The following is a 113,817-nucleotide window of genomic DNA, read 5'->3' as shown; positions in this document are numbered from 1 at the left end:
GGGCCTCCATGTTAACCGCGGCGAGATAGTAGTTGGCCGTGTTGATGCGCGTCTGCGTAACCCAAACGAAGAGCAGGCCCCAGACGCCCATCAGCTTGAGCAGAGCGAGCAGGACGGTGACTTCGCTGACCGTGCCGAGATCGGGGACGGTGCCGATCATGAACATGCCGAACAGGCCGCTGACCAGGAAGACCATGACATAGAAGGGCATGCCGAAATTGAAGAAGGCGTGATAGCCGGCGTCCTCCTCGCGGCCGAAGCGGGCATAGTCGAAGGTGAACATCATCAGCACCCACACGCCCATGTAATAGACGAAGCACGACCACCAACCGCCAGCCGGCGCGCCGCCGGCCGGGCCGAGATTGAGCCACTTGTCGCTGTAGCCATATTCGGCGATTGCGAGACCGACAGCGACCACGAGCCCGAGGATATAGAAGGGCAGCAGCACGCCGTTGAACTTGTCGAGCCAGGTCTGGATGCTGCCGAAGATCAGCGGCACCGAATAGAGCACGACGATCAGGGCGGCGATCGCATAGGACACGGACGGAAAGATGGTGTGGATGCCGACGGCGATCACCGACCCTTCGAACACCGCGTAATAGATCGCGGTCGCGCAGAAGATCAGCGTCGCCAGCCCTGCGCCGACATTGCCGAACAGCACGCGCGAGAACAAGGCGACGGACAGGCCGGTGCGAATGGCGAAGCGGCTGAGCACGGCATTGATCAGGCCATAGGCGATCACCGACATGATCATGCCGATGATGGCGTTGCGGGTGCCGAAGCCGAGGGCCAGGGCGGCTCCGACGACGATATAGAACACCGCGCTGCACACGGCCCACCACGCCATGGTCAGGGCCATCTTGGGCATGCGCTGATCGGGCGGGACGGCCCGGTTTGAATAGTCGAGCGTATCGGCTTCGGCGGCCGCGACGGTGCCTGCCATGATGGTTCCCCTCTCACTGGTTCTGGATGCTGTTTTGTGGATTCTGTTCTTGGGTCGCGCGGCCTTTTCAACCGCTTCGGCCAGGGTGGATCTAGCTGGAGGCCAGCACGGCCCGGATGCAGGCCAGTAGCGTTGCGCGTTCGGCGCGAGCCGCCAGCGCCGTGGCCATGTCGACCTCGACGAATTGCGTCGGCGTGTTGGGTTGCATCTGGCCGATCAGGTCCATGTCGGCCGAGATCACGGTGCCGAGCATGAAGTAGCCGCCGCCGGATACCGCATCACGATGCAGGATGATCGGTTCGGTGCCACTGGGCACCTGGATCGAGCCGTAGGGGTAGCAGCTGTCGACGATGTTGGAGGGGTCCGATCCCGCTCCGAAGGGGGGCTCACGTTCGACGAAGTGCAGGGGACGGCCACCACGGAAGCGATAGCCCATGCGGTCGGCTTCCGGTGCGACCTTCCACTGATCCTCGAAAAAGGCGCGTCCCGATTGCTCCTGGATGCGGTGCCAATACAGGCCGGGCAGGACACGAAGCTGCGCGGTCGCGCCCGGGCGGCGACGCAGGGGCTCCGGCACGCTGCGCCCTGCCTTGGCCGTGCCCGCTTCGCCGATCGCGAGTTCGTCACCCTTGGCCAAGGCGCGGCCCTTATAGCCACCGAGAGCGCCGATCACGTAAGTCGAGCGACTGCCGAGCGCCAGGGGAACGTCGAAGCCGCCGGCGACGGCGATATAGATGCGCGCACCCGCCTTGAGGAAGCCGAAGCTGAGCATCTGACCTGCCTTGACGCTGAGGGCGGTCCAGGACGGCTGCTCGACCCCGGCGATCTTGATCGGCATCTCGGCACCGGTGATCGCGATCGTCGCATCCCGGGTGAATTCGAGTTCGGGGCCAAGGAACACGGCCTCCAGGCAGGCATCTCCTTCGTCATTGCCGACCAGGAGATTGGCGGCGCGCAAAGCCAGCCGATCCATCGCCCCGCCGATGGGAATGCCGAGATGGAAATAGCCCGGCCGGCCGAGATCCTGGATGGTGGTGGAAAGGCCGGGATTGAGGACCTTAACGCCCATGGATCATGCCCTCCAGCCTGGCGTTGTAACCGTCGATGTCGTTCTGGAATTCCCGGAGGTCGAAGGTGACCTCGTGCATCTGAGGCGCATAGCGGCCGGAGGCGACGTCGGCGGCGATCGCATCATGTTCGTCAAGGCCGATCGGCTTGAACTTGACGATGTCGCCGGGCCGGAAGAACACCATGAAGTCGCGGAGATAGCCGGTCTTCTGCTCGGGATCGAAGATCGGCATAGGCGTGATACCGAACATCTGGTAGCCGCCGGCGCCGCGCACCGAATAGATGCAGGAAAAACAGCCGCCATGGCCGACCGTCAGCTTCGGCGTATCGGTGCGGGGCCTCAGATATTTGGGAACCTGGAGTTGCCGGGAACGCTCGACCATCTGGTACATGAAGGGCAGGCCCGCGACGAAGCCGACCATCGAGACGAACCAGGGCGAACCGCTATGGGCGGCGACGAAATCCTCGACCGAGGCGAGGTCGTTGACGCGCGCGGCATATTCGAGATCGGTGGCCCCAGGGTCCTGGTGGCGTTCGCGAAACCGCATCAGGGTCTCATGAGTCCAGGGATCCTGATAGAACACCGGGATCTCGATGATGCGGGTGCCGATCACCGGATCGGCCTTCGCGGCGACCGCCTCGATGGCCTTCACCTCCGCCAGGATGTCGTCCGGCTTGATGCGATCGGGATCGAAGCGGATCTGGAAGGAGGCATTGGCCGGGCAGATCTCGGTGACGCCGGCAATGCCGGCCTCCCGAACCGCGCGGGTCATGGACAGGCTCTTGAAGAAGGCCTCCAGCGACATGCTCTCGTCGCATTCGACGAACAGGTGCTCGTCGCCGCCAAACGAATATCGGCTCATCATCGGGCGGCCTCCTTCACCGGTTCGGCTGGCGGCGGCGCAAAACGGCTGTCGAGCCAGCCTTCGAGAAAGCGGGTGTGGAAACGCCCCGCCGCCACATCGGCGTCGGCGGCAAGGGCCTCGTGCAAGGGAATGGTGGTGGGAATGCCTTCGATCTTCAGGCCGGCCAGCGCCTGCCGGAGCGTGGAGAGGCAGGAGGCACGGTCGGCACCGCGCACGACGAGTTTGCCCAGCAAAGAGTCGTAGAAGGGCGGCACCGCATAGCCCTCGAAGAGCATGGTGTCGAAACGAATGTCATCGCCTTCGGGCACCGATAGCGCCGTGACCACGCCCGGCCAGGGCATGAAGTTCTTGAACGGGTCTTCGGCGTTGATGCGGCATTCGATGGCATGGCCGGCGACGGCGATGTCCTCCTGACGGACGGAGAGTGGCTCACCGCCAGCGATGCGCAGCATTTCCTGGACCAGATCGAGGCCGGTGATCATTTCCGTTACCGGGTGCTCGACTTGTATGCGGGTGTTTACTTCAATGAAGTAGAAGTCCTGGCTTGCCTCGTCATAGAGATACTCAACCGTGCCCGCGCCGCTATAGCCGACCGAGCGGGCGAGGGCGACGGCACTTTGGCACAGGTGTTCGCGCACCTCAGGCGACAGGCCGACGGCCGGGGCTTCCTCCCACACCTTCTGGCGCCGGCGTTGCAGCGAGCATTCGCGCTCGTAGCAATGCACGAAGTTCCGGCCATCGCCGAGGATCTGCACCTCGACATGGCGCGCCTTTTCGATGGCCTTTTCGATGTAGAGGCCGCCATCGCCGAAGGCTGCCGCCGCTTCAGCGGAAGCCTGGGGGAACTGCCGGCGGAACTCGTCCATGTCCGCGGCGATGCGAATGCCACGTCCGCCGCCGCCGGCCGCAGCCTTGATCATCACCGGAAAGCCGATGCGTGCGGCGATCGCCTCGGCCTCCTCGATATTGGCGATGCGACCCCCGCTGCCCGGCACGGTGGGCACGCCCGCCTTCTCGGCTTCGGCCCGCGCCGCGACCTTGTCGCCGAGCAGGCGGATCGCAGAGCCGGCGGGCCCGACGAACTTCATGCCGGCCGCCACGACGGCATCGGCAAAATCGGCATTCTCCGCAAGGAAGCCATAGCCTGGATGCACGGCGTCCACCCTGGCCGCTTTGGCGGCCGAGATCACCGCCTCGATATTGAGGTAGGATTTCTTGGCGGCGGCCGGCCCGATCTCGACGGCCTCGTCGGCGAGCTGTACCGCCAGCGAGTCCTTGTCCGCTGCGCTGTAGACCTGCACCGTGCGCAGCCCCAGCGCCTTGGCCGCGCGATTGATGCGCACGGCGATTTCGCCGCGATTGGCGATGAGGACCGAACGGATGTTCATGCCTCCACCTCGGCGAGTGCCTGGCCGGCCATCACGGCGTCGCCGTCATCGACGAGGAATTTGATATTGACGCCGCCGATGCCCGCATTGATCTCGTGGAAGGACTTCATCACCTCGATCAGGCCGATGACATCCGCCGCTGTGACGGCCTCTCCATCCTCCTTGAAGAACGGGCTGTCAGGGGAGGGGCGTCTGTAGAAGACGCCGGGCAAGGGCGACATGATCTGCGAAATTGCCATTCTTCATCCCCTCGTGATGGCTTTGGACGGGTGCGCCAGCTCGCTCGCCGGCATGATCTTGATGCCATCGGCCACCAGGGCCTCGCGCATGGCGCGGGCGATCGCAAGGCTGCCGGGCGTATCGGAGTGAAAGCAGATGGAGTCGAAGGCGATGTCGATGTCGTCGCCCTCGACGGTCCGCACCCGCTGTTCGCGGCAGGCCCGCACCACCTTGTCGGCGATTGCCGCCGGATCGAACCGGCCGGTGCGGCGGGTGAACACGATGGAGCCCGAGCGGCCATAGTCGCGGTCGGCGTAGAATTCGCGGATCACCGGCTGGCCGGCCTCGACGGCGACGCGATGGGTCAGCGAGACATCCATGCAGTAGATGAAGGCGTTGGGAGCTGTGGCCTGCATCGCATGGACGAAGGAACGCGACAGGTCCTCATTGGCAGCCAGCTCCATATAGAGCGCGCCATGCGGCTTCACATGCTGCAGGCTGGCACCATGGCGTCGGGCAAATTCCCGCAACGCTCCGGTCTGGTAGACGATGTCGTTGACGATCTCCTCGGCCGCTCCCTCGATGCGGCGGCGGCCAAAGCCCTGGAGATCTCGATAGCCGGGATGGGCGCCGATGCCGACGCCGTGCTGGGCCGCTAGCCGGACGGTGGCGTCCATCAGCGATGGATCCCCCGCATGAAAGCCGGTGGCGATGTTGGCGGAGCTGATGAGCTCCATCAAGGCGGTGTCGTCCGCCTCCGCCAGGCGCCATTGGCCGAAGCCTTCGCCCATGTCGCAATTGATGTCGACCGCAGCCAGCGCCAAGCCAGCCTCCCTCTGTAATTAGTCCTGCGCCGGCATCGCCGCCGGTCTTGCTCTGACGTTACGGCGAGACGGATAGATTGAAAAATTCTATAATCAGATGCTTGTTATCTGATTTTCAGAAATAGGAGATTTCCTGACTCCGCTTGAATTTCCCTCATATTGGGTCAATTTTCCGGAGATAAGCCAGCAGGTATGAGATTCGGTGGAGTTCTGGTCGGCCATCTATCGATTTTATAAATATTGATGTAGAGGTCGATCTGAAACGCGAAGAGAGCTATTCATGCCGGTCAGTCTGCGCCAGATCCGCTATTTCGTGGCGACAGCCGAGCATGGCCAGGTGTCCCAGGCCGCGGGCGAACTCGGCATCTCGCAATCGGCGATCACCACCGCCATCAAGGAGCTGGAGCAGATCGTCGGCGTCGAGCTGTTCACCCGCTCCACCCAGGGCATGGACATGACGCCGGCGGGCCGCCAGTTCCTGTTTCACGCCTATGAAATCCTGAACAAGGTCGAGGAGGCCACCAGCCTTCTCCTGCCCGCCAATGATTTTGCCGGCCGGCTGACGGTGGCGGCCACCTATACGGTCATCGGCTATTTCCTGCCCACCCATCTCGGCCGACTGCGACGGGCCTGGCCCAATCTCGACATCCAGCTTTTCGAGCTCAACCGCGAAGCGATCGAGGACGGGTTGCTGGCCAATCGCTACGACATGGCGGTGCTGCTGACCTCCAACGTGATCAATCCCGATCTCACCACCGAGACATTGATGAGCTCGCGCCGGCGGCTGTGGGTGCCGGCCCGCCACCGGCTGCTGGCGCAGGGCGCCGTCAGCCTCAAGGAGATCGCAGAAGAGCCCTATATCATGCTGACCGTGGACGAAGCCGCTCATACGGCGCTGCGCTATTGGAGCCTGTCTTCCTTCCGGCCGAACGTGACGCTGCGGACTTCCTCGGTCGAGGCCGTCCGTTCGCTGGTGGCGGACGGGCAGGGGGTGGCGATCCTGTCGGACATGGTGCTCAGGCCCTGGTCGCTGGAGGGCAAGCGCATCGAGACGATCGTGCCGACCGAGCCGATCCCCTCGATGGATGTCGGCCTGGCCTGGCGGCGGGACGCGGTGTTCACGCCCGCCATGGAAGCCTTCCGCTCCTATTTCCGCCAGGCCTTCTTCCTGCCGCCCAATCGCTAGCGACAACAGCCCCGCGAGCGAAAGGAGAGCAGGAAAGGCAGGCATTGCCGGTCAATCCTTGCGGGTCAGCAGATAGCTGCCGCTTTCATGCAGGCTTGCGGTCCAGCCCGGCTCGATGACGATGGTGGTGGTGACCTCCTCGATGATGGCAGGCCCTGCAACTGACACGCCCACGCCCAGCTTCGAGCCGTCATAGACAGGTGTAGACGTCGTCTCGCCCGATCTGTGGAAGATCGCGGGCCGTCGGTCTTTCAGGGCCTGTTCCAGGCTACCGGTGCTGTCGAGGCGAGGAGGCCTGGGTTTTTCGATCAACCCGAAGAGGGTGGATTCGATATTCACCACCTCGACCGGGTTGTGCCGCTCACAATAGGTGTAGAGTTCTTCGTGACGGGCATGGAAGGCTTCCTTGACCCGGTCGATCGTGGTGTCGTCGATCCTGAAATTATCGATGTCGACCGTGCATTCATGCACCTGGCCGACATAGCGCATTTCGAGGCTGCGCTTGATGGCGATGCGGTCGGCAGCAAAGCCGTCTGCCTCCAGATGGCGGACACCCTGGGCCTCGATCTCGGCGAAGAGCACGTCGATCTTCTCGCAGGCGCCGGCATTGTCCAGGCGCAAAGGAGCGGTTGCCATATAGTTGTATTTGACGTCCGAGATGATCTGCCCGAAGGCGCACAGGCCGGAGGCGAGCTTGGGCAGGATGATGGTATCGATGCCCATCTCGCGCGCGAGAGCGGTGATGTGGGCGGCGGTGGCGCCGCCGGCCCCGACCAGGACGAAGTCGCGCGGATCATAACCACGCTCGACCGACACGCGCCGGATGCCGTTGACCATGCCGCTGTTTACGATCGTGAACATGCCATAGGCAGCCTGTTCGACGCTGATGCCGAGCGGCCCGGCGATCCTGGCGATGGCCTCGCGAGCTCGTCCGACGTCGAGAGGCAGCTTGCCGCCGAGCAGCCCCTCGGGATTGAGATAGCCGAGCACGAGATTGGCATCGGAGGTCGTGGGATCGGTTCCTCCGCGCCCATAGCAGGCCGGGCCGGGCTCGGAGCCCGCTGATTGCGGACCGACCTGCAGCAGGCCCAGGCTGTCGATCCAGCCGATCGAGCCGCCGCCCGCACCGAGCGTCTCGACCTGGATCATGGGAACGCCGACGCGGTAGCGCAGGAAGTCGACGTTCTTGTTCAGGTTGGTCTGGCCGTTGCGGGTGAGCGTGATGTCGAAGGAGGTGCCGCCCATGTCGACGGTGATGACATTCTCCTTGCCGAACGGGGCGCCGACATAGAGGCCGGCCTGCGGCGCGGAGGCGGGGCCGGAATTGATGGCGTAGACGGAGCGATCGGTCATCACCTGCCCGACGGCTAGGCCGCCATTCGACTGGAAGTAACGCACGGGCTGCTTGGCACCGAGATCGCGGAAATAACGGTCGACGGCGGTGACGTAGCGCCGCATCACCGGAGCGAGATAGGCATTGGTCACCGCGGTGGAGGTGCGGGTATATTCACGGATCTGCGGATAGAGTTCGCTGCCAACGGTGAGGATCACGTCGGGCATCATCTCCCGCACGATCTCGGCGGCGCGGCGCTCATGCCCAGGATTGAGCACGGACCACACGAAGGAGATCGCTACCGTCTCCACTTTCTCAGCGAGGAACAGGCGGCAGGCCTGCCGCACGTCCTCTTCCTGTATCGCGGTGCGGACGGAGCCATCCGATAGCACGCGCTCGCGCACGCCGCGCCTGAGATAGCGCGGCACCAGCATGGTGGCCGCCGGATATTCGGGGTCGTAGCGAAAGCCGTCTTCCTTATGGCCGTTGCGGATCTCGATGGAATCCTCATGGCCCGCCGTGCAGATCAGCCCGGTCTTGCCGCCCCGATGGGTGATCAGGGCATTGAGGCCGACCGTGGTGCCGTTGATGCAGAGGTCGCAATCGGACACGATGGCCGAAGGCGTCGTGCCGAAATTCTCGGCGATCTGCTTCAGGCCGTTCTCGATCGCCCTGGTCGGATCGGATGGCGTGGACAGTGCCTTGAACAGTTTGACGTCGCCGCTGGTGCGATTGGCGATGACGAAATCGGTGAAGGTGCCCCCGGCGTCGATGCCGAGACGATAAGCGTGTTCCATGATGATTTCTTTCAGGCCGCCCGGAGCCGTTGGGTTTCGGCGAGGTCGACTTCCAATGTTTCGGCATTCGTGATGGACACTCCGTAGTCGGCGCGAGCGCCCTCGATGGAGACGAGTCCGTTGCGCACATCCCAGACCACCTTGTCGACAGGACGCTCGAACGGATTGCCATAGCCGCCGCCACCGGGGTTGAGATTGGTGATGGTCTGGCCGGGCTTGATGGTCTCGATGATGTTCTTGCGCTCGACCGTGACCTCGCCGCCGCGCCGGAGCTCGACGCGGCCGACTTTCTTGTCGATCAGGGCAGACTTGGCGCCGGCCGCGCCCATGGCTGGAATGCGTCGTCCTTCGCCGAAGCCGATGCACAGCATGTCGCCGTTCAGCGGCTCGACCTCCCAGGCCGTGCCAGAGCCGCCGCGGAACTTCCCGGCGCCGCCTGAATCGGTCATCAGCGCGTAGCGGTGAATGATGATGGGATAGGAATATTCCAGAAGCTCGACGTCACCCGACGTGAGGGCGCCAAAGCAGCATTCCGGACCCACTGCATGCCAGCCGTCCTGCTGGGGCGTGGCGCCACCGCCCGAGATGATGGTGGCAAGCACCATGGTCACGAACTCCTCGCCGTTGCGGCCGTCCTTGCCGGCGATGTTGAGCCCGTTGGCATGTCCCCAGGAGGCCGCGACCTTGGAAGGCATCGCCTTCTCGAAGGCGAGCCGAACCGCATCCGTCAGCGTTTCCATCGGCGTGGTGGTGCAGTTCATGTGGGGCGCGGGCTCCTGCGCGTTGCACAGCGTGCCCTTCGGCCCGAAATCGACGCTCACGCAACGATAGAGTCCCTCATTGTAGGGCGGGGGCAAAGCGGCGAACATCATCAGGCCGAGATAGACGCCCGAATGGGAGTTGCCCTCATAGGAATTGATGAAATAGGGCACTTGGGGCGGGCTGGAGATGACGATGTGACAGGCGTCGCCGGTGATGGTGACCTTGGCGCCGATCTCGAAGTCGCCGAAGCCGTGCCCGGCATCCTCGAGGATGGCCTTGCCCTCATAGGTGCCATCTGGAACGCTCGCTATCAGCGAGCGCATATGGCGGTCGGCCATGTCGAGCAGCGTGTCGATGCAGGCATCGACCGTCGGCTTGCCATATTTGTCGAGGAGGGCGATCAGGCGTCGTTCGCCGACCTGGCAGGCACCGATCAGGGCGCGGAAATCGCCCTCCTGGTCGCGCCGTGCCCGCATGTTCGAGAAGATCAGGTTGAGCACGTCCTCGCGTGGCTTGCCGCGGTCCCAGATCTTCACCGGCGGGATACGCAGGCATTCGGCGTAGATCTCGGTGGCGTTTGGGTTGTAGCCGGCCGGAACCGGGCCGCCGATATCGGTGAGGTGTCCCTTGCAGACGGTCCAGTAGACCAGCTCGCCGTGGTAGAACACCGGCTTGTACATGCAAGTATCGATGGCGTGGCTGCCGCCGAAGACGGGATCGTTGTGCAGGAAGAGATCGCCTTCATGAATGTCGTCACCGAAGAATTTGGCGACGGCCTTCATGGCCGGGATCAGGGAGCCGAGATGGATGGGAATATCCTGGCCCTGGAGGATCATTTCCGGACGGGCATTGAAGAGCGCGGTCGAATAATCGTGGGCCAGGTTGAAGACGGAGGAACGCGCCGTCTTTTCCAGGGCCAGCGTCATCTCGCGCTGGGTGGTCTCCAGCACCCCACGCACCACCGATAGTGTGATCGGATCAACTTTTTCTCGCTCTATCGACATCCATCCTCCCCAGAGCAAAGTGCGTTCAGACGTGAACGCTTGTTTGCTCTCACTCTTTGGTTCCAAGCCAATCCTACGGATTGGCTGGAGCGTCTTTGTGATTCTTGGCGGTGCCGCCAAAATCGCAAAACCCTCCGGCCAGCCGCAAGCAAGGCGGGAGAAGTCTGTCCCCCACGATCCCCTGCAGCGGCGTCTCGCGCACCGTTGTTTCCATCAGCCAATCAGGTTTGCCGGCGGCCGTCTTTGCAGGGAGCGAGCAATGGTTTGACGCTGAGTGCACAATCGGCCGGATGGCCGGACCGCGCGATTGCCATCTTCGCCTCTCGCGCCTAGTCTCGATAACCGTTCTGTGGAGCTGTCATGAAGACTTCCGTCACCACGAGCGCGACCCGCACCATGGATCGGAGCCGGCACTGGCACCAGGCCATTGCCGGGGCCTATTTCCCGCTCGACCTGACGTTCCGCCATCCGGATCATTTCTTCGGTGACCTCACCATCTGGCAGTTCGGCGACGTATCGATCTCTCGGCTCTCTTCGGACGGGCTGCAATATCTGCGCCTGCCGCATCATTTTCGCAGTGCCCGCAAGGAAGAGTTCCTGGTGACGGTGCCGACCCGTTCCCAGGTTTCTTTCTCCCAATGCGGCAGCGAAGTGCGCTGTTCGCCCGGCGGCTTCTTCCTCGAGCGCAGCCACGAGCCCTATGAGTTCAGCCACGCCGATCCCGCCGATCTCTGGGTGCTGAAGGTGGCCTCGCAACCCCTGTCGGAGCGTATCCGCAGTCCGGACAGGCTGTGTTCGCTGCAGTTCGACGCGGCCAATGGAGCGGGCGGCCTGTTTGCGGACATGCTGCACCTCCTGCCCCAGCGCTTCGAGGCGCTGGACGAGGAGGCCCGCACTGCCGTGGGGCGCCAGCTCATCGATCTCCTGGTGCTGGCGGTCAAGGCGGATGATCGTATCCTGACATCGGGCAGCTCGACGGTGCGCGAGGCGCATCTTGCCCGGATCGAGGCCTATATCCGAGCCCACCTCAACGATTGGCGCCTCGATCCCGACATGATCGCGCGGGCCTGCGGGGTTTCCATCCGTTATCTGCACGACCTGTTCCGCGACACCGACCAGACGGTGGCGGGTTGGATCCGCGATCAGAGGCTGGCGGCCTGCCGCACGGCCCTCGAAAATCCCGCCAATAGCCAAACGGCCGCCGAGATAGCCTATCAGTGGGGATTCACGGACCAGGCCCAGTTCTCCAGGAGCTTCAGGGCCCGTTTCGGCGTGCCACCTGGAGAGTATCGCCGGCTGAATCGTCGTGCCGGCACGTCGGGAGCGCCTGCACCGGACATGTCCGGCACCGCTTAAATCGACATCCGGCCGCCTGCATCAGTCGTGCCGCTCTGCCAGAAACACTCGATCCGATTTCTGCCCCCTTGCGGGTTTATAAGCATGGCTCCGCCTGTTCTTCCGACGTTGAACACAGGAGGCCGCCGTGCCGATCAACCAGACTTTGGCGGATGGCTTGGTTTTCGTATTCCTGGCGTCAGCGACCGCTCTGCTCTTGGACCAACCGAGCGATGCAGAGGCAACTGCCGCCATGCGCGCAATACCCGCGCTGGCCGCCAAGCAGCAACAGACTGCCCATATCAATATTTGTGTGCCCGCCGTCGGTCGCCCGGGCGTGACGTGCACCGCCACGGTGAAGGATACGCCCCAGGCACAAGCGAGCCCAGTCCGTATCTATTTCGCCCGCGGTCCGGACAGTGCCTGGATCGCCGAGATCCTGCACTGAACCTTGAGCACTGTGCCGGAGCGTGGAACTTCTTTTCAAAAAAAGAAGTTATAACAACAGGATACAAAGTTTGTTTAAATGGGAATGTCTGCTTTTTGCTTCCGACTTATCTGCGGCAGCGGGCATAGGCTGCCGCAATCCTCCACGCCCGGCAGAAGATAGCGCAGGCAACAGACTTTCCGCCGGCGCACAGGTTGTCCCTGTTCCAGGGGATAGCGAACCGCACCGCAAATCGGATTGGGACGACCATCGCCGCCACTGCGCTGCTGCAGCAAAGCGCGGCCTTCCTCCAAGGCGACCGGGCAGGGAACGCCAACGTCCAGCACCTGCTGCAATGTCCACTCGAAAATCGCAGCAGCATTGGTCCACAGCAAACGCTTGGACACGCCAAATCGTGCCCCGAAATTGTGGATCAGCGGTTCGACATGCCCTTCGAAAAGGCGCGAGAAGCGTTTGGTGGCGTCGCCGGGATGCAGCCTGCCCTCATCTGGGATGACCAGCGCGGCAGTGCGCCCGCTTTCATGCGGAACGATGCCGATCGCATCCAGATCCACGGGCAGTTCCCGGTTGAGCAGCAAGGTTGCGGCCGTTGCCGGGATGACCAGCGCCCCGAAATGCCATTGCGTCCACATCGAGACAAGCGCCTGGCGGTCGGCGCCGGGATAGGTGTCGGCAAAGCGTGACATCAGATCCTCGGCCACGCCTTTTTCGAGAAGGCTGCGACCGGCAATCGGGCGTCCATGCACGCCCGGCAGCGCCACGCTCTCCTTGTACCAATGGAGATTTCCAGCAAAACAGGGCGCGAGGGATGCAATCATCGACCGTACGGAACTCCGGCCAGCGCCTCTACCGGATCCTTCCAGGCAGCGGACCGCACGGCGACGCGATGGCTGAGCATGGCGGCGATCGGCGCGGCAGCCAGAGCGAGAAATGCCGCCATGCCGAAATAGGGCCCATAGCCCCAATGCTGGGCGACCCAGCCCGAACCCATGCCACCCGCCATGCTCACCAGCGCGTCCATGCATTGCAGCAGCGTGAAGTCGATGCCGGCCTGGCGGGGATCGGAGACCACCATGAACTGGGCATAGAGTGCGACGAAGCCGAGAGCCATGATGCCGGACGAGCTTGCCAGTGCGAGGATGAGCAGGAGGGGGTGGCCGATCCCGCCCTTCCAGGCGGCGAAGGCCAAGCCCGACAGCGCCATGGCCTGCAGGACGAGCGCCAGTGCCAATACGGTCCGCGCGCTCCACAACCGCACGAGGGCACCGCCGATCAGGGCACAGATGAAACCGATGGCCATGCCGCCGACGCCATTGACGATGCCCAGCGAGGTGAGGTCGAGGCCGCTGTCGATCAGAAAGGGGCCGAGCATGCTGACGCCCCATTTCTGGGCGATGACGTTGACCGCTGCCAAAGCCAGGCCCAGATGCATGTCCTTGCGCCGCAACGCCTGGCGCAGAGAGGGCCGATGGTTGCGCCCGGGAGAGAGCGGAGCCGGCGACAATACGAAAAGCAAGCCGAGCACGATCAGCAGGCCTGCCATGGCAAAGCAGGAGACGCCCCAACCATACTGGGCAACCAGCACCAGAAAGAGCCCCGATCCGATCGCCGACCCCAGATAGGCGCCGCCGACCTGCGCCGCATTGCCCCAGCCATGATAGCGCTCGGACAGGGTTTCCACCGCATGCCCGTCACAGGCGATGTCGCTGGTGGAGGTGGCGAAGGCAATCAGCAGCAGCACGGCGAGCAGGGGCATGAAACTGGTCGGCCCGATCAGCCCGGTCAGGATGAGGCCGACGGCCGAGATCAGGCCGCCGACCAGGACGATCGAGCGCGAGCGGCTATGGCCGGTGGCCGGCAGCCTGTAGCGTTCCACTGCCGGCGCCCACAGGAATTTGAAGGCCCAGGGCAGCACCGCCAGATAGAGCAGGCCGATCTGGTCGAGCGGCAGGTTTCGCTCCCGTAGCACGCTCGGCAAGGCAATGAAGGTCAAGCCGCCGATGATGCTCTGGCCGACATAGAGCCCGCCCACGCCGAGCACGATGGCGAGTGGAGAGGACAAAGCGTACCTGGTCGACGTGACGGGCTCGATACTGCTCACCAGCGGTAGCGCAGGCTGGCAATGACCTTGCGTCCCTCGTCGAAATAGCAATAGCCGACCGTGCAGATCTGCTTGACCTCGTTGAGCAGATTGGTGGCGCTGACCTGCACGCGCATGCCGGCGAGTTTTGGATTGAGGTTTTCGAGGTCATAGCGGATCGAGGCGTCGACGAAGGTGCGCGGCTTGTTTTCGAGTATTGCGCGATTGAGATTGTCGCCCAGGCTCGAGCCGACATAGCGCACGCCGCCGCCAATGCCGAGGCCGGTGGCCGGCCCCTCCTGGAAGGTATAATCGAGCCAGAGCGAGGCCATGTGATAGGGCACGCTCGACAGACGGTTGCCCTCGGTGTCGGGAGTGAGCTTGAGGATGCGGGCATCGTTGTAGGAATAGGAAGCCTGGACGCTGAGCCCGTTGGTCAGCGAGGCCACGCCCTCGATCTCGACACCGCGCGAGCGCACGTCGAGCTGGACCTGCTTGTTGAGACCGTCGATGACTTCATAGACCACCGCATTGTTCTGGCGCATGTCGAAGACGGCGGCGCGCAGCGACGCGTTCATGTTGGGAATGTCGTATTTGACGCCGATTTCGGTCTGTTCGCCGGTGGTGGGCACGGCGACGCCGCCATTGAGCACCGTACCCGGATTGGGCGTGAAGGAGGTGCCATACGCGACATAGGGGGCGAGGCCGAAATCGGTGACATAGCTCAAGGCCGCCCGTCCGGTGAACTTGGTGTCGCGGCTCTTGCTTTGCGTCATGCCGCTGCCGACCGTGCCCTTGCTGAAGCGGCTATAGAGCCAGTCGTGCCGGCCGCCGAGCGTCAGGCGCCAGTTCTGCCACTTGACCTGGTCCTGGACATAGATGCCGGTCATCGCCAGCGTCTGCTTCGACTGGGTGGTCAGCGGAGGGTCGACACCAAGGGGCGCGCCGCCATAGCCTTCTGCCGAACGGTAATGCAGATAGCTGGTGTCCAGACCCGTCACGAGCGTGTGTTCGAGCGGACCTGTGGCAAAGTGGCTTTCCAGGCTGGTATCGCTGGCAAAGCCGGCCGTGCTCTCGCGGGTCAGGCCAGGGCCGAAATAGTAATATTCCTGATTGGTGCCAAGTTGCGAATAGCGTGCGTTCTGGCGCAGGATCAGGGCATCGCTGAACTTGTGCTCGAACTCGTAGCCGATGCGCCCCTGCTGCTGGCGAAAGTCGTTGTAGCGGCGATCGCCGGCGAATACTTTGGTGGCGCCAACCGACTTGTCGGTGACGTTGCCCTGGCTATCGACATCGGGCGCGTAGCGGTTGAGGTAGACCTGAGTGCCGCCAACGGTGGAATCCATATATTCGCCAAGCAGCGTGAGCTTGGTGGCATCGTTGGGCTTCCAGGTTATCGCCGGTGCGATGAAGACGCGGTCGTCCCGGCCGGCGCTCAGATCGGCCTTGGCATTGCGGACGACGCCGGTCAGCCGATAGAATACAGTCTTCTCGGCATTGAGAGGTCCCGACAGGTCGAAATTGCCCTGGAGCCGACCGAAGGAACCTGTCTGCAATTCGATCTCGCGGAAAGGCGTCTCGGTCGGGCGCTTGGAGATGATGTCGACGATGCCGCCCGTGCTGCTGGCACCATAGATGGAAGCGGCCGGGCCACGCAGGATGGAAATCGCTTCCACCCCATAAGGTTCGAGCCTGAACAGGCCGTTCGGGCTGTTGAGTTGCCGCAGTCCGTCGCGGAACACGCCGGTATTGGTCATGTCGATGCCGCGGACCATGAAACCGTCATACCGGGAATCGAAGCCATACATGCCCACGACGGCACCGGGGGTGTAGGCGATCGCCTCGAGCAAATTCTGTGGCTTGCGCTCTTCGAGCTGGGGCTGCGTCACGGTGGAGACGGATTGCGGCACTTCCAGCAAAGGAGTGTCGGTCTTGGTGGGGCTCCGACCGGAGGTCGCGACATAACCGGTGGTTGCGATCACGCCCGCTACTCCGCCGCGGTCCTTGCCCTCCACCACCACCGGATCGAGTTCGATCGTCGCGGCGCCGCTGGATTGCGCATGGGCGGCACCAGACATCAGAACAAGCGATGCGGACGCCAGAAGGGCGGATTCAAGTTTCACAGGCCGAGAGCTTTCTTCAAGAAAAAGTCAGACCCGCCTAACAATATCCTCCAGCTCAAGTCAACGAGTACATATTTGAATCATTCAAAATTGGCACTTTATAATACGGTAATTTAAATATTTAAAAATATATAGATAATTATAAGATTTTTCGTAAATTTATACTTACATTTATGCTTGAAAATCCAAACTATAAAAACAAAAATATATCTTATCGATTGCCAGTGACACTGCGGCAGGAAGTCAAGAGCGCCGCCTCGAATCGTGGATCGCCACAGGCAGCCGCTGCGCTCGAACATGGCGATGGGATGATGCCTGCTCCAGGTAGGGCAGGGGCCTCGCCAGATCGGCAGGGTCTCGTGACCACGGGATTGGCCTGTACCGCGGCCGCTGAAACGGGGGCTTCGCCCAGGCTGCCGGCACCCGCAAGGCATGCACGGATGTGCCTCCTTCATAAAAGCATGTTCTGGGAGTAAGTCCTTCATTATGAAGAGATTAATGTTTGGTTGGCATATCTGGTTGCATAAGCGCGTCGGCTAGAATCAAAGCTCCGAAGGGGTCGCCTTGATCCGATCGTGTGGTTTGTCGGAGCCGATGGTCGCAGGAATGCGACGGGGAAGCCCGTCGATCCGAATGAGCATGTCGCGAAGGATTTCGGGTGGGGGATGAATCATATATGGCCTCAGCGCCAGTGTCCATCAGTCCGGCGTGCTTCCATTTGCGGAACCTGGCCTTACTCGTCATGGATTTCGATATAGCTTTCCCTACGGATTTTGTCGTACGGTCGTGTCATATTACCATGCTCGACGTGCTGATCGTTGCAAGACTGAAATGACGTGGCAGCTTCCATGAAACAAGTAACCATCCGCGCGCGTATAATGCTGAGTTTCGGCATTATCCTTCTGGTCGTTCTAGCCATCGGGCTGTTTGCCTATTGGCAGCTCAAGTCGATCGATGACCATGTCACCAGTCTCAAGTCCGACTCCGTTGCCGGGCTACGACAGGCAGCTTTCGTCAAGGATGGACTTTTTGCCGACTATCTTGCCTTCGTCATGTCACGCGAGGCTGCGGCCAAGGCCCCGACCGACGATCAGCTTGCCGACGGCAGAACCAAGATGGAGCAACTTTTCAGGGGCTATGAGGAAACGATCGTTGCCGACGCCGATCGGCAGCTTTTCTCGCGCTTCAAGGACTCGGTCGCTTCCTATCAGAGCCTGAAGGAAGGCTTTCTCAAGCAGGCGGCGGCGCGCAACGGCACGCCTGGGAACGGGGAGGCGAATGCATCGGCCGCTTCAGGTGTCGATGCGGCTTTCAACACGGCCTTCAAGAACCTCACCGATGTAATAGCGTTCAACCAGCAACGCGCCTTTGCCTTGCCCGATATCGTCGGCAATGAAATCCTCTCTTTGCTGAGCGCCATGATAGTGGCCTTCGCATTTGCCCTGGTGATTGCCGCCTTTGCAGGCTTTTCGCTGCTGCGCGCCATCACCAAGCCCCTGCTGCAGTTGAAGACGCTGATGAACACCATGCGCAAGGGCGACTTTACCCAGCGCATGCAGATCGTTCGGCAGGACGAGTTGGGCGACCTCGGCGAAGGCTACAACCGCATGGCCGACGAAGTGATGGAACTCGTCGGCCAGGTCCAGCGCTCGGGTATCCGCGTCAGCACGTCGATGACCGAGATTGCGGCGACGTCCAAACAGCAGCAGGCAACGGCCTCGGAAGTCGCCGCCACCACAACGGAGATCGGTGCGACCTCCCGCGAGATCGCAGCAACCTCCAAGGAGTTGGTCAGGACCATGTCCGATGTCGTGACGGTGTCCGAGCACACCGCCAGTCTGGCATCGGGAGGCAAGGTCGAGCTGGCCCATATGGAGGACACCATGAACCAGGTGATGGGCGCTGCCAGCTCCATCACCGCCAAGCTTGCCGTGCTGAACGAAAAAGCCAGCGACATCAACCAGGTCGTCACGGCGATCACCAAAGTTGCCGATCAGACCAATCTCTTGTCGCTCAATGCCGCGATCGAGGCAGAAAAGGCCGGCGAATATGGACGCGGCTTTGCCGTGGTGTCTTCGGAAATTCGGCGTCTGGCCGACCAGACGGCCGTCGCCACCTACGACATCGAGCAGATGGTCAAGGAGATCCAGTCCGCCGTGTCGGCCAGCGTCATGGGCATGGACAAGTTCTCGGAGGAAGTGCGACGCGGCCTGCACGATGTCCATGAGATCGGAGCCAAACTTTCCGAGATCATCACGCAGGTGCAGGCGCTTACGCCCCGCTATGAATCCGTCAGCGAAGGCATGCAGGCGCAGGCGACGGGGGCCGAGCAGATCAGCGAGGCGCTCATACAGCTGACCGAAGCGACGCAGCAGACGGTGGAATCCCTGCGCCAGTCCAGCTCGGCTATCGACGAACTCAATCACGTCGCCAGCAATCTCAGCGGAAGCATCGCACGCTTCAAGCTCGAGATGGCCTGACGCGCAAAGGCGCATGGAAACAAGAAGCTGGAGCTGCAGTGCGTTTTCGCCAGAACGCGCTTTTCTCCAGGATATGGCGGAACCCAGAATGCTCTTCCTCTATTTCCGGATCGGCGATGAGGGCTTTGCGATGACGATCGATCCGATCGTCGAGGTCATGCCGTTGACGGAATTGAAGAAGGTGCGTCAGGCGCCCGAGGGGGTCGCCGGCTCCTTCGAATATCGCGGCCGTTATGTACCGGTCATCGATCTGTGTACCCTCGAGCTTGGCCGGCCGGCGCGCCGGCGCCTGAGCACGCGCATCATCGTCATACGCCATCCGCAGGACGATACCGTCCTGCTGGGTCTGATCGCGGAAAATGCCACGGAGATGCTCCGGCTGGATCCGGCCGAATTCGCACCTTTCGCGCCCGGCCCGCATGGCCTGGTTCAGCGTGTTCAACTGGAAGGCCTGCTCCCTGCTGCGCTTCTCACCGCCGTTCGCAGCCAGCCGGTGGCCAGCCAATGAGCGACCCGCGCTTCGAGCAATTCCTGGGGCGCGTCATCGGGCTGAATGCTGCCTCCATCGGCCCGTCGGCGATCGAGCGTGCGGTGGTGGCGCGGTACAAGGCGTGCAAGCTCGACGGCGCCCAGGCCTATTGGGAACTGCTGCAAAATTCCGAAGAAGAAGTGCAGGAGTTGATCGAGGCGGTCATCGTCCCCGAGACCTGGTTCTTTCGCGCTCCCCAGGCTTTCGTTGCCTTGGCGCGGCTGGTGACGCGCGGAACGTTCCAAGCCGATGCTTCTCACCCATTGCGCCTCCTCAGCCTGCCTTGCTCGAGCGGGGAGGAGCCTTATACGATCGCCATGGCGCTGCTCGATGCGGGCTTGACCGTCGATCAATTCCGTATCGACGCCATCGATCTCAGCGCTCGCTCGCTTGCCCTTGCCAAACAGGGCATCTATGGGCGTAACTCGTTTCGGGGGGAGAATCTGGCTTTCCGCGACCGCTATTTCGAAGCAACCAGGGACGGATACAGGCTTCGGGACGCCGTCCGCAGCCCCGTGCAGTTCAGCCTGGGCAATATCGTGGCGCCGCATTTCTATGCCGATCCGGCGAGCTATGATTTCGTTTTTTGCCGCAACCTGCTGATCTATTTCGATGTGGCGACGCAAAGGCAGGCGATCGCCGTGATCCGGCGCCTGCTCGCGCCCCATGGGATCGCCTTTGTCGGCCATTCGGAGGCCGGGCTGATGGGGGCCAACGGCTTCACCTCGACCAAGATTCCGATGGCGTTCGCCTTCCACAAGGAAAGCGCCCGCCCAAGCACCACCAAGGCCAGACCCACGCCGTCGGCAATCGCGACCCGGCCACGGCGGGAGCCGCCGCCACTGCCGAAACCGAGGCCTTTCGCTCCCACGCCTCCTCGACGCGAGAAGAAGCGGGAAACAGCGCTGCCAAACCTCGACGAGTTGCGCCGGCTGGCCGATCGGGGCCGGCTGGAGGAGGCTGCGCGGGGATGCGAAGCGTTGATCCGTCAGGATGGCGCGACTCCCGACGCCCTGGCACTGCTGGGCTTGATCAGCGACGCCTCCGGCGATCTGGGCACGGCAGAGCGCTATTACCGTAAGGCCCTCTATCTGGATCCCGCCAATACGGAGGCGCTCGGCCATCTCGCCCTCCTGCTCAGGAAACAGGGCGATCATGGCGGCGCCAGACTGCTCGACGAGCGCTTGCGACGCCTGGACGAACGGAGAGTGCGATGACGAGCCTGGCTTCCGACGTTCCCGCCGCAGTGTCGCCCTTCGAGATCGACAATTGCTGGCAGCGGATCGGCGTGCGCGGCGACAAATCATGCCCGGAACTCCGGCGCCATGCGCATTGCCACAATTGTGAGGTGTTTTCACGCGCGGCCTCTCGATTGCTCGATCGTGACGTTCCCCCAGGAGAGATCACCGCTGCCCTTCCGCCAGCGGGGGCGGGCGCGATCGCGCGTTCGTCCAATACCCAATCGGTACTGGTCTTCCGGTTGGGCAGCGAGTGGTTTGCCTTGCCCACGCTGGTCCTGGACGAGGTGACCGGCCTGCGCTCCATCCATTCACTGCCGCACCGGCGCAATCCTGCGCTGCTGGGTCTGGTCAATGTGCGCGGCGAATTGGTGATCTGCGTCTCGATCGCCCAGGTCCTCATCGGCGGCGAGCAGCATTCGCCGCAGGGCCGGCTGATCGTCGCCCACCATGCCGGTTCCCGCTTTGCGTTTCCCGTCGACGAGGTCCAGTACACCCATCTCTATGTGGAAGCGGAGCTGAAGCCTGTGCCGGCCACCGTGGCCCAGTCGAGTTCGGGTTTCACCCGAGGCCTGCTGTCTTGGCGCGACAGAAATGTCGGCCGGCTCGATGAGCATGCGTTGTTCGAGACCCTCGGCAGGGGGCTGGCACGATGACACAGGATCTCAGCCAATTCTCGATGCGCGACCTGTTTCGCATCGAAGCGGAAGGACAGGCCGAGGCGATGACGACGGCCTTGTTGGCGCTCGACAAGGATCCGGCACGAGCCGACCAGATCGAGGCCTGCATGCGAGCCGCTCACTCTCTCAAGGGGGCTGCCCGCATCGTCGAGATCCATGCCGCCGTGACGATCGCGCATGCGATGGAAGATCTTTTCGTTCTGGCCCAACAGCGCGGCGCCCGGCTGGATCACGGTCGGATCGACGTACTCCTGCGCGGCGTGGATCTGCTTCTGACTTTCGCCAGATCGCCGGATCTCGAAAGCGGTTCGCGCGACGAGGCCTGGCAGGCCGAAGCCGATCAGTTCGTCCTGGAACTCAGCCAGCCTCAAGCCGAAGCTGCGGAGATGCCGGCGCCGGTGCCGAAGCCGACGCCCGAGCCCACCCCTCTGCCCCTACCAGTGGCGGAGGAGACGACCTCAGCCTCCGGATCGACCGACCGGGCCCTACGAGTCAGTGCCGAAAATCTCAACCGGCTCCTCGATCTCGCTGGTGAATCACTGGTGGAATCGCGATGGCTGGGACCTTTCGGTCAGTCGCTGCAACGCCTCAAGCGTCTCCAGCTCGAGGCGGCGAGTGCATTGGAGTCGCTGCGCGCTGTCTTGCCGGTCCACGCCCTGGATGAACGGGCGCAATCGGCCCTCGACAAGGCCCAGCAACGCCTTCTGGAATGCCGGCAGCATCTGTCGCAGCGACTGGGAGAACTGGAAGCCACCGACCATCAGGCCACCACGCTCGCCCACCGGCTCTACGATCAAGCGCTGGCGATACGCATGCGTCCCTTCTCCGACGGCATCGCGGCCTATCCGCGCATGGTGCGCGACATTGCGCGCGAACTCGACAAGAAGGTGCGGCTGGAGATCGTCGGCGAGCGCACGCTGGTGGATCGTGACATTCTGGACAGGCTCGATGCTCCGCTTGGTCATCTCCTGCGCAACGCCCTTGATCACGGTATTGAAAGCCCCGACGAAAGGGTTGCCACCGGCAAGGCCAACGAAGGCGTGGTCCGTCTGGAAGCATCGCACCGCGCGGGCACGTTGCAGATCACCGTCTCGGACGATGGGCGCGGTATCGATCTCGAACAGATCCGCCAAACCGTGATTGCACGAAACCTTGCCAGCTCGGACACGGCGAACAGGCTCAGCGCCCATGAATTGCTCGAATTCCTGTTCCTGCCCGGCTTCTCCATGAAGGGAAAGGTCACCGTTATTTCCGGCCGGGGCGTAGGGCTGGATGTCGTGCAGGAGATGATCCGCCAGGTTCGCGGCCTGGTGCGAGTAACGTCCGAGCTCGGCGAAGGTACACGCTTCAAGCTGGAGCTGCCGCTCACGCTCTCGGTGGTCCGTTCGCTGATCGTGGAAATCGGCGGGGAGCCCTACGCCTTTCCCTTCGCCCATATCGTGCGCGCCATCAAGATCGCCGGCGATCAGGTCCAGACCCTGGAAGGGCGCCAGCATTTCAACCTCGATGGGCAGCTGGTCGGCCTGGTCGCGGCACATCAGGTGCTGGGTTGTCCGCCGGCTGATGATCCCAACGGCGAATTGCGCATCGTCGTGGTCGGCAGCCCCGGTGCCATGTACGGACTGGTGGTCGAGCGCTTCCTCGGCGGTCGCGAGCTGGTGGTGCAGCCGCTCGACCCGCGCCTCGGCAAGATCAAGGATATCAGTGCGGCTGCCTTGATGGAGGACGGCTCGCCACTCCTGATCATCGACGTCGAGGACATCATCCGTTCCATGGAAAAACTCTCCTCCGCTGATCAGCTTGCTCAGATTGGCCGAAAGAAGGCCGGCAGGCAGGAGGAAAGGCGCAAGCGCGTGCTCGTCGTCGACGATTCCCTCACCGTGCGCGAGCTGCAGCGCAAACTGCTCGACCATCGCGGCTACGAGGTCGAAGTGGCCGTCGACGGCATGGATGGCTGGAACGCCTTGCGCAATGGCCGTTTCGATCTCCTGATCAGCGATATCGACATGCCGCGCATCGACGGGATCGAACTGGTCCACCGCATCCGGCAGGACGCCGATCTCAAATCGCTGCCGGTGATGATCGTGTCCTACAAAGATCGAGCGGAGGATCGCCAGCGTGGCCTGGACGCTGGGGCGGATTATTATCTTACCAAAGGCAGTTTCCAGGATGATACTCTGATCAACGCAGTGGTGGATCTGATTGGCGAGGCTGGGGTATGAGGATCGCGATCGTCAATGATTTGCCGCTGGCGGTGGAAGCAATGCGCCGGGTACTTGCCATGGCACCCCAGCATCAGCTTGCCTGGGTCGCCGCCGATGGTGTGCAGGCAGTGGAGTTGTGCAGCCGGGACCGGCCCGATCTCGTGCTGATGGACCTGATCATGCCGCGCATGGACGGTATCGAAGCCACCCGTCGGATCATGGCGCAGTCGCCCTGCGCCATCCTGATCGTGACAGCTGACGTCGAGACCAATGCGGCACGCGTTTTTGCCGCCATGGGGGAGGGGGCTCTCGATGCGGTCGACACGCCACTTCTAGGCTCGCGCGAGACGCGTTGGGGGGCACGCCCCCTCCTGGCAAAGATCGACGTGATCGCTAATCTGGTCACCGACGGCAATCCCAGGCAAAGGTCTGCCGATATGGCACGACCACAGACCCAGCAACTCATCGCGATCGGCGCATCGGCCGGCGGTCCCACCGCATTGGCCACGGTGTTGAAAAGCCTACCCGGTAATTGTGCTGCCGGCATCGTGATCGTTCAGCATGTCGATGCCCGCTTTGCGCCCGGCCTTGCCAACTGGCTCAGCCAGCATTCCACTCTTCCGGTCCAGCTCGCGAGCGAGGGGGATCGCGCTTTGCCGGGACAGGTTCTGGTCGCCGGCACCGACAATCATCTGGTTTTCAAGGCCGGCGGGCAATTGGGCTATACGCCCAATCCGGTCGATCAGGTTTATCGTCCGTCCGTGGACGTTTTTTTCGACAGCGTGGTACGCCTATGGAAAGGTCCGGTGACCGGCGTCCTGCTGACCGGCATGGGATCGGATGGAGCGCGCGGCCTGAAAGCGCTCCGTGAACTTGGACATCACACTATCGCGCAGGACCAGGCTACAAGTGCGGTCTATGGCATGCCCAAGGCGGCAGCCGCCCTGGGTGCCGCGACGGACATTCTGCCGCTGGACAGAATCGCCTCGCGTCTGACCGAACTGCTCGGCTCCCCGCGCCTGAGAAGAGGAACTGCCCCATGAGCCAGCCAGCAGACGTCAAATCTCACGGCGCCGCCTCCCTCGACACCATCCATCAGTCGGTCATGGTCCTTCTGGTCGATGATCAGATCATGGTCGGCGAGGCCATCCGGCGCGCGCTGATCGATGAGATCGAGATCGAATTGCATTATTGCTCCAATCCGCTGGAGGCCCTTGCCATCGCCAAGCGGGTGAAGCCCACCGTGATCCTGCAGGATCTGGTGATGCCCAATATGAATGGCCTGACCCTGGTCCGCCAATATCGTGCCGACCCCGCCACCAAGGCCATTCCCGTCATCGTGCTCTCGACGGAGGAGGAGGCGGCTGTCAAGAGCGAAGCTTTTCGGATCGGCGCCAATGACTATCTCGTCAAGCTGCCTGACCGGATCGAGCTGATTGCGCGCATCCGCTACCATTCTGCGGCCTATCTGACCCAGATCCAACGCGACGAAGCCTATCGTGCCTTGCGTCGAAGCCAGCAGGAGTTGATGGAGACCAATCTCGAGTTGCAGCGCCTGACCAATGCTGACGGCCTGACGGGCCTCAGCAACCGGCGCTATTTCGATCAATATCTTGATACCGAGTGGCGCCAGGCCATACGCGCGAAAGAGCCGATCTCGTTGTTGATCATCGATGTCGATCACTTCAAGCAATATAACGACACCTATGGCCACCTTGCCGGTGACGAGGTGTTGAAAACGGTGGCGACAGCGGTGAGGGGCACCTTCCATCGCCCCAAGGACCTGGCAGTACGCCTGGGGGGTGAGGAATTCGCCGTGGTGCTGCCGCAAACCCAGGCGGGCGATCTTGCCTTTCTTGCAGATAAGGTGGTGCAGGCCATCGAGGCGCTAGGGCTGCCGCACGCGGCCTCTCCGATCGCCGACAAGGTCACCATCAGCGTTGGCGGCGCAACCCATGTTCCCGCCAGCGACGACCGGCCCGAAAAATTGATCGAGGCGGCCGACAAGGCGATGTATGAAGCCAAGAGATCCGGCCGCAATCGCGCTACCACGGCGGCGGGCCTGTAGGCCGTTTTGCGACCTCGTTGAGTCACGCAGAATCGCAAAGACGCGTTTAAACAAGGACTTCGGCCAAGAAAGCGCTCTGCCGTGAACACGCCTTGCCATCGGCAACGTGTGCTCTCTCGCAAAGAGACACTAATGACCGGGGCATTTGCGCGCCAGGGCCTGCAGGCCGGCGAGGGCGAATGTTTCCAGCGCGCATGACATCGGTTCGATCTCCCGTTCGCGCTCTGCCAGGCTCGGGGCGATGGATTCCAGCACACCGCGCTCCACCGTAGCCAGGACCATGAAGGGTGCGTTGAGCGCCAGTTCGGCCCTACCGATGTCGGGATGGTCCAGCGGACGATCTAGCATGCGGGCAAGCAGGTCACGCAGCCAATGGACCTGGGGCGCCAGAAAATCCTCGTCCACAATCAGCGTGGAGACCGTGGGCGTCACCATCTCGCGCGTGACCAGCCTGATCTGCCATGAGCGTTCGGCCGGCGACAGCAATCGCCGGGCCATCAGGCCATAATAGGCCTTGAGCTGATCCAGGGGCTCGGCGTGTTCCAGAATGGCCGCGAATGCCTCGGGCGGAATGACGACCTCGCGCCGTGCCTCTGACACCGCCGCTTCATAGAGCGGGCGGATACCACCGAAATAATAGTTCACCGCCGCTGTGTTGACGCCGGCCAGATCGCAAATTTCCCGGCTCGTCGCCGCATGGTAGCCCTTGTCGGCAAAGACCCGTCCGGCCGTTTCGATCAGGTTTTGGCGCGTCTTCACGCCACGCTCCTGGCTGTCTGGCGAAACACGACGGGCATGCAGGGGTCTGGGCATGAAGCTTGGACACTGTCTCTTGAGAAGTAACTTTTTACCCACGAGCTTTAAAATGTCAATTTCATATTCGGATTTGACATTGCGGTGCCGTTCGAGCAACCTCACGTTCTGCTGAGGCAATGGCTGTGCGCAAAGGCACATGCGGTCTCCGTTGAGCCTGCACCAACCCGCTGGAACCGCGCTATGCCCTTATCTTCGTCGGCGCCTCGCAAGCCAACCGCTCCGGTCGCCGACGAGCAGCACGCCGTTCCCGCGCCGATACCGCAACATACTGCGGGGCAACTCCCGCTCGATCACAGCGTGCCCGTTCCAGCCGTGCAGATATATCGGGATACCAGCGCACATGTCGTTGTCATCTGCGCCAATGCCTTGACCCGGACCTGCCTCATGCATTGCCTGACAGGCTCTGAAACCGGATTGGTGGTGGAGGGTTACGCCGACGTCGAAGAGTGGGGCAGGCGGGGGCAGGGCGCCTCCATCGCATTGCTGTGCGTCACCGGTACACGGGAGACGACAATCGCCGTCGAGCGAATGGTGAGGCGCGTTCTTGCCGTCACGCCCGGTGTGCGGGTTGTGGTGATTTCCGACATGAAATCGGCAAGCGACGTTTCGAAGGCTCTGGAGCAGGGTGCCAGTGGCTTCATTGCCATGGATTCCAATGTCGATGTCGCCATCGCTGCCATTCGCCTGGTCCGCAGCGGCGGTGTGTTCGTGCCCTCCCACAGCGTGATGCAGTCTCGAACCGAGACCATGCCTTTGCCAAGTGGCGGGGGATCCTTACGGGATCGGGTGACCGCAAAGCAGCTCGAGGTCGTCGGCCTGATCCGCAGGGGGCTGCCGAACAAGCTGATTGCTGCTGAACTCGAGATGAGCGAGTTCACGGTGAAAGTGCATGTCAGGAACATCATGAAGCGTCTCAATGCGCGCAACAGAACAGAGGTTGTGGCCTTGACCAATGCCTATTTTACGCGCGACTACGCGACGGATGATGGCATCTGAAACACGACCCTGCGGGTAGGGACGGCGGAACATCGTCACCAGACCGAGCGTTAGCCGAATTGGCCGCCAAATCGCGCTCTCGCAGAACCTAACATTCTATAACCTATTGTTATTAATAGTTTTTTGACCAGGAACACGCCACCTCGCTGCAAAGAGCGGGGAATGCCATCTCGGCCCTCCGCAACAGGCCGGTGGGCATGGTCGTGATTCGAGGAGCATCGAGCATGACGCATCCACTTTTCAGCCTGTTGCGAACGCTGGATCAGCAGCACCTTTGGTATGTGCTGGACCGACTGACGCCCGACTCGATCACCCTGACGGTGACGGCCGCCGACAGTCGGTTCGAGATCGACATCTACGAGAATGGGCGTGTCGAATATACGCATTCCCCGACAGGCGGCGAGACTGATCGGGCCAGCCAGGCATTGGAGGGGACCCTCAAGCTGCTGGCCATCGCCGCACGCAGAGTCGCCCGGCCGGATCCGTAGACTTGAAGCATTTTTCTCCATAGCATCATACTTAATCTAAATGTTAAGAAAATATCTATAATATATTGATATTGCTTAATATTTATAGATATTAATCCATTTATCAGCAGTTCTCTCTAGAAGAACTGGCTGAGGAACACCGCCGCCTCGTCCGTGATGCCGATGATCTTGTTCGTCGCTTGCCGATAGAATTTGAAATTGAGCTCCGTGCCGGGCTGGCCGTCCTGCCAATTGCTGAGACGTTTGAGCTCGCGGCGCCCCAGTGGCCTCTGGGCAAGCGCGATGCGGCGCACGGCAATGCTCACACGCGGGGTCTGCCGAAGGGTGTCCTGTTTCTTGGCAACCGCCTCGGCAGAGGTCACGACGCCACGGGCGAAAAGACCCTGGCCCCCCTCATTTTCGCTCGCAAACAGGAAGATGATGTCGCCCTCAGCGATATGCTTGCCGGCATACATCGTCTTCTGTGCGGTGAAGCTGAGATTTTCCGCATCCAGGTCACGAATCTCGGCCTTGATCGCAAATGCCATGCTTCCACGCCTTGTCCTGACGCTCTGGGACCGCCCGTCCGTGCTTTCCGGCTTGCGCAACAGTGAAACCTGTCCGGTTGCCGTGCGCAAGGCGGTCGGCGACACTGGCGGGAAGGGCGACGGCTTTCGAGCTGGCGTATCCGGTCGAATGTCGGAAAAGTGCGCACTGCTTCGTCCTTGAGGCAGGTACGATAGGAGAGCAGGAGGAATCATGCCCGAATTCGTCACTGTGAAGGCGAACCGAGCCAACTGAGACGGCCAGCGATGGTCTTGGATCTTGGGATGATAGGTTTCCTCATGCCAAATATGCATTCTGAATACGGAGCAGGATCATGAAGGCACTGATTGCGGGAGCTGGCATCGGTGGGTTGACCGCTGCTTTGTTCCTTCATCGGGTGGGAGTGGACGTCGAGATTTTCGAGGGCGCAAAGGATGTGCGTGAACTGGGCGTCGGCATCAACATGTTGCCGCATGCCGTCGGCCTGTTGACGGAGCTGGGGCTGATCGAGGAACTCGATGCCGCGGGCATCCGGACGCGCGAATTGATCTATGCGAACCGGTTCGGGCAGGTGGTGTGGCGCGAGTTGCGCGGCATCGATGCAGGTCTCGCCGCACCTCAGTTCAGCATTCACAGAGGTAGGTTGCTCGGCCTGATCCATCGCGCCGTGATCGAGCGGATGGGCCCGGCGGTGATCCGCACCGGATGCCGCGTGAATGGTTTCGAGCAAAACAGTAATGCCGTCATCGTTCACCTGTCGGACAGCCTCGGCAGGCCGACGCAAGCTGTCGGTGACCTGCTCGTGGGGGCCGATGGCATTCATTCGGCCGTGCGTGCCGCACTCTATCCTGGAGAGGGCCAGCCGATCTGGAGCGGCATCATGCTCTGGCGTGGCGCCACCCCCTGGCCGAAATGGCAGGACGGTCGCACCATGGCGATCGCGGGCGGAAACTTTGCCAAATTCGTGTTCTATCCAATTGAAAAACATGAACAAAACTCAGAGACGCACCTCACCAATTGGGCGGTGATGGCACGAGCAGGCCAAGAGAGGGTTCAGAGCTTCTCCCTGGGAAACTGGAGCAGGCCCGGCGTGCTCGAAGAAGTCCTGCCATTCGTTCGCGACCGCTTCCACCTCGACTATGTCGATCCCGTCGCAATCATCAAAGCCACGGACGCGTTCTACGAATATCCCAACTGCGATCGCGAACCACTGCCGCGCTGGTCGTTCGGGCGCGTTACCTTGCTGGGGGATGCAGCCCATCCCATGTATCCGGTCGGTTCGAACGGCGCGAGTCAGGCCATTCTCGACGCCCGATCCCTGTCGGAGCACCTCCGCGCCGCGGATACGATCGAGGCGGCCCTGGCGGCTTATGACGCAGAGCGACGCCCCAGCACCGCCCAGATCGTCCTGGCCAATCGCAAGGGCGGTCCCGAGGGCGTGATCGATATGGTGGAAGCTCGGGCGCCCGACGGTTTTGCCGATATCGAGGCCGTTGCAACCTATGAGGAGCGAGAGCGTGTCGTGCGTGGCTACGCCTCATTGGCTGGATTTGGGCGTCAAGCGCAACCCGATCCACCATTTCCCCCGACTTGAAATATCAGGTGTCAATTTAACAAATTAATTCAAAAACTCATTTCATATAATCAATTTCTGATTGGAATGGCGGGGAGGGGCTTTGTTCTCCCACACGGTCCGCGCTTGTCGCCAAGGCCTTTTTGGAAAGAGCATAACCTGGGGGCACTGGGCATTTTGAAATTGAGCTTCGTGCCGGGCTGGCCGCGATACCAGTTGCTGAGGCGTTTGAGCTTGCCGTGTCTGGGCAAACGTGACGCGGCGCACGGCCCGCTTACCTCTCGGATTTGGGGACCCAATAGACCGTCGAGTTCGTAGCCGATCCATCTACGCTGCTCTGGCTTGACCCAAAACGATCTGGCTGCACGCGGGGCCTGCGTCAAATAGGTCAGACTATATCTTCACAGTCATGCGCTGAGCCTCTGGACTGTTCGAGGCCCTCACGGCAGATAGATCGATGAATGTGTTGGAGGGAATCCCCTGTGTATTTGAAATGGTCCATCCCCAGATCGGTGCTGATGCTTCTTGCCATGACGGGCGTCGCTCATGCCGAAGGCGAGCTCAACATCTATAATTGGGGCAACTATACCAACCCCAAGCTCATCAAGAAATTCGAGGAGCAATACAAGGTCAAGGTCACCATCACCGACTATGATTCCAACGATACGGCCCTTGCCAAGGCGCGACAGGGTGGTTCAGGTTTCGACATCGTCGTGCCCTCGCAGACTTATCTGCCGATCTGGATCAAGGAAGGATTGCTGCTCGAAACCAATCCCGGCCAGATGGAGAATTTCAAGAACGTCACTCCGGAATGGGCAGATCCTGGTTTCGATCCCGGCCGCAGATATTCCGTGCCGTGGGCATGGGGTACGATTGGCGTCGTCGTCAATACCGAGGCGTATAAGGGCGATATCAACACCTGGGATATCATCTTCAAGACGCCGGACGAGCTGAAGGGCAAGGTCAACGTCGTTCCGGAGATGAAGGACGTCATTACGGCCGCCATCCGCTACGTCGGCGGCGAGCAGTGCACCGGCGACAAGCAGCTATTGAAGAAAGCCCGTGACCTTCTGACGGCCGCCAAGCCGAACTGGATCGCCATGGAATACAATGCCATCGAAAAGATGGGGGCAGGCGACTTCAAGGCCTCGTTGACCTGGAACGGGGCGGCCCTGCGCACGCGCCTGGCGCATCCCCAGATCCATTACGGTTATCCCAAGGAAGGCTTCACGTACTGGTCCGACAATGTGGCGGTGCTGAAAGAAGCAAAGAATGTCGACAACGCCAGGCTGTTCCAGAATTTCATGATGGATCCTGAGAACGCTGCACTGAACTCCACCTTCCATCATTACGCGAATGGCATCGCAGGCTCGGAAAAATACATGCCAGCCGAGATGAGGGACGCTCCTGAGATTGTCGTTCCCGCCGATGCCAAGGCCCATGGCACCGTGGCGCTGATGTGCCCGCCGGAGGTCGACGTGCTTTACAAGAAGATCTGGACCGAGCTTCGCAAGTAAGCACTCCAATCACGGGCGGTGTCTTTGACACCGCCATCATCACATTGAATTTCCAAGGCGTTGCGCCTTGGAAAAGAGATATGTCCAATGAGGAGAGGTATGACCGTTTCAGCGGAGCTCTACAGGGAATTAATTCGCATAATCTATCTTATGGAACATAATCCCATGCCTCCGGCCGGGCCAAGGGGCATTTTCGACAGGTGGTCGGTGCCAAAGTCAATGTGCCGTGCATCCCTCAAGCCGGTCCGGGCGTTCGAGATCGGGGCGCATCTAATCGGATGGCCTTATCAGCACGAAGCTCGCGGTTCCGGCAGCAGAGATGTGAGTGCCATATTTGCCATACCGCCTCAGGCGCGCATCTGCTTGCTTGTAAATAGCGAGCGGAGACACGCTCCATGACGAGGATCGTCAAAAATGCGCGATCAGGTGTTGCCCAACATTGACAGGGCATTATCGGTGGACAATTTCTTGACTGAGAAGGACAGCACCTTGGGTGCTTCATAAGGGGCTCGGGCGACGAGAATGCCCGTCTTCTTGATAGTGGCCACGGGAGCGGCGCTCCCGGCATCGAGTTTCTTCGCAGCAGTGGCGGCCATCTCATACCTCATCATATATCGCAGCAGGCGGATGCCATTTGAACGCATAATCAATATTCATTAGGTATCGAATTAGAGTATGTCAATCAATATGGCTGTTCGAAGCGACGATTATGAATGATCAGAGTGTATCTTAGTTAGACAATTCGAGAAATCCAAGCGCGTGGTGGATATTAAGCATAGAAAGGAGGTAAAATTTGACCGAAAGTGCTGATAATTGTTGCAATTTTGCCACATATTATTCCGATAGTGCGATATATTCCCTAAGGTAATTTATATTCTTTTGACTCGAAAACGCGACGTCCCCATAGCTTCTGAAATAGGAAAGTTTCAGCGCCAGCCGCTGGATTTTCGGTGAACACATGTGGGAGAGAACAATTTATGTTCAAGGCAGTTTTCGTACCGACCGTGATGGTCGCAGCCTTGGTTGCCGGCGGCGCTGACGCTGCCGACCTCGCACCGCGACCGGTCGAACCCGTCGCTCCCGTCTATACGCCCTATGACTGGTCCGGTCCCTATATCGGCCTGCATGCGGGCTATGGCTGGGGCCGCGAGAACGACAATTATTCCGAGAACGGCCCGCTCCTGCCCCCTACCCCGGCCCAGACCCAGTCGGTTGCTGATCATTTCAATATGAACGGCTTCGTGGGCGGCGCTCATGCCGGTTACAACTACCAGATCAACCAATTCGTGATCGGTGGCGAGGTGGATATCGACTATGCCGATCTCAAGGGCAGCCATCGCTACAGCTATTATGGTGGAGGCTGGAGCGGCCGCCTGCAGATGAAGAGCGAGTGGCAGGGCTCGGCCCGGCTGCGCGCCGGCTACGCTCTCGACAACATCCTGCTCTACGCCACGGGTGGTATCGCCTTCGCCAACGGCAAGCTGTCGGATTCCGGCCAGTATTTCGGCACCGCCTACGGCACCAGCGACACCAACACCCATATCGGGTGGACCATTGGTGCCGGCGCCGAATATGCCTTCACCCAGAATTGGATCGGCCGCTTGGAAGTGCGCTACACTGATTTCCAGAAAAAGCGCTATGTCGTGACGGACCCGAGCGTCAAGGCCGGCTGGAATCAGACCACCGTCAATCTCGGCATCAGCTACAAGTTCTGATACTCATCAGCCAGAATGCAAACAAGGCCCGGCGATATGCCGGGCTTTTATTTCTGCGCCCTGCAGCCAGATCGTGAGAATAGCGGCAGGGGGCGGCAACACTCTGCAAAAGGCTCTCCTTACCACCTCCCCTTTGAACGCCATAAGGGCCCTATTTGGTAAGAACCTCCTGAAACTGCTCCTCCAATTTGGCAACTCGATCGACGAGATTGATCGTGCCGTGGACGTGAGTTTCCAAGATGGAGACGATCAGAGAGTTGAGAGAAAGGCCCTTGAGCTTCGACTGTCCTTCGAGGAGCTTTCGCAGTTCGGGATCCATGCGAAGCCCAAATGGGCTGATTTGCCGTTTCGGGACGATGTACTTAGGCATGTATCCTCCTCATTCTTGGAAGAACCTTACCGGGGCCCCGAAACAGATCGAGTCACCAATTAGACTTAACGCAACGGCACCCTGGCGAACCCCACGACGGTTCCAAGCTCTTCAGGCGAGGCGAGTGCCCGTCCTTCCTTTGGATAGACGCGCCTTGATCGCCTAAGCCCCAATCGATCAATCACAATGCAAGCATCATCACAAAGGATGTTCAAAACTTACGTAGCGTAATATAAAAACGTATTGAAAAAACAAATATAATTTCTTATATTATGAGGCTGGTTCAAGAAAGTGGCCATATCCCAGCATGCTGATCCTTTTCCACGATACCCTATGGGGAGCGCCGCTCGATTTGCCCGGGCCTGTTGAGGGAATCGAGTTCTCGACGGATCGTACCCTTTTTAGCGCTGCCGATGCAGTCGTCTTCCATCTGCCCGAATGGCGGTTCAAGCGGACGCCGACCGCTGGGGCGAGCGAAACGCCGCCAGAAAAGCGCCCAAGACAGCTTTGGGTCGCTTGGTCCATGGAGTGCGAGCAACACTATCCATTCATGTCCGACCCCAATTTCATGGCGGCCTTCGATCTCACGATGACTTATCGACGAACCGCAGACGTCACGTTGAATTACGCGAACCCTCATGGTGACATCGCCGCCATGTATGAAAGCTTTCGTCGGCCGCCGTCGCATTACAACAAAGACACGCTCGTAGCTTCCTTTATTTCCAGCCGGTTCGATCAAAGTGGCAGATCTGGCTATCTCCAGGACTTAGCCCAGTACCTAGCAATTGATTCCTATGGCCGGTTTATGCGGAATCGCGTCCTTGATCCTGATCTTGGACGTAGGAGCAAACTGAAGACGATTGCCGACTACAAATTCACCATTGCATTTGAGAATGCCTGCGCCGAGGACTACGTCACCGAAAAATTCTTCGACCCACTTTGGGCGGGATCCGTTCCGGTCTATCTCGGCGCACCTAATATCGAGGAATTTGCTCCGGGAGATCGGTGTTATATTGATGCCAGTTTGTATCCTGACCCGCAGTCCCTGGCAAATTACCTCTTGGAATTGGCGTCGGACGACCAAGCATATAACGCCTTTTTCAACTGGAAAACGAAGCCGTTCCGCAAGACTTTCGAGGATCTACTGACAGACTATACGACGCACTGGTCACAGCGCCTCAGTAAATGTGTAAAGGAGCATCTCATTTCTCGAATCAAATACGATTCGCCGATCGAAATAGATGCGACTGGGTTCTCGGAATAGCAATGACACGAGGAATTGGAGCCGAAGCGGATCGAGGTACCGGCAACCATCAGGCCGGAGCCGTTATGCTCATATGGCGCGCCGTGCTCTCCCGCGTGACCAACTCGTAACCCAGATCGATCAGCCGCGGCTCGATATGCTTTCCGCCAATCCTGTCGATCAACATCCTCATGGCTTTCCTTCCCATCTCTTCTCGGTGGGTTCTGACGCTGGTGAGACCGGGATTCGCGACAGCCATGATGTCCAGATCGTTGAAACCGCAAATGCCGAATTGCTGGGGGACGGCAATACGGCGACGCTGAGCTTCGAAGAGCACGCCGACCGCAAGGTCGTCATTGTTGCAGAACACGGCATCGGCGTCGGGCGCTCGCGCCAGCAATTCTGACATCAACTCGCAACCCAGCGACACGGTGGATGGCCTGGGGGTCGTGACGATGAGCTTTTCATCGAGCAAGCCGGCTTCGTCCAGCGCTTGGATGAAACCTTGAAGGCGCCTCTGCGTGCGCGGATCCATGCGCGCACCCAGAAAAGCGATCCGCCGGTATCCGCGCTCCACCAGATGCCTCGTGGCAGCGAATGCGGCGCGATGGTGCGAAAACCCGACCATCATATCGACAGGGTCGTGGCCGACCTCCATGATCTGGACGATCGGGCACTCGGCCTGCAGGAGCTGCGCACGGGCCGCCTCCGATTGATCGATGCCGGCCACGACCAGGCCGGCCGGGCGCTGGCTGAGGAACACCCGGAGCAGCCTTTCCTCTTCGATCAGGGAGTAGCGGGTATTGCCCAACTGTACCCGGAAGGCGGTAGCCTCTGCCTCGGCATAGACCCCACGCATCACATCCGCGAAAACATTGTTGGTCACTGACGGAATCAGCACGCCGATGACATTCGTCCGAGCCGAAGCCAGCGCGCTCGCTGCAGGATCGGGCACATATCCCAGATCGTCGACGATTTGCTGAATGCGTTGCCTGAGCTCATGCGAAACGGATTGCGGATTGCGAAGGGCGCGCGACACGGTGATAGCGCTAACTTCCGCAGCCTCGGCAATCTCGACCAATGTTATGCGTTTCTTCCCTGAACGTTTCTTGGGTCTTTTCATGTCGAAGGCCCGTCGCTGTTTTTTCGATGCAAAGATAGACCTTGCAAAATGATTGCGCAATCACTAAGGAGTTCGACCAAAGTTGAACGGGAGGAAAATGTGGCAGGACCGGCATATAGGCTGGTTATGAGCCTCTTTGATGCCGGTCGGCAATTCTTGCGCGCCGGGAAGTGTGATCACCTTTCAATACTCGTCTAGACACCCCGCCTTTCTCCAAGAAGGCAGGCGAATTTACGCTGACTTCATCTCCAGGACTTGGATCCTGCTCTCGGCTCGCCACCTGTGCGAACCGCTCTCGAAATGAACTGCGGCCATTCGGAAAGGTCGTGACGAACGCCACGAACAAACGCCTACGGGAGGAGGAACCCGATCATGCATACGACACCCGCTAGTTCACCCGCGCGGGGTGGCAGTCAGAAAGCGCCTCCTGGCGCCTCTCGCACCCGCTATATCATCCTGACATTGTGTTTCGCGGGCCTGGTCATCAACTATCTCGACCGGGCCAACATGAGCGTGGCGCTGCCCTATATCGATGCGGATCTCGGCCTCAATCTTACTAATACCCAGAAGGGACTGATCCTTGGCGCCTTCTTCTGGGCCTATGACGGGATGATGCTGATCGCGGGCTGGTTCACCGACAAGGTCGGCTCGCGCCGGGCCTTTACCATCGCGGCGATCTGGTGGTCGATCTTCACGGCGCTCACCCCCCTCGCCCGCAGCTTCTGGGGCTTCTTCGCCTTCCGCTTTGCACTGGGCGCCGGCGAGGCGCCGGCCTATCCGGCGGCAACCAAGGCAGCTTCGCGCTGGTTTCCGGTGGGCGAGCGTGCCTTCTCCACCGCAGTGATCGATTCCGGCTCGCGGGTCGGCACGGTGCTCTCATTGCCCATCGTCACCAGCCTTCTCGTCGTAGCGACCTGGCATTATTCCTTCGTGATCCTCGGCATGGCCGGCATCGTCTGGGCGCTTGTATGGTATTGGTACTATCGCGATCCCGTCGATCATCCCGATGCCAACGACCTCGAGCGTCAATACATCGCCGACAATGGCGGACGCACCGAGGCCAATGACGACAGCGAAGCCACCAAGATCCGCTGGTCGCAATTGTTCGGCTACCGTACGGTCTGGGGCATGATGCTCGGCTTCTTCTGCCTCAACTTCGTGATCTACTTTTTCCTCACCTGGTTCCCCGACTATCTCAAGAACGCCCGCGGCCTCAATCTGAAGGAACTGGGCACCCTCGGCATGCTGCCGGGTCTTGCCGCGGTGGTGACGGCCTGGATCGCCGGTGCCTATGCCGATCGCCTGATCCGTGGCGGCGCCAACGTTACCACGGTGCGCAAGGTCGTGATGGTCGGCGGCCTTTTGGGCGGGGCCGCTATCCTGCCTGCCGCCTTCGCCTCCTCCATCTATCTGGCCCTGTTCTTCCTGGCGATCTCCTATTCCAGCCTGGCGATCGCCGCGACCGGGATCTGGTCCCTGCCCGCCGACGTGGCGCCAAGCTCGCGCCATGTCGCCTCCATCGGAGGCATCCAGAACTTTGCCTCCAACATTGCCGGCATCATCAGCCCCTTCATGTTCGGCTTCCTGCTCGACATGTTCCATGGCGATTATACGCCCGCCTTCGCCCTGGCGGCCGGCTTCGCCGTGCTCGGCGCCTTTTCCTACGCCTTCATCGTCGGCAAGGCGGAACCTCTGCCTCTGCCGGAGAATGCAGGCCGCTGATTGGCGGGCTCCCCGGCAATCGGACTTCGTCACAGCCGCCGCGCATCTTCGGATTGCGCGGCGGTTTCTTTTTGCAGTTTCATCACCGGCCAGATTGCCAGGACGCCCCTGGCCGGCTAAGCAATCCGCCAGCAAGCGTTGGGGCGCCGAGGTTCGATTTTGCCTAAGTAAATACCGGTCTCTTCCTTTCCATCCCATCGCCTGGGCGGCCAGCCGGCAGCCCGGCGGGTAATCGTGTTCACCGGGTGGTGGTCCGAGACCGGTCTGGCTTGTCCGAATGTGCCATGCACACAGGCCGCTGCCCCAGCTCCCTCCCCAGCGAACATCGCCATACCGTGCCCGTAACGGGCCTCTCCGATCGCCATCTCGTTGGACTTCCTTACGGAAGACCGAGACGGTATGTGCAATCTTCTCACGGTCCGCTGGACCGTCACGCCCCGAAGCCCCCCTGAACCCTGGCTGGCCTGCACCGGATGCGGCATCGCCCGCCCCTTCCGTTGCAGCGGCAAGGCAAGGCTCAATGCCAATGGCCGACGGCTCGATGCCTGGCTGATCTATAAATGCCCGGTTTGCGACAAGAGCTGGAACAGGCCGCTGTTCGAGCGCCGGCCCGTGCAGGATATTCCTCCGGATATGCTCGCCGCGTTGCAGACGAACGATCCGATTTGGATTCGTCACCAGGCTTTCGATCTCGCAGCCTTGCGCTCGCACGCCTTCCATATCGAGGAATGCGCCGAGGTCGACGTCACCAAGCGAGTGCTCGACCGGCCGGATGGCTGGTCCATCCTGCATGTCGAACTCAGTGTCGACCTGCCAGCGGGAATTCGCCTGGACCGCCTCCTGGCGCGCGAACTCGGCCTGTCGCGAGCAAGGCTGCAATCGCTCCACCGCCAGGAAGGGTTGCGCCTGGAACCCGGCCGTTCCGACGCCCTGCGCAAGCGCGTGGCAGATGGCGCCTCAATCATGCTCAACCTTGCCGATGAGGCGGACCAAACGATGATCGGCGATGCGGCCTCGGGACATTCAAGGCCGTAGATAGCTGACGCCTTCATGGCGGCGGAGCCGCGTCTGCCCGGGGCTCGGCACGAGGCCCCCACGCCGGAAACTTGCGGCGCGGGGGTACTGCATACCATCAGATCGGCCGCGGCTGCGCTTTGCCGGCCGGCATATCATCGCCCGCCTCTTCCGCCGCGCCATCAAACAGCCGGCCGATGCGCCGGCGCTCGGCCTCATTCTGTGGCAATGCGTAGGACAGCGCGACGTAGACCAGCGTGTTGACGATGAGGCCAACCACCCCCGAGGTCATCCCCGCCAAGGCTGGAATGGACACGGGGTAGAGGAACTGCAGCACCACGGCCACCGCGAAACCGGCGACCATACCGCTGGCGGCACCCGCCGCGTTGCCTCGGCGCCAGAAGATGCCGAGATAGAGCGCCGGCGCCAGCTGGACGATGCCTTGATAGGAGGCGAGCGCCAGAGTGAGCAGGCCGGCAGTGACATTGGCGGTCGCCACCGCCCCGGCCACCGCCAGCAAGGTAGCGATGACGATGGTGATGCGCGCGGTACGGGTGTTGGTGGCCTCATCCGCGCCGCCGACATGGATGATATCCTGGGCGGTATGGGTGCCGACCGCAGCGGTGATGGCGTTCACATTGCCCACCGTGGCGGCGAACACGGCCACGCCCGCCAGCGCCAGGACGAACGGCCCGCCATGCCCGGCCGCCAGGAACCAGACATTGTCCGGTGCCTTCGCCACCTCCGGAAGCTGGGAGGCCAGCATGCTCATGGTCAGCATGATGGCGAGGAACACGAACATGAACGGCGCCGCCTTGAGGGCGGAATTGCGCACCGCCTGGGCACTCCTGGCCGTGAACAGGCGCACGAAGATATCGGGCCAGCACCACGAGCCCATCGCGCCGGTGAACACCAGCGAGAAATAGTAGAGCGGGCCGAGATCGCTGTGCAGACCCGGCAGGCTGGCAAAGCTCTCCGGCAGGCCGGCAAAGCCCAGGCCCTGCGACATCAGCCAGACGATCAGGCCGAGCGCCACCAGCCCGCCGACGCCATAGGCGAAGATGCCCTGGATCATGTCCGAGATCACGATGCCGCGCATGCCCAGCCGCACCGTCCAGATCTGCCGGACGGCCAGTACCGCGATGCCGACGAATACCGCCGTCGTCGGCGCCATCGCACCGAAGGACAGATAGGAGAAGACGAGGCCAAGCGACTGGAAGGCGAGTACCAGCCAGGGAAAGGCCGAGATCACGCCGATCACGGCGGCAATCACGCGCACGCTGGTGGAATTGTAGCGCATGCCGACGAAATCGGCCTGGGTGCGCAGGTTGAACGCCTTGCCCCAGTCGAACACGCGCTGCGCCATCAGGAACATGAACAGCACCGCCAGCAGCGAATAGGAGATCACATAGTAGCCGATCACCCCGGCTGAGGCGGAAAGCCCGGCGAAGGCGATGAAGATCGTCCCGGGCAGCCAGGTGTTGAGGAAGGCCATGGTCTGGAACCATGACCCGAAGGAGCGGCCGGCCACCGCATAGTCGGTGAAGTCCCGGCCCTGCTGGCGGGTGCGCTCCAGCACCACGACGACGCCGATGAAGAACAGGGCCAGCAGCCCATAACCGATCAGGAAGTCCATGGCCCTATTCCTCTTCCCGGTCCGGGCTCGCCCGATGCAGATAGGTGAGGCTGACGACCAGGAACAGGCCGCTGCCCATGAAGAAGAACATCGCCATGCCGAGACTGCCGCGCGCCATCGCCAGATGGATCGGCGGAAACAGCATGATGATCAGGTTGAGCCACAGCAAAAGGCGGCGGACACGGCCAAAGTCAGACGCTTGCCTTTCCATTTCGTCCTCCCATCTCGATATTCTCCTGCTGGGTGGGCGGCGCGCCGTCGAAGCCCTTCGCTGGGCTTCCGCACGCACCATTCTTGTTGTTCTTCACGTCGCGGCCAATAGGCGTCACAGGCCGCAAGCCTGTATCACCGCATCGACCAGGGCCTTCTGGTGCGGCTGCAGATCCTGTCCGGGCAGGTCCTTCCAGAAGGCCTCATAGGGATCCTGGACGCCCGTCTCGACGCCGCTGAGCGTCTCAACCACGGCCAAGCCGCAGAAAGGCACGTAGAAGGGCGAATAGCCGCCCTCATGGCTGATCACCAACCGCCCCCGGCAGATCGAAGCGGCGAGATCCATCAGGCGACGGGTCATAAGGCGATAGGAGCCGGAAACCAGCATCATGCGGCCGAGCGGATCGGCATTGGATGAATCGAAGCCGCTCGCCACCATAATGACATCGGGCTTGAAGCGGGCAATTGCCGGCAATACCACCCGGTCGAAGGCATCGAGATAGGCCCCCTCACCCGAGCCCGCCGGCAGCGGGATGTTGATCGCCGAGCCCTTGCCGGCACCGACACCGCGATCGGCAACCTTGCCTGTATCGGGCGGGAAATTGCCATCCTGGTGCAGGGAGATGGTGAGGATGTCGGGATCGGCTTCGAAACAGGCCTCGGTCCCGTTGCCGTGATGCACGTCCCAGTCGACCACCGCCACGCGCTCGATACCGAGCTTGGCACGTGCATGGGCGATCGCCACGGCGACATTGGCGAACATGCAAAAGCCCATGCCCTTCTCCGGGCGAGCGTGGTGGCCGGGGGGGCGCACCAGCGCATAGGCATTGGCGACCTCGCCCTGCACCACCGCCCGCAACGCACTGATGGTGCCGCCGGCAGCCAGGCAGGCGAGGTCCACGCCGGCAAAGCCGAAGGGCGAAACGCCGTCGCCCATGTCGCCGCCGCGGATGTCGGCACTGAGCGCCTTCATCTTGTCGAGATGTTCGCTCGTATGGACACGCAGAATGTCCTCGTCGCTAGCCTTGGTGATCTCGATGCGTTTCAGGGCCTTGGCGATGCCGGAGACCTCCACCAGGGAGGCGAAACGGGCCTTTGATTCCGGCGACTCGACATGCTGCAGGGGCTGGATGAATTCGCCCTTCAGGAACCCGGCCGCCGTCCCGGTGTCGTGCCAGCCAAAACGCTCATGCCACACCCATCCCGTGGTCATCGCAGTTCTCCCTCATCTGCATGTTTTCCGGCAGGCTAGCGCATGCAAACAAGGCGGGAATGGTGCAGATGCACTATTGGCGGCGGGCACCAACCTTGTGACGAACACCGTCCACGGTTAACATGACAAAAATAAAACCCTCCATCCGGGGTCGGTGCATGTGACTTCCAAACTGTCCATGTTCTCGCAATTCGTGGTCGATCTTCATCAAGCCGGCCGGCGCGCCGACAAGGATGCGGATTTTGACGTGGCGGCCCACGCCCTCGAGCTGTTGCGCCCCCTGCTCGGTTTCGACTGTGCCTGGTATGGCTGGGCTCGCTTCGTGGACGACCGCACCACTGTGCCCGCCTCCTCCACGCTTGGCCTGCCGGACGGTTTTGCCCCGTTCTGGTCGACGATGGCCAGCCAGGACCTGGTCGCCACGGCCTTGCGCCGGGACCGCGGCAAGGTCTGCATCTATGACCGTGGGCAGCCCCGGCAGACCGACGAGATGGCCGAACTGTCGGAGCGCTATGGCATCCGCAAATGGGCCTCCGCCATGCATAATCGGCCGGGGCGCGCGACCACCTTCTTCGTCTCGGTCTATCGCACCCGGTGCCATGACCCGCATTGGGACGGGGAGGACCTGCAGCTTCTGCAATGCGCGGTAGATCACTTGTTCCTGGCGCTGCAGGCCGCGTTCGAGCGTCGCAGTGCGGACGAGCCGGGCGAGCGGGCGACACTGGCGGTCGACGAAGCCGGCTTCGCCCATCTTGGCCTGGATCAGTCCCATAGTTTCCTCAGAACCATCTGGCCCGGCTGGAACGGCGATCGCCTGCCCCGGCCTCTCAGGCAAGCGGCTCTGCATCCCGGCATCCATCTGTTCGAGCGCGAGGGTGTGGCGGTGAGCTGTCGCGAGGATCGCGGAGCAGGCCGGCAGTCGAGCCTGATCAGGCTGGAACTCTCGCTGCTATCCAAGCTCGACCGGCTCTCGCCGCGCGAGCGCGAAGTGGCGCACCTGCTCGCCAGCGGGGCAACCCACAAGCAGGCGGCGCAGATGCTGGGCAGCGCACCGGCCACCATCCGCAACCAGACCCAGGCCATCTACGACAAGCTGGGCATCCGTTCGCGGGCGGAACTTGCCAGCGCCGTGCGGCGCTGAGCACGTAATGGCCGACTTTATCAGCCACCGCCTGCCGGCAATTCCTCGCGCCACAAGGCGTGAAAATGATGGACGGGGCCGCGGCCGCGCCCGACCGTCAACCGACCGGACGCCTTCAGTGCCTCGGTAAGATAAAGCCCTGCCTCCTCCACCACTTTTACCAGGGGAAGCGAGGGCAGGAGCGCAGCGATCGCCGCCGACAGTGTACAGCCGGTGCCGCGCAGATTGCCGGTCGCGACACGCGGCGCCGCATGCTCGGTGATGCCGCCTCGGTCTGGATCTGCCGGGAGCAATCCTCGCCACTGCCGGCATCATCGCCGCGAGCCTCGGCTTGATCGCCAGCGGCGAACAGGCCTCGCCGTCCTCGCCTTCATCAATGGCGCGACCTCCTACGGATTGGTGCTTCTGCCCGGCCAAATCCTGCTTGCAATCGGCCTCTCCCTGATCTTCTCGGGCTCGGCCGTGCTCGCTACCACCCATGTGCCCGAGCACCAGGCCGGTCTTGCCGGTGGCGTCATGAGCACCGCCACGGAACTTGGACCGACCCATCGGTCTGGCCGCGCTGATGTCGGTTGCCGCAGGGCAATCGGATGTGGTCGCCGGCTATGCCACGGCATTTGCCGCCGCTGCCCTCGTCTGTGTCATTGCCGCTATGGGTCGAATGGCCCTGGTGAGGGGCGGCTGCAATCTCCAGTCCGCGCGGGGTACCGGATGAAGCGCAGGCGGCCGCCGTGCTTTCGCGCAAACCACCCACCCAAAACGCCCAGACCATGCGGTCTAAAATCCGATTCGACAGATAAGAGGTATAATTAAACCTTGAAATTTCGTGCGACCTGGATCTGCATGTAGCACATTGTTTCAACGACGGTATCGGAGGCAGGATCGAGCAAGTTGACCAAACGGCACTTTCCCTTTGTTTGCCAAGATGATGTGAGGGATTCTGAGCCACGTTTCCCCTTTCAGGAAGTGCACCTGAAGGATATCCTGGTTGCGTCAGGCTTTTTCGTGCGCCATGTATCGGCGCTGTTGCATCTCGATATTCGGAGGTATCTCAATACACCCTCCGAGGGGCACCATGAATGTCCTGCGCATTCGTGGCTGGAGAGGGGGAGAAGATGCCGGTTTTGCCGGAACCCATGACCGTGGCGGATCTTATCGATCTGCTGCGCGAGCAGAACCCGGAAGCTCTGGTCACCATTGGCAATCCCAACACCGGGCCCGATTGTGCCGGTGCCCTCTTCAGCGGCTTTGTCCGGCCTCAAGGCAAGTCTTTTCGACACATGCCGTGGAGCCAGGTTCAGCATGAGGGATATCTGCCGGCCGTCGTGCTGGAGCGCCATGTGCGACGGAAATGAACTTGGCGTCTTGGCCCGCGGATGATGGCGATATGCCTGCGTGCCACTCCCGCCCAGGCTTTTGTCGATGGCTTTTTTGCTTGCCCTGCCCGCGCTCCGCGCCTACCTAAAGGGCCATGTATGAGGATAGAAACAGTCAGGACAGCCCTGGCAATTCGCCCTCGGCTGGCGAGACGGTCTTTGCGTCAGCCTTATCTGAGCCCGACAAATGGGCGGTTTTCCTGGATATCGATGGCACGCTGATCGATCTTGCCGCGACGCCGCTGTCGATTACCGTTCCCCCGACGCTGCCCGATGACCTCTGGGCTCTTTCACGGCATCTGGGGGGTGCCATGGCTCTGGTCACTGGCCGGAACATCGTGCTCGCCGACGAATTATTTGCCCCCCATCTTTTTCCCATCGCGGGCTTGCATGGTGCCGAACGGCGTGATGCTTCCGGCGCGGTGGACAGCCTCACCGTCCCTTCGGCTTTCGAGCAGCTCAAGCGCGACATCGCCGACGAGGCTGGAGCGTGGTCTGGCGTCGTGGTCGAAGACAAGGGCGCGGCATTGGGGGTGCATTACCGCCTGGCTCCCGAGCGCAAGGCCGATGTCGAGGCATTGATGTCACGCTTCGCCCCAACCATGCCCGACTGGTCGCTTCAGCACGGCAAGATGGTGGTCGAGTTGCGCCCTGCGCGTGCAAGCAAGGGCAAGGCGTTGGAAGCCTTCCTGCAGGAAGCACCTTTCAAGGGCAGAGTTCCCCTGGCGATCGGCGACGATCTCACCGACGAGGCCATGTTCGAGACGGTCAACAGCCTCGGCGGCCAATCGATCCGTATCGGATCGGCAGGGACCCAAACGCGCGCTCGCGCGTTGATATCATCGCCAACGGCTTTGCGGGCCTTGATCGCCCGCGTTGCGGCCTAATCCGATTCCGTCATCAATATTCGAAAGTTCCCATGGGTCGACTTGTCGTCATTTCCAATCGAGTTCCCGTTCCCGCGCGCAGCGGTGAAGCACCCGCCGGTGGTCTGGCGGTTGCCCTGAACGCCGCCCTGCAGGAGCGCGGGGGCATCTGGTTCGGATGGTCCGGAAAATCCAGTCCCGGCGTCGAGCCCCCTCCCCCCAGATTCCAGCAGCAGGGCAATATTTCCTATGTGCTGACCGATCTGACCGAGACCGACGTGGAAGAATATTATCACGGCTTCGCCAATCGGGTGCTCTGGCCGATCTGCCACTACCGGCTCGACCTTGCCGAATATGGCCGCAAGGAAATGGCGGGTTATTTTCGCGTCAACCGCCTGTTCGCCCATCGCCTGGCTCCGCTGATCAAGCCGGACGACATCCTATGGGTGCATGACTACCACCTGATCCCCCTCGCCTTTGAATTGCGGCAGATGGGTATAAAGAACACCATCGGCTTCTTCCTGCATATCCCTTGGCCTCCTTCGGATGTGATCGCCGCCATGCCGATGCATGAGGAAATCATCCGGGGCCTGTCCCACTACGATCTCATCGGCTTTCAGACCGACTACGATCTCGACAACTTCGCCGGCTACCTCGCCCGGGAAGGCATCGCCAGGGATCTCGGGGAAGGCCGGTTCGAATATCACGGGCTGCATTTCAAGGCCGCCGTGCATGGCATCGGCATCGAGACCAAGTCCTTTGCCCAGATGGCGCAGGTCGCTATCGGCAACAGCGCTGTCCGCAAGGCGCGCCAGAGTGTCGAAAGCCGCGACCTCATCATCGGCGTCGACAGGCTCGATTATTCCAAGGGCCTGACCCAGCGCATCGATGCCTTTGAGCGCTTCCTGCGCGCCTATCCGGGCTATCACAACAAGGTCACCTATCTGCAGATCACGCCGAAATCCCGCTCCGAGGTGCCGGAATATGAGACGATGCAGAAAATGGTGGCCGAGGAGGCCGGGCGGGTGAACGGGGCCATGGGCACGCTCGACTGGGTCCCCATCCGCTATGTGAATCGCTCGATCGGCCGTCATATCCTGGCGGGTCTTTACCGGATCGCCAGGGTCGGACTGGTCACGCCTCTGCGCGATGGCATGAACCTGGTCGCCAAGGAATTCATCGCCGCCCAGGACCCCGACAATCCCGGCGTGCTCGTTCTATCGCGCTTCGCCGGCGCCGCGCGCGAGCTCAATGGCGCAGTGCTGGTCAACCCCTACGATACCGAAGGGACGGCCAACGCGATTGCCCGCGCGTTGAGCATGTCGCTGCAGGAGCGGCGCGAACGCTGGCAGAACATGATGAATTTCCTGCTCGTGCATGACGTGTCGCACTGGTGCGACGCCTTCCTCGATGACCTAGCGCAAAACAAGCAGGTACTGCAAGCGTCGGTCTCGGCAAAGGCCAGTGCCTGAACGCGCCCAGGAAACCGAAGCTTCAATAAAAATATAGGACTTTCAGATAAGATTAGGATTCTTATATAAAATATTGAATTTCATGATTTATTTTGGTCAAGAGAGCGGAGGGGGCGGCGATGCTCCCTTCCCGTCTGGATGACAGCGGCGTCCTTCGTTCGGCAGCTTCGGCGCGCGGATACGCCGTGCCGCGCCAGGCGTTTTCGATGCGCAGATCATTCCAAACCGGAATGCCCTCTTGCCCATTCATGGATATCGGAGCCAGACAGGAAGCGATAAGGCTAGCCCGCATGCCTACGGCGAATGATGTCGCCTGCATCGGGCATCTGGGCAAAACAACCGCGTCCCTTTGGCGAGATCCTACCGTGCTGAATGATCCGCGCTCCCACGGCCTCTGGGAAAAGACCGCTCCCCGTGCGCCGCAAACCGAACCGCTCCGCCAATCCGTTATCGCCGACGTCGCCGTCATCGGCGGCGGCTATACGGGGCTGTCGGCCGCCCTGCATCTGGCACAGGCCGGCGCATGCGTGCATCTGCTGGAGGCCGTCGAGATCGGTTTTGGCGGCTCCGGCCGCAATGTTGGCCTGATCAATGCCGGCATGTGGGTCATGCCGCAGGACCTGCCCGGGGAACTGGGCCCGGTCCATGGCGAGCGTCTGCTGGAGATGCTCGGCGACGCGCCGGCCGTGGTCAAGGACCTGATCGCCCGTCACGACATCGCCTGCGAGCTCAGGACGAATGGCACCCTGCATTGCGCCGTCGGCCACAAGGGACTGCAGGAAATCGAAGAGCGCGCCCGCCAATGGCACAAGCGGGGGGCTCCGGTCGAACTTCTCGATGCCGAGGAGACCGCAAGGCGGGTGGGTACGATCGCCTATGCCGGCTCCCTTCTCGACAGGAGGGCCGGTACGCTCCAGCCCTTGGCCTATGCCAGGGGCCTCGCTGATGCGGTGCTGCGTCAGGGTGGCCACATCCATACGGGCAGCCCCGTCACCAATGTCGAGCATCGCGACGGCCGCTGGCTGGTGACGACCCCGCAGGGCCAGGTCACCGCAGCCTGGATCGTGGTCGGGACCGATGCCTACGGCCAGGGACCCTGGGAAAAGGTGCGCAAAGAGCAGGTGCATCTGCCCTATTTCAATCTGGCTACGGCTCCCCTCGCCCCGGAACTGCGCAAGCAGATCCTGCCGGGTGGCGAAGGCGTCTGGGATACTCGCACCGTGCTCTCCTCCTTCCGCATGGATCAATCCGGGCGGCTGGTCTTCGGCAGCGTGGGCGCTCTCAGCGGGGCCGGTGCCGCCGTCCACAAGAACTGGGCCAGGCGCGCCTTGCGGAAACTGTTCCCGGCCATCGAGCAGGTTGAATTCGAACATGAGTGGTTCGGCAAGATCGGCATGACCGGCAATGCTCTGCCCCGTTTCCACAGCTACGGGCCGCAGGCCGTCGGCTTTTCCGGCTATAATGGCCGCGGCATCGCACCCGGCACCGTCTTCGGCCGGGCGCTTGCGGACCACATCCTTGGCACGATGAGCGAAGCCGAACTGCCTCTGGCGAGGACCGAACTCACGCCAGCCGCTTCAGGTCCTGGAAGGAAGCCGGCTACGAGGTGGGTGCCCGGCTCGTTCATATGATCGATAAACGACTCTGAATAGAAACTATAAATAATATATATATCAATGCATTATATATCATTTATGATCCGATACATCACCACACGGACGGCGATCACCTAGTCGTCCTCGACCGAGACCTGTGTGCGAAGCCATTGCCGGAAGGCCAGCAAGGGCGGGTGCATGGCGCGATCGGCTGGCCAGACCAGATAATAGGCCTCCGCGCTCACCATCGGCAGATCGAGAGCGCGAACCAGCCGACCGGCTTCCAATTCCTCGAGGATGAGGAATTCGGGCAGCAGGGCAACCCCGAGCCCGGCGATCGCAGCCTGCGCTGCCGTGGCGAACTGGTCGAACAGCATGCCCCGCACCGATTGGGCCGGCGCGCCATGCAGGGCGAACCAGCGTTCCCAGGCATCGGGCCTGGTGGTCAGATGCAGCAGCGAGGCAGTGCGGAGATCGGCAGCGGACTTGAACCCGAGTTGGTCGCGCAGGACCGGGCTGCAGGCAGGCACCACGGTCTCGGAACGGATCTTCTCCATTTCACCGCCGGGCCAGTCCGGGCTGCCGAAATGGACGGCGGCATCAACAGGATCCTGCCGGAAATCGAAATAGGACAAGCGCGTCACCAGATTGATGGTGATGCCGGGGTTGTGCGTCAGGAACTGCGGCAGCCGTGGTGCCAGCCAGCGCGTGCCGAAGGTCGGCAGGATCGCCAGGGTGAGCGTTCCCCCCAGCGGGTTGGCGCGAAGCATCAGCGAGGCGGTGCTGATCTTGCGCAGGGCATCGCGGATCTCGCGAGCATAGGCTTCGCCGCCCGGTGTGACGCTGATGGTTTGTTTTTCGCGATGGAACAGCTCGACTTCGAGTTGTTCCTCCAGAAGCTTGATCTGACGGCTGACGGCGCTTTGCGTCAGGTTGAGTTCCTTGGCCGCAGCGGTGACGCTTCCCGTGCGCGCCGCCGCCTCGAAGGCGCAAAGCAGGGAGATCGAGGGCAGGAAACGTCGCGGACCCTGCATCGCTTCACCCTCGGACCCGCATGGACCGCCCCAGAGATCGAGCGATCGATGGTCTCTTCCAACAGCGATATTGTTTCATCATTCCCCCAGCTTGGCTGACGGCCATGTTCATTCCCAACCGGTATGAGTTGTTGAGATAACATTGCTATTCAACCCGTGTCCATTGGCGCATGAGTTCCGGCAACATGACGATTGCGAATGAGATCGTCGCCCAATCGAGTCGCAGTGGGAGCCCGGGACATGGCCAATCAGACCTTCTTGCATCCAGACGAGATCCGCACCCTGTTCTCGACGGCCATGTCGCAGATGTACCGGACCGAAGTGCCGCAATATGGCACGCTGATGGAGCTGGTCGCCGACGTCAACGATACCACCCTTGCCGAGGATGGCGAGCTGCGGGAGACCCTGACGCGCAATGGCGAACTGGCCCGCTTGAGCGTCGAGCGCCATGGCGCCATCCGCCTCGGCACGGCGGAGGAATTGTTCAACATTCGCCGCGTCTTTGCCGTGATGGGGATGTTCCCGGTGGGCTATTACGACCTTTCCGTTGCCGGCGTCCCGGTTCATTCGACCGCCTTCCGTCCGATCGACGATGCCTGCCTGCGCAGCAATCCCTTCCGTGTCTTCACCTCGCTGCTGCGGCTGGAATTGATCGAGGACGAGGCCCTGCGCCGCGAGGCGACATGCATCCTGGCGGCGCGGCGCATCTTCACGTCACGGGCACTGGAACTGGTCGACCTGTTCGAAACCAACGGCGGCCTGACACCTGGCGAGGCGCAGGAATTCGTCGAGGAGGCGCTCGAAACCTTTCGCTGGCATTCCAAGGCCACGGTCTCGCTCGGCACCTATGACAAGTTGCACGATGCCCACCGCCTGATCGCCGACGTCGTCAGCTTCAAGGGCCCGCATATCAACCATCTGACGCCGCGCACCCTCGATATCGACGCCGTGCAGGTCGCCATGCCCGCGCGCGGCATCATTCCCAAGGCCGTCATCGAGGGGCCTCCCCCGCGCAAATGCGCCATCCTGCTGCGCCAAACCAGCTTCAAGGCGCTCGAAGAGACGATCGAGTTCCTCGCCGAGGACAATGATGGCCGTGAGGGCACGCACACCGCCCGTTTCGGCGAAATCGAGCAGCGCGGCATCGCGCTCACCCCGAAGGGGCGTCGGCTCTATGACACGCTGCTGTCGGGCGTTCGCGCCGATGTCCGCGTCGGCCAAGGCGGCGCCAATGCCGGCGACTATCAGTCGGAACTCGCCGAACGCTTTCGTGCTTTTCCTGATGAATGGTCCGAGTTGCGCGCCCTGGGCCTGGCCTATTTCCGCTATTCTGCGACCGAGCAAGGCCTTGCCGCTCGGCAGGACAAGCGGCTTCCCGCAAGCGTCGACGAGCTGGTCCAGGCCGGCTTCCTGCGCTTCGATCCGATCGTCTACGAGGACTTCCTGCCGGTCAGTGCCGCCGGCATCTTCCAGTCGAACCTCGGCACCGACGAACAGCAGAATTATGGCGAGCGCTCGAACCGTATCGAGTTCGAAGGCGCCCTCGGCGCACCCGTCCAGGACGAACTCGCCCTCTATGCCGCCACCGAAAAGCGATCGTTGGATCTGGCCCTCGCACAGCTCGGCGATCCCCATTTGGCGATGATGGCCATCGCGTAAGGATCGGTGCAGCCATGAATATGAGAGTGCAGGTCGAGGAGAAGGCCGTCCCCCCGGGGCTCGATGCCTTCCTGTCCGCGCTGGTGCCCGCCGGCTATGCCGGCGACATTGCGCGCGATCGCGCCACTCGCATCGTTCATGCCACCGACAACAGCATCTACCAGGTCGAGCCGGCTGCGGTGCTGTTTGCCCGCGACGGCGAGAATGTCGCCCGCGTCGTCCGGCTGGCGGCCGATCACGGCATTCCGCTCTCGCCGCGTGGCGGCGGCACCGGCACCAACGGCCAGTCGCTGACGCGCGGGGTGCTGGTCGACACCTCCCGTTACATGAACCGCATCCTCGAGCTCGACCTCGAACGTCAGATGGTGACGGTCGAGCCGGGCGTGGTGCTCAACCAGCTCAACGACTATCTCCAGCCCTACGGCTTGTTCTTCCCGCCCACCGTTTCCACCGCCTCGCGCGCCACCCTGGGGGGTATGGTCGCCACCGATGCCTCCGGCAAGGGCTCGCGTATCTATGGCAAGACCTCCGACTATATCGAGGCGATGGAGATCGTTCTCGCCAATGGCGAGACCTTCCAGGTCGAGACGATGCCGGTTGCCGAAGCGCGCGAGCTGGCGCGGCGGGAAGATGCCGCCGGCCGCATTCATCGGGAAGTCTTGCGGGTCGTCGACGAAAACGCCGAACTGATCGCGTCGATCTTTCCGGAGATGAACCGGGGCCTGACGGGCTACAATCTCAAACATGTGCTCGGCGAGGACGGCAGCTTCCGCCTGCCCTATCTGCTGGCCGGGTCGGAAGGCACCCTCGCCTTCACCACCCGCCTGACCTTGCGGTTGCGCAGGCGCCCGGCTTGCCGTGCGCTGGTGCCCGTGCGCTACGCCACTTTCCAGGCGGCCCTCGTCGACGTCCAGCGCCTGCTGCAGGCTGAGCCGGCCGCGATCGAAATTCTCGACGACACCATCCTTTCGCTCGCCAGGCAGGATGTGGTGTGGGGAGAGATCGAGAGCGTTCTGGGAAGCGATGACGACAGGCCGGTGGGTGGGCTGAACTTCGTAGAGTTCGTCGGCGAGACGCAGGACGAAGTCGATGCGGCTCTGGCCCTCTTGTCGAACCTGCTCGCAGCGCAGCCCGGCACGGTTCTCGACTGGAAAATCGTCACCGACGCCAGGACCATCGCCGGCCTCTGGTCCCTGCGCGAAAAGGCCGTCGGGCTGCTCGGCCGTCTCGGCGGAGGCAAGCAAGGCACGCCTTTCGTCGAGGACACTGCCGTTCCTCCCGAAAGGCTGGCACCCTATGTGGAAGAGTTCCGCGCCATCCTCGATCGGCACGGCCTCGCCTATGGCATGTTTGGCCATGCCGATGTCGGCTGCCTGCATGTCCGCCCGGCCCTCGACATGCGCCTCCCCGAAGATGCCGCGCTGATCCGGCCGGTCAGCGATGCCGTTGCCGCCCTCACCAGGAAATATGGCGGCTTGCTCTGGGGCGAGCATGGCCGCGGCTATCGCGGTGAATATTCTCCCTTCTTCTTCGGGGGCAAGCTCTATGACGAGCTATGCGCTCTCAAGCGGGTGTTCGATCCGCTCAACCTGCTCAATCCCGGCAAGCTCGCCAGTGTCGATGCCACCCTGTATCCGGTCGAACGCATCGATGCCGTGCCGCTGAGGGGCGAGAAGGACCGGGCCATCGCCGCTCCTCTCCAGCGCGATTATGACCGGGCGATCGCCTGCAACGGCAATGGCGCCTGCTTCAACTGGGACAGGCATGATCCGATGTGCCCGTCCTACAAACTTACGCGCGACCGCCGCCATTCCCCCAAGGGGCGGGCCGCGATGCTGCGCGAATGGGCGCGATCGACCGCGACCACCACGGGTGACGCACTGCCAGACACCGCAATCGAGGAACAGCTCAAGGCCTCCCTCGATCTTTGCCTGTCCTGCAAGGCCTGTTCCAGCCAATGCCCGGTCAAGGTCGACATTCCCGCCATGAAATCGCGATTTCTGCATCGCTATTTCAAGCATCGTCGCAGGCCGCTGCGCCACAGGATCGTCGCTGCGATGGAGCCCGGCCTGTCGCTGGCCAGGCGTTTTCCCACAGTGGCCAATCTGGGTTTGCGGCTGATGGCCCTGTCACGCCTGGCGCGTTGGACGCGCCTGGTCGATCTGCCGGCTCTGTCCGTGCCCGTGCCCGCTCCGCGTCTTTCCCGCGCCGATCTCGACTGGCTCGCCGCCGACTCCTGGCATGACGAGATCATCCTGCTCGAAGACAATTTCACGAGTTCGTTCGACGGCCGCGTCGTCGACGCGGTCGCCGGCCTGCTGAGCCGCCTGGGCTATCGCGTGCATCGGGCCGGCCCCACCGCCAATGGCAAGGCGCTGCATGTCCTGGGCATGCTGGATGAATTTGCCAAGGTCGCCGGCACGGCCAGGGCCTATCAAAGCGGTCTGCTGGCAACGGGATTGCCAGTCGTCGGCATTGAGCCCGTCACCGTGCTGATGCGCGACCACGAATATGCCGGCCCGGGACTCGGGGAGCCGCTGCACATCCAGAGCCTCGATGAATTCCTGGCCAAGGCGCTCGAAAGCGGCCGGCTGGGACAGGCTCATCCGGCCTTCACGGCGGCGGCCTATCACCTCTTCCCCCATTGCACGGAGAAGACGGCAAAGCCCGGCACCGGCCAGGCTTGGGCGCGCGTCTTCCATCATTTCGGGCTCGACCTCAAGCTGCCCACGGCCGGCTGCTGCGGCATGGCCGGCCTTTTCGGACATGAAGCCGAGCATGCGCAGATGTCGAAAAACCTGTTCGCGATGAGCTGGGCCCCGCGTCTTGCCGACCTTGATCCCTCGACGGTGCTGGCCACCGGCTTTTCCTGCCGCTGCCAGACCAAGCGCTGCGCCGGCTTTTCTCCGCTCCACCCGGCGCAGGTACTTCTCGCTCATCTCGACAGCCTTCCCCGATCCCCGCAGGACGCAGTTCCGAATTCCCGGCCAATTCCGCATTCCCAGCAAGGAGAACCCCGATGACCGCATCGTCCGCCCAGCGCCACGCCGGCGCCGAACCCAGCACCGCGCCCCTGTCCGTCGTCGCCGACGCCATCGCGCTGCTCGAGCAGGTCGGCGTCAAGGCCAGCCTCTATACCGGCGGCACCCTTGCGGCCCGCTCGCCGATCACGGGCGAGACCCTGGCAGCCGTGAAGGAAACCAGCTCCGAGGAAGCGCTTGCGCGTATCGAGATGGCCCATCGGGCCTTCCGGGCTTGGCGCAACGTGCCAGCCCCCCGCCGTGGCGAGCTCGTCCGCCTGCTCGGCGAGGAATTGCGCGCGCATAAGGCATTGCTCGGCCGGCTGATTTCGATCGAAGTCGGCAAGACCGCCTCCGAAGGCCTGGGCGAAGTCCAAGAGATGATCGACATTTGCGACTTCGCCGTCGGCCTGTCGCGCCAGCTCTACGGCCTCACCATCGCCACCGAACGGGCAGACCATCGCATGATGGAAACCTGGCATCCCCTCGGCGTGACCGGCGTCATCTCGGCCTTCAATTTCCCGGCGGCGGTCTGGTCGTGGAACACGGCGCTTGCCTTGGTCTGCGGCAACGCCGTGGTGTGGAAGCCCTCGGAAAAGACCTTGCTGGTCGCCCTGGCGACCGAAGCGCTCGTCGAGCGTGCCTTGGCGCGTTTCGCGGTCGAGGGTGAAGCGGCCCCCGCCGGCCTGCACGGCGTTCTCTACGGCAATCGTGAGCTCGGCGAACTCCTGGTCGATCATGACAAGGTTCCGCTGGTTTCGGCAACCGGCTCCACCGCCATGGGCCGCGCGGTGGCACCGCGCCTGTCCCAGCGGTTTGCCCGTGCAATCCTGGAGCTCGGCGGCAACAACGCCGCCATCGTCTGCCCGTCCGCCGATCTCGATCTCACCCTGCGCGGCGTCGCCTTCGCGGCCATGGGCACGGCCGGGCAACGCTGCACCAGCCTGCGCCGCCTCTTCGTGCATGACAGCGTCTATGAGGCCCTGGTGCCGCGCCTCAAGCGCGCCTACGCCTCGGTCTCGATCGGCAGTCCGCTGGAAGCAGGCACGCTTATCGGCCCGCTGATCGATGAAGCCGCCTTCAAGGCCATGCAGAAGGCGCTTGTCGCTGCGAAGGAGGCCGGCGGTGCCGTCCACGGTGGCGGACGCGTCGATCTCGGTCTGCCGGACGCCTATTACGTCGCTCCGGCCCTGGTCGAAATGCCGGGACAGGTCGGCCCGGTGCTCGAAGAGACCTTTGCCCCCATCCTCTATGTGATGAAATACAGCGATATCGACACGGTGCTGGAAGCGCATAACGACGTGCCGCAGGGACTGTCATCCTCCATCTTCACCAACGACATGCGCGAGGCGGAGACCTTTCTGTCGGCGCGTGGCTCCGACTGCGGCATCGCCAATGTGAATATCGGCCCCTCCGGTGCCGAGATCGGTGGCGCCTTCGGCGGCGAGAAGGAAACCGGCGGCGGCCGCGAGTCCGGCTCGGACGCCTGGAAGGCCTATATGCGGCGGGCAACCAACACCATCAATTACGGCCGCACGCTGCCGCTGGCCCAGGGCGTGAAGTTCGACGTCGAGTGAGCCCGTCATGAACATGAATGTGCAGATGGCGCGGGGCTTTCGCCCCGCGCGCCGGATCGAGGCCATCGGGGTGTCGGAGATCCTCCGGATCACGGCCCTGGCCCAGCAGCGCAAGAAGGCCGGCCGGGACGTGATCATACTCGGTGCCGGGGAGCCCGATTTCGATACGCCCGCCAATATCAAGGAAGCGGCTGTGCGGGCTATCGCCGACGGCAAGACCAGGTATACCGCCCTCGACGGCACGGCCGAGCTGAAGGCGACGATCCGCGAGAAGTTCCGGCGCGACAACGGGCTGGACTTCGGCCTCGACCAGATCACGGTCGCGGCCGGCGCCAAGCAGGTCCTCTACAACGCCATGATGGCGACCATCGACGAAGGGGATGAGGTGATCATCCCCACCCCGTTCTGGGTGACCTATGCCGACATCGTCAAGATTGCGGGCGGCACGCCCGTGCTCGTGCCCTGCCGCGAGGAGAACGGCTTCCGCCTATCGGCGGAGGACCTCGAGTGCGCGATCACGCCGCGAACGCGCTGGCTGATGCTCAATTCGCCGTCCAATCCGTCAGGCGCGGCTTACGCGGCCGAGCATTACCACCCCCTCATCGAGATCTTGCTGCGCCACCCGCAAGTCTGGCTCATGGTCGACGACATGTATGAGCACATCGTCTATGACGATTTTGCCTTCGTGACGCCGGCCGCGCTCGAACCTCAACTCGCCGGGCGGACCTTGACGGTGAACGGCGTGTCGAAAGCCTATGCCATGACAGGCTGGCGCATCGGCTATGCCGGTGGTCCGGCTCCCCTGATCGCGGCCATGGCCATCGTCCAGAGCCAGTCGACCTCCTGCCCCTCCTCCATCAGCCAGGCCGCCGCCGTCGAGGCCCTGGCCGGCCCGCAGGCGATCGTCAGCGAAAGATGCCAATCCTTCAAGGCGCGCCGCAACCTGGTCGTCGAGGCGCTGAACGCGATCGAGGGTATTTCCTGCCGGGTTCCCGAGGGCGCCTTCTACACCTTCGCGAGCTGCGGCGGATTGATCGGCAAGACGACGCCGGATGGCGTCATCCTCGATAGCGACCATGCTTTCACCGACTATCTGCTGCGCTCGGTAGACGTGGCCGTGGTTCCCGGATCGGCTTTCGGTCTCGGCCCATATTTCCGCATCTCCTATGCCACTTCGACCGGCGAATTGCAGGAGGCCTGCCGGCGTATTACAGCGGCCGTTGCACGCCTGTCCTGAGCCCATCGCGATTTGACGGAATCGGCGGAAATGGCAAAGACGCCTGAAACAGGGTGTGAGAGCGTGGGGGATGCCTGCGCTCGAACGCATCTGCTCCAGGGATGGCAAGGGCAAGCCGCTCTCCATGCTCGCCTCCCCTGCAAGGGAGGATTGCGTGCCGATCGACGTAATGATCCGCGATTTCAGCTCCGCCGACCGCGAGCCTTGCGCCAGAATCCTGTCCAAGGCCGGGCGGATGGCCTTCTACTGGGCCGATTGGCCCGTCTTCGACGGCCCCGGCTTCGATGAGGTCACCAAGGGCGAACAGATTCTGGTGGCCGAGACGCACAATCAGGTCGCCGGATTTGCCGCTGTCTATATGCCGGAGAATTTTCTGCATCACCTCTATATCGATCCCGACCTCGCCGGTTGCGGCATCGGGGCCACGTTGCTCGGCGAGACCATCAGGCGATACGGTCCGGCCCTATCGTTGAAATGCCAGACGCGGAACCAGGTGGCGCGAAACTTCTATCGCAAATGCGGCTGGCTCGAAGACGACCAGCCTGGCGGGGCCGACAGGCTCGGCTCCTGGCTGTTCATCCGCAGCCCTGGGCCATTTTGAAAGCCGTTGCCTCCTCCAGCAATCTCAGGCCTCGGCTGCCTCGTGCGGCACGATCGCGGCCTCGAGCCCGGGACGGGCGGGTGAGACAGCGGTAGGATCGAAGCCTTCGGCCAGGACCGCCTCTTCGACAGGCCTGCAGCGGACGAGCGCGGCAGCAGCTCTCGCGAGAGCCGGCGCCGTCTGGATTCCGTAGCCGCCCTGCCCCGCCAGCCAGAAGAAGCCCTCGGCCTTCGGATCATAGCCGACCACCGGACTGCGATCGGCGGCGAAAGTCCGTAAGCCGGCCCAGCGCCGGGCGATGGTACGGACCGGCAGATCGGCCGCGCGCTGGATGCGGTCGATGGCAATGGCGATGTCGAGTTCCTCGGGCTGGGCGTCGCAGGGATCGCTCGGCGTCTCGTCGGCCGGCGACGCCAGCAGCCGGCCGGCATCCGGCTTGAAATAGAAAGCCTCGTCGATGTCGATCGCCATCGGCCAGGCGGTGCCATCAAAGCCACGCGGCATGTCCAGCATCATTGCCGTCCGGCGTAGCGGCGTCAGCACCACGGTGGAGGCGCCGGCCAGCCCACCGACGGTGCTGGCCCAGGCTCCGGCGGCGTTGATCACGGTCCCGGCTTCGAACGAACCTGAAGAGGTCCGGATCCGCCAACGCCCGGCCTGCCGGTCGAGGCCTAACAGCTCGGCCGAAGTGACGAGTTCGGCGCCACGCGCTTTCGCGCCCCGCAGATAGCCCTGATGCAAAGCGTGCACGTCGATATCCCTGGAACTGCCGTCGAGCAGCGCCTGGGCGACATAATCGGTCCGCAAGATCGGCACATGCGCACGCGCCTGAGCGGTATCGAGCACCGTCGGCTTCTTGCCACTCGCCTCGGCGAGGATGTCGGTGAAGGCGGCAAGGCGTACTACCTGATCGGCGCGCGCGATGAACAGAACCGGCCGCGGCGTCAACAGGGGAAGATCGGCAAATCCGGCAGGCGGCGCTTCGTAAAGGCCGCGGCTGGCCCGCGTCAGCGCCCGGATCGTAGCGTTGCCATAGGTTTCGGAAAACAGGGCCGCCGACCGGCCGGTCGTATGATAGCCGCAGAACTGCTCGCGCTCGATCAGCAACACGCGGTCGGTCTCCGCCAGTTCATAGGCCAGGGACGCCCCCGCCATGCCGCCGCCGATAATGACGAAATCGAACGCTGCCTTGCCCACTGCCAATCCCGCTGGAAAGATAATTTTCCTATTGATCAATTATTTTTCCGATTTGCGCAAGAACTTGTCTGCGTTATCATTATCGTGATGAAAAATCAGAGCAGGCCACCGATCAAACTTCCCGCCAAGCCAGCATCCGCGACGGAGGCCAAGGCCAGCCTGGGCGATTGCCTTCGGGACATACGAATCCGCAACCAGTGGACCCTGTCGCAGATGAGCGCGATGACCGGGCTGGCGGTCTCGACCCTGTCCAAGGTCGAGAACAACCAGATGTCGCTCACCTATGATCGGCTGATCCAGCTCGCCGAAGGGCTCGGCGTCGACATCGTCGAGCTGTTCGGCACCCGCACGGCCGAGGCCAGCCAGGCGCCGCTGGCCCGCCGGGCCATTAGCCGAATCGGCGAAGGGCGGCCGATCAAGACCAGCAATTACGATTATTTCTACCTCTGCACGGACATTTCGAAAAAGGCGATGGTGCCGATCATGGCCCTCGCCCACGCCAGAAGCATGACCGAATTCGGCCCCTTCATCCGCCATGTCGGGGAAGAATACACCTATGTGCTCGAAGGCGAACTCGAATTGCATACCGAATACTACGCGCCGGTGCGGCTGAAGGCCGGCGAATCCTGCTATTTCGATGCCGCCATGGGGCACGCCTATATTTCGGTCAGTGAGGAGCCGGCTCGCGTGCTCTGCATCTGCTCGATCAGCGAGACCGACCTAATTGCCGCCACCCAGGATGCCAGGCCGGGACCCGCTGCACGCAAACCGCGTGCGAAAAAGACTGCCGGCGACATATAGCATCAGAAAAATTGATTGCGCTTCGGAAAAATCGCGGCATTCTTACGCGATGGATCACCAAGCCGGAAACCGGCACAGATCTCATCCATCCAATGCCGGAGAGGGCGCATGATCTCGACTCAACTCAAAACCATAGGGCTCGCCCTGCTTCTCGCCACCTGCCTCAGCCAAGGCGCCATGGCGGGAGCCAAGGACGTCTTGGTAGTGGCGCGATCCGAGGATGCACCCACCGCCGACCCCGGCGTCGAGATCGACAATAAGGGTTATACCTTCACCTATGCCGCCTATGAGCGGCTGGTCGCCTATAAGGGCAGCTCCACCGAGGTGATACCAGAGCTGGCCGGAAGCTGGACGGTTGATGATGCCAAGCTGGTGTGGACCTTCAAGCTGGCGCCCGGCCATCAATTCGACGATGGCTCGCCGGTCGATGCCGCCGCCGTCAAGTTCAGCTTCGACCGCCTGATGAAGCTGAAGGCCGGCCCTTCGGACGCCCTGCCCACGCTGAAGACCGTCGAGATCGTCGATCCCATGACAGTCCGCTTCGTCTTGTCAGCGCCCTTCTCGCCCTTCCTTTCGGCCCTCGCCACCTCAGGTGCGGCCATCGTCAATCCCAAGGTGATGGCGCATGAGAAGGACGGCGACATGGCCAAAGCCTGGCTCGCCGAGCACAGCGCCGGCAGCGGTGCCTTCCGCATTGCCAGCTGGGAGCGCAACCAGAGCACGGTGCTGGAGCGCAACAGCCATTATGCCGGCCCCGCGCCCGCCTTCAAGCAGGTGGTGGTGCGTATCGTCGGTGACATCTCGGCGCGCCGGCTGCAGCTTCTCAATGGCGATGCCGACATCATCGAGCAGGTTCCCGTCGAGCAGGCCGAAGCGCTCGGCAAGGAATCCTCCGTGGTCGTGGAGAGCAATCCGAGCCTCTACGTCACCTATATCTATCTGAACAACACCAAACCGCCGCTGAACGACCCACGCGTGCGCCAGGCGATTTCCTATGCCGTCGACTACAAGGGTATCGTCGAAGGCATCATGCTGGGCCAGGCCGAACAGATGCGCGGCGCCGTACCCGATGGCATGTGGGGCCATGACCCCTCGGGCTTCCAGTACAGCTACGATCCGGAAAAGGCCAAGGCCCTGCTGAAGGAAGCCGGGCAGTCGAATCTGCACTTCACCTATACCTTCTCCCAGGCCAACCCGATCTGGGAGCCGGTGGGTCTGGCGCTGCAGGCCAATCTCGCTGATGTCGGCATCAAGCTCGATCTGCAATCGCTGGCCGACACCACCAAGCGCGAAATGGTGGCCAACGGCAATTTCGAGCTGGCGGCCGGCGATTGGACCCCCGATTTCGCCGACCCCTACATGTTCATGAACTACTGGTTCGATCCAGACCGCAAGGGCGCCCCCGGCAATCGCGCCTTCTACGACAATCCCAAGGTCACGGCGCTGATCCGCGAGGCCGGCAGCATCGTCGACCAGCCCAAGCGCCAGCAGCTCTATTTGGAGGCTCAGAAGCTGTCGACACAGGACGCGCCCTATCTCTATCTCGTGCAGAAGAACGACATCTTCGCCCGCCGGGCTGCGGTGAAGGGCTATGTCTACAATCCCATGCTGATCCAGGTCTATAATTTCGCAGCCATGTCCAAGGCGGACTGACGATAGCCGGAGCCGGTGGTACGCGGTGCCATCGGCTCCGTTTGCGTTAGATCGCAGGATGGCTAAGCCTCACCAGGCACCCCAGCAAGGAGAGACAAGCCGATGACATTCGCGCGCATCATTGGCCAGCGCGGTCTGTTCCTGTTCCTGGTGGTGTTTGGCGTTGTCGTCATCACCTTCGTCATTTCCCATCTCATTCCCGGTGATCCGGCCCGGCTGATCGCCGGCGATCGGGCCAGTGCCGAGACGCTCGAAAATGTCCGCCGCGATCTCGGCCTCGATCGCCCGGTGACGGATCAGTTCGCGATCTATGTCGGCAAGCTCGTCCAGGGCGATCTCGGCACCTCGCTGCGAACCCGCCGGTCGGTCGCCGCCGATATCGCCACCTTCCTGCCGGCAACGCTGGAACTGGGTATCACAGCCCTGTTCCTGGCGGTGCTGATCGGCGTTCCCCTCGGCGTGGCATCGGCGGTGAAGAAGGACGGGCTGGTCGACCAGATTGCCAGGGTGGTCTCGGTCTGCGGCATTTCCATGCCGGTGTTCTGGTTCGGCCTGATCCTGATCCTGCTTTTCTACGCCAAGCTGCAGATCCTGCCGGGTGGCGGCCGTCTCGCCATGGAAATTCCGCCGCTGCGGCCGATGACCGGCTTCTTCCTGGTCGATTCCCTGCTCCAGGGACGCCTCGATGCTTTTGCAAGCGCCGTCCGCCACCTCATTTTGCCAAGCGTCGTGCTCGCTTTCGCCAATCTGGGCGTGATCACCCGCCAGATCCGCGCCTCGATGCTGGAAGTGCTGCAGGAGGACTATATCCGCACCGCCTGGGCGAGCGGGTTGCGCCGGCGGGCCGTCATTTTCAATCATGCCCTGCGCAATGCGCTGATCCCTTCCATCACCCTGCTCGGGCTCGCTCTCGGCGACCTGCTCTATGGCGCCGTGTTGACCGAGACGATCTTCGCCTGGCCGGGTATGGGCAGCTATGTCGTGACTTCGATCCAGACCCTCGATTTCCCCGCCATCATGGGTTTCACCGTGGTCGCCTCGATCGGCTATGTCCTGATCAACCTCATGATCGACCTGGCCTATATGGCCGCCGACCCGCAAATCAGGGAGATCGGCTGATGACCATGCAGGCGCCCGAAGCGACCAGTGCACGTTCTCCCTCGAAGCTGCGCGAACGCCTTGCCTATCTTGGCTATCTGTCGCGCCGGCAACCTTTGACCGTGATCGGCCTTGCCATCGTCCTCATGGTCCTGGTGATCATCGCCGCGGCACCCCTGCTCGCACCCTACAATCCCGACAAGGTCGCCCTGTCCCTGCGCCTGAAGCCGCCGAGCGCGGCCCATTGGTTCGGCACCGACGAAGTCGGGCGGGACCTGTTCTCTCGCGTCATCTATGGTGCGCGCGCCTCCTGCGGCGCCGCCTTTCTCATCGTGGCGATCTCGACCATCGCCGGCGCGCTGATCGGCTGCCTGTCGGGTATCCTCGGCGGCCGTCTTGACACCGTCATCATGCGGCTGATGGACGTCCTCTTGGCACTGCCCGCGCTGGTGCTCGCCATGGCTCTGGCGGCCGCACTCGGACCGAGCCTGGTCAACGCCATGCTCGCAGTCGCCATCGTGCGCATTCCCGCTTATGTCCGGCTGGCGCGCGGCCAGACCTTGTCGCTGCGCGAAAGGGTCTATGTGCGAGCAGCCCGCACTTACGGGGCCTCGCCCTTCTATATCCTGCGCTGGCATGTGCTGCCCAACGCACTGTCGCCTCTGATCGTGCAGGCAACGCTCGATCTCGGCAACATCATCCTCATCGCCGCCGCCCTCAGTTTTCTCGGGCTCGGGGCGCAACCGCCGACCTCGGAATGGGGCGCGCTCGTCAGCAGCGGCCGCCGCTTCATCCTCGACCAGTGGTGGTACAGCACCTTTCCGGGCCTTGCGATCCTGGTGACGGCCATGGGCTGCAACCTGCTCGGCGATGGTATCCGCGACCTCCTCGATCCGAAAATGAGGTCGCGCTGATGGCCGCCGCAACTGCTCCCTCCGCGCTGCCGTTGTCGATCAGCGGCCTGTCGCTGGAATTTCCGACCTATGGCGGCGCCGTCAAGGCGCTCGACGACGTCTCGATCGAGGTCGGCCAGGCCGAGATCGTCGGCCTCGTCGGCGAGTCCGGCTGCGGCAAGTCCGTCACCACCATGGCGGCGACCCGCCTGCTCCCGCAAGGGGGCTATCGCGTTACTGCCGGCAGCATCCGCCTGTTCGGCCGCGATCCCTTTGCCATGGATGAGGCAACGCTGCAGGATGTGCGCGGCAAGCTGGTCTCGACCATCTTCCAGGAGCCGATGAACGCCCTCAACCCGACCATCCGCATAGGGCGGCAGCTCGTCGAGGTGATCCGCCGGCATGAGCAGGTCGGCCGGGACGAGGCCGAGCGAACCGCCCGGGCGATCCTGGCCGACATGCTCATCCCCGAGCCGGAACGGGTGATGCGGGCCTATCCCTTCGAGCTCTCCGGCGGCATGCGCCAGCGCGTCCTGATCGCCATGGCGTTTTCCTGCAATCCAGGCCTGATCATTGCCGACGAGCCGACCACGGCGCTCGACGTGACCGTGCAGGCGGTCATCCTGCGGCTCATCCAGAACCGCGCCCGCCGCACCGGCACCTCCGTCGTGTTCATCTCCCACAACATGGCGGTGGTGTCGCAGCTGTGCGATCGCCTCTACGTCATGTACGCCGGACGCATCGTCGAGGCAGGCCCGACCCGCGCCGTGCTGGAGGAGCCGCAGCATCCCTATACCCAGGCTCTGCTGCGCTGCCTGCCGGAGCGCGTCGCGCCCAAGGCCGAGCTGGAAGCCATTCCCGGCACGGTGCCCAATCTGTTCGATCCGCCCGAAGGCTGCTTCTACCGTCCCCGCTGTCCCGAGGCCACCGCCCGATGCCTGACCAAGCCGCAGTCGACCTCCCCGGCCCCGCAACGTCTCGTCGCCTGCTGGCAGCGCCAGGCCATTCGCCACCAGGGGAGCGCCTCGTGACGGAGGCGCCCCTGCTCGCCGTCGAGGACTTGCGTGTCCGTTTTCCTCTGCCGCGCGGCTGGTTCGAGCGTGAGAGACCTTATGTCCATGCCGTCAACGGCGTCGACCTCGTCGTGCGACCGGGCGAAAGCTTCGGCATTGTCGGTGAATCCGGCTGCGGCAAGAGCACCCTGGTCCAGGCGATCATCGGCCTTGTCGGCCACGGCTCTGGACGCGTGCTGATCGGCGGCGCCGAATTGCGCCTGGCGCAGGGCCAGGCGCAGCGCGACATCCGCCAGCGCATGCAGATCGTCTTTCAGGATCCGCAATCCTCGCTTGATCCGCGCATGCCGGTATGGCGCTTGATCACCGAACCGCTGCATGTGCGCGGCGGCATGACCAGGGCGGCCCTCAGGGCGCGCGCCGCCGAACTCGCGGCGGCGGTGGGCCTGAGACCAGAGCTTCTCGACCGCCTGCCACACGCCTTCTCCGGCGGCCAGCGCCAGCGCATCGCCGTAGCCCGGGCGATCAGCACCGATCCGGACCTGCTGATCCTCGACGAGCCGACCTCGGCGCTCGACGTCTCCGTGCAGGCGCAGATCATCAATCTGCTGCTCAAGCTGCAGCGCGAGCGCAATCTCGCCTATCTCCTGATCTCCCACGACGTCTCGCTGGTGCGTCATTTCTGCGATCGCGTCGCAGTGATGTATCTCGGCCAGATCGTCGAATCCGGCCCAGCGCAGGCGGTGCTGGAGCAGCCCGCCCATCCCTATACCCGCACGTTGCTGGCAACGGTGCCGAGCCTCGAGCACCCATTGCCCCAGCTTGCGGCAAACCGGGTCGGCGAACTGCCCAACAACCGGGTGCTGCCCGCCGGCTGCTTCTATCGTGAACGCTGCCAATCCGCCGCCGCAGGCTGCGACAGGCCCCAGGCACTGACGGTCTATGACGAGGCCATTGCCGCCATGGAGGGGCGCCGGGTGCGCTGCCACAGGGCTGCAGAGTTGAAGGCGGCAATCTAGGGTATCCCGCCGACGGTCAGGGAGCTTTCGATAAAAAATACATTAGATAATTCTACTAAATTATTGAAAAAGCGAATAATTATATATTCGTAGTGGCTACTGCATCGGGGCGCTGTCCCGTCAGGTGCCAGCCTCGGCAAAGGGGTCGTCCACCTTGGGCCAATAAGGCCGCGCGAGCTTGGTGTAGGGTATGCGCTCGAACCGCGGCTGCAGAGCCCCCGGTGTCGCAACATACAGGATCTCGCGAGCAATCGGCTCGAAACCCGCGCGGAAGTGGTTGATCGATTTGACCAGCACGAGCTTGCGCGTGGCCGGATCGAGACCGAGCGCGGTCATGCATTCGGGATGGAAGGCCTGGCTGCGCACGCTGTTGAGCACGAGATCGATCCCGTCGGCGCTGACCCAGGCCGCATCGCCGATCGCAATCGGCACCTGGCCGAAACGCTGTGTGATGCCGGAAGCGACGCGCCGGACCGTGACGGTCAGATCGATCGGATCGCCGGAAGCGACGCCGATCTTGCCGCCGATCCTGAGCGGCAGCGTGGCTCCCTCGCCCGCCTCCCGGCAAAGCCTCACGGCGATCGGATCCCAATAAAGGCAGCTCGCGACATTGCGAATGCCGCGCTCGATGACACGACGGAGCAGGAAGGTGGAGTCGCCCGGCGCGCCGCCGCCGGCATTGTCGGAGACGTCGGCCAGCACGACGGGACCGCCCTCGATGGCGCAGGCCCGATCGAGCGCCTCGTCCATGTCGAGATAATCCGGCTGCAGTCTGTGGCGCTGTGCGAAGATCTCCTGGCCGAAGTGGGTAGCCACCGCCCGTGCCTGCCGTCCGTCACCATCGGCTACCACCAGCATCTTGGCGCCGACATCGGCGACATCGCCCCAGGGAAAGCCATGTCCGAAGGAGACGGACAGGATGCCGTCACGCCCCTGCTGTGCCTTCATGCGGTCGACGAGGTCGCGCAAGGGCTGCTCATGGACGCGGAAGGTGCCGATCATCCGGCAATCGAACAGCGCCATCACAGGACGGGCCTCGCCGGCAAGCACCTGGGCCATAAGCCTGAACAAATGGTCGGCTCGTTCCTCGATATCAGTGTGGGGATATTCGAGATAGGTCGCCAGCAAAGTGGCCTGATCAAGCATGCGTGCGGTAAGATGGCAATGCAGGTCGAGTTCGGCGCCCACCGGCACGTCAGGTCCCACCAGCGCGCGAACGTGGCCGAGAAGATCGCCCTCGACATCGTCATAGCCCTCGGCCACGCAGGCCCCATGCAAAGCGAGCAGGACGGCATCGACCGGCATGGCGGTGGCGAGATCGCGCAGGATCTCATCGCGGAAGGCCTCATAGACCGAGCGCGTGGTGACACCGCCGGGCTCGGCCACGGCGCACAGGCTCTCGGCCACATGCCATCCCCGCACCTCGGCTCGGGCTCGCCAGACGGCAAGCTGCGCCGAGCAGCAATTCAGCGGCCTCGAAGTGGCATCGCCATGGGCGATCAGATTCTCGGCATAGGATTCATAGCCCGTGTGCATCGGCGAAAACGTGTTGGTCTCGGTATCGAGACCGGCGATGAACAGCTTCAACGCGCCCTCCTCTTCTTGGAAAGTTATTTTTCCTAAAAGAAAATAGCTTTACTATCGGAAAGTCAACCGACATCAAGGCCAAGCGCATTGCCTGGAACGGGTTTCTCGCGGAAGCGCCCTCAGTCGCCAATCGAACGAATGATCCTGGCCGGGTTGCCTGCGACGAGCATATTTGGGGGCACGTCCCTGGTGACCACGGAACCCGCCGCAACAACCGAGTTTTCGCCGATCGTCACCCCACCGATGATCGTCACGCCGGCTGCGATCCAGACATTCCTCTCAATCGCAACGGGCTTTGCGATGACGGAGGCGCGCCGTTGCGAAGGCTCGACGGGGTGGCTGGATGTGAGGATGCTTACATTCGGGCCAATCATCACGTCATCGGCAATATCCAGCCCGCCAAGGTCGTAGAATGTACAGTTCTGATTGACGAAAACGTTGCACCCCACGCGGATGTCCGTCCCACCGGTGGTGTAGAATGGCGGGATCAACATAAAGCTGTCGTCCACCTTCCTGCCGATGAGGTCGCTGAACAGCGCCCGGACTTCATCCGCATCGTTGAACGTCAAGCGGTTGAGGGCGGCAGTGATCGCCATCGCCCGCTTGACACTTGCCAGCATGGCCGCTGATTCTGGTGTTCTTCTGGGAATTATCTTGGCGTGACCATTATTCGCCATTCTTCATTTCCTCTGGTGCAGTCGAACGAGTATTCGGCGCATGACGGCGGTGCCGAGATTCGGCGACTATAGCCACATGGCCCTTGCGGGTGATTTACGCGGTCGCACGCACAGGATTTCGCACTTTCGCGCAGGCGAGCCCTGCCCTGGCGGGCACCAATGGGCTATCGTCGGTGGAGTCCCGTCTCGAGCTTTCTGACGAAGAAGCCATGCCGATCGATCGCAGCCCCCCGCTTCCCGTACGTTTTCCCGAAAGGCGCGACCAGACTTCGGGCCTCAATCTGGTACAGGCCGCCGATCACAATCTGCGCGTCACCTTGGAGGCCTTGCGGCGCGGCGGTGCGATGACGCGGCTCGAACTCGCCCATGTCACCGGCCTCACCGTGCCGGGCATCGCCAATATCCTTCGCCGCCTGACCGGCGAAGGCCTGATCGAGACCAATAGTTCGGCGCGTTCGAACCGCTTCGCCATTCGCCAGGGCAGCGCCGTGTCGATCGGTGTTGACCTCGCCGGCGAGCGGGCGAGGCTGATCGCCACCGATCTTGCCGGCACGCTCCTCTTTGCCGAGGAAGCGCCGGGCTCGGTGCGCGAACCGGCCGAGGCCGCCACCTGGATCCGGCGGGCGACCTCCCGGCTCTCGACGGCGGCGCCGGGCGGCCGTCTGTTCGGCATCGGAGTGACGGCAGGCGAACATGCCGAGGCTATCCGTGCCGCGCTTTCTCCCTACCGGGCCATCGTCGAACGCGATACGGTCGCCGCAGCGATCAGCGAGAGGCAATCCGGGATTGCAACGGCCGATGATAGTTTCGTCTTCGTCCTGCTCGGCGCCACCGTTCGCGCCGGCATGATCATCGGCGGCACCGTCTTCGACGGTGCGGAGCACAAGGCTGGCTTGGTCGGACTGATGCGCACCGGCCGCGACGGGCGCTATCTCGACGAGGTGGCGGCGACCAGCCGCCTGCCCAGCCATGATCTGTCGGACCCTGCCGTGCAGCAATGGCTCGACGATGCCGCCGAGCATCTGACCGACATGATCATCGCCATGGCGGCCTTCATCGGACCGCGCCTGATCGTGGTGGGCGGCCGCCTACCGACGCCGCTTCTGGAAGCGCTTGCCGCACGCCTGCAGGTGCTGCGCCGGAGCCGGATGATCGACCCGACACACCCGTTCTGGTTGCCGGAAATCCGCTGCAGTACGCTGTCCGAGCAGGGCGTGGCTCAAGGGATGGCGGCGATTCCTTTCCTCGACATCCTGCTGCCGGACATGCGCCGGACCGTCCTTGTCCGCCAGAACGTTAGCGAAGATCGCGGGCACGCAAGGGCGAACGCGTCCGCTGTCCAGGATCTGCCGCCTCCAGCCTGAGGGCGTGGGCGAGCGGCATGGTTGCCGCCCCCAGCGCCGCCGCATCTTCCGAACCACCGGCACGATAGACCGGTGGCATCGGCCTTGGATCGCGCGCAAGCTCCTCGTGAACGAAGAGCAGCAGCTTGTCCATTAAGGTCACCGGCAGGCGACCGCCGATCAGCACCGCATCGGGATTGATCAGGAGGCCGATATCGATGGCTGCCTCGGCCAGATGCCGGGCGGCCATGCGCAGCCAGATCACCACCAGATCCCGACCGCGTTCGTCGAGGGCCAGCAATTGCTGCGGCTGCGCGACGGCGATGCCGTGCCTGGCGAGAAAATCGTAGAGCTGCAGCAGCGAGACGAGCTGGCCGAGCGGCTGGACGCCGTCGCCTTCCCGCCCACCCGCCGGCGACAGCGGCAGCCAGCCGATTTCCCCGCTGATGCCGCTCGAGCCGTGATAGCAGGCACCATCGAGCACGATGCCTCCGCCGAGTCCCGCGCCGATGAAGATGTAGAAGAAGCTGCGAATCTCCACGCCGAGCCCGTAGGTGAGCTCCCCGATCGCCGCAGCCGTCGCATCATTGTCGATGAAAACGGGCTGTTCCGTGAAGGCGGCAAAGCGGGCGCGGATATCCGTCTCTTCCCAGACGGAATAGGCCTCGGGCATGCCGATGAAGGGGATCTCACCCAGAAGGTCGGGAATGGCGAGGCCGATGCCAACCAGCCGGTTCTCGTCGATGGCATGGCGGCGGCGGAAGGTCTTCAGGGCTTCCTTCACCTCGGCGAAGAAGGCGTCAGGTAGAAGATAGCGTATCTCCCGATGGAGCCGGTCGCGTACCGTGCCAAGCGCATCGACGGCGACGATGGTGAGGTGATCGCGCCCGAGGCCGATACCCACCGAAAAACAGCCTTCCGGATTGATTTCGAGCTCGATCGCCGGCTGCCCACGCATGCCGTAGCGCCGGCGCGCCTCGATGATCAGCCCGTCGTCGAGCATCTTTTCGGTGATGCGGGCGACGGCCTGCTTGCTGAGGCCGGAGCGCCGCGCGAGCTCGGTGCGCGAGATCGGCTGGCTCCAGCGAATGGTGCGCAGGATGACAGCCTGATTGTGGCTCGCGGCATGGCCGGAATTGGAGCCGGCGAGTTCGCCCGGCAGGAGGGAAGACTTCATATCCGGACCGATCAAGCCGCACGGTATCCCATCTTGTCAACCATGGCGCTCGGTGTGGGCATTCTCCTGGCAGCGCGGGGTCCCCGCCCGCTCCCGGAGAGGAGGTGCTCGATGAGAGGGAAAAGCGGATCGTCCGACTCTCACTTGAGTGTCGTAGGGACGTCCGCGCTCCCAGGAAGCCACTCTGCGGTAGCCGTTCAGCCTTTCTTCAGCACCCAGCTGCGCACTTCGAAAGGCTTGAGATCCGGGCCGTCGGCACGCGACACCGGCTCTTCGAGGATATCGACGGCATCGCCGAGCCGCCAGCCCGTGGCTGGTTTGACGGCGAAGGCACCGCGGGCGCCGGCGGGCTCATAGACGCGCAGGATGAGCCCTCCACCCTCTTCGGCCTGCTTGAGACCGCCGAGCCCGGCCGCGATGCCCTCGACGGCGAGCGGCTGATGCGACCCGGGCTGGAGGCCGGTGGTGGCGAGCGCCAGCACCGGCTGGTTCAGATCGAGCGCCTCCTCGCGCACGTCGCCCTCATGCCAGCTGCCCTGATGCGGCAGGAGCGCATAAAGGAAGCTCTGCTCGCCCTCGTCGGCCAGCGGATCGGGATAGATGGGTGCGCGCACCAGGCTCAGCCCGAGCACATTGCCCTTGACGCTGTGGCCATATTTGGCGTCGTTCAGGATGGCGACGCCGAAACCCGGCTCCGACAGATCGGCAAAGCGATGGGCCGGCACCTCATATTGGGCGCTCTCCCAGGAGGTGTTGTCGCGGGTCGAGCGCCTGACGACACCGAAAGCGCATTCGAAGGTGGCGAAGTCCGAACGCACCGCCACCGGCGTCAGGGTTCTGAGCAGCACGCGGCGGTCATGCCAGTCGAGATCGGTCCTGATCTCCAGGCGCGGCGAGTTCGCCCATAGCCGCAGGGTCTGGGTGATGGTGGAATCGCGGAAGCGCCTCACGATCCTGACGGCGACGCGATGCGGACCGGTCTCGACGACGTCGATCGCCTCCACCGCCGTCAGCTCCTGGCCATTGGCGGTATAGTCGTCCTCGATGTCCCAGGCATCCCAATTGCGCGGCTTGTCCATGGCATAGGCCCAGAGCTGGTTGCCACGGCCGGCCAGCGCCTCGCGCCCGGCACGCTTGTCGTAGAGGCTGGCGAGCGTGCCGTCGCCATTGAGGGCAACCCGCACGAAGCGGTTTTCGAGGCCGGTCTTCGAGACAGTGAGGCCATCTGACGGATGTAGCCCGCCGCGGTCGAGAACAGCAATGCCGAGCGGGGGCACCGTCCCTTCCGGTGCAAGGGGAACACCACCGATTTCGCAGCGGATGGGTCGCGCATGGAGATCAGGGTTGACCACCACCAGCACGTCCGTCGACCCGCTCTTTGGTAGCTGCGCCGCCACTGCCGCGAGCCCGGCCTCCTGCGCTTCACGGCCGGTCGCCAGCGCCTCGCCGAGTTCGCGCTCAGCATCCTCGTAGATCTCGCGAATGCCCGAGCCCGGCAGGATGTCGTGGAATTCGTTCTTGAGCACCTTGCGCCAGGCCGGCTCAAGGCTCTCGGGCAGAGGGCCGCCGAGCAACGCCGCCAATGAAGCGACGGTCTCGGCCGTGATCAGCGCCCGTTCAGCATGGCGATGCAGCTTTTTGGTGTGGCTTTGCGTGGTCAGCGTGGCACGGTGCAGTTCGAGATAGATCTCGCCAGACCAGACCGGGATTTTCTCCGCCGGCACTTCATCGTGTATACGAGCGTAGAAATCCTCGACCCGAACCGGCCTGAGCGCCGGGATCGCCGGGAAATCGACGAGCTGGGCCTGGCGTTCCAGCATTTCGGGCGTGGTGCCACCACCGCCATCGCCATAACCGACGGCGAGCAGGCTTTCATCATGGATGTCCTTGCGGCGGAAATTCTTCCAGGTCGGAATGATGGCCGCCGGCTCAGTCGAACCATTATAGCCGTGCAGTGGATTGTCGAAGGTGTGGGCAATCACCTGGCTGCCGTCGAGGCCTTCCCAGAAGAAGAGGTCGTGCGGGAAGCGGTTGGTTTCCGACCAGTTCACCTTGATGGTGAAGAAGGAATCCATGCCGCCCTGCCTGAGCAGTTGCGGCAGAGCCGGCGAGAAGCCGAAGCAATCCGGCAGCCAGCAGACGCGATGGCGCACGCCGAATTGGCGCAGGAAATAGCGCTGGCCATACAGGATCTGGCGCACGAAGCTCTCGCCGGTCGGCATGTTGGTATCGGGTTCGACCCACATGCCGCCAATGGTCTCCCATTGGCCCTTCTTCACGGCGGCGACGATATCGGCAAACAGCGCCGGATCGTCCTCCTCGATTTGGGCATAATAGGCGGCCGTTGACTGGTTGAAGATGAAGCTCGGGAACTGCTCCATCAAGCGTAGCGCGGTGTGGAAAGTGCGCCGGGCCTTGCGCCGGGTCTCGTCATAGGGCCAGAGCCAGGCGAGATCGATATGGGCATGGCCGGTGATGCCGAGCTTGCCCTGCTGAGGAAAGCGGGCCTTGAGCGCGCGCAATTCGGCCACCAGTCTGTCATGGGCCGCCGCCACGCTGGCGCGGTGGTCCTGCCGCAGCCCGTCAGGGTTCGGTTTCAGTGCCGGCAATTGCCAGATCGAGCGCTGCTGGGTGTAGTCGCCCATGCGCGCCACATAGTCCGAGGTCGCCGAGGGCCAGTCGAGCGCAGCATAAGTGCGCTCCGCTGCGCCGACGAGATGGGGCACGACCTCGTGGTCGCCCAGCAGGTGCGCCACCTCGGCCACCTGCTTGAGCAGCAGGCGCAGACGATGCACGGATGGTTCGAGGCGCACGAGGCGTGCCGCAACCAGCCGAGGCTCGGGCACCGGCTCGCCGAAGGGCAGCCGGGCAACACTGTCCGTCTCGATCGAGAAATGCCGGCCGGGCACCGGATATTCGTGATGATAGGGATCGTGGCCGTAGCGCTTCTGTCCCGCCTCGCTCTTCAGCGTGATCAGGCTCTCGCCGCCGAGATCGAGGATCAGGCGAGTCTCCTCCAGCGGCCAGGACTGAGGCACCTCGGCCTTGGCCATGAAATGCACGACACCGTCGCGCCTGGGCCAGTCGGCACCGAGAGCGATCGGTTCGCCATTGAAAGTCCAGCCTTTGATGGCAACCTTTTCGTGCTCTCGCCAGAAACCGAGCTCGAGCACGCGGACATTCAGGCGATCGATCCGCTGCTGGATCGTGAGTGACATCTTAAACTCCTAGATAAAACAATATGTTACGATCTAACCTTTAACTGCTCCGGCAGTTAGCGCTCCTACCACCATGCGCTGCAGCGCCACGAAGGCGATGATGGCCGGCACCACCGCCACCAGGCAGGCAGCCGCCAGTACCTGGGTGGTGGAGGCATTGGACGTGCCAGCGAAATTGAAGATCGCCACCGAAATCGGCAGCTGCGGATCCTTGTTGAGCAGCAGAAAGGGGATCAGGAACTGCGACCAGTTGAGGATCATGATCAGGATGAAGGCCGAGGCGATGCCCGGCGTGATCAGCGGCAAAGTGATGCGCCAGAAGATGCCGAAGCGGCTGCAGCCATCGATGGCGGCCGCCTCCTCCAATTCGCGCGGAATGGCGTCGATGGCGCTCTTGAGCAGCCAGGTGCACATGGGAATGCCCACGGCGATATAGACCATGATCACGCCGAAATGGCTGTTGAGCAGGCCAAGATCGCTCATATAGCGATAGAGCGGCACCAGGATCACCAGCGGCGAGACCATCTGAAAGGCGAGGATCGCCATCATCAGGGCCGAGCGGCCGGCGAACCAGAAGCGCGAAAAGGCATAGGCGGCGGGTGCAGCCACCGCGAGGCAGCCGAGCCCCCCGAGCGCCGAGAGCTTCAGACCGTTCCACAGATAGACCAGGAAGGTGGGATCGCTCAGCACCTGCGCGAAATTGGCGAGCGTCGGGCGCTTGGGGATGAAGCGGGCAGCCCCGAGGAAGACCTCCTGGCGCGAGCGCAGCGCCAGCGACAGCAGCCATAGAAGCGGCGTCAGGAAGAAGGCGGCGATCAGCACGGCCAGTATATAGGTGGCGACATCGCCCCATTTCTCGCGGCGCTCGCCCTTCATGTCCGATCCTCCCAACGCGGCAGGAAGGCGGCATAGAACAGGGCCAGTGCCAGGCTGATCGCCAGCATCAGCACCGAGAGCATACTGCCGCCGGCGAGGTCGTAGTTGCGGAAGACGGTGTTGTAGGTGAAGAGCGAGAGCACTTCCGTCGCCCGGCCCGGCCCGCCGCCGGTGAGCGAGATGATGGCGTCAAAGGTGTTGAGCGTTTGGATGGTGATCAGGATCGAGTTGACCAGGATGGCACTGCGCATCATCGGCAGGGTGACGAAGCGGAATTTCTGCCAGCCATTGGCGCCGTCGACATTGGCCGCCTCATAGAGCGTAGGGTCGATGCCCTTGAGCGCGGCATAGAACACGATCATCGAGAAGGCCGTGCCACGCCAGACATTGGAGATGATGGCCGAGATCATGGCGTTGGTGGGATCGGACAGCCAGGCCACCGGGGCTATGTGCATCAGGCGCAGTACGCTGTTGATCGCACCGAACGGCGCTTCGGAGAACAGCATCTGCCAGATCAAGCCGTTGGCGATACCGGGAATGACCCAGGCGATCAGCACGATGGTGCGGATCACCGTCATGCCGGGAAGGCGGCGGCGCTCGCCACGCACCACCACCAGGGCGATGCCGAAGCCGACCGCCTGCTGGCCGATCACGCTAGCCGCGCAGAAGATGAAGGTGGTGAGGAGGATATCGCCGAGCGCGGCATTGCCGAGCATGGCGTAGAGGGTGTCGAGCGTGTAGCGCTCCTCGGAACTGAGCAGCGTCGCATTGGTCAGGGACAGGCGGAAGACGTCGATAATCGGGTAGAGATAGAAGGCGGCGAGCAGCAAGACGGCTGGCGCCAGCCAGGAGAAGGCATTGGTGTCGATCCGCCCTGCAAGGCCGAGCCCTCGCTGGCGGCGCGGCACGGCGGCGATGGCGGCCCTGGTCGTCGACATGGCGTCCCTCTCCTGTCTGGCATCAGTCCGCGGATTCGGTTGCCCCTCCCCTATTTCTGCCGGGTATAGGCCGCCTGCACGGCGGCATTGGCGGCATCGAGGGCCGTTTCCGGCGTCTTGGTGCCGGCCAGCACTTCGCCCATCATCACCTGGATCTGGTTGGAGATTTCCGCATAGATCGGCACGCCCGGCCGGGCCTGGCCGTGGGCGAGCGCCGCCGCAAAGGTCTTGTTCGCCTCGGTCTTGAAGACGTCGAACTTGTCATATTGCGCCTTGGAGGTTGGCAATTGCTGCTGGAGGGCATTGCCCAGGCCCGAATAGACCTCCTTGGCGATCGCCGCGCACATGGCAACCTTCTCGGGATCGTTGGCCAAGGCTCCGACCGTCCAGCCGCCGGTACCGGTGGCGTTCTGGCCGGCGGTCGGTCCCGGGATCTCCGAGAAGGTCCATTGCTCGAAGGCTTCCGGTTCGAGAATGGTCTTGAGCTGGCCATATTGCCAGTTGCCGCCGATGAACAGAGCGGTTGTCCCGGCGGCGGCCGCGGCGTTCAACTCGTCATAATTCATGATGGTGGTGACGCGCTTGGGCGCGGCGCCGGAATCAACAAGTTCCTTGAAATATTTGACGGCCTTCAGGAATTTCTCGCGGTTCTCACCCTCTGCGAAGACGGGCTTGCCGGTGTCGTCGACGAGTTTGCCACCCTGGCTCCAGAAATTGGCGAGCCAGTCGAAGGTCGTGGCCTCCCAACGCCCGGCATTGAAGAGCAGACCCTCCATACCCTTCTCCTTGGAGGCGAGAGCCGCTGCCTTCAACTCGTCCCAGGTCTTGGGGGCCTCCGGCACGACGTCTTTCTTGCGGTAGAGCACGCGCAGATCGGTATCCCACCACCAGGCATAGATCTTGCCGTCCTTGCCGGTGATGCCCTGGCGCACGAAGGGGAAGAGATCATTGACCTCGTCCTTCGTAAAATAGGCATCTAGCGGCTTGAGCACGCCGGCGCCGATGAACAGGGCCAGCACGAAGGAATCCACCGCGGCGCAATCGGGTCCTCGCCCGGCCTTGGCCTGTTCGAGCATGCGGGCCTGTTCCTGGCCGATATTGTCGGACATGCGTTCGAGCTCGATCTTCCAGCCGGGATGGCGCTGGATGAAGTCGCCGAACAGCTTCTTGTAGCCCTCCGCCCAGACCGGGTCGGTGCTGTCAGGCCCGTCTCCCGTCAGCCGGAAGGTCAGTGATTTCGGAGCATCGGCCGGCCCGATCCGGCTCTTGGTGACGAGGTCTTCGGCCTGTGACGAGGCGGTTGCGAAGGCAACGGCCGAGGCGAGCAGCGCGGTAACCAGACGCTTGCGCATCTTGTTTCTCCCTGGGGTGTTTCCTCGATCGGGCGGATCGGTTCCGCCTCGTGATGGGCGCAGTGACGCCACGCGAATAAATCACATCGATTTTATTGAGGCAAGCCTCTTGGGTACCGAGAGAAAATACGGGAGGCAGCGACACAGGCGCTATTCCCGGACAGCGCCCCGCGATGGCCGGCCGAGGCGAGGCCATGGCATCCACGATACAAGCAAGCACCGATCTAACGCTGGGGGGCGGTTTGCGGGCGCTTGTCGGTCCATTCCGGCGGCGCCCCGAATTTTTCGGCGACGACGCCCAGAAGACCTGGCGCCCGGCCGAAACTGTCGCAGGTCGCATATTTCGGCTTGCCGCCCAGCCAGGATCGTATCCGCTGTCCGGATGGCAGCCTGATATCCAACGTGCGCGGCTCCTTTCCGGTAACGAGCATGCGGGAGAACTCGCTCCCGAACATCGTCGCCAAGCCATAGGCGTCACCGACTTCGGACATGCGCGGTTTGTTCGAGATCGAGTTGGCGCCGCGGGCCCAGAGCATCGCGGCGCGCTGGTTGCCCTTGCTGTCGACGGCTTCCGCCTCGACCGCCAGACCACCCAGGCCGAAAGGAAGCCTGGGAACGCTGACCGGTAGGGCAAAGCCGCTGCCCAATGTCACGGCAGTCGCGAGCACCGCCACTGCCCTGTTGGTCGGTACGATGTCGGTGACCACAGTCCGAACCATCAGGTCAGCAGGCGCGCCCGGTCTAACGATCTGAAACTTGTCGCTCAGGGCGACGCAGATCTCACGATCAAGTGCATTGGCAACCATCGCCCGATCGCTCAGCGTTTTCACCCGCGCGGAGGCCGACTGAGTCAGCGTGGTCGGCACGATACCGACAGTCTTCACGGAAGCCAAAGCACTGGCATCGACGTAATTTCTCGACTTTGACAGCAGTCCTTTTGGTTTGCTGAGCTTGTCATAGCTCGTCAACGTGCCTGCAGACTTGAGAGGAACCGAAGCACATCCGGTGGACAGTAAAGGCAGAATCAAACAGGCCGTCGTTACCCGAACTTGTATCAGGACATCCCGCAGACAGGCCGTCATAGCAGCGTGGGGATCGGTTGCCTTTTCGCTCACCCTACCGAATGTCACAAGGCCCGTGCGGATTCGAAACACGGCCAGCCGCCGTGGAAGAGGAAAACTTGTCACGCCCAGCTCCAAATATAGGATACACTGGCGCATCTAGTTATAGCATTGTGGTGGAAATAAGATGCGAAAATGCATCTTATTTAGATAAGGAATTTCATGCAACAGCGACGTCGAGGAGTGGATCTCGAACAGGCGATTCTGGAAGCAGCGTGGTCCGAACTGGTCGAACGCGGCTATGCCGGGCTGACGATGGAGGCCGTGGCCGAAAGGGCCGGTACCAGCCGCCCGGTGCTCGGGCGTCGTTGGGACGGCAAGGCGCCCCTCGTCGTCGCGGCCATTCGGCAGCAAATGGCGAAAAACCCGATTGACGTGCCGGATCGAGGCAATCTGCGCACGGAACTACTGGAATTCCTGGACCGGGCCTCGGAACGCACCTCCGCGATCGTCGCTACTTTCTCGCTGCTATCGAGTGCGTATTTCACCGAAACCACCTCCACGCCAAAAGACCTGCGCGCTTCGCTCATCAAGGGGGGGCATGGGCAAATGCTTCCGACGATCCTCGAGCGTGCCGTGACGCGCGGCGAGGTTGATCGGGAAAAACTCGCCCCGCCCGTCGATTCCCTGCTGAGCGATCTTTTCGGGGGGCATATCCTCATGACCTTTTCGGCGCCGCCGCCCGCCTTGTGGAAAGCTTGGGTCGACAGCGTGTTTCTCCCGCTCGTTCGAGCCAAGTAGAGCCGTCGTGCCATGAGGTCAGGACCGAGTGGTCGTGCCGCCTAGAGGGTGCCAGGGTGGAATTGAGGCCCCTCCAACAGCAAGCGAAAGACAGGTTGTGGAGAAGCAAGGGCCGGTGGCCAGAGGCATGGCGATCCCGCCCCGCCTTGCCTATGGTGCGCGACTCATTGTCGAGCGAGGAGCGCATGAACGGCAAGCAACACGCCACCGGAGCCGGCCTGCGCCTGGCCACGATCATTGCAGCCGAGATCGGCGCCAGGCCGCAGCAGGTCACGGCCGCCGTCGCTTTGCTCGACGAAGGCGCCACCGTCCCCTTCGTCGCCCGCTACCGCAAGGAAGTGACCGGCGGGCTCGATGACACGCAGTTGCGCGATCTTGCCGAACGCCTCGCTTATCTGCGCGAGCTCGAGGCCCGGCGCGAGACCATTCTTTCCTCCATCCGCGAGCAGGGCAAACTCGACGACGAACTCGCAGCCAAGATCGCCGCAGCCGCCACCAAGGCGGAGCTGGAAGACATCTATCTGCCCTACAAGCCCAAGCGGCGCACCAAGGCCGAGATCGCCCGCGAGCGCGGGCTCGGCCCGCTCGCCGAGGCCGTTCTCGCCGACAGGGCGGCGGTGCCCGCGGAGCTGGCGGCTGCCTATCTCGGCGACGAGGTCCCTGACACCAAGGCGGCCCTGGAGGGCGCGCGCGACATCCTGGTCGAGCGCTTCAGCGAGAACGCCGAGTTGGTCGGCCGGCTGCGCGCCTACATGAAGGAACATGCCTTCCTGCGCGCCCGCGTCATCGACGGCAAGCAGGCGGCCGGCGCTAAATTCTCCGATTATTTCGACCATGTCGAGAAATGGTCGGGCGTGCCCAGCCATCGCGCGCTCGCCATGCTGCGCGGCCGCAACGAGGAGGTGCTGTCGCTCGACATCGAGGTCGACGCCGACAATGCCTCCGCGGTCAAGCCGGTGGAGCGCATGATCGCCCAGGCCTATGAGATCGCGGGCAGCCTTCCCGGCGACCGCTGGCTGATGGAGGTTGTGGGCTGGGCCTGGCGCGTCAAGCTCTCCCTGCATCTCTATGTCGACCTGATGGGCGATTTGCGCGAACGGGCCGAGGAAGAGGCGATCCGGGTCTTCGCCCGCAATCTCAAGGACCTGCTCCTCGCGGCCCCCGCCGGCTCGCGCGCCACCATGGGCCTCGATCCCGGCATCCGGACGGGCGTGAAGGTCGCGGTAGTCGACGGCACCGGCAAGGTCCTGGCCACCACCACCGTCTATCCCTTCCCGCCTAAGAACGATTTGCGCGGCACCCAGACGGAGCTCGCGGCCCTCGTCCGCCGTCACGGTATCGAATTGATCGCCATCGGCAACGGTACCGGCAGTCGCGAGACGGAAAGGCTGGTGATCGACATGCTCGCTACCCTGCCCCCGCCCAAGCCGCTCAAGGTCATCGTCAGCGAGGCGGGCGCTTCGGTCTATTCGGCGTCGGCAACGGCCGCTGCCGAGTTTCCGGATCTCGACGTGTCGCTGCGCGGCGCGGTCTCGATCGCGCGACGGCTCCAGGATCCCCTCGCGGAACTGGTCAAGATCGAACCTAAATCGATCGGCGTCGGGCAATATCAGCACGATGTTGACCAATATCGCCTGGCGCGCTCGCTGGATGGTGTGGTGGAAGATGCGGTGAACGCGGTCGGCGTCGATCTCAACACCGCCTCGGCCTCGCTGCTCGCTCGCGTCTCCGGCCTTGGCGCCTCACTCGCCGAGGGCATCGTGATGCATCGCAATGCCAACGGTCCCTTCGCCAGCCGCAAGGACCTGCTCAAAGTCTCCCGCCTCGGCCCGCGCTCCTTCGAGCAATGCGCCGGCTTCCTGCGCATTCCTAATGGCAGCGAGCCGCTGGATGCCTCGGCCGTGCATCCCGAAGCCTACGGCGTCGCCAAGAAGATCGTCGCCGCCTGCGGGCGCGACGTGCGTACGCTGATGGGCGACAGTGCCGCCCTCAGAAAGCTCGATCCGCAGGCTTTCGTGGATGAACGCTTCGGCCTGCCGACCGTGCGTGACATCATCGCCGAGCTGGACAAGCCCGGCCGCGACCCCCGTCCCGAATTCAAGACCGCGACCTTCGCCGACGGCATCGACGACATCAAGGATCTCCGGCCCGGCATGCTTTTGGAAGGCACGGTCACCAACGTCGCCGCCTTCGGCGCCTTCGTCGACATCGGCGTGCATCAGGACGGCCTAGTGCATGTCTCGCAGCTGGCCGATCGTTTCGTCAAGGACGCGCACGAGGTGGTGAAGGCCGGCGACGTCGTGAAAGTGCGCGTGGTCGAAGTCGACATTCCCCGCAAGCGCATTGCCCTGTCGATGCGGCGGGACGGCAATGCCAACTCCGACAAGCAAGCCAGGCGCGACGACAAAGCCAAGCCGAATCCGCCTCGTCCCAGCCAGGGCCGTCCCGACAAGCCATCCTCGCAAGGGGCTTTCGGGGCGGCCTTGGCCGAGGCGTTGAAGAAGCGTTGAAGTGTCTTCCTACCGTCTTTCCTGTCCCCAGACGTATTCCGGGGAAGGTATTCGTATCGGAAGCGGTCTATTCCGACAGGGGCAAGGGCCGCGGCCGGCCGCCCCGCCCGAGTTCGGTATCGGCGAAGCTTTCGGCAATATAGTCTTCGAGGCGAATGATCGCCTCGCTCGAATTGCCGGCAAGCCGGTGCAGCCTGAGTTCGAGATGGCCGAGCGGCGGGAAATCGTCGCGCTCACCGAGCATGCGCACGCCCGACGGCGCCGCACTCTCCGCCATCACCGTCACGCCCAACCCCGCCCGCACGGCGGCGGAAATGCCGTCATAGCTCGAGCTGAGATAGGCGATCCGGCAGGGCCTGCCGAGCCCGTTCAGTGTCTCCAGGATGCGGTGCCTGTAGATACAGGGCGGCGGTGCCACCACCAGGGGCAAAGGGCTCTGGGTGTGGCGCTCATGGTCGGCGCTCGTCATCCACACCAGCGGCTCGGTGAAGATCTGGCGTCCCTCCGTCAGGTTCGGCTCGTCGTGCAAAGCAATCACGAGATCGAGATCGCCATCGGCCTGGCGACTGAGCAGGTTCTTGCTCAGGTCACTCGTTACTTCCAGCATCACATTCGGATGGGACTGGGCGAACTTGCCAAGGAAGTCCGGTAGCAGCGAAGCCGTATATTCATGGGGGGCACCCAGCCGGATGCGCCCGGCAACCTTGGGCTGGCGCATGCTGGCAAGCGCCTCGTCGTTCAAGGCCAGGATGCGCCGGGCGAACTGGGCGAGCAACGTTCCTTCCTGGGTGAGTTGCAGCTTGTGCGCATCCCTTTGAAAGAGCTGTGCCGCCACGATTTCCTCGAGCCGGCGAACCTGGAGGCTCACCGCCGACTGGCTGCGGCCGACCAATACACCGGCGCGTGTGAAGCTGCCTGAATCGATGGCCTTCACGAAGGTACGCAGAAGTTCTGTAGGAATATTCTGCATGGCTTTATCATGAGAAATTTCAATCCTAGCATTTGAACTATGAATTTCTGCAATGTCAAACGATCTGGCATATCCGAGTTGTCCGAAGACGTTGGCGCAGTCGACGGTTCCGGGATGCCATGCCTGCGCATGGGTCGATATTCTCGATATTTGGCCTGAGAAGAACCACCACCGAGGACATGCCCATGGACGACAAGATTGAACCTGGCAGGAATGAACTTGGAAAGACGCCGCTGACCGCGCTCAATGCCGCGCTCGGCGGCAGAATGGTGGAGTTTGCGGGCTATGACATGCCCGTGCAGTTTCCCGAGGGCGTGGCGAAGGAACACCTCCACACCCGCGCCCTGGTAGGGCTGTTCGATGTCGGCCATATGGGCCAGGTCGTGCTGCGCGCGAAATCCGGCAAATACGAGGATGCGGCGCTCGCGCTGGAGCGGCTGGTCCCGGTCGATGTGCTCGGGCTGAAGCCGGGTCGCCAGCGTTACGGGCTCTTCACCGATGCGGGGGGCGGTATCCTCGATGATCTGATGTTCGCCAATCGCGGCGACCATCTCTTCCTGGTGGTCAATGCGGCCTGTAAGCAGCAGGACATTGCCCATCTGCGTGCTCATCTGTCTAAAGACTGCGAGATCGAGGAACTGACGGATCGTGGGCTCATTGCCTTGCAAGGCCCGTCCGCGGAGGCAGCGCTGGCCAAGCTTGCTCCAGAAGTCGCCGCTATGGCCTTCATGGATGTAAGAGAGCTCTCCATCCTCGGCGCCTCCTGCCTGGTTTCCCGTTCGGGCTATTCGGGCGAGGATGGCTACGAAATCTCGGTGCCATCGGCCCATGCGGAAGAACTGGCCAAGGCCCTGCTTGCCGATCCCGACGTGCATCCCATCGGACTCGGCGCGCGCGACAGCCTTCGGCTCGAAGCCGGGCTCTGCCTGTATGGCAACGACATCGATACCTCGACGACACCGGTCGCGGCGGCGCTCGAATGGGCCGTGCAGAAGGTGCGGCGCCCCGGTGGCGCCCGCGCGGGCGGCTTCCCGGGGGCGGAGGTGATCTTGCCCGAATTCGAGCGTGGTGCGCTGCGCCGGCGCGTCGGGCTCGCCGCCGAAGGCCGCGCGCCGATCCGGGACGGAGCGGAGCTGTTCGCCGACGAGACGGCGGCAGCGCCGATCGGCCGCGTCACGTCCGGCGGTTTCGGTCCCACCCTCGGCGCTCCCGTCGCGATGGGCTATGTTCCCACTGCCAGCGCCGAGCCCGGCACCCGGCTGTTCGCCGAGGTTCGCGGCAAGCGCCTGCCGGTCGTCGTCGCCACCCTTCCCTTCATCACCCCGCGCTACAAGCGCAGCTGAGAGGCCCACCATGACGAAATTCACCGAAGACCATGAATGGCTCGAGATCGCCGACGGCGTCGCCACGGTCGGCATCACCGGTCATGCCGCCGAGCAACTCGGCGACCTCGTCTTCGTCGAGCTGCCCGGGGTCGGCAAGCACTTGTCGAAGGGGGACGTTGCGGCAACGGTCGAGTCCGTCAAGGCCGCCTCGGACGTCTATTGCCCGCTCGATGGCGAGATCGTCGAGGTGAACGAGGCCATCGTCAACGACCCCTCTCTCGTCAATTCCGATCCGCAGGCCGGTGGTTGGTTCTTCCGTCTCAAGCTGGCCAATGCCGATGATGCGACTGGCCTGATGGACGAGGCCACCTATAAAGCTCACATCGGCTAAAGCGTTTTGTGATGTGACGGAAACATCAAGAATCGCAAAGGCGCTCGAGCCAATTCTTTGAATTGGCTTGGAAACAAGGAGTTGGAGCAAACAAGCGTTCGGTCTCGAACGCGCTTTGCTCTGAGAGGGTACGATGTCTCATACCGAAACCACCTACGATCCCTATGATTTCGCCAACAGGCGCCATATCGGCCCCTCTCCGGCTGAAATGACCGAGATGCTGAAGGCGGTCGGCGCTGACAGCCTCGACGCGCTCATCGATGCCATCGTGCCGGCGGGCATCCGTCAGAAGGCGCCGCTCGCCTGGGGGCCGGCTCTGTCCGAGCACGGTGTGCTCAACCGCCTGCGCGAGGTCGCCGACAAGAACCGCGTGATGATCTCGCTGATCGGCCAGGGCTATTACGGCACCGTCACGCCGCCGGCGATCCAGCGCAACATCTTCGAGAACCCGGCCTGGTACACCGCCTACACGCCCTATCAGCCCGAAATCAGCCAGGGGCGCCTCGAGGCCCTGCTGAACTTCCAGACCATGATCTCGGATCTGACCGCCCTCGACGTCGCTAACGCCTCGCTGCTCGACGAAGGCACGGCCGCAGCCGAGGCGATGGCCCTGTGTCGGCGCTCCGCCAAGTCGAAAGCCAACGCCTTCTTTGTCGATCACCATTGCCATCCCCAGACCATCGCGGTGATCGAGACCCGCGCCGCCGCGCTGGGCTGGAAGGTCGTGGTCGGCGATCCCTTCGCCGATCTCGATCCGGCAAGCGTGTTCGGCGCGCTGTTCCAATATCCCGGCACCTACGGCCATGTGCATGACTTCACCGGCGTGATCGAGGCACTGCACGGCGCCGAGGCCCTGGCCTGCGTCGCCGCCGATCCGCTCGCCTTGACCATTCTCAAGGCGCCGGGCGAGATGGGCGCCGACATCGCCGTCGGTTCGACCCAGCGCTTCGGTGTGCCGATGGGCTATGGCGGCCCGCATGCCGCCTATATGGCGGTGCGCGACGCGCTCAAGCGCAGCATGCCTGGCCGCATCGTCGGCGTTTCCATCGATGCGCGCGGCAACCGCGCCTATCGCCTGTCGCTGCAGACCCGCGAACAGCATATTCGCCGCGAAAAGGCGACTTCGAACGTCTGCACCGCCCAGGCGTTGCTGGCGGTGATGGCCTCGATGTATGCGGTGTTCCACGGCCCGACCGGGCTCAGGGCGATCGCCGAGCGCGTCCATCGCAAGACGGTACGCCTGGTCAAGGGCCTGGAGAGCCAGGGCTACAAGGTCGAACCATCGACCTTCTTCGACACGGTGACGGTCGAGGTCGGCGCGGTCCAGGGCGCCATCCTGAAGGCGGCCGAGGCCGAAGGCATCAATCTGCGCCGGGTCGGCACCAGCAAGATCGGCATCGCCTATGACGAGCGCACCCGCCGCGGCCATACCGAAGCCATCTGGCGCGCCTTCGGTATCGACCGCAAGGATGACGACCTCACCCATGAATATCGGCTTCCCGAGACCCTGGAACGGACGTCAGCCTATCTGACCCATCCGATCTTCCATTTGAACCGCGCCGAAGCGGAAATGACACGTTATATGCGCCGTCTGGCCGATCGCGATCTCGCACTCGACCGCTCGATGATCCCGCTCGGCTCCTGCACCATGAAGCTGAACGCCACCGCCGAGATGACGGCGCTGAGCTGGCCTGAGTTTGCCGACGTCCATCCCTTCGCACCCGATGGCCAGACCCGGGGCTATGCCGAGGCGATCGCCGATCTCGAGGTCAAGCTCTGCCAGATCACCGGTTATGACGCCTTCTCGATGCAGCCCAATTCCGGCGCGCAGGGCGAATATGCCGGCCTTCTGACCATCCAGGCCTATCATCAGGCGCGCGGCGACCATCATCGCGACGTCTGCCTGATCCCGACTTCGGCTCATGGCACCAATCCCGCCTCGGCGCAGATGTGCGGCATGAAGGTGGTGGTGGTCGGCGCATCGGCCAATGGCGACATCGACCTTGCCGATTTCCGTGCCAAGGCGGAGGCCCATTCGGCCAATCTCGCCGCCTGCATGATCACCTATCCCTCCACCCATGGCGTGTTCGAGGAGACTGTGCGCGAGATCTGCGAGATCACCCACGCCCATGGCGGCCAGGTCTATCTCGACGGCGCCAACATGAACGCCATGGTCGGCCTCGCCCGTCCCGGCGACATCGGCTCCGACGTCAGCCATCTCAACCTGCACAAGACCTTCGCCATTCCGCATGGCGGCGGCGGTCCGGGCATGGGGCCGATCGGCGTCAAGGCCCATCTGGCGCCTTACCTGCCGACCTTGCCGCAGACCGGCGAGAAGGGCGCGGTATCCTCGGCGCCTTATGGCTCGGCCTCGATCCTCCTCATTTCCTGGGCCTATTGCCTGCTGATGGGCGGCGAGGGCCTGACCCAGGCGACCAAGGTGGCGATCCTCAACGCCAACTACATCGCCAGCCGCCTCTCGGCCTCCTATCCGATCCTCTATTCGGCCAAGGGCCGGGTGGCGCATGAGTGCATCCTCGACACCCGCGTGCTGAAGGATCGCGCCGGCGTCAGCGTCGACGATATCGCCAAGCGGCTGATCGACTGCGGTTTCCATGCCCCGACCATGAGCTGGCCGGTGGCGGGCACGCTGATGGTGGAACCGACGGAAAGCGAACCCAAGGCCGAGCTCGACCGCTTCATCGCGGCGATGCTCGGCATCGCGGCGGAGGCCGAGGCGATCGTGGCGGGTAAACTCGATCCGGAGGACAACCCGCTCAAGCATGCGCCGCACACCGTCGAGGATCTGGTGGGCGAATGGAACCGGTCCTATAGCCGCGAAATTGCCTGCTATCCGGCCGGCGCCTTCCGGGTCGACAAATATTGGTCGCCGGTCAATCGCGTCGACAATGTCTATGGTGACCGCAACCTGATCTGCTCCTGCCCGCCACTCGAAAGCTATGTCGAAGCGGCCGAGTAAAGGTTGATAGCCACGCGCCCGGCAGGCGGTCCTTCAGGGCCGCCTGCCTTGATTAGAGAGCGTTGATTAGAGAGCTTGGCATGTTTCTGTCGATTTTCGACATCTTCAAGATCGGTATCGGGCCTTCCTCGTCCCACACCATGGGGCCGATGGTGGCGGCGGCCCGTTTTCTGGAGGAACTGCGTGCCCTGGTCAGGCACGAGCCTGCGATGACGGGCCTCAGGCTCAAGGCCAGCCTGCACGGCTCGCTGGCCTTCACCGGTCACGGGCATGCCACCGACCGTGCCGTCATCCTCGGGCTGATGGGCTTTCTGCCTGCCACCATCGATCCGGACCTGGCACAGGAGAAGGAAGCAGAACTCCGCCTTGCCGGCGTGATCAGGCTGCCAGGCCTGCCGCCGCTGAGCTTTACCCCCGACACCGACCTCATCTTCGACTATGGCCCACCTCTGCCCGGCCACGCCAATGGCCTGATCCTCGCGGCCACGGATGCAGAGGGCGCGGTGCTTCTCAGCCGGATCTTCTATTCGATCGGCGGCGGCTTCGTCCTGTCGGCCGAAGAACTCGAAGCCCAGCGCAGCAAGGATGCGTCTTCGTCCGATGAGCCGGGTGCGCTCGGCTTTCCCCATCCCTTCGGTACGGCTGCCGAAATGCTGGCGATGGGCGCCGCCGCCAATCTCAGCATCGCCGAGATGAAGCGGGCCAATGAAGGCGTCGTCCACGGCGGCGCTCTCGACGACAAGCTCGATGCGATCTGGGTTGCGATGGACGGCTGCATCGACCGGGGTTTACGACACGACGGCATTCTGCCGGGCGGCCTGTCGGTGCGGCGTCGTGCACGCACCATTCATCAGCAGCTTCTAGCCGAACAGGGCCGCAATCTCGAACAGCCCCATGTCGTCAATGACTGGATCTCGATCTATGCCATGGCGGTCAACGAGGAGAACGCCGCCGGTGGACGCGTCGTCACCTCGCCCACCAACGGGGCCGCCGGCGTAGTGCCGGCCGTGATCCGCTACTATCGCGATCACTGCCGCGGCTCGAGCCATGAAGGCATCCGCGACTTTCTGCTGGTTGCCGCCGCCATCGGCGGCATCATCAAATACAACGCCTCGATCTCGGGAGCCGAGGTCGGGTGCCAAGGCGAAGTCGGATCGGCTTCGGCCATGGCGGCGGCAGGGCTTTGCGCCGCGCTCGGCGGCTCCAATGAGCAGGTGGAGAATGCTGCCGAAATCGCTCTGGAGCATCATCTGGGCATGACCTGCGATCCAGCCAAGGGCCTGGTGCAGGTGCCCTGCATCGAGCGAAATGGGCTCGGTGCGATCAAGGCGGTGAGCGCCGCCAGCCTGGCCTTGCGCGGCGACGGCAAGCATTTCATGCCGCTCGACAATTGCATCGAGACGATGCGCCAGACCGGCATCGACATGAATCTCAAATACAAGGAGACCTCGACCGGCGGGCTTGCCGTCAACCTGCCGGAATGCTGAGAGCCGACGAGACGAGTTACGATCGGAACGAAGGCGTTGCTCTCCACGCGCAACTCTGTCGCCGTCGCGGGGGCCTGGCTCATTCCTTCCTGGCGGCGAAGGCGTCGAGCGTGTGTTCGGCACTGGCGAGGGTGCGAGTGGCGACCTCACCGGAGTCGAGATAGAGAATGCGCCCTTCCCGCGCCGATCTGAGGAACTTGTCCCAGCCCGGCATGATCTTGTCCTTTGCCGATCACAGCGAGACCATGCCTCAACCTGCCCCCTCAGGCATATTGCGCGAGGCCATGGCCGAGGGACCAATTGGCTTTCGCAACCTCGACCAGACTGACGAAGACGTCATCGGGCCGGATGCCGGGCTCTTGGCCGAGCAGTTCGGCGATCCGCCGGAACAGCGCCTTTTTCTGTTCCTTGCTGCGGGTGTCATTGGCGGTGATCTGGATCAGTACGAGATCGTCGCTGCGGGCGACGCCGAGATAGGAGGCGCCATAGCGGAAATTCCCGGCCTCATGTTCCGTGATGGTCATGAACTGATCGTCCTCGGGCACGTCGAAGGTCTCGCGCATCGCGCGATAGAGGCCGTCGAAGATGGCTTGCCGGTAGGCCTCCGGCTTTCCGGCCCGCAACGAGATGTGTGTAAGCGGCATATCCGTTCTTCTCCATGATTTCCGTGCGAGATTAGCGGCCGCCCCAACATTTTGATATTCTATGAAAGTGGATATCAATGATAACGATTGGAAATGATGGAACGCCCCCTCGACCTCGATGCCATCAGGGCCTTCGTCCATATTGCCGAGCTCGACAGCTTCACCCGGGCGGCCGAAGCCATGCAGACGACGCAGGCCGCCGTCAGCTTGAAGCTGAAGCGCCTCGAAGACAGGCTCGGCTGCCGGCTCGTTGAGCGGACACCTCGCTATGTGCAGCTCTCGGCCCAGGGCGCTACCTTCCTCGATTATGCCCGCGAGCTTCTCGAAGTGCATGACCGCGCGCTCGGCGTGTTTGCCGGGGCTCGTCAGCGCCTTACCATCGGCATCAGCGATCATGTCGCCGGGCCGGAACTGCCGGCGCTGATCGCGCGCATGAATGCGCAGGACTCGCAGCTTTTGATCGAGATCCGGATCGGCTCGTCCGGTGATCTGCTGCAAAGCTTCGACCGGCGGGAACTCGACACGGTGATCGTGCGCCTGCATGCCGGGCGGAGCGATGGCGAGATCATCACCGAGGAAAAGCTCGGCTGGTTCGCGGCGCCGGGCTGGCAGCACCGGGCGGACGAGCCTCTGCCGCTTGCGACATTGGCTGAACCCTGCGGCGTGCGGGTGATGGCCGGCCGGCTGCTCGACGCGGCCGGCATACGCTGGACGGAGATCTTCGTCGGCGGCGGTGTTGCGGCGGTGGCCGCCGCCGTCATGGCCGGACTCGGCGTCGCGGCGTTGGCGCCACGCATGCTGCCCTTCGGTGCGGTCGAGGTGGGGCCCAGGCTCGGCCTTCCCGATTTGCCGCGCCTGCCCGTGCTGCTGCACAGCCGGCTTGGCAATGGCCGGCCACGCGAAGCACTTGCCGCTCTGTCCGCCGCCTTTCGGGCCGCGGTGCGCGGCTAGTGCCCCAGGAAAAGCACGGAAGCATGAGTCGCTCTCCAAGAGTTAATTCTTTTAATTATATATTCATTCTAATTTACTGAAAAACTTAAGTATATATGCCTTTCATAAGGTAGAACGCAATGCCGACTCCCCGGCACCGGCAAACGGTATCGCCGCGAAACGGTTGATCGCCTGTCCGCTCGACAGTATCCCTCTTGTCGACAAGAGGATTCTGAAATGAAGAAAAAGTCAGAGGGCGGCCCGTCCACGGAGCGCAAGCGCGGTTCCGGCGTCAAGATGGTCTACGACCTCCTGCGCGACGAAATCCTCGATCTGGTGCTGCCACCCGGAAGCCCGATCGATGAGGTCCAATTGGCGGAGCGCTTCAAAATGTCCCGCACGCCAATCCGCGAGGCCCTGGTGCGACTCGCCGGCGAGGGATTGATCGACACCCTCCCCAATCGTTCGACCATGGTTTCGAGCATCGATTTCCTCAACATGTCGCCCTTTTTCGATGCGTTGGTGCTGATGTATCGGGTGACGACACGGCTGGCAGCCGAGCATCATCGCCAGCAGGATCTGGACGCGATCCACGCCCGCCAGGCAGAATTTGCCGCGGCGGTCGAGGCCCAGGATGCCCTGGCGATGATCGCCACCAATGCCGCGTTCCATTCGGCCATCGCCGAAGCCGGCCGCAATCCCTATTTTGCCGGCCTGTTCCAGCGGTTGCTCGACGAGGGCCGGCGCTTCCTGCGCCTTTATTACCAATCCTTTGACGACCGGTTGCCGCAGCGTTTCGTCGACGAGCACGAAGACATGATCAATGCCGTCGTGGCGCGTGACGTCGACCTCGCCGAACGGCTGGCCAAGATCCACGCCGAGCAGATCGTCGAGCAAATTCGCAAGCTCCTGGTCCGCGACCGCCGTCTCGACATCGCGCTTTGAGGCGTTTTTCTCCAATTTTCCCGGCTCGCCGCGAAACGAAAAGAACAAGCGAAAACAATTCATTACGATAAGTATCGTTCATATAAGAGGGGCTTCGTATCTTTGTATGTCGATTTCTTGTCGACAAATAATATACAAACGCGTATGAAGACGTCGAAGGCGAGGAACCGGCGCCCTTGCGGTGCTACGATCAAGCCTATCCGACAGGCCAACAGAGGAACCCGAGATGAAGGCCAAGATTTTCTCCGGTGTCATCCCCGCGCTGATGACCCCGTGCAAGGCAGACCGCAGCCCGGATTTCGATGCTCTCGTGCGCAAGGGCAAGGAGCTCATCGCCGACGGCATGTCGGCCGTGGTCTATTGCGGCTCGATGGGTGACTGGCCGCTCCTTACCGACGCCCAGCGCATGGAAGGCGTCGAGCGTCTGGTCAAGGCCGGTATCCCGCTGATCGTCGGCACCGGCGCGGTCAATACCGCTTCGGCCGTGGCGCATGCTGCTCACGCCCAGAAAGTCGGCGCTCAGGGCCTGATGGTGATCCCGCGCGTGTTGTCGCGCGGCTCGGTGGTCGCGGCCCAGAAGGATCATTTCAAGGCCATCCTTACGGCTGCACCCGATCTGCCGGCCGTGATCTACAACAGCCCCTATTATGGTTTCGCCACCCGTGCCGACCTGTTCTTCGCCCTCAGGGCCGAGCATTCCAATCTCGTCGGCTTCAAGGAGTTCGGCGGCCCGGCCGACATGCGCTATGCGGCCGAGAACATCACCAGCCGCGACGATGGCGTCTCGCTGATGATCGGCGTCGATACCGCCGTGTTCCATGGCTTTGTCAATTGCGGCGCCACCGGCGCGATCACCGGCATCGGCAATGTGCTGCCCAAGGAAGTGATCCATCTGTGCAAGCTGTCGCAGGCCGCCGCCGCCGGTGATGTCGACGCTCGCCAGCGCGCCCAGGAACTGGAGCAGGCCCTGGCCGTGCTCTCCTCCTTTGACGAAGGACCGGACCTCGTGCTCTTCTTCAAGCACATGATGGTGGTGAAGGGCGACAAGGAATACGCCCTCAACTTCAACGAAACCGATGTGCTGTCCGACAGCCAGCGCGGCTACGCCGAGACCCAGCTCAAGTTGTTCGACACCTGGTATGCGCAGTGGAGCCGCCTCCCCGGCGCCGTGCAGAAATGCGCCGCCTGACGGCATTGTCGAAAGCACCGAACTGAAAAAGGCCCTCCCATCCGGAGGGCCTTTTTGCTGCTGGCCGGCTCTACAATCGCAACGAGGCCGACAAGAACTCGATTTTGTCATGCCAGGGCTTGCCCCGGGCATCGAGATACTGCAACCCACCGGAGATGGTGGCAGGATCACCGGGACAAGCCCGGTGATGACAAGAAGCGAAGGTTCCTGCGATCGGCCCGGTTCTGAAGAGCAGTCACCCAGCCAATACGAGGCCCCTCAGTCCACGGCGTCGAGGCCGAGGGCCAGCAGGCGGTCGAGCTGCTCGACCTCGGCCGCACTGAGGAGGATGCCTTCCGCCTGTGACTTGGAGCGCGCCACGAACCGGCGCTGGGACGGCAGCCTGGCGCCCTGCCCGACGATGGTTTCGAACAGAATCTCGGCGCGAGCGAAGGGATCTCCCGGGCGTCCGGCGGCGAATTTCTCGGGCGAGAAGGCAAGGATCAACTCGCCATGCGCCGGCGCCAGGGTGGTGGTGCCCAGGGCTTCCAGTGCTTCGGGGCTGGTGAGATCCCCGATCATGATGCCGGCCAGGAGTTCGATCATGGTGCCGATCGCCGAGCCCTTATGGCCGCCGAAGGGCAGCATCGCGCCGGCAAGAGCCGCCGCCGGATCCGTCGTCGGCTTGCCCTCGGCATCGATGGCCCAGCCCTCGGGCAATGGCTTGCCAGCCCGCCGATGCAGTTCGATCTCGCCGCGCGCCGCGACGGAGGTGGCGAAGTCGAAGACATAGGGCGGCTTGCCCTGGCGCGGCCAGCCGAAGCCGAAGGGGTTGGTGCCGAGCAAGGGCTTGTTGCCGCCGGTGGGCGCCACGGCCGAGTAGCTGGGGCACATCACGAGACCGGCGAGACCCTGCTCCGTCAAGGCCTCCACCTCGGGCCAGAGCGCCGAGAAATGGGTGCAGTCGTTGATCACCAGCGCGGCAAGCCCATAGGAACGCGCCCGCTCGACCAGCAAGGGAAGGCCGAGTTCGAAGGCCGGATTGGCGAAGCCGCCCTTCGCGTTGACCTTGACGATGGCCGAGGCGTCCTGAGCCGACAGTTCCGGCTCGGCGTCGGGGCGGACCTTGCCGGCCTTCACCGTGCGCAACGCGCCCTCGATACGATAGATGCCGTGCGATTTGCAGGCGTCACGCTCGCCGGCGACGATCACCCGCGCCACAGCTCCGGCCTGCGCGGTATTGAAGCCGGCCTTGCGGAAGATCGCCTCCACCTGCTCGCTCAGTTCCCTCGTCGTCAAAAGACGGCTGTCAGTCATGGCATGCCTTTCCTGGTCGTTCGCGTTGCCGCTCGATATCACGGGTTGATAGAAAAAATACACGGTGTATACATATAATCGACAAGCGCGATGAAATTTCGCGTTTCCCCCGCACGGCTCGGAAGGAATGGCATATGGGCTTCACTCCCACAGGCAAGCATCTTGTCGCAGGTGACTGGGTCGAAGGCGAAGGGTTCTTCGCATCGGCCCCCGCCCATGGGCCCACCCACCGGTTTTCGATCGGCACGAGCGCGCTGGTGAACCGGGCCTGCGAGGCGGCCGAGGACGCGTTCTGGCATTTCGGCTATGCCAAGCGATGGGAGCGCGCTGCCTTCCTGCGCCTCCTCGCCGAGGAGATCGAGGCGCGCGGCGAGGCGATCACCGAGATCGGCAGCCAGGAAACCGGCCTGCCTGCCGCACGCCTGCAGGGAGAGCGCGCCCGCACCACCGGCCAGCTCCGGCTCTTTGCCGATCATGTCGAGCTTGGCGGTTATCTCGACCGCCGCGTGGATGTGGCGTTACCCGATCGCCAGCCCGCCCCGCGGCCCGAGATCCGCATGATGCAGCGCCCCATCGGCCCCGTCGCGGTGTTCGGTGCCTCCAACTTCCCCCTCGCCTTTTCCACTGCCGGCGGCGATACCGCCGCCGCGCTCGCGGCCGGCTGCCCCGTGGTGGTCAAAGGCCATTCGGCCCATCCGGGAACGGGCGAGATCGTGGCTGAGGCCATCGACGCCGCCATCCGCAGGAGCGGCATGCATCCGGGCGTGTTCTCCCTGATCCAGGGCAACAGCCGCGAGATCGGCCAAGCCATCGTGCAGCACCCGTTGATCAAGGCCGTCGGCTTCACCGGCTCGCTCGCAGGTGGCCGCGCACTGTTCGATCTCTGCGCGGCCCGCCCGGAACCGATCCCCTTCTTCGGAGAGCTCGGATCCGTCAATCCAATGTTCCTGCTGCCCGAAGCCCTCAAGGCACGACCCGAGGCACTCGGCCAAGGCTGGGCAGCCTCCCTGACCATGGGGGCCGGCCAGTTCTGCACCAATCCCGGCATCGCTATCGTGATCGAGGGCCCCGACGCCGACCGCTTCACCACCGCTGCAACGGAAGCTCTCGGCAAGGTGGCGCCGCAGACCATGCTGTCGGACGGCATTGCCCGATCCTACCATGAAGGCAAGGCCCGCATGGCCGAACGCAACGCCGTCAGATCCGTGCTGGCGACGCCGATGTCCGGCCGCGAGGTCGCGCCCAGCCTGTTCGAAACGTCGAGCGATCGCTTCGTCGCCGACCACGCGCTCGGCGAAGAGGTGTTCGGGCCGCTCGGCCTCGTGGTGCGGGCATCGTCGCCGGAAGACATGGAGCGGCTGGCCCGCTCCTTCGAGGGGCAGTTGACCGCGACTCTTCATATAGAGCCGGCGGATCTTGCGGCCGCACGCCGCCTGTTGCCAATCCTCGAGCGCAAGGCCGGGCGCGTGCTCGTCAACGGCTTCCCCACCGGGGTGGAAGTCGTCGATGCCATGGTGCATGGCGGCCCCTATCCGGCCTCGACCAATTTCGGCGCGACCAGCGTCGGCACGCTGTCGATCCGCCGCTTCCTGCGCCCTGTTGCCTATCAGAACCTGCCGCAGGGCCTGCTGCCTGAGGATCTGGACGGCTGAGGGCAACGGCTGCAGCCCTCGATAGTAGCGGATCGCCACTATCCGCGAGGGGCACACTATTTCAAGCCTGATGATCTGAATTTAGGTGGGCCGCAGTCATAATTCGGTCCCGACAATGAGTATTTCATCAGTCGATTCGCGCGGGGCCAGCGTCCACCATAATCATCCTCGAATGCCGGCTTTTGCTAATATGAATCTCATGAAGGCCCTTGCCTTCTTGGGCAATTGGACATCTCTCGGATAATTCAAATAATAGTCATATCCTGTATGTATGGCGCCGCCCTGCAATCTAATGAGTTGTCCTGTCGCAACGTCTTCATCGAGCAACGCCGAGAAAAACAGCCCAACGCCATGTCCATCGACGATGGCGCGCCGAAGTGCGTGAGAATCGGAGATTCGCTGCCCTCTGAAATTGTCAGGCATTTTCACATGGGCATTTTCGAACCACAGCCGCCAATGTTGCAAATCGAATTCGTAAAAGAGGGGTTGGCCCAGAAGCTTGTGGGGATCGACCGGCACACCGATTTTTTCAATCAACGCCGGGCTGGCGACTGCCTCTAGGGATCCGTCAACCACCTTTATCTTCTCAACACCTAGCCACTCACCCGAACCCCAGTTGATGCCTATATCGATACCCTCCCTGCGGTGGTCGGAGGGGTGATAAGAATGATGTAGCCGTAAATCAATTTCGGGGTGGACGGCCAAGAATTCCATGAGATGTGGAGTCAGCCATTGCGCGGAAAGATAGGGTGCCACGCTTATGGTGAGGATCTCCCTATCGCCGGTGTCGGTGATCTTATCAACGGTGCCGGCGATCGTTTCGAAGGCACGGTAGATGCCGTCGAACAACAAGTCGCCTGCATCCGTCAGTGCATTCTTCGTTGACCGTCGCGATACCAGTTCTACCGCAAGTTCCCGCTCGAGATTCTTGATCTGACGACTTACCGCCGCTTGAGTGACACCCAATTCCTCTGCGGCTTTTGTAAAGCTCAACGTCCGAGCGACGACCTCGAAAGACCGAAGGGCGGTCAAGGATGGCAGCTTGCGTCCGCCCATAAGCCATTACCTCAAGTTATGATGTAGTAAATTTAATCGTTTGATTTCAAACAAGATACCAACATTCTTAGCACCAATGTAATTTGGAGGGTAACAAAGTCCATGGGTAGTGAAGCGCAAAGGCACGCCGTAAAAAGTGCAGCCGAAATCCGCAAAGGAGACATGCCGATCTTGGCGCTGAGCGAAGAGGATGTTATGCGGCACCTTGACCCCCGCGAACTCCTTAGCCGCCTGTCGAGCGGATTTCAGGCTCTTGCACGAGGTGCCGTACAGTCTCCGCACCGGCCCGAGATCACGATTCCTGGAAAAGGATTTAGCTTGGCAATGCCCGCCTATATGGAGGGGATGAATATCGCGGTTAAGGTCGTAAATGTGTTCGAGGGAAACCTCGCAATCAACCTTCCGAACCATTTGGCTACGATCACCTTGTTTGATGCGCAGACCGGGGCGCCTGTCTGCATCATGGACGGCACGTATATTACCGCGGTCCGAACTGCGGCATCGGCCGTTCTGTCAGTGGGCGCGCTTGCCCGCAAGAATGCTCGGGTCGCAACGATCATTGGGGCCGGAGTCCAAGGTCGCGAGCATTTGCTGCTACTGCCCTTGGTTGGTGATTTCACCGAGATCCGCATCGCCTCCCTTGAGTATGAAGATGCTGAAAAGCTCGCGCGCCTGAATCCAAAAGCCATTGCCGTCAGGGATGTCGAAGCCGCGGTCCGAACGTCGGATATAGTCTGCTTGGCAAGCCATTCCTACACACCGGTGATTGAGGCAGGGTGGGTACGTGCGGGGACGCATGTCACATCCGTTGGGTATGCGCCTCCGCACGGAGAATTGCCGGTCGAATTGTTGGAAAAGGCGAGCCTTTTTGTCGAAAGCCTTGAGGCTTTCGAGGCACCTCCCGTTGGTTGCGGCGAGCTTTGCGGGATCGATCCCGGCGTCGCGACAACGTTAGGTGACATGCTTTCGCGCTTGAAAAGCGGCAGGCAATTAGAAACGGACATTACCGTCTACAAAGCGATGGGCATCGCAATGGAAGACATGATAGCGGCCGATATCGCGTACAGACACGCAAAATCTAAGAAAATTGGTCAAGTTATTGTTCTATAGCGCAGATCTTTGTAGAACTTATCCATGTTTGCGGTATCGAAATTTCTTCGATCAGATACTATCCGTATTTCTTACCAAAAGACGACCCCAAATTATTGAGTCCGTCTTAAACAATCCGAACTCAGTGCCGTCAAACGTGAGCCCAAGCAAAGTCACTGCGCCCGAAATCTGAGTCGGAAATCCCGATAAGCTCTGGTCCAAACGCGGATAATCCCGATCCGCCGCACTGATCATGCCCAAATGAGGGCATCTCTCATCTTCGGCATAGCCGAAGGCGTTGGGAGGAGATCAAGGGCCATTGCTGGCGCGCCTCGGATCCCGCTCCCGAGCGGAGCTTCTGAGAATAACGTCACCTGCGGCGGCGCCGGGAGTAACAGATTGCGTCTTCAGACCATTGTCGAGAAGCGGTGTGGCGACGAGTGATGGGCACTCACGAGAATAACTTATGCCCACACATAAAATTCTTTTTGTATTCATTTTGTATTTTTAGTTGATTTCGCGCTCGAAAACGCAATAGTGGCCCCGCCGTGAAAAACACGGGCCAACGCAGGGAGAGAGCGTTAGAATGAGGAAATCGGTTGCCGCCTTCGGCCTCATGGCCGCCATCGCCATGGTCAGCCCCGCCAAGGCTGACAAGCTGGATGACATCATCGCTTCGGGAACGCTGCGCTGCGCTGTCGTGCTCGACTTCCCGCCCATGGGCGCGCGCGATGCCAACAACAATCCGATCGGCTTCGACGTCGATTACTGCAACGATCTCGCCAAGGCCCTCGGCGTGAAGGCCGAAATCGTCGAGACACCCTTCCCCGAGCGCATTCCGGCCCTGATGTCCGGCCGCGTCGATGTCGGCGTCGCCTCGACCTCCGACACGCTGGAGCGTGCCAAGACCGTCGGCATGACCATCCCCTACTTCGCCTTCGAAATGGCCGTGACCGCCAATGAAAAGTCTGGCGTCAAGTCCTTCGAGGACATGAAGGGCAAGGTCGTCGGCGCGACCGCCGGCACCTATGAAGCCATCGCGCTGGAAAAGCAGGTCAAGGCCTGGGGCAGCGGCGAATTCCGTCCCTACCAGACCCAGGCCGACGTCTTCCTCGCCTTGAGCCAGGGCCAGCTCGACGCCACCGTCTCGACCTCGACGGTCGCACAGGCCAATGTGAAGACCGGCAAGTTCCCCGGCATCGCCGTGGTCGGCAAGGCGCCCTTCGACATCGACTATGTGGCGCTGTTCACCAATCGCGACGAATACGGCCTGATCAACTATCTCAACCTGTTCATCAACCAGCAGGTTCGCACCGGCCGCTACGCCGAGCTCTACAAGAAGTGGGTCGACGACCACGTTCCCAATCTCACCGTCAACGGTTCCTATCGCTGACCTGACCGTTTCACCGGCGGCGCGCTGGCAAGCTTCGCGCCGCCGATCCTACTCGAGAGGTGAAACGGCATGTTCAAATATGCCTTCCATTGGAACCAGGCGCTGAAGGCGCTGCCGCAGTTGCTCGAAGGCGCCCTGGTCACCCTGCAGATCGCGCTCCTGTCGATGGCGATCGGCCTGGCCATCGCCATCGTCCTCACCTTGTTCCGCCTGTCCGGCAATCGCCTGCTCAGCGGTTTCGCCTCGGCCTGGGTCGAGGTGGCGCGCAATACGCCGGCGCTGTTCCAGATCTACATGGCCCATTTCGGCCTCGGCAATTTCGGCATCCATCTGACGCCGTTCACCGCGCTGCTTGTCGGTATCGCCTTCAACAATGCGGGTTATCTGGCCGAGAATTTCCGCGGCGCCCTCAAGGCCATTCCCGACACCCAGGCCCGTGCCGGCCGCTCGCTCGGCATGACCTCGCTGCAGGCCTTCCGCATGATCGTGGTGCCGCAGATGCTGCGCGTCGCCTTCCTGCCCGCCACCAACCAGATGGTGTGGGCCATCCTGATGACCTCGCTCGGCGTCACCGTGGGCATGAATACCGATCTCGCCGGTGTCACGCAGGAGCTGAATGCGCGCTCCTTCCGCACCTTCGAATTCTTCGCGCTGGCCGCGGTGATCTACTACCTGATCGCCAAGGCCGTCACTTTGGCTGCCCGGGCGGTTGCCTGGCGCATGTTCCGGTATTGAGAGGGCTGATCATGTTCAACACCGCCCTTACCTGGAGCGATTTCGCCTTCCTCGCTCAAGGCGCCGGGATGACGCTGGCTGTGACGGCGGTCTCCGTCGCGGCCGGTACCGTTCTCGGCATCCTCTTCGGCGTGATCCGCGTCCAGCTCGGCCCCTATTGGTCGGTGCCGCTGACCTTCCTGCTCGACATCTTCCGCTCGGTCCCGCTGCTGATCCAGCTCGTGCTGGCCAATGCCTTCCAGTCCATCGCGCGACTGGGTTGGCCGCCCTTCACCACCTCCTGCGTGGTGTTGAGCTTGTATACGGCCGCCTACTGCACCGAGATCGTGCGCGGCGGCATCGGCTCGGTACCGACAACCACCCGCCGGGCCGCCCGCTCGCTCGGCATGAGCTGGTGGCAGGACATGCGCTATATCGTGGCCCCGCTGGCGATACGCGTCTCGCTGCCCTCCTGGATCGGTCTCACGCTCGGTGTGATGAAGGATTCCGCTTTGGTGCTCTGGCTCGGCCTGATCGAGCTCCTGCGCGCCTCGCAGATCCTGGTCACCCGCCTGCAGGAGCCCTTGTTCATCCTGATGATCTGCGGCGCCATCTATTTCCTCATCAGCTTCCCCATCGCCCGGCTGGGCGGCTATCTCGAAAGACGGTGGTCCCCCCATGATTGAGATCCAGAACGTCCGTAAATCCTTTTCCGCTCTCGAAGTGCTGAAGGGCATCAACCTCACCGTCGACAAGGGCGAAGTGGTCAGCATCATCGGCGGATCCGGCTCGGGCAAATCGACGCTGTTGACCTGCATCAACGGACTGGAGCCGATCAATTCGGGCAGGATCACCATCGACGGCACCGAGGTCCACGCCAAGAGCACCGACCTCAACAAGCTGCGCCGGAAGGTCGGCATCGTCTTCCAGCAATGGAACGCCTTTCCGCATCTGACCGTCCTGGAAAACGTGATGCTTGCCCCGCGCAAGGTGCTCGGCATGGCCAAGGCCAAGGCGGAGGAGATCGCAGTCAGGCAGCTCTCCCATGTCGGGCTTGGCGAGAAACTCTCCGTCTATCCCAGCCGCATGTCGGGCGGCCAGCAGCAGCGCATGGCGATCGCCCGGGCCCTTGCGATGTCGCCCGAATATATGCTGTTTGACGAGGTAACATCAGCGCTCGACCCGATGCTCGTCGGCGAAGTGCTCGATACGCTCAAGATGCTGGCAGAAGAGGGCATGACGATGATCTGCGTCACCCACGAAATGGCGTTCGCCCGTGATGTCTCCAAGCGGGTGGCCTTCTTCCACCAGGGTGTGATGGCGGAGATCGGCACGCCGGACCAGCTCTTCGGTGCGCCGCAGAACCCCGAAACCCAGAAATTCCTGGCGAGCGTGCGGTGAGTTCCGATCTCGATGTCGTCGTCATCGGTGCCGGCGTGGTGGGCCTGTCCTGCGCCATCGCCGCCAAGGCGCGCGGGCTCTCGGTCGCGGTACTGGACCGGGAAGGCCCGGCAGCCGGCGCTTCGGCGGGCAATGCGGGGGCCTTCGCCTTTACTGACATCCTGCCGCTCGCCTCGCCCGGCATCCTGAAAAAGGCGCCGAAATGGCTGCTGGATCCGCTGGGCCCCCTGAGCGTGCCGCCGGCCTATGCGCTGCAGATCGCGCCCTGGATGTTCCGCTTCTGGCGGGCCTGCTCGGCGTCACGCGTCGCGCATTCGACCACTGCCCAGACCGCCTTGATGGATCTGTCCAAAGCTGAGCTCGAGCCCTTCCTCACCCAGACCGGTACACTGCCGATGCTGCGCAAGGAAGGCAATCTGCAGGTCTATGAGAGCAAGGCAGAACTCGAAGCCTCGCTGCCGGGCTGGGCCGTTCGGCAGGCGCACGGTATCGAATTCCGTCATCTCGATGCCGCCGGCATGGCCGAAATCCAGCCCGGGCTGGCCCGACGTTTCACCCATGGCACCTTCACGCCCGGTTGGTACTCCATCGCCGATCCCAAGCTCTATACCCTGGCGCTGGCCGACCATCTGCGCGCCAGTGATGGGCTGATCGAGCGGGTGGCGGTCAAGGCGCTGCGCCCCCTCGAAAACGGCGTCGAGATTCTTGGTGCCGACGGCAGCGTGCGGCGAGCCGCCAAGGTGGTGCTCGCGGCCGGCGCCTTCTCGCACCGGATCGTCCGGACCATTGGCGAGATCATCCCGCTGGAAACCGAGCGCGGCTACAACACCACTTTGCCGCCCGATGCCCTCGATTTGCGCACCCAGATCACCTTCGGCGGCCACGGCTTCGTGGTCACGCGCCTGTCGACCGGCATTCGCGTTGGCGGCGCCGTGGAACTCGGTGGCCTGGAGCTCAAGCCGAATTTTCGTCGTTCCGAGGCCATGCTGAAGAAGGCGCAGGCCTTCCTGCCCGCTTTGAAGCCGGAAGGGGGCGTGCAGTGGATGGGGTTCCGCCCTTCCCTGCCCGACAGCCTGCCCGCCATCGGCCGTGCCCGCGCCACGCCGCGCGTGATCCACGCCTTCGGTCACGGCCATCTCGGCCTGACCCAGTCGGCCGGTACGGCGCGGATCGTCGCCGATCTTCTGACCGGCCATAAGCCCGCCATCGATATCGCTTCTTTCTCGCCTCAGCGCTTCTGACGAAAAGGTCCTGCCATGGCCAACCATACGTTCTCATGCATCGACGGCCACACTTGCGGCAATCCCGTCCGCCTGGTGTCGGGCGGCGGCCCGCGCCTGGAAGGCGCGACCATGCTGGAAAAGCGCGCCCACTTCCTGCGCGAATTCGACTGGATCCGCACCGGCCTGATGTATGAGCCCCGCGGCCACGACATGATGTCGGGCTCGATCCTCTATCCGCCGACGCGGCCGGACTGTGACGTTGCCGTGCTGTTCATCGAGACCTCCGGCTGCCTGCCGATGTGTGGCCATGGCACCATCGGCACCATCACCATGGGGATCGAGCACGGCCTGATCACCCCGCGCGAACCCGGCAAGCTCTCGATCGACGCCCCCGCCGGCAAGGTCGACATCACCTACCGCCAGGAGGGCCGCTTCGTGGAGGAGGTTCGCCTCACCAACGTGCCCGGCTTCCTCCACGCGGAAGGCCTGACGGCCGAGGTCGAGGGCCTGGGCGAGATCGTGGTCGACGTCGCCTATGGCGGCAATTTCTATGCCATCGTCGAGCCGCAGAAGAACTTCCGCGACATGGCCGACCATACCGCCGGCGAATTGGTGGGCTGGAGCCCGAAACTGCGCGCCGCGCTCAACGCCAAATATGAGTTCGTCCACCCTGAACATCCTGAGATCCAGGGCCTCAGCCATATCCAGTGGACGGGCAAGCCCACGCAGGCAGGCGCGCATGCCCGCAATGCCGTGTTCTACGGTGAGAAGGCCATCGATCGCTCGCCATGCGGCACCGGCACCTCGGCCCGTATGGCCCAGCTCGCCGCCAAGGGCAAGCTGAAGGTCGGCGACGAATTCGTGCATGAATCGATCATCGGCTCGCTGTTCAAGGGGCGGGTCGAGGCGGCAACCGAAGTTGCCGGCCGCGCGGCGATCATCCCCTCCATCGCAGGCTGGGCGCGCATGACCGGCATCAACACCATCTTCATCGACGATCGCGACCCCTTCGCCCATGGTTTTGTGGTCAAGTGAACTGGTTTCGTGGTGAAATGAACACCGCCTTATCCGCGCGCAGCATCCTTGCCGGCTCCGCCCACGGGCCTGTCATCGCCAGCGAGGAAGCGCTCAGCTTTTGGGGCGGTGTCGATCCCGCCACCGGGCGGGTGATTGACGTGCACCATCCCCTGCACGGAACCTGCCTCACGGGTGGCATCCTGATGATGCCGTCGAGCCGGGGCTCGTGCACGGGTTCGGGCGTGCTGCTCGACCTCGTCCTCAACGGGCGGGCGCCGGCCGCGCTAGTGTTCTCGGAACCCGAGGACGTGCTGACCCTGGGTGCGCTGATTGCCGCCGAACTCTTCGGCAGGCCCCTGCCCGTGTTGCGCCTGGCGCCGGAGGCTTTCGCGGCCTTGGCACGGGCAAAGTCCGCACGCATCGACGATACAGGCATCAAGGCCGAGGGTCTCACTTTGTCTCTCGCGCCCCCGGCTCTTGCCACGCTCGACCTCACCGATACCGACCGTTCCATGCTCGATGGACGCGACGGACCGGCGATACAGCAGGCCATGCGCATCATCTGCGCCATGGCGGCCCAGCAGGGCGCCCAGGGGCTTGTGGACGTCACCCAGGCTCATATCGACGGCTGCATCTATGCCAGCCCCGCCAACCTGACCTTTGCCGAGAAGATGGCCGAGATGGGCGCGCGGGTCCGCGTGCCCACCACGATGAACGCGATTTCGGTCGATCATGCCCACTGGCGGGAACAGGGCGTGCCGCCCTCCTTCGGCGCCCCCGCCGCGAGCCTCGCCGATGCCTATGTCCGCATGGGCTGCCGACCGACCTTCACCTGTTCGCCCTATCTGCTCGACAGCGCCCCCAATGCCGGCGAAACCATCGCCTGGGCCGAGTCCAATGCGGTGATCTTCGCCAACACCGTGCTCGGCGCGCGAACGGCCAAGCATCCCGACTTCCTCGACCTCTGCATCGCGGTGACGGGACGGGCTCCCCTGTCGGGTGTCTATCTCGATCGGCACCGCAAAGCCCGCCGCGTCCTCGACGTCGAACTGCCCGGAGATGTGGACGATGCCTTCTGGCCGCTGATCGGCTATCTCGCCGGCCGCGCCGCGCCCGAACGCATCCCGCTCCTGCGCGGCATTGCCACGGCCCGTCCTTCGCGGGACGACCTCAAGGCGCTCTGCGCCGCCTTCGGCACCACCTCGGCCGCGCCGATGCTGCATGTCGAAGGGGTCACGCCAGAGGCTGGCGGTGCCGTGGCCGATGACGCCGACCATGCCGTCATCACCCGCGCCGACATGGCTGCAGCCTGGCAGCGCCTCAACGAAGGGCCGGAACAGGTAGAACTCGTCGCAATCGGCAGCCCGCATGCGTCGCTCGACGAATGCCGCAACCTTGCCGAGGCGCTGGCAGGCCGCAGGTGTCTTGCGGATGTCGCCGTCATCGTCACCGCCGGACAGCAGGTCATCCGCGAAGCACAAAGCGATGGCACGCTTGCACGCCTGCAGGAGAGCGGCGTGCAGGTATTGCCGGACCTGTGCTGGTGTTCGATTTCCGAACCGGTCTTCCCGACGCGGACCCGCGCCGTGATGACGAATTCGGGCAAATACGCCCATTACGGTCCTGGCCTGTCCGGCCGCACCGTGCGCCTGGGCAACCTTGCCGATTGCGTGGCCGCAGCCTTGACCGGCCATGCCCCGCGCCGTTTGCCGACCTGGCTTTCCTGAGGAATTCCCATGCGCAGCACCAAGACCATCCATGTGATCTCGGCCCATGCCGAGGGTGAGGTCGGCGACGTCATCGTCGGCGGCGTCACCCCGCCGCCCGGCGACACCATCTGGGAACAGAGCCGCTGGATCGCCCACGACCAGACCCTGCGCAACTTCGTCCTGAACGAGCCGCGTGGGGGCGTGTTCCGCCATGTCAACCTGCTGGTGCCGCCCAAGCACCCCGAAGCGGATGCGGCCTTCATCATCATGGAGCCGGAAGACACCCCGCCGATGTCCGGCTCGAACTCGATCTGCGTCTCCACCGTGCTGCTCGACAGCGGCATCCTGCCGATGCACGAGCCGGTGACGGAGATCACCCTGGAAGCGCCCGGCGGGCTCGTTCGCGTTCGCGCAGAGTGTCGGAACGGCAAGGCCGAACGCATTTTCGTACGCAACCTTCCGAGCTTCGCTGACAAGCTTGATGCAAAGCTTGAAGTCGAGGGGCTGGGCACGCTTACCGTTGACACCGCCTATGGCGGCGACAGTTTCGTCATCGTCGACGCCGCCGCCCTGGGCTTTTCGCTCAAGCCCGATGAGGCGCATGACATCGCCACGCTCGGCGTGCGCATCACCAATGCCGCCAATGCGGCGCTCGGCTTCCACCATCCTGAAAATCCCGATTGGCAGCATTTTTCCTTCTGCCTGTTCGCCGGTGCCGTCGAGCGTACGGCCGAGGGCCTGCGCGCCGGGGCGGCGGTGGCGATCCAGCCCGGCAAGGTCGACCGTTCGCCGACGGGCACGGCGCTGTCGGCCCGCATGGCCGTGCTGCACGCACGCGGGCAGATGACCATGGAAGACAGCCTGACCGCGGTTTCGGTAATCGGCTCGACCTTCACGGGCCGCATCGTCGGCACCACCGAGGTCGGCGGCCGTCCGGCAGTGCTGCCCGAGATTTCCGGGAGGGCCTGGATTACCGGCACCCACCAGCACATGCTCGACCCTTCGGATCCCTGGCCCGAAGGCTACAAGCTGAGCGACACCTGGGGCGCACGCTGAAGCGCTTGCCCGCTTCAGCATTGGACACCGTCATTGACCCGAGACTTCCCACCTGTATCGTCGGCTATCGATATCGATTTTCGGCGATACAGGTGTTTTCGAAATGATGGCGGCCCGCGCAGCAAGACGTCTCGGCCGGCCGGTTTTGCCCCGCCCCGTCTCCACCATGCAGCTCCGCGCGAGGCCTGCGACATCCACTCGATCCGCCGCTATCCGTTTGGAGGTCGGTCATGGATGGGCGTAGGCAAGCCCATTCCCATGTCGAGCCAGCCAATGGTTCGCCGCTCGAGGTCTTTGGCATCTTCCTCAAGCTCGGACTGACCTCCTTCGGCGGACCGATTGCCCATCTCGGCTATTTCCGCGACGAATTGGTGGTGCGGCGCCAGTGGATCGGCGAGGCCGCCTATGCCGACCTCGTCGCGCTCTGCCAGTTCCTGCCGGGCCCTGCTTCCAGCCAAGTCGGTTTCTGCCTCGGAGTCTTGCGTGGCGGGGGATTGCTGGGCGGCCTTGCAGCTTGGCTGGCCTTCACCCTGCCTTCGGCCACTATCCTTATGGCATTCGCTCTCGGCGCATCGGCCCTTGCCGGCCCCCTGGCTGCAGGTGTGCTACACGGCCTGAAGCTGGTGGCGGTCGCGGTCGTCGCTCAGGCGATCTGGGGCATGGCCAAGACCCTCACGCCGGACAGGGAACGCGCCGCCATCGCCCTGGCGGCTGTTGCCCTGACCGTCCTGACGGCAGGCTGGTTCAGCCAGATCGGCGCCATCGTGGTTGGCGCCATCGCCGGGCTCTGGCTCTGCCGCGGCGAACGGAGCACCGCCGTCGGCCGTCTCGGCTTTGCCGTATCGCGGCGCAAAGGTGCCATCGCCCTGGCCCTGTTCGCGGCATTCTTCGTCATTCCCGCCCTCCTCACGGCTGCGACCGGCCCGGACACGATCTTCTCCGGCGTGATCGCTCTGTTCAATGCCTTCTACCGCTCGGGGGCGCTGGTCTTCGGCGGTGGTCATGTCGTCCTGCCGCTGCTGCAGGCAGAGGTGGTTGCGCCAGGCTGGGTCAGCAACGAGGCCTTCCTCGCCGGTTACGGCGTGGCCCAGGCTGTGCCAGGCCCCCTCTTCACCTTTGCCGCCTATCTGGGTGCCATCATGACACCAATGCCCAACGGCATTGCCGGTGCGCTGATCGCGCTGGTCGCCGTCTTCGCGCCGGGCCTCCTCATGGTTTATGGCATGCTGCCCTTCTGGGACGCGTTGCGGCTGCGGCCGGCGGCCCAGGCAGCCATGCGCGGGGCCAATGCTGCCGTCGTCGGCATCCTCGCTGCGGCGCTCTACAGCCCCGTCTGGACCAGTGCCATCCTCTCGCCGCGAGACTTTGCGCTGGCGCTGGCCGGCTTCCTGCTGCTGACGGTGTGGAAAGCCCCACCCTGGATCGTCGTCGGCCTGCTCGCCGCCGGTGGGATTGCCCTTCGCCTGAATTGAGCGCCGAAGTCGGCCATACCTCATATACACGTCATAGGATCAATCGTTTTACAGTACATTTTGACAATTTGTCTGATCAAATCCGATCGATATTTTAAAAGATACAGTTGTCAATTGCTTCAGTGCAGTGTTTTATTGAGGCAAGAGCGGGTTAGTCCGCCACAACAATCCGGCGCAGAGGGGCAGGCAATGACATCGGCCCTCGATTTGTTCAAAGCCGTCAAGTTGGATACGGGCCTGTCCGAGACATCTCAGATTCATGAACTGTTGCGCAGTGCCATCATCGCGATGGCAATGGCACCGGGGGAGGCCATTCAGGAAGAAGAGATCTGCGCCCGTTTATCGATTTCCCGCCCGCCGCTCAGGGATGCAATCCAGCAATTGGCAGGCGAACGGTTCGTCATTATCGAGCCCGATGGCCAGGCGCTCGTTGCCGCGATCGACATCGACGAAGTGCTGACCGGCCAGATCGTCCGGGAAACGCTGGAAGTCCGGATAACGCGCCTCGCGGCCCGGCACTTCGTCCCGGCCCTGGCCAAGGATTTCGAGCATTCTCTGGCCCTGCAGGGCGAAGCCGCCGCGCGGCACGATACCGATGCATTCTTCGCTCTCGACAACGCCTTCCACAAGCTGATCTGCGAAGTCTCAGGCGTCGGCAACAGTTGGCGCACACTCCGTGCCGCAACGGGACAGCTCGACCGCGTCAGGCTGCTCGCCTTTGCCTTCGAAAACAGTTTCGACGTCGTGATCGCCGAACATGGCGCGATTTACCAAGGCTTGAGAACCGGAAGCGAGCAGGCCGCTGTCACGGCACTTCAATTCCAGCTCGACAGCATGTTCGAAAACCTCCGCCTATTGCGAAAGCAGCGTCCGGCTCTATTTGCCGATTACGGCGATATCAATTTCGACATGATCCGTTAGGGTGCAGCACGCGAGCCGTCCCGAGCGCCTGTTCCGGGAAAGCATTGACTTGCCACCCGCCTCGCTATCCGCCCCGGCGCCGGGCCCTGCTCAATGCAGCCCGCCGACCCCGAGTAGCCGCTCGATTACCTCCGGCTGCTCGGAGAGCGCGGCCGAGGCGCCCGACCAGGCGATGCGCCCCCGTTCCAGAATGACGACATGATCGGCGAAGTCGATCGCGGTCTGGATGCGCTGCTCGACCAGCAGAATAGTCATCTGCCCTTCGGCGGCGAGGCGCGAGAACACGGCCATCAGTTCCTCGCAAATGACGGGGGCCAGCCCTTCCAGCGGCTCATCCAGCAGCAGCACCGTCGGCCTGCCCAGAATGCTGCGGGCCGTGGTGAGCATCTGCTGCTCGCCTCCCGAGAGCTGGGAACCGAGATTCCCGCGGCGCTCCTTGAGGCGCGGAAACATCTCATAGGCTTCCTCGATCGCCGGGCGGCCACGGTTCTTGAGGCCAACGAAAAGATTCTCCTCCACCGTCAGCGAGGCGAAGATGCAGCGGGCCTGCGGGACATAGCCCAGGCCGCCGCGGGCGCGCGAGGCGATGTCGAGCAGGCTGATATCCCTGCCGCCAAGGCGCAGCGTACCGCCGTAGCGCCGGGTCTGCCCGGCGATGGTGGCGAGCAGGGTCGTCTTGCCCATGCCATTGCGACCGAGTACGGCCAGACGCCCGCCGGCGGGAACGGCGAAGGAAATGTTCTCCAGCACCCGGGTCGGGCCATAACCGGCGCTGAGATCGCTGATTTCAAGCGGCGTTGCGGTCATGCTGACTGCTTCTCATGGGCATAGTTTCCAAGATAGGCTTGGCGGACACGCGCATCCTTCGTCACGTCCTCGGGAGAACCGTCGAAGATGATGGCGCCGGCCGCGAGCACGATGACGCGCCGGGCGAAGCGGAAGACCAGGTCCATGTCGTGCTCGATCATCAGCACGGCGAGATCGGGGGGCAGGCCGGCCAGCGCCTCCTCGATGCGGGGCGTATCGCTTTGCGGCACGCCCGCGGCCGGCTCGTCGAGCAGGAGAACCTTGGGCTTGAGCGCCAACGCCAGCGCGATCTCGAGCAGGCGCTGCTGGCCATAGGCGATCTCCGCGACCGGACGGGTGGCGATCGCTGCGAGGCCGAGCGTGGCCAGCAATGCAGCCACTTCAACCATCACGTCGGGTTTCGCACGATAATGGCCGAAAAGGCGGCCGGTACGGCCCGTGCGCTGCAGGACGGCGAGCGCCAGATGCTCTTGCGGCGTCATGTCGGGGAAGAGCCGGGTGACCTGGAAGGAGCGTACGAGGCCCTGGCGCACACGCTCCGTCGGTCCGAGCCCGGTGACGTCCCTGCCGGCGAGCACCACCTTGCCGGAATCGGGCTCGAGGTGGCCGGTGACCAGGTTGACGAAGGTGGTCTTGCCGGCACCGTTCGGACCGATCAGGGCGACACGGTCGCCGGCGTTCAGGCTGATCGACAGGCCTTGCGTGACGGCAAGGCCGCCGAAGGATTTTTTCAAATCAAGGGTCTGGAACACCGCACTCATCCGCCCCTCCCCTTGAAACGGGCAAGAAGCAGGACGGCCGAGCCATAGAGGCCACGCGGCGCGAACAGCACGACGGCGATCAGCAGGGCGCCGACAATGGTGAGCCAGTGAAACGGATTGGCCGCCGAAACAAAATCCTCGAAACCCATGAAGGCGATGGTACCGACGAGCGCCCCATAAAGCGAGCCGGTGCCGCCGAGCACGAGCATGACCAGGGCCTCGGCCGAGAGAGTGAAACTCAGGCTGTCCAAACCCACCACCTGGGTGGAAAGGGCGTTGAGCCCGCCGCCCAACCCGGCCACGGCACCGGAGATGACATACATCTTCAAAAGCGTGCCCTGCACCGAAGCACCCATGGCACGGATGCGCACGGGATCCTGCCGGATGCCCCGGCAGAGCATGCCGAAGGGCGAGCGCACCAGCAGTCTGAGCATGACGAAGACAACGATGAGAAGCGCCACACCCAGGCCATAGGCAGTGCGACCCCACAGATCGAACTCGAACAGACCGAAGACGGGGTCGGGTGAGATGCCCGAAAGGCCGTCGCTGCCGCCGGTATAGGCCGAAGCCTTGTTCGCGGCTTCGTGGAAGAGATGGACCACCGCGATCGACAGCACCAATTGCGCGAGCCCCTCCCCGCGCAGGATCACCACCCCCGAGACCAGGCCGGCGAGTGCGCCGCCCACGGCTGAGATGGCGAGCATCGCCAACGGATCGGTGACGTTCCAATGCGCGGCGGCAATCCCCGCGGCGTAGGCACCGGCACCGTACAAGGCCGCATGGCCCAGCGTGGCGACGCCGCAAAAGCCGGTGACGAGGTCGAGCGAAAGCACGAGCAGCGCGACCGAGAGGATGCGGGTCAGCAGCGCCAGATTGTCGGGAAACAGGCAATAGCCGACGACGGCGGCGGCCAGGACGGCCGCAAGACCTGCCAGGTCGCGCCTCAGCCAGTTGGTTTTCGGCATTTCTTCCCGACCGGGCACGGATTTGCTCTCCACCATGTCCATTCAGGCTCTCCTGCCCATGAGGCCGCGTGGGAAGACGCAGACGATGGCGATCACGGCGAGATAGAAGAAGAATTCGCCATATTCGGGCAGGAGATAGCGGCTGGTAGTGTCGACGAGTCCAAGCACGAGGCAGGCCAGCAAGGCACCTGGGATCGAGCCTGCTCCGCCGACGCAGACCACGACCAGGAAGGTCACCATGTAGCGCAAGGCATAATAGGGTTCGATCGGCAGGAGCTCGGCACCGACGATACCGCCGAAGGCGGCGAGCCCGACGGCGATCGCAAAGCTCACGGCATAGACGATCGTGGTGCGCACGCCGAGCGAAGCAGCCATGGCGGCATTGTCCACCGAGGCGCGCAATTTGATACCGAACCCGGTTTTCTCGATCAGATACCAGAGAGCCAGGGCAACGGCCAAGCCACAGGCAATGGCGAATAATTTATGCGCGGCGATGGTGCGAAAGCCGAGATCGACAGGTCCGCGCAACAGCTCGGGCAAGGGGATGGTCTTCAGCGTGGGGCCGAAGACGTAATTGGCGATGCCGATGACGCAGAAGGTAATGCCGATGGTCATTAGCACCTGGGTCAATTCGGGCGCACCATAGAGCCGGCGGTAGAGCAAGCGTTCCAGCGGAAGGGCGATCACCACCGTGCCGGCCACGGCCACCAGGAGGGCGAGGGCATATCCCAGGCCGAGGGATTGCACGGCATAGGAAGCGATGTAGCCGCCGATCATGGCGAAGGCGCCATGGGCAAGGTTCACCACCCGCATCAGCCCCATGGTCACGGAAAGCCCGATGGAGATGACGAACAGCACCATGCCATAGGCAAGGGCGTCGATACCCACGCTGAGAATGGTTTGCATGGTCTGATCCAGCACTAGAGGAATGGCAATTTTGTTAAACTACCACTTACTCTATGTCCTTTTTCTAATGCATTTTCTGAACTCAAGGCCTGACTGTTCCAGAAGATGCTCTCTCCCCGGCGCCGCCTTGCACTCTGTGGATCTCGGCGCGGCGCAGTCATTTCAAAGCGGAAAGGCCGGGGTCACCCTGTTTTTCGAAAGTGGCGATTTCCTTGTTGTAATAACTGCCGTCCTCGGCCTTGGTGACCACGCGCAGATAGATGTTCTGCGTGATGTGGCGGCTGTCGGGATCGATCGAAACGGGCCCGCGCGGGCTTTCCCAGGCCAGTCCCTTGACGGCGTCCACCGCCTTCTGGGCGTCCTGCTTGCCGCCGGTCGCCTCGATCATCTTGTAGATGACATGCATGCCGTCATAGGCCCCGACCGCGGGAAACGACAATTCACTTGGGTTGCCGATGGCCTTGCGCGCCGCCTCGACGAATTTCTTGTTCTCGGCGGAGTCATGCGAGACGGCATAGTGGAAGGTGGTCGGCAAGCCCTCGGCGGCCTGGCCGAGCGCCGGCAAATCCGATTCCTGGGTCAGGTCTCCAGGCGCGAGCAATTTCACGCCTGATTTTGCCAGGCCATTGTCATTATAGGCTTTGACGAAGCCGAGCGTGGTGGGGCCGGACGGCAGGAAGGCAAACAGGGTATCGGCACCGGAATCCTTCACCCTCTGCATGATCGGGCTGAAATCGTTGGTCGACAACGGCATGCGGATCGTGCCGACGACTTCGCCGCCGACGCCGGTGAAGCTGGTCTTGAAGGCATTTTCCGCATCGACGCCAGGACCATAGTCGCTGACCACGGTGATCGCCTTCTTGGCGCCGCGCTCCTTGGCAACCTTGGCCATGGGCGCCGAGGTCTGCCAGGTGGTGAAGGAGGTGCGCACCACCAGGGGGCTCTTGGTCACGATGGCCGACGTCGCGGCATTCATCACCAGGAGCGGCACATTGGCCTGCTTCAGCAGCGGGGTGACGGCCATGGCGTCCGGTGTGAAATAGAAGCCCGCGAGATATTGGACGCGTTCCTTGACCACCAGTTCCTGGGCAAGGGCCTTGGACTGCGCGGGATCGGCCTGGGGCACGTCGCGATAGACGATCTCGATGTCGTCGCTACCGACCTTGCTGCCATGCAGAGCCCGGTAGGCGTCGATACCAGCCTTGAAATTCTTGCCCTGGATGGCGAAGGGGCCTGAGAACGGACCGATCACGCCGACCTTGATGGTTTCGGCCAGGGCGCTGCCGGACAGCATGACGACCGCCAAGGTCGCGAGAACCGATTTGGCGGCGAGAACGGTTTTTTTCATTCTTTCCTCCTAGAGCAAAGCGCGTCCAGGTGTGAACGCTTGTTTGCTCTAACTCTTTGGTTCGGCGCGTCTTTGCGATTTGAAATGATACGATCAAATCACAAAACGCTTTGAAAGCCGGACCAGCACCTTTTGGGCACGCCGATCGCAGGCTTTCCATATTGGTCAAATGTGACGCGTTAATTGGTAATGTAAAATGAAAACAAACGCTCGAACCATAACCTGCAGGATATGTGACGGGCATGGGACTCCGAGATTTCAGTAGGGAAGACCGACATAGTTTTCGGCAAGTGCCGCTGACGCCATCTGTGAATGAACGAGATAATCGAGTTCGGCCTCCTGGATCCGTTGCCCGAAATCGTCCGTGTCCGGGAAGCGATGCAGCATCGTCGTCATCCACCATGAAAAACGCACTGCCTTCCATACGCGGGAAAGCGCCCGGCTCGAATAGACATCGATGCCAGCCGATGAATTCTCCCGATAGAACTCCCGCAACCCCCAATAGAGGTAGCGCACGTCGCTCGCGGCAAGATTGAGCCCCTTGGCCCCGGTGGGCGGCACGATATGGGCGGCGTCGCCAACCAGGAACAAGCGCCCGAAACGCATGGGCTCGGCGACGAAGGAGCGCAGCGGCGCAACCGATTTTTCGAAGGACGGTCCGGTGATGATGCCGGCGGCGGCCTCGGGCGGCAGGCGTAGGCGCAGTTCGTCCCAGAAACGATCGTCGCTCCAGTCCTCGATCCTGTCATCGAGCGGACATTGTACATAGTAACGGCTGCGATGAGCCGAACGCATCGAACAGAGCGCAAAACCCCGTGGGTGGTTGGCATAGATCAATTCATGACCGGCCGGCGGCACCTCGGCGAGAATGCCGAGCCAGCCGAAGGGATAGGCCCGCTCATAGGTCCTGATCGCGGTCGACGGCACCGATTTACGGCTGACACCATGGAAGCCGTCGCAGCCTGCAATGAGGTCGCAATCGATGCGATGGCCGGCACCGTCCTTCTCATAGGTGACGTAGGGCGCCTCGTCGCCGAAATCGCGGAGCTCGACATTGCCAGCCTCATAGATGGTGGTCAGGCCTGCAGCCTCGCGCTTGTCCATCAGGTCATGCGTCACCTCGGTCTGGCCGTAGACCATCACCCGCTTGCCGCCGGTCAGGGCTGCCAGGTCGATGCGGTGCAGCCGGCCGTCGAAAGCCAGGGAGATGCCGTCATGCGGCAGGCCTTCGGCATGCATGCGCTCGCCCGCCTTGGCTTCATCGATGAGATCCAGCGTGCCCTGCTCGAGCACGCCTGCACGCACGCGAGCGAGTACATGACCGCGGCTGGCACGTTCGAGGATGATGTTGGCGATGCCCTCATTGGCCAGCAACTGTCCAAGCAACAGGCCGGAAGGACCCGAACCGACGATGACCACCTGTGTGCGCATGTCCTGCCCTCATCGCCGCGAATTCCATGCCATCGGCAGGCTCGGGTCGGTTTTCGTTCCATTTCTGTTTCGGGATCGCGACTATCCGTCGGCCAGCACACCGATACTTTCGATCTGGGTGGCGAGTTCATCCGCCAACCGCAGCGACGCAGTGGCCGCCACGGCCATCTGTGGCAGAAGCAGCCATTCCAATGTCCACGCCGCGCCCGAG

General features: G+C 62.8%; 98 protein-coding genes and 1 pseudogene (2 of these 99 running past the window's edge). 57 read left to right on the top strand and 42 right to left on the bottom strand.

Annotated features, from left to right (window positions below; translation table 11 throughout):
• The 6 genes from ACZYTC_RS25535 to ACZYTC_RS25510 form a co-directional block, all read right to left on the bottom strand.
• On the bottom strand, positions 1 to 943 hold the 5' portion of the coding sequence (locus ACZYTC_RS25535; RefSeq protein WP_441770750.1) for a purine-cytosine permease family protein. 413 nt of this gene lie to the left of the window's left edge; the window shows 943 of its 1,356 coding nt (coding positions 1–943); the start codon lies at positions 941 to 943; its stop codon lies beyond the left edge, outside the window.
• A 91-nt stretch (positions 944 to 1,034) separates the two neighbouring features.
• Positions 1,035 to 2,012, bottom strand: coding sequence for a 5-oxoprolinase subunit C family protein (locus ACZYTC_RS25530; RefSeq protein ID WP_441770751.1), 978 nt, complete (start codon positions 2,010 to 2,012; stop codon positions 1,035 to 1,037).
• Complete coding sequence (locus tag ACZYTC_RS25525) at positions 2,002 to 2,877, bottom strand: 5-oxoprolinase subunit B family protein (RefSeq protein WP_441770752.1); 876 nt, start codon at positions 2,875 to 2,877, stop codon at positions 2,002 to 2,004. The genes ACZYTC_RS25530 and ACZYTC_RS25525 overlap by 11 nt, the downstream gene beginning before the upstream one ends.
• Positions 2,874 to 4,265 (bottom strand): acetyl-CoA carboxylase biotin carboxylase subunit, encoded by a 1,392-nt coding sequence (locus tag ACZYTC_RS25520; protein ID WP_441770753.1) that lies wholly within the window; start codon positions 4,263 to 4,265, stop codon positions 2,874 to 2,876. The genes ACZYTC_RS25525 and ACZYTC_RS25520 overlap by 4 nt, the downstream gene beginning before the upstream one ends.
• A complete protein-coding gene (locus ACZYTC_RS25515) occupies positions 4,262 to 4,504 on the bottom strand; it encodes an acetyl-CoA carboxylase (RefSeq protein WP_441770754.1) in 243 nt (80 codons plus the stop codon). Before ACZYTC_RS25515 ends, ACZYTC_RS25520 begins: the two co-directional genes overlap by 4 nt.
• A gap of 3 nt (positions 4,505 to 4,507) precedes the next feature.
• Positions 4,508 to 5,308: a 5-oxoprolinase subunit PxpA gene (locus ACZYTC_RS25510; protein WP_488990861.1), complete on the bottom strand. Its 801-nt coding sequence runs from the start codon at positions 5,306 to 5,308 to the stop codon at positions 4,508 to 4,510.
• Between the two features lie 280 nt (positions 5,309 to 5,588).
• Between ACZYTC_RS25510 and ACZYTC_RS25505 the strand changes: the two genes are divergently transcribed.
• Positions 5,589 to 6,494, top strand: coding sequence for a LysR family transcriptional regulator (locus ACZYTC_RS25505; protein ID WP_434960803.1), 906 nt, complete (start codon positions 5,589 to 5,591; stop codon positions 6,492 to 6,494).
• 51 nt (positions 6,495 to 6,545) lie between these two features.
• Here the strand turns inward: ACZYTC_RS25505 and capA are convergent, their stop codons facing one another.
• Positions 6,546 to 8,624, bottom strand: a complete 2,079-nt coding sequence (gene capA, locus ACZYTC_RS25500) for a caprolactamase subunit alpha (protein WP_454817974.1) — start codon at positions 8,622 to 8,624, stop codon at positions 6,546 to 6,548.
• An 11-nt stretch (positions 8,625 to 8,635) separates the two neighbouring features.
• Entirely contained in the window at positions 8,636 to 10,390 is a 1,755-nt protein-coding gene (capB, locus tag ACZYTC_RS25495) for a caprolactamase subunit beta (protein WP_441770757.1), read from the bottom strand.
• A 360-nt stretch (positions 10,391 to 10,750) separates the two neighbouring features.
• Between capB and ACZYTC_RS25490 the strand changes: the two genes are divergently transcribed.
• Positions 10,751 to 11,746 (top strand): AraC-like ligand-binding domain-containing protein, encoded by a 996-nt coding sequence (locus ACZYTC_RS25490; RefSeq protein WP_434960806.1) that lies wholly within the window; start codon positions 10,751 to 10,753, stop codon positions 11,744 to 11,746.
• 127 nt (positions 11,747 to 11,873) lie between these two features.
• Positions 11,874 to 12,173: a hypothetical protein gene (locus ACZYTC_RS25485; RefSeq protein ID WP_488990860.1), complete on the top strand. Its 300-nt coding sequence runs from the start codon at positions 11,874 to 11,876 to the stop codon at positions 12,171 to 12,173.
• Positions 12,174 to 12,247: 74 nt separating this feature from the next.
• On the opposite strand, the gene fhuF is transcribed toward ACZYTC_RS25485, so the two are convergent.
• From fhuF to ACZYTC_RS25470, 3 genes are read right to left on the bottom strand one after another with little or no spacing between them, the layout of a single operon-like run.
• Positions 12,248 to 12,991: a siderophore-iron reductase FhuF gene (gene fhuF, locus ACZYTC_RS25480; protein WP_454817980.1), complete on the bottom strand. Its 744-nt coding sequence runs from the start codon at positions 12,989 to 12,991 to the stop codon at positions 12,248 to 12,250.
• Positions 12,988 to 14,235 carry an MFS transporter gene (locus ACZYTC_RS25475; protein WP_488990859.1) on the bottom strand — a complete coding sequence of 416 codons (1,248 nt, stop codon included), beginning with the start codon at positions 14,233 to 14,235 and terminating at the stop codon, positions 12,988 to 12,990. The genes fhuF and ACZYTC_RS25475 overlap by 4 nt, the downstream gene beginning before the upstream one ends.
• 35 nt (positions 14,236 to 14,270) lie before the next feature.
• A complete protein-coding gene (locus tag ACZYTC_RS25470; protein WP_488990858.1) occupies positions 14,271 to 16,331 on the bottom strand; it encodes a TonB-dependent siderophore receptor in 2,061 nt (686 codons plus the stop codon).
• Positions 16,332 to 17,224: 893 nt separating this feature from the next.
• Here ACZYTC_RS25470 and ACZYTC_RS25465 point away from each other — a divergent pair.
• The 7 genes from ACZYTC_RS25465 to ACZYTC_RS25435 all read left to right on the top strand — a co-directional run bounded on the left by ACZYTC_RS25465 (position 17,225) and on the right by ACZYTC_RS25435 (position 25,575).
• Positions 17,225 to 18,856 carry a methyl-accepting chemotaxis protein gene (locus ACZYTC_RS25465; RefSeq protein WP_488990857.1) on the top strand — a complete coding sequence of 544 codons (1,632 nt, stop codon included), beginning with the start codon at positions 17,225 to 17,227 and terminating at the stop codon, positions 18,854 to 18,856.
• 88 nt (positions 18,857 to 18,944) lie between these two features.
• Positions 18,945 to 19,364: a chemotaxis protein CheW gene (locus ACZYTC_RS25460; RefSeq protein ID WP_434960812.1), complete on the top strand. Its 420-nt coding sequence runs from the start codon at positions 18,945 to 18,947 to the stop codon at positions 19,362 to 19,364.
• Complete coding sequence (locus ACZYTC_RS25455) at positions 19,361 to 20,602, top strand: CheR family methyltransferase (protein WP_488990856.1); 1,242 nt, start codon at positions 19,361 to 19,363, stop codon at positions 20,600 to 20,602. Before ACZYTC_RS25460 ends, ACZYTC_RS25455 begins: the two co-directional genes overlap by 4 nt.
• Positions 20,599 to 21,279 carry a chemotaxis protein CheW gene (locus ACZYTC_RS25450; RefSeq protein WP_488990855.1) on the top strand — a complete coding sequence of 227 codons (681 nt, stop codon included), beginning with the start codon at positions 20,599 to 20,601 and terminating at the stop codon, positions 21,277 to 21,279. Before ACZYTC_RS25455 ends, ACZYTC_RS25450 begins: the two co-directional genes overlap by 4 nt.
• Complete coding sequence (locus tag ACZYTC_RS25445) at positions 21,276 to 23,525, top strand: hybrid sensor histidine kinase/response regulator (protein ID WP_441770764.1); 2,250 nt, start codon at positions 21,276 to 21,278, stop codon at positions 23,523 to 23,525. Before ACZYTC_RS25450 ends, ACZYTC_RS25445 begins: the two co-directional genes overlap by 4 nt.
• On the top strand, positions 23,522 to 24,550 hold the full coding sequence (locus ACZYTC_RS25440) for a chemotaxis response regulator protein-glutamate methylesterase (protein WP_434960816.1): 1,029 nt from the start codon (positions 23,522 to 23,524) through the stop codon (positions 24,548 to 24,550). The genes ACZYTC_RS25445 and ACZYTC_RS25440 overlap by 4 nt, the downstream gene beginning before the upstream one ends.
• On the top strand, positions 24,547 to 25,575 hold the full coding sequence (locus tag ACZYTC_RS25435) for a diguanylate cyclase domain-containing protein (protein ID WP_434960817.1): 1,029 nt from the start codon (positions 24,547 to 24,549) through the stop codon (positions 25,573 to 25,575). The genes ACZYTC_RS25440 and ACZYTC_RS25435 overlap by 4 nt, the downstream gene beginning before the upstream one ends.
• A 129-nt stretch (positions 25,576 to 25,704) precedes the next feature.
• On the opposite strand, the gene ACZYTC_RS25430 is transcribed toward ACZYTC_RS25435, so the two are convergent.
• Positions 25,705 to 26,334, bottom strand: coding sequence for a TetR/AcrR family transcriptional regulator (locus ACZYTC_RS25430; RefSeq protein WP_434960818.1), 630 nt, complete (start codon positions 26,332 to 26,334; stop codon positions 25,705 to 25,707).
• 441 nt (positions 26,335 to 26,775) lie between these two features.
• Here ACZYTC_RS25430 and ACZYTC_RS25425 point away from each other — a divergent pair, with 441 nt between their 5' ends.
• Complete coding sequence (locus ACZYTC_RS25425) at positions 26,776 to 27,387, top strand: response regulator transcription factor (protein ID WP_488990854.1); 612 nt, start codon at positions 26,776 to 26,778, stop codon at positions 27,385 to 27,387.
• Positions 27,388 to 27,611: 224 nt separating this feature from the next.
• Positions 27,612 to 27,875, top strand: coding sequence for a hypothetical protein (locus ACZYTC_RS25420; protein WP_441770766.1), 264 nt, complete (start codon positions 27,612 to 27,614; stop codon positions 27,873 to 27,875).
• Between the two features lie 116 nt (positions 27,876 to 27,991).
• On the opposite strand, the gene ACZYTC_RS25415 is transcribed toward ACZYTC_RS25420, so the two are convergent.
• Complete coding sequence (locus ACZYTC_RS25415) at positions 27,992 to 28,402, bottom strand: hypothetical protein (protein WP_441770767.1); 411 nt, start codon at positions 28,400 to 28,402, stop codon at positions 27,992 to 27,994.
• Positions 28,403 to 28,734: 332 nt separating this feature from the next.
• Between ACZYTC_RS25415 and ACZYTC_RS25410 the strand changes: the two genes are divergently transcribed.
• Together ACZYTC_RS25410 and ACZYTC_RS25405 are read left to right on the top strand one after the other, a co-directional pair.
• Entirely contained in the window at positions 28,735 to 29,994 is a 1,260-nt protein-coding gene (locus ACZYTC_RS25410; protein ID WP_441770768.1) for a flavin-dependent oxidoreductase, read from the top strand.
• A gap of 497 nt (positions 29,995 to 30,491) precedes the next feature.
• The gene (locus ACZYTC_RS25405; protein WP_488990932.1) at positions 30,492 to 31,490 is read left to right on the top strand and encodes an extracellular solute-binding protein; all 999 of its coding nucleotides are present in this window, start codon (positions 30,492 to 30,494) and stop codon (positions 31,488 to 31,490) included.
• A 422-nt stretch (positions 31,491 to 31,912) separates the two neighbouring features.
• Here ACZYTC_RS25405 and ACZYTC_RS25400 read toward each other — a convergent pair whose 3' ends face one another.
• Positions 31,913 to 32,086, bottom strand: coding sequence for a hypothetical protein (locus ACZYTC_RS25400; protein WP_454818010.1), 174 nt, complete (start codon positions 32,084 to 32,086; stop codon positions 31,913 to 31,915).
• Between the two features lie 381 nt (positions 32,087 to 32,467).
• Here ACZYTC_RS25400 and ACZYTC_RS25395 point away from each other — a divergent pair, with 381 nt between their 5' ends.
• Positions 32,468 to 33,205, top strand: coding sequence for an outer membrane protein (locus ACZYTC_RS25395; RefSeq protein WP_434960825.1), 738 nt, complete (start codon positions 32,468 to 32,470; stop codon positions 33,203 to 33,205).
• Between the two features lie 151 nt (positions 33,206 to 33,356).
• Here ACZYTC_RS25395 and ACZYTC_RS25390 read toward each other — a convergent pair whose 3' ends face one another.
• Positions 33,357 to 33,575: a hypothetical protein gene (locus ACZYTC_RS25390; protein WP_434960826.1), complete on the bottom strand. Its 219-nt coding sequence runs from the start codon at positions 33,573 to 33,575 to the stop codon at positions 33,357 to 33,359.
• A 307-nt stretch (positions 33,576 to 33,882) separates the two neighbouring features.
• Here ACZYTC_RS25390 and ACZYTC_RS25385 point away from each other — a divergent pair, with 307 nt between their 5' ends.
• Entirely contained in the window at positions 33,883 to 34,839 is a 957-nt protein-coding gene (locus ACZYTC_RS25385; protein ID WP_488990853.1) for a glycosyltransferase family 10 domain-containing protein, read from the top strand.
• A 49-nt stretch (positions 34,840 to 34,888) separates the two neighbouring features.
• On the opposite strand, the gene gntR is transcribed toward ACZYTC_RS25385, so the two are convergent.
• Entirely contained in the window at positions 34,889 to 35,941 is a 1,053-nt protein-coding gene (gntR, locus tag ACZYTC_RS25380; RefSeq protein WP_434961355.1) for an HTH-type transcriptional regulator GntR, read from the bottom strand.
• Between the two features lie 372 nt (positions 35,942 to 36,313).
• Between gntR and ACZYTC_RS25375 the strand changes: the two genes are divergently transcribed.
• Positions 36,314 to 37,663, top strand: a complete 1,350-nt coding sequence (locus tag ACZYTC_RS25375) for an MFS transporter (protein WP_434960828.1) — start codon at positions 36,314 to 36,316, stop codon at positions 37,661 to 37,663.
• A gap of 399 nt (positions 37,664 to 38,062) precedes the next feature.
• Entirely contained in the window at positions 38,063 to 38,698 is a 636-nt protein-coding gene (locus tag ACZYTC_RS25370; RefSeq protein ID WP_488990852.1) for a DUF1062 domain-containing protein, read from the top strand.
• Between the two features lie 97 nt (positions 38,699 to 38,795).
• On the opposite strand, the gene ACZYTC_RS25365 is transcribed toward ACZYTC_RS25370, so the two are convergent.
• The 3 genes from ACZYTC_RS25365 to ACZYTC_RS25355 form a co-directional block, all read right to left on the bottom strand.
• Positions 38,796 to 40,313 carry a sodium:solute symporter family protein gene (locus ACZYTC_RS25365; RefSeq protein WP_488990851.1) on the bottom strand — a complete coding sequence of 506 codons (1,518 nt, stop codon included), beginning with the start codon at positions 40,311 to 40,313 and terminating at the stop codon, positions 38,796 to 38,798.
• Positions 40,314 to 40,317: 4 nt separating this feature from the next.
• Complete coding sequence (locus tag ACZYTC_RS25360) at positions 40,318 to 40,524, bottom strand: hypothetical protein (RefSeq protein WP_434960831.1); 207 nt, start codon at positions 40,522 to 40,524, stop codon at positions 40,318 to 40,320.
• A 114-nt stretch (positions 40,525 to 40,638) separates the two neighbouring features.
• On the bottom strand, positions 40,639 to 41,736 hold the full coding sequence (locus ACZYTC_RS25355) for a class II histone deacetylase (protein ID WP_441770774.1): 1,098 nt from the start codon (positions 41,734 to 41,736) through the stop codon (positions 40,639 to 40,641).
• A 160-nt stretch (positions 41,737 to 41,896) separates the two neighbouring features.
• On the opposite strand from ACZYTC_RS25355, the gene ACZYTC_RS25350 reads away from it, so the two are divergent.
• Positions 41,897 to 42,877 (top strand): helix-turn-helix transcriptional regulator, encoded by a 981-nt coding sequence (locus ACZYTC_RS25350; RefSeq protein WP_488990850.1) that lies wholly within the window; start codon positions 41,897 to 41,899, stop codon positions 42,875 to 42,877.
• A 20-nt stretch (positions 42,878 to 42,897) separates the two neighbouring features.
• Here ACZYTC_RS25350 and ACZYTC_RS25345 read toward each other — a convergent pair whose 3' ends face one another.
• Positions 42,898 to 43,170 (bottom strand): bifunctional hydroxymethylpyrimidine kinase/phosphomethylpyrimidine kinase, encoded by a 273-nt coding sequence (locus tag ACZYTC_RS25345; protein ID WP_488990849.1) that lies wholly within the window; start codon positions 43,168 to 43,170, stop codon positions 42,898 to 42,900.
• A 242-nt stretch (positions 43,171 to 43,412) separates the two neighbouring features.
• Between ACZYTC_RS25345 and ACZYTC_RS25340 the strand changes: the two genes are divergently transcribed.
• The 5 genes and pseudogenes from ACZYTC_RS25340 to ACZYTC_RS25320 all read left to right on the top strand — a co-directional run bounded on the left by ACZYTC_RS25340 (position 43,413) and on the right by ACZYTC_RS25320 (position 48,239).
• Positions 43,413 to 43,592 carry a hypothetical protein gene (locus ACZYTC_RS25340; RefSeq protein WP_441770777.1) on the top strand — a complete coding sequence of 60 codons (180 nt, stop codon included), beginning with the start codon at positions 43,413 to 43,415 and terminating at the stop codon, positions 43,590 to 43,592.
• Between the two features lie 364 nt (positions 43,593 to 43,956).
• Complete coding sequence (locus ACZYTC_RS25335; protein WP_434960835.1) at positions 43,957 to 44,232, top strand: ubiquitin family protein; 276 nt, start codon at positions 43,957 to 43,959, stop codon at positions 44,230 to 44,232.
• Positions 44,233 to 44,348: 116 nt separating this feature from the next.
• Positions 44,349 to 45,140 (top strand): trehalose-phosphatase, encoded by a 792-nt coding sequence (gene otsB / locus ACZYTC_RS25330; protein ID WP_488990848.1) that lies wholly within the window; start codon positions 44,349 to 44,351, stop codon positions 45,138 to 45,140.
• 32 nt (positions 45,141 to 45,172) lie between these two features.
• Positions 45,173 to 46,591 carry an alpha,alpha-trehalose-phosphate synthase (UDP-forming) gene (gene otsA, locus ACZYTC_RS25325; RefSeq protein ID WP_434960837.1) on the top strand — a complete coding sequence of 473 codons (1,419 nt, stop codon included), beginning with the start codon at positions 45,173 to 45,175 and terminating at the stop codon, positions 46,589 to 46,591.
• Positions 46,592 to 46,956: 365 nt separating this feature from the next.
• Positions 46,957 to 48,239, top strand: a pseudogene (locus tag ACZYTC_RS25320) (NAD(P)/FAD-dependent oxidoreductase).
• A gap of 81 nt (positions 48,240 to 48,320) precedes the next feature.
• Here ACZYTC_RS25320 and ACZYTC_RS25315 read toward each other — a convergent pair.
• A complete protein-coding gene (locus ACZYTC_RS25315) occupies positions 48,321 to 49,220 on the bottom strand; it encodes a LysR family transcriptional regulator (RefSeq protein WP_454818032.1) in 900 nt (299 codons plus the stop codon).
• A gap of 240 nt (positions 49,221 to 49,460) precedes the next feature.
• Here ACZYTC_RS25315 and hglS point away from each other — a divergent pair, with 240 nt between their 5' ends.
• The 5 genes from hglS to ACZYTC_RS25290 all read left to right on the top strand — a co-directional run bounded on the left by hglS (position 49,461) and on the right by ACZYTC_RS25290 (position 57,314).
• On the top strand, positions 49,461 to 50,879 hold the full coding sequence (hglS, locus tag ACZYTC_RS25310; protein ID WP_488990847.1) for a 2-oxoadipate dioxygenase/decarboxylase HglS: 1,419 nt from the start codon (positions 49,461 to 49,463) through the stop codon (positions 50,877 to 50,879).
• A 14-nt stretch (positions 50,880 to 50,893) separates the two neighbouring features.
• Positions 50,894 to 53,902, top strand: coding sequence for an FAD-binding and (Fe-S)-binding domain-containing protein (locus tag ACZYTC_RS25305; protein WP_441770783.1), 3,009 nt, complete (start codon positions 50,894 to 50,896; stop codon positions 53,900 to 53,902).
• Complete coding sequence (gene amaB / locus ACZYTC_RS25300; RefSeq protein WP_441770784.1) at positions 53,899 to 55,476, top strand: L-piperidine-6-carboxylate dehydrogenase; 1,578 nt, start codon at positions 53,899 to 53,901, stop codon at positions 55,474 to 55,476. Before ACZYTC_RS25305 ends, amaB begins: the two co-directional genes overlap by 4 nt.
• Before the next feature lie 7 nt (positions 55,477 to 55,483).
• Positions 55,484 to 56,713, top strand: coding sequence for a pyridoxal phosphate-dependent aminotransferase (locus ACZYTC_RS25295; protein WP_488990846.1), 1,230 nt, complete (start codon positions 55,484 to 55,486; stop codon positions 56,711 to 56,713).
• A 70-nt stretch (positions 56,714 to 56,783) separates the two neighbouring features.
• The gene (locus tag ACZYTC_RS25290; protein WP_488990845.1) at positions 56,784 to 57,314 is read left to right on the top strand and encodes a GNAT family N-acetyltransferase; all 531 of its coding nucleotides are present in this window, start codon (positions 56,784 to 56,786) and stop codon (positions 57,312 to 57,314) included.
• Positions 57,315 to 57,338: 24 nt separating this feature from the next.
• On the opposite strand, the gene ACZYTC_RS25285 is transcribed toward ACZYTC_RS25290, so the two are convergent.
• Positions 57,339 to 58,511 (bottom strand): NAD(P)/FAD-dependent oxidoreductase, encoded by a 1,173-nt coding sequence (locus ACZYTC_RS25285; RefSeq protein WP_488990844.1) that lies wholly within the window; start codon positions 58,509 to 58,511, stop codon positions 57,339 to 57,341.
• An 87-nt stretch (positions 58,512 to 58,598) separates the two neighbouring features.
• On the opposite strand from ACZYTC_RS25285, the gene ACZYTC_RS25280 reads away from it, so the two are divergent.
• The 6 genes from ACZYTC_RS25280 to ACZYTC_RS25255 all read left to right on the top strand — a co-directional run bounded on the left by ACZYTC_RS25280 (position 58,599) and on the right by ACZYTC_RS25255 (position 64,988).
• The gene (locus ACZYTC_RS25280) at positions 58,599 to 59,312 is read left to right on the top strand and encodes a helix-turn-helix domain-containing protein (RefSeq protein ID WP_434960846.1); all 714 of its coding nucleotides are present in this window, start codon (positions 58,599 to 58,601) and stop codon (positions 59,310 to 59,312) included.
• Positions 59,313 to 59,420: 108 nt separating this feature from the next.
• Entirely contained in the window at positions 59,421 to 60,965 is a 1,545-nt protein-coding gene (locus tag ACZYTC_RS25275) for an ABC transporter substrate-binding protein (protein WP_434960847.1), read from the top strand.
• Between the two features lie 102 nt (positions 60,966 to 61,067).
• Positions 61,068 to 62,084 (top strand): ABC transporter permease, encoded by a 1,017-nt coding sequence (locus tag ACZYTC_RS25270; protein ID WP_434960848.1) that lies wholly within the window; start codon positions 61,068 to 61,070, stop codon positions 62,082 to 62,084.
• Positions 62,084 to 62,977: a D,D-dipeptide ABC transporter permease gene (gene ddpC / locus ACZYTC_RS25265; RefSeq protein WP_434960849.1), complete on the top strand. Its 894-nt coding sequence runs from the start codon at positions 62,084 to 62,086 to the stop codon at positions 62,975 to 62,977. The genes ACZYTC_RS25270 and ddpC overlap by 1 nt, the downstream gene beginning before the upstream one ends.
• On the top strand, positions 62,977 to 63,987 hold the full coding sequence (locus ACZYTC_RS25260; RefSeq protein ID WP_434960850.1) for an ABC transporter ATP-binding protein: 1,011 nt from the start codon (positions 62,977 to 62,979) through the stop codon (positions 63,985 to 63,987). Before ddpC ends, ACZYTC_RS25260 begins: the two co-directional genes overlap by 1 nt.
• A complete protein-coding gene (locus tag ACZYTC_RS25255) occupies positions 63,984 to 64,988 on the top strand; it encodes an oligopeptide/dipeptide ABC transporter ATP-binding protein (RefSeq protein WP_434960851.1) in 1,005 nt (334 codons plus the stop codon). The genes ACZYTC_RS25260 and ACZYTC_RS25255 overlap by 4 nt, the downstream gene beginning before the upstream one ends.
• Positions 64,989 to 65,108: 120 nt before the next feature.
• Here ACZYTC_RS25255 and ACZYTC_RS25250 read toward each other — a convergent pair whose 3' ends face one another.
• Both ACZYTC_RS25250 and ACZYTC_RS25245 read right to left on the bottom strand, forming a co-directional pair.
• On the bottom strand, positions 65,109 to 66,575 hold the full coding sequence (locus ACZYTC_RS25250) for a M81 family metallopeptidase (protein ID WP_488990843.1): 1,467 nt from the start codon (positions 66,573 to 66,575) through the stop codon (positions 65,109 to 65,111).
• 119 nt (positions 66,576 to 66,694) lie between these two features.
• Positions 66,695 to 67,252, bottom strand: a complete 558-nt coding sequence (locus ACZYTC_RS25245; RefSeq protein WP_454818048.1) for a sugar O-acetyltransferase — start codon at positions 67,250 to 67,252, stop codon at positions 66,695 to 66,697.
• 209 nt (positions 67,253 to 67,461) lie between these two features.
• On the opposite strand from ACZYTC_RS25245, the gene ACZYTC_RS25240 reads away from it, so the two are divergent.
• The gene (locus tag ACZYTC_RS25240; RefSeq protein ID WP_454818050.1) at positions 67,462 to 68,616 is read left to right on the top strand and encodes an ROK family transcriptional regulator; all 1,155 of its coding nucleotides are present in this window, start codon (positions 67,462 to 67,464) and stop codon (positions 68,614 to 68,616) included.
• On the opposite strand, the gene ACZYTC_RS25235 is transcribed toward ACZYTC_RS25240, so the two are convergent.
• The 6 genes from ACZYTC_RS25235 to ACZYTC_RS25210 all read right to left on the bottom strand — a co-directional run bounded on the left by ACZYTC_RS25235 (position 68,549) and on the right by ACZYTC_RS25210 (position 77,238).
• The gene (locus ACZYTC_RS25235) at positions 68,549 to 69,772 is read right to left on the bottom strand and encodes an ROK family transcriptional regulator (RefSeq protein WP_488990842.1); all 1,224 of its coding nucleotides are present in this window, start codon (positions 69,770 to 69,772) and stop codon (positions 68,549 to 68,551) included. The two genes, ACZYTC_RS25240 and ACZYTC_RS25235, sit on opposite strands and share 68 nt — an antisense overlap.
• A 197-nt stretch (positions 69,773 to 69,969) precedes the next feature.
• On the bottom strand, positions 69,970 to 72,990 hold the full coding sequence (locus ACZYTC_RS25230; RefSeq protein ID WP_488990841.1) for an alpha-mannosidase: 3,021 nt from the start codon (positions 72,988 to 72,990) through the stop codon (positions 69,970 to 69,972).
• Between the two features lie 33 nt (positions 72,991 to 73,023).
• The gene (locus tag ACZYTC_RS25225; protein WP_454818056.1) at positions 73,024 to 73,866 is read right to left on the bottom strand and encodes a carbohydrate ABC transporter permease; all 843 of its coding nucleotides are present in this window, start codon (positions 73,864 to 73,866) and stop codon (positions 73,024 to 73,026) included.
• A complete protein-coding gene (locus ACZYTC_RS25220) occupies positions 73,863 to 74,804 on the bottom strand; it encodes a carbohydrate ABC transporter permease (RefSeq protein ID WP_434960858.1) in 942 nt (313 codons plus the stop codon). The genes ACZYTC_RS25225 and ACZYTC_RS25220 overlap by 4 nt, the downstream gene beginning before the upstream one ends.
• Positions 74,805 to 74,854: 50 nt before the next feature.
• A complete protein-coding gene (locus ACZYTC_RS25215; RefSeq protein WP_488990840.1) occupies positions 74,855 to 76,156 on the bottom strand; it encodes an extracellular solute-binding protein in 1,302 nt (433 codons plus the stop codon).
• A 224-nt stretch (positions 76,157 to 76,380) separates the two neighbouring features.
• On the bottom strand, positions 76,381 to 77,238 hold the full coding sequence (locus ACZYTC_RS25210; protein WP_488990931.1) for a DUF3313 domain-containing protein: 858 nt from the start codon (positions 77,236 to 77,238) through the stop codon (positions 76,381 to 76,383).
• Positions 77,239 to 77,439: 201 nt separating this feature from the next.
• Between ACZYTC_RS25210 and ACZYTC_RS25205 the strand changes: the two genes are divergently transcribed.
• Both ACZYTC_RS25205 and ACZYTC_RS25200 read left to right on the top strand, forming a co-directional pair.
• Positions 77,440 to 78,018, top strand: a complete 579-nt coding sequence (locus tag ACZYTC_RS25205; protein WP_434960861.1) for a TetR/AcrR family transcriptional regulator — start codon at positions 77,440 to 77,442, stop codon at positions 78,016 to 78,018.
• Positions 78,019 to 78,203: 185 nt separating this feature from the next.
• Positions 78,204 to 80,528 carry a Tex family protein gene (locus ACZYTC_RS25200; protein ID WP_488990839.1) on the top strand — a complete coding sequence of 775 codons (2,325 nt, stop codon included), beginning with the start codon at positions 78,204 to 78,206 and terminating at the stop codon, positions 80,526 to 80,528.
• 67 nt (positions 80,529 to 80,595) lie between these two features.
• On the opposite strand, the gene ACZYTC_RS25195 is transcribed toward ACZYTC_RS25200, so the two are convergent.
• Positions 80,596 to 81,498 carry a LysR substrate-binding domain-containing protein gene (locus ACZYTC_RS25195; RefSeq protein ID WP_488990838.1) on the bottom strand — a complete coding sequence of 301 codons (903 nt, stop codon included), beginning with the start codon at positions 81,496 to 81,498 and terminating at the stop codon, positions 80,596 to 80,598.
• 185 nt (positions 81,499 to 81,683) lie between these two features.
• Between ACZYTC_RS25195 and gcvT the strand changes: the two genes are divergently transcribed.
• From gcvT to ACZYTC_RS25175, 4 genes are all read left to right on the top strand, one after another.
• Positions 81,684 to 82,841, top strand: coding sequence for a glycine cleavage system aminomethyltransferase GcvT (gene gcvT / locus ACZYTC_RS25190; protein WP_441770799.1), 1,158 nt, complete (start codon positions 81,684 to 81,686; stop codon positions 82,839 to 82,841).
• A gap of 10 nt (positions 82,842 to 82,851) precedes the next feature.
• Positions 82,852 to 83,214, top strand: a complete 363-nt coding sequence (gene gcvH / locus ACZYTC_RS25185; RefSeq protein ID WP_441770800.1) for a glycine cleavage system protein GcvH — start codon at positions 82,852 to 82,854, stop codon at positions 83,212 to 83,214.
• 133 nt (positions 83,215 to 83,347) lie between these two features.
• Positions 83,348 to 86,194: an aminomethyl-transferring glycine dehydrogenase gene (gene gcvP, locus ACZYTC_RS25180; protein WP_488990837.1), complete on the top strand. Its 2,847-nt coding sequence runs from the start codon at positions 83,348 to 83,350 to the stop codon at positions 86,192 to 86,194.
• Positions 86,195 to 86,274: 80 nt separating this feature from the next.
• Positions 86,275 to 87,681: an L-serine ammonia-lyase gene (locus ACZYTC_RS25175; protein WP_488990836.1), complete on the top strand. Its 1,407-nt coding sequence runs from the start codon at positions 86,275 to 86,277 to the stop codon at positions 87,679 to 87,681.
• Positions 87,682 to 87,760: 79 nt separating this feature from the next.
• Here ACZYTC_RS25175 and ACZYTC_RS25170 read toward each other — a convergent pair whose 3' ends face one another.
• Together ACZYTC_RS25170 and ACZYTC_RS25165 are read right to left on the bottom strand one after the other, a co-directional pair.
• On the bottom strand, positions 87,761 to 87,895 hold the full coding sequence (locus ACZYTC_RS25170) for a hypothetical protein (RefSeq protein ID WP_488990835.1): 135 nt from the start codon (positions 87,893 to 87,895) through the stop codon (positions 87,761 to 87,763).
• Between the two features lie 49 nt (positions 87,896 to 87,944).
• Entirely contained in the window at positions 87,945 to 88,325 is a 381-nt protein-coding gene (locus ACZYTC_RS25165) for a tautomerase family protein (RefSeq protein ID WP_434960868.1), read from the bottom strand.
• Between the two features lie 93 nt (positions 88,326 to 88,418).
• Between ACZYTC_RS25165 and ACZYTC_RS25160 the strand changes: the two genes are divergently transcribed.
• The 3 genes from ACZYTC_RS25160 (at position 88,419) to ACZYTC_RS25150 (ending at position 91,389) form a co-directional block, all read left to right on the top strand.
• On the top strand, positions 88,419 to 89,276 hold the full coding sequence (locus tag ACZYTC_RS25160; protein WP_488990834.1) for a LysR family transcriptional regulator: 858 nt from the start codon (positions 88,419 to 88,421) through the stop codon (positions 89,274 to 89,276).
• Positions 89,277 to 89,492: 216 nt separating this feature from the next.
• Positions 89,493 to 90,200: a GntR family transcriptional regulator gene (locus tag ACZYTC_RS25155; RefSeq protein ID WP_434960870.1), complete on the top strand. Its 708-nt coding sequence runs from the start codon at positions 89,493 to 89,495 to the stop codon at positions 90,198 to 90,200.
• Positions 90,201 to 90,426: 226 nt separating this feature from the next.
• Entirely contained in the window at positions 90,427 to 91,389 is a 963-nt protein-coding gene (locus ACZYTC_RS25150) for a dihydrodipicolinate synthase family protein (protein ID WP_441770803.1), read from the top strand.
• A 258-nt stretch (positions 91,390 to 91,647) separates the two neighbouring features.
• Here ACZYTC_RS25150 and ACZYTC_RS25145 read toward each other — a convergent pair whose 3' ends face one another.
• Positions 91,648 to 92,685, bottom strand: coding sequence for an Ldh family oxidoreductase (locus ACZYTC_RS25145; protein ID WP_434960872.1), 1,038 nt, complete (start codon positions 92,683 to 92,685; stop codon positions 91,648 to 91,650).
• Positions 92,686 to 92,819: 134 nt separating this feature from the next.
• Between ACZYTC_RS25145 and ACZYTC_RS25140 the strand changes: the two genes are divergently transcribed.
• Positions 92,820 to 94,337: an aldehyde dehydrogenase (NADP(+)) gene (locus ACZYTC_RS25140; RefSeq protein ID WP_441770805.1), complete on the top strand. Its 1,518-nt coding sequence runs from the start codon at positions 92,820 to 92,822 to the stop codon at positions 94,335 to 94,337.
• A 162-nt stretch (positions 94,338 to 94,499) separates the two neighbouring features.
• On the opposite strand, the gene ACZYTC_RS25135 is transcribed toward ACZYTC_RS25140, so the two are convergent.
• Positions 94,500 to 95,393, bottom strand: coding sequence for a LysR substrate-binding domain-containing protein (locus tag ACZYTC_RS25135; protein WP_434960874.1), 894 nt, complete (start codon positions 95,391 to 95,393; stop codon positions 94,500 to 94,502).
• 102 nt (positions 95,394 to 95,495) lie between these two features.
• Here ACZYTC_RS25135 and ACZYTC_RS25130 point away from each other — a divergent pair, with 102 nt between their 5' ends.
• From ACZYTC_RS25130 to ACZYTC_RS25080, 11 genes are all read left to right on the top strand, one after another.
• Entirely contained in the window at positions 95,496 to 96,503 is a 1,008-nt protein-coding gene (locus ACZYTC_RS25130) for an ornithine cyclodeaminase family protein (protein ID WP_434960875.1), read from the top strand.
• Between the two features lie 565 nt (positions 96,504 to 97,068).
• Entirely contained in the window at positions 97,069 to 97,875 is an 807-nt protein-coding gene (locus ACZYTC_RS25125) for an ABC transporter substrate-binding protein (RefSeq protein WP_434960876.1), read from the top strand.
• 69 nt (positions 97,876 to 97,944) lie between these two features.
• Entirely contained in the window at positions 97,945 to 98,610 is a 666-nt protein-coding gene (locus ACZYTC_RS25120) for an amino acid ABC transporter permease (RefSeq protein WP_488990833.1), read from the top strand.
• An 11-nt stretch (positions 98,611 to 98,621) separates the two neighbouring features.
• Positions 98,622 to 99,275, top strand: a complete 654-nt coding sequence (locus tag ACZYTC_RS25115) for an amino acid ABC transporter permease (protein WP_434960878.1) — start codon at positions 98,622 to 98,624, stop codon at positions 99,273 to 99,275.
• Positions 99,268 to 99,990, top strand: coding sequence for an amino acid ABC transporter ATP-binding protein (locus ACZYTC_RS25110; RefSeq protein ID WP_434960879.1), 723 nt, complete (start codon positions 99,268 to 99,270; stop codon positions 99,988 to 99,990). The genes ACZYTC_RS25115 and ACZYTC_RS25110 overlap by 8 nt, the downstream gene beginning before the upstream one ends.
• Positions 99,987 to 101,231, top strand: a complete 1,245-nt coding sequence (locus ACZYTC_RS25105; RefSeq protein WP_488990832.1) for an NAD(P)/FAD-dependent oxidoreductase — start codon at positions 99,987 to 99,989, stop codon at positions 101,229 to 101,231. Before ACZYTC_RS25110 ends, ACZYTC_RS25105 begins: the two co-directional genes overlap by 4 nt.
• Before the next feature lie 15 nt (positions 101,232 to 101,246).
• Positions 101,247 to 102,248 carry a 4-hydroxyproline epimerase gene (locus tag ACZYTC_RS25100; RefSeq protein WP_434960881.1) on the top strand — a complete coding sequence of 334 codons (1,002 nt, stop codon included), beginning with the start codon at positions 101,247 to 101,249 and terminating at the stop codon, positions 102,246 to 102,248.
• 17 nt (positions 102,249 to 102,265) lie between these two features.
• Positions 102,266 to 103,957, top strand: a complete 1,692-nt coding sequence (lhpI, locus tag ACZYTC_RS25095; RefSeq protein ID WP_488990831.1) for a cis-3-hydroxy-L-proline dehydratase — start codon at positions 102,266 to 102,268, stop codon at positions 103,955 to 103,957.
• 9 nt (positions 103,958 to 103,966) lie between these two features.
• Positions 103,967 to 104,995 carry a trans-3-hydroxy-L-proline dehydratase gene (locus ACZYTC_RS25090; protein ID WP_488990830.1) on the top strand — a complete coding sequence of 343 codons (1,029 nt, stop codon included), beginning with the start codon at positions 103,967 to 103,969 and terminating at the stop codon, positions 104,993 to 104,995.
• Between the two features lie 230 nt (positions 104,996 to 105,225).
• The gene (chrA, locus tag ACZYTC_RS25085; protein WP_488990829.1) at positions 105,226 to 106,467 is read left to right on the top strand and encodes a chromate efflux transporter; all 1,242 of its coding nucleotides are present in this window, start codon (positions 105,226 to 105,228) and stop codon (positions 106,465 to 106,467) included.
• A gap of 189 nt (positions 106,468 to 106,656) precedes the next feature.
• Positions 106,657 to 107,388 carry a GntR family transcriptional regulator gene (locus ACZYTC_RS25080; RefSeq protein ID WP_488990828.1) on the top strand — a complete coding sequence of 244 codons (732 nt, stop codon included), beginning with the start codon at positions 106,657 to 106,659 and terminating at the stop codon, positions 107,386 to 107,388.
• A gap of 90 nt (positions 107,389 to 107,478) precedes the next feature.
• Here ACZYTC_RS25080 and ACZYTC_RS25075 read toward each other — a convergent pair whose 3' ends face one another.
• The 7 genes from ACZYTC_RS25075 to ACZYTC_RS25045 form a co-directional block, all read right to left on the bottom strand.
• Positions 107,479 to 108,195, bottom strand: a complete 717-nt coding sequence (locus ACZYTC_RS25075) for an ABC transporter ATP-binding protein (RefSeq protein ID WP_441770811.1) — start codon at positions 108,193 to 108,195, stop codon at positions 107,479 to 107,481.
• The gene (locus tag ACZYTC_RS25070) at positions 108,192 to 108,956 is read right to left on the bottom strand and encodes an ABC transporter ATP-binding protein (protein ID WP_441770812.1); all 765 of its coding nucleotides are present in this window, start codon (positions 108,954 to 108,956) and stop codon (positions 108,192 to 108,194) included. Before ACZYTC_RS25070 ends, ACZYTC_RS25075 begins: the two co-directional genes overlap by 4 nt.
• A complete protein-coding gene (locus tag ACZYTC_RS25065) occupies positions 108,953 to 109,957 on the bottom strand; it encodes a branched-chain amino acid ABC transporter permease (RefSeq protein WP_441770832.1) in 1,005 nt (334 codons plus the stop codon). Before ACZYTC_RS25065 ends, ACZYTC_RS25070 begins: the two co-directional genes overlap by 4 nt.
• Positions 109,958 to 109,963: 6 nt before the next feature.
• On the bottom strand, positions 109,964 to 110,827 hold the full coding sequence (locus ACZYTC_RS25060) for a branched-chain amino acid ABC transporter permease (protein ID WP_488990827.1): 864 nt from the start codon (positions 110,825 to 110,827) through the stop codon (positions 109,964 to 109,966).
• A 157-nt stretch (positions 110,828 to 110,984) separates the two neighbouring features.
• Positions 110,985 to 112,175 carry an ABC transporter substrate-binding protein gene (locus tag ACZYTC_RS25055; protein ID WP_488990826.1) on the bottom strand — a complete coding sequence of 397 codons (1,191 nt, stop codon included), beginning with the start codon at positions 112,173 to 112,175 and terminating at the stop codon, positions 110,985 to 110,987.
• 258 nt (positions 112,176 to 112,433) lie between these two features.
• Complete coding sequence (pobA, locus tag ACZYTC_RS25050; protein ID WP_488990825.1) at positions 112,434 to 113,606, bottom strand: 4-hydroxybenzoate 3-monooxygenase; 1,173 nt, start codon at positions 113,604 to 113,606, stop codon at positions 112,434 to 112,436.
• An 81-nt stretch (positions 113,607 to 113,687) separates the two neighbouring features.
• Positions 113,688 to 113,817, bottom strand: partial view of a 3-carboxy-cis,cis-muconate cycloisomerase gene (locus ACZYTC_RS25045; RefSeq protein ID WP_488990824.1) — the 3' end only. 935 nt of this gene lie beyond the right edge of the window; only the last 130 of its 1,065 coding nucleotides appear in the window; its start codon lies off the right edge, out of view; its stop codon occupies positions 113,688 to 113,690.

The sequence above is a fragment of the Labrys sp. F242 genome (assembly GCF_057813875.1).
The sequence above is the reverse complement of the archived record's forward strand: the minus strand, read 5'-3'. Positions and strand labels throughout refer to the sequence as shown.

What these genes read in the sequence shown, in the direction of transcription:
- ACZYTC_RS25530 (WP_441770751.1), bottom strand. Translation starts at nt 2,012, where the DNA reads ATGGGCGTTAAGGTCCTCAATCCCGGCCTTTCCACCACCATCCAGGAT.
- ACZYTC_RS25525 (WP_441770752.1), bottom strand. Translation starts at nt 2,877, where the DNA reads ATGATGAGCCGATATTCGTTTGGCGGCGACGAGCACCTGTTCGTCGAA.
- ACZYTC_RS25520 (WP_441770753.1), bottom strand. Translation starts at nt 4,265, where the DNA reads ATGAACATCCGTTCGGTCCTCATCGCCAATCGCGGCGAAATCGCCGTG.
- ACZYTC_RS25515 (WP_441770754.1), bottom strand. Translation starts at nt 4,504, where the DNA reads ATGGCAATTTCGCAGATCATGTCGCCCTTGCCCGGCGTCTTCTACAGA.
- ACZYTC_RS25505 (WP_434960803.1), top strand. Translation starts at nt 5,589, where the DNA reads ATGCCGGTCAGTCTGCGCCAGATCCGCTATTTCGTGGCGACAGCCGAG.
- capA (WP_454817974.1), bottom strand. Translation starts at nt 8,624, where the DNA reads ATGGAACACGCTTATCGTCTCGGCATCGACGCCGGGGGCACCTTCACC.
- capB (WP_441770757.1), bottom strand. Translation starts at nt 10,390, where the DNA reads ATGTCGATAGAGCGAGAAAAAGTTGATCCGATCACACTATCGGTGGTG.
- ACZYTC_RS25490 (WP_434960806.1), top strand. Translation starts at nt 10,751, where the DNA reads ATGAAGACTTCCGTCACCACGAGCGCGACCCGCACCATGGATCGGAGC.
- fhuF (WP_454817980.1), bottom strand. Translation starts at nt 12,991, where the DNA reads ATGATTGCATCCCTCGCGCCCTGTTTTGCTGGAAATCTCCATTGGTAC.
- ACZYTC_RS25470 (WP_488990858.1), bottom strand. Translation starts at nt 16,331, where the DNA reads ATGTCTGGTGCCGCCCATGCGCAATCCAGCGGCGCCGCGACGATCGAA.
- ACZYTC_RS25465 (WP_488990857.1), top strand. Translation starts at nt 17,225, where the DNA reads ATGAAACAAGTAACCATCCGCGCGCGTATAATGCTGAGTTTCGGCATT.
- ACZYTC_RS25460 (WP_434960812.1), top strand. Translation starts at nt 18,945, where the DNA reads ATGCTCTTCCTCTATTTCCGGATCGGCGATGAGGGCTTTGCGATGACG.
- ACZYTC_RS25455 (WP_488990856.1), top strand. Translation starts at nt 19,361, where the DNA reads ATGAGCGACCCGCGCTTCGAGCAATTCCTGGGGCGCGTCATCGGGCTG.
- ACZYTC_RS25450 (WP_488990855.1), top strand. Translation starts at nt 20,599, where the DNA reads ATGACGAGCCTGGCTTCCGACGTTCCCGCCGCAGTGTCGCCCTTCGAG.
- ACZYTC_RS25445 (WP_441770764.1), top strand. Translation starts at nt 21,276, where the DNA reads ATGACACAGGATCTCAGCCAATTCTCGATGCGCGACCTGTTTCGCATC.
- ACZYTC_RS25440 (WP_434960816.1), top strand. Translation starts at nt 23,522, where the DNA reads ATGAGGATCGCGATCGTCAATGATTTGCCGCTGGCGGTGGAAGCAATG.
- ACZYTC_RS25435 (WP_434960817.1), top strand. Translation starts at nt 24,547, where the DNA reads ATGAGCCAGCCAGCAGACGTCAAATCTCACGGCGCCGCCTCCCTCGAC.
- ACZYTC_RS25425 (WP_488990854.1), top strand. Translation starts at nt 26,776, where the DNA reads ATGCATTGCCTGACAGGCTCTGAAACCGGATTGGTGGTGGAGGGTTAC.
- ACZYTC_RS25420 (WP_441770766.1), top strand. Translation starts at nt 27,612, where the DNA reads ATGACGCATCCACTTTTCAGCCTGTTGCGAACGCTGGATCAGCAGCAC.
- ACZYTC_RS25415 (WP_441770767.1), bottom strand. Translation starts at nt 28,402, where the DNA reads ATGGCATTTGCGATCAAGGCCGAGATTCGTGACCTGGATGCGGAAAAT.
- ACZYTC_RS25410 (WP_441770768.1), top strand. Translation starts at nt 28,735, where the DNA reads ATGAAGGCACTGATTGCGGGAGCTGGCATCGGTGGGTTGACCGCTGCT.
- ACZYTC_RS25405 (WP_488990932.1), top strand. Translation starts at nt 30,492, where the DNA reads ATGCTTCTTGCCATGACGGGCGTCGCTCATGCCGAAGGCGAGCTCAAC.
- ACZYTC_RS25400 (WP_454818010.1), bottom strand. Translation starts at nt 32,086, where the DNA reads ATGGCCGCCACTGCTGCGAAGAAACTCGATGCCGGGAGCGCCGCTCCC.
- ACZYTC_RS25395 (WP_434960825.1), top strand. Translation starts at nt 32,468, where the DNA reads ATGTTCAAGGCAGTTTTCGTACCGACCGTGATGGTCGCAGCCTTGGTT.
- ACZYTC_RS25390 (WP_434960826.1), bottom strand. Translation starts at nt 33,575, where the DNA reads ATGCCTAAGTACATCGTCCCGAAACGGCAAATCAGCCCATTTGGGCTT.
- ACZYTC_RS25385 (WP_488990853.1), top strand. Translation starts at nt 33,883, where the DNA reads ATGCTGATCCTTTTCCACGATACCCTATGGGGAGCGCCGCTCGATTTG.
- gntR (WP_434961355.1), bottom strand. Translation starts at nt 35,941, where the DNA reads ATGAAAAGACCCAAGAAACGTTCAGGGAAGAAACGCATAACATTGGTC.
- ACZYTC_RS25375 (WP_434960828.1), top strand. Translation starts at nt 36,314, where the DNA reads ATGCATACGACACCCGCTAGTTCACCCGCGCGGGGTGGCAGTCAGAAA.
- ACZYTC_RS25370 (WP_488990852.1), top strand. Translation starts at nt 38,063, where the DNA reads ATGTGCAATCTTCTCACGGTCCGCTGGACCGTCACGCCCCGAAGCCCC.
- ACZYTC_RS25365 (WP_488990851.1), bottom strand. Translation starts at nt 40,313, where the DNA reads ATGGACTTCCTGATCGGTTATGGGCTGCTGGCCCTGTTCTTCATCGGC.
- ACZYTC_RS25360 (WP_434960831.1), bottom strand. Translation starts at nt 40,524, where the DNA reads ATGGAAAGGCAAGCGTCTGACTTTGGCCGTGTCCGCCGCCTTTTGCTG.
- ACZYTC_RS25355 (WP_441770774.1), bottom strand. Translation starts at nt 41,736, where the DNA reads ATGACCACGGGATGGGTGTGGCATGAGCGTTTTGGCTGGCACGACACC.
- ACZYTC_RS25335 (WP_434960835.1), top strand. Translation starts at nt 43,957, where the DNA reads ATGTCCTGCGCATTCGTGGCTGGAGAGGGGGAGAAGATGCCGGTTTTG.
- otsB (WP_488990848.1), top strand. Translation starts at nt 44,349, where the DNA reads ATGTATGAGGATAGAAACAGTCAGGACAGCCCTGGCAATTCGCCCTCG.
- otsA (WP_434960837.1), top strand. Translation starts at nt 45,173, where the DNA reads ATGGGTCGACTTGTCGTCATTTCCAATCGAGTTCCCGTTCCCGCGCGC.
- ACZYTC_RS25315 (WP_454818032.1), bottom strand. Translation starts at nt 49,220, where the DNA reads ATGCAGGGTCCGCGACGTTTCCTGCCCTCGATCTCCCTGCTTTGCGCC.
- hglS (WP_488990847.1), top strand. Translation starts at nt 49,461, where the DNA reads ATGGCCAATCAGACCTTCTTGCATCCAGACGAGATCCGCACCCTGTTC.
- ACZYTC_RS25305 (WP_441770783.1), top strand. Translation starts at nt 50,894, where the DNA reads ATGAATATGAGAGTGCAGGTCGAGGAGAAGGCCGTCCCCCCGGGGCTC.
- amaB (WP_441770784.1), top strand. Translation starts at nt 53,899, where the DNA reads ATGACCGCATCGTCCGCCCAGCGCCACGCCGGCGCCGAACCCAGCACC.
- ACZYTC_RS25295 (WP_488990846.1), top strand. Translation starts at nt 55,484, where the DNA reads ATGAACATGAATGTGCAGATGGCGCGGGGCTTTCGCCCCGCGCGCCGG.
- ACZYTC_RS25290 (WP_488990845.1), top strand. Translation starts at nt 56,784, where the DNA reads ATGCCTGCGCTCGAACGCATCTGCTCCAGGGATGGCAAGGGCAAGCCG.
- ACZYTC_RS25280 (WP_434960846.1), top strand. Translation starts at nt 58,599, where the DNA reads ATGAAAAATCAGAGCAGGCCACCGATCAAACTTCCCGCCAAGCCAGCA.
- ACZYTC_RS25275 (WP_434960847.1), top strand. Translation starts at nt 59,421, where the DNA reads ATGATCTCGACTCAACTCAAAACCATAGGGCTCGCCCTGCTTCTCGCC.
- ACZYTC_RS25270 (WP_434960848.1), top strand. Translation starts at nt 61,068, where the DNA reads ATGACATTCGCGCGCATCATTGGCCAGCGCGGTCTGTTCCTGTTCCTG.
- ddpC (WP_434960849.1), top strand. Translation starts at nt 62,084, where the DNA reads ATGACCATGCAGGCGCCCGAAGCGACCAGTGCACGTTCTCCCTCGAAG.
- ACZYTC_RS25260 (WP_434960850.1), top strand. Translation starts at nt 62,977, where the DNA reads ATGGCCGCCGCAACTGCTCCCTCCGCGCTGCCGTTGTCGATCAGCGGC.
- ACZYTC_RS25245 (WP_454818048.1), bottom strand. Translation starts at nt 67,252, where the DNA reads ATGGCGAATAATGGTCACGCCAAGATAATTCCCAGAAGAACACCAGAA.
- ACZYTC_RS25240 (WP_454818050.1), top strand. Translation starts at nt 67,462, where the DNA reads ATGCCGATCGATCGCAGCCCCCCGCTTCCCGTACGTTTTCCCGAAAGG.
- ACZYTC_RS25235 (WP_488990842.1), bottom strand. Translation starts at nt 69,772, where the DNA reads ATGAAGTCTTCCCTCCTGCCGGGCGAACTCGCCGGCTCCAATTCCGGC.
- ACZYTC_RS25230 (WP_488990841.1), bottom strand. Translation starts at nt 72,990, where the DNA reads ATGTCACTCACGATCCAGCAGCGGATCGATCGCCTGAATGTCCGCGTG.
- ACZYTC_RS25225 (WP_454818056.1), bottom strand. Translation starts at nt 73,866, where the DNA reads ATGAAGGGCGAGCGCCGCGAGAAATGGGGCGATGTCGCCACCTATATA.
- ACZYTC_RS25220 (WP_434960858.1), bottom strand. Translation starts at nt 74,804, where the DNA reads ATGTCGACGACCAGGGCCGCCATCGCCGCCGTGCCGCGCCGCCAGCGA.
- ACZYTC_RS25215 (WP_488990840.1), bottom strand. Translation starts at nt 76,156, where the DNA reads ATGCGCAAGCGTCTGGTTACCGCGCTGCTCGCCTCGGCCGTTGCCTTC.
- ACZYTC_RS25210 (WP_488990931.1), bottom strand. Translation starts at nt 77,238, where the DNA reads ATGACGGCCTGTCTGCGGGATGTCCTGATACAAGTTCGGGTAACGACG.
- ACZYTC_RS25205 (WP_434960861.1), top strand. Translation starts at nt 77,440, where the DNA reads ATGCAACAGCGACGTCGAGGAGTGGATCTCGAACAGGCGATTCTGGAA.
- ACZYTC_RS25200 (WP_488990839.1), top strand. Translation starts at nt 78,204, where the DNA reads ATGAACGGCAAGCAACACGCCACCGGAGCCGGCCTGCGCCTGGCCACG.
- ACZYTC_RS25195 (WP_488990838.1), bottom strand. Translation starts at nt 81,498, where the DNA reads ATGCAGAATATTCCTACAGAACTTCTGCGTACCTTCGTGAAGGCCATC.
- gcvT (WP_441770799.1), top strand. Translation starts at nt 81,684, where the DNA reads ATGGACGACAAGATTGAACCTGGCAGGAATGAACTTGGAAAGACGCCG.
- gcvH (WP_441770800.1), top strand. Translation starts at nt 82,852, where the DNA reads ATGACGAAATTCACCGAAGACCATGAATGGCTCGAGATCGCCGACGGC.
- gcvP (WP_488990837.1), top strand. Translation starts at nt 83,348, where the DNA reads ATGTCTCATACCGAAACCACCTACGATCCCTATGATTTCGCCAACAGG.
- ACZYTC_RS25175 (WP_488990836.1), top strand. Translation starts at nt 86,275, where the DNA reads ATGTTTCTGTCGATTTTCGACATCTTCAAGATCGGTATCGGGCCTTCC.
- ACZYTC_RS25170 (WP_488990835.1), bottom strand. Translation starts at nt 87,895, where the DNA reads ATGCCGGGCTGGGACAAGTTCCTCAGATCGGCGCGGGAAGGGCGCATT.
- ACZYTC_RS25165 (WP_434960868.1), bottom strand. Translation starts at nt 88,325, where the DNA reads ATGCCGCTTACACACATCTCGTTGCGGGCCGGAAAGCCGGAGGCCTAC.
- ACZYTC_RS25160 (WP_488990834.1), top strand. Translation starts at nt 88,419, where the DNA reads ATGATGGAACGCCCCCTCGACCTCGATGCCATCAGGGCCTTCGTCCAT.
- ACZYTC_RS25155 (WP_434960870.1), top strand. Translation starts at nt 89,493, where the DNA reads ATGAAGAAAAAGTCAGAGGGCGGCCCGTCCACGGAGCGCAAGCGCGGT.
- ACZYTC_RS25150 (WP_441770803.1), top strand. Translation starts at nt 90,427, where the DNA reads ATGAAGGCCAAGATTTTCTCCGGTGTCATCCCCGCGCTGATGACCCCG.
- ACZYTC_RS25145 (WP_434960872.1), bottom strand. Translation starts at nt 92,685, where the DNA reads ATGACTGACAGCCGTCTTTTGACGACGAGGGAACTGAGCGAGCAGGTG.
- ACZYTC_RS25140 (WP_441770805.1), top strand. Translation starts at nt 92,820, where the DNA reads ATGGGCTTCACTCCCACAGGCAAGCATCTTGTCGCAGGTGACTGGGTC.
- ACZYTC_RS25135 (WP_434960874.1), bottom strand. Translation starts at nt 95,393, where the DNA reads ATGGGCGGACGCAAGCTGCCATCCTTGACCGCCCTTCGGTCTTTCGAG.
- ACZYTC_RS25130 (WP_434960875.1), top strand. Translation starts at nt 95,496, where the DNA reads ATGGGTAGTGAAGCGCAAAGGCACGCCGTAAAAAGTGCAGCCGAAATC.
- ACZYTC_RS25125 (WP_434960876.1), top strand. Translation starts at nt 97,069, where the DNA reads ATGAGGAAATCGGTTGCCGCCTTCGGCCTCATGGCCGCCATCGCCATG.
- ACZYTC_RS25120 (WP_488990833.1), top strand. Translation starts at nt 97,945, where the DNA reads ATGTTCAAATATGCCTTCCATTGGAACCAGGCGCTGAAGGCGCTGCCG.
- ACZYTC_RS25115 (WP_434960878.1), top strand. Translation starts at nt 98,622, where the DNA reads ATGTTCAACACCGCCCTTACCTGGAGCGATTTCGCCTTCCTCGCTCAA.
- ACZYTC_RS25110 (WP_434960879.1), top strand. Translation starts at nt 99,268, where the DNA reads ATGATTGAGATCCAGAACGTCCGTAAATCCTTTTCCGCTCTCGAAGTG.
- ACZYTC_RS25100 (WP_434960881.1), top strand. Translation starts at nt 101,247, where the DNA reads ATGGCCAACCATACGTTCTCATGCATCGACGGCCACACTTGCGGCAAT.
- lhpI (WP_488990831.1), top strand. Translation starts at nt 102,266, where the DNA reads ATGAACACCGCCTTATCCGCGCGCAGCATCCTTGCCGGCTCCGCCCAC.
- ACZYTC_RS25090 (WP_488990830.1), top strand. Translation starts at nt 103,967, where the DNA reads ATGCGCAGCACCAAGACCATCCATGTGATCTCGGCCCATGCCGAGGGT.
- chrA (WP_488990829.1), top strand. Translation starts at nt 105,226, where the DNA reads ATGGATGGGCGTAGGCAAGCCCATTCCCATGTCGAGCCAGCCAATGGT.
- ACZYTC_RS25080 (WP_488990828.1), top strand. Translation starts at nt 106,657, where the DNA reads ATGACATCGGCCCTCGATTTGTTCAAAGCCGTCAAGTTGGATACGGGC.
- ACZYTC_RS25075 (WP_441770811.1), bottom strand. Translation starts at nt 108,195, where the DNA reads ATGACCGCAACGCCGCTTGAAATCAGCGATCTCAGCGCCGGTTATGGC.
- ACZYTC_RS25070 (WP_441770812.1), bottom strand. Translation starts at nt 108,956, where the DNA reads ATGAGTGCGGTGTTCCAGACCCTTGATTTGAAAAAATCCTTCGGCGGC.
- ACZYTC_RS25065 (WP_441770832.1), bottom strand. Translation starts at nt 109,957, where the DNA reads ATGGTGGAGAGCAAATCCGTGCCCGGTCGGGAAGAAATGCCGAAAACC.
- ACZYTC_RS25060 (WP_488990827.1), bottom strand. Translation starts at nt 110,827, where the DNA reads ATGCAAACCATTCTCAGCGTGGGTATCGACGCCCTTGCCTATGGCATG.
- ACZYTC_RS25055 (WP_488990826.1), bottom strand. Translation starts at nt 112,175, where the DNA reads ATGAAAAAAACCGTTCTCGCCGCCAAATCGGTTCTCGCGACCTTGGCG.
- pobA (WP_488990825.1), bottom strand. Translation starts at nt 113,606, where the DNA reads ATGCGCACACAGGTGGTCATCGTCGGTTCGGGTCCTTCCGGCCTGTTG.